This window comes from Candidatus Anstonellales archaeon (assembly GCA_038869735.1).
In the GTDB taxonomy this organism is placed as follows: domain Archaea; phylum Micrarchaeota; class Micrarchaeia; order Anstonellales; family CG1-02-47-40; genus JAWCQO01.
In genome coordinates this window covers 1-84,802 of record JAWCQO010000004.1, presented here as the reverse complement: position 1 = coordinate 84,802, position 84,802 = coordinate 1, and the positions used below count along the sequence as shown (strand labels likewise).

Below are 84,802 nucleotides of genomic sequence, written 5' to 3'. Positions count from 1 at the left end.
AAGTCTTATGGTCTTATAGATTTTAAGCATCAGCATAGACTCTCTTCATTTACAGGTCATCAGTAAAAAGAACGTTTTTCCAAAACAGATACTCAATACGCCCAGCAATAAGTTACCAATCTGTTTCCGAAATGCTTATATAGTTCAATTTGTCAATGTATTGCTACTTTTGCAAAATAGCTTTTTTCCCGTCGAACTGCTTTAAGCAGGAGGGAAACAAACCATGATAGAAAGAGACAGATTTAAGGCAGCCATAGAAAAAGCTCTATTGGATAAAGGAAAAAGAAATTTTACCCAATCAGTTGAGATTATCTTCTCATTTAAAAATGTTGATTTCTCCAAGCCGGATAATAGGCTAAATGTTGAAGTTGCACTACCAAAGGGCAGAGGCAAAACGCCTAAAGTCTGGGTTTTTGCAGAGCAACAAATGGCCCTAGAAGCAAAGAACGCTGGAGCAGATACGGTTGTGGGTTCTTCTGAAATAACTAAGATGGCGCAGAACAAAAAAGCTCTTAAAAAGCTCGCACGAGAATATGTCTTCTTTGCACAGCCTTCATTTATGGTCACAATCGGAAAGACGTTAGGTCAGGTCTTAGCCTCTCGTGGAAAGCTTCCAAAACCTATAATTGGTGCATCGGTTTCAGAAATGATTGAGCTTGCTAAGCGAACCGTAAAGATTGCAAGCAAAGGAAAAAACCTGCCTGTAGCTCAGTGTGCAATTGGAACAGAAAAGATGAGCGTCGATGATTTAGTTGAAAATGCTGAAGCAGTATATAGCCGAGTTGCGGAAAAAGTCGGTTCCGAAAACATAAAACGGATATACGTGAAACTCACGATGGGCAAGTGTGCGCTGGTGTAAATATGAAAAAAGAGATGGAAAACAAAAATGAGCGGCAGGCGATTATAAAAAAGAAAAAAAAGGTTGCTGATCTTTCATCCAAGATAAAATCGTCCAAGGTAATTGGTTTGGTTAATCTAAACAACGTCCCAGATCGACTGCTCCAAAAAGCAAGAAAAGCGCTCAGAGGAAAGGTAGAATTTATAGCGGCTAAAAACAGTGTAATTAAAAGGGCATTGGAGACCTCAAAAAATGGAGAGAAGTTAATCCCCTTCTTGAAAAATCCTTCCCTCCTTTTTCTCTCTTCGTCGCTTTCGCCATACGCTATCGCTCAATATTTCAGGAATAATAAGGAAAAAATCGCTGCAAAACCGGGCCAAATTGCAGTAGAGGATATAAAGGTTTTAGAGGGTGAGACAAATCTACCTCCAGGTCCAGCACTCTCTGAACTAAAAAGCGCGAACATAAATGCCCAAATACGTGGGGGTAAAATAGTTATAGCAAAAGAATCGATAGTGGTTAAAAAAGGAGAGAAGATATCACCCACCGTATCCAAGGCACTCCAAAAGCTAGGCATTCTTCCTTTTGAAGCCGCAATAAGAATAGAAGCAGCAGTTGATGAGGAAGGAGTGCTCTTTGACTATAACACGTTAGATGTTGATTCATCAACTCTCCAGTCGGACACCATACGTGCCTTTGTTGAATCATCAAACTTTTCTATAAATATCGGATATCCGACACATAATAATATAAACATTTTATTGATAAACACCATACTTCAAGCAAGAAATCTTTCGCTAAACTGCGGTGTTTATTCAACTGCTACAATTCAACTTCTGCTTCAAAAGGCATTTAGAGAAGCAAATGTTTTTGAACAAGCGCAAGTAAAATAAAAACGCCTAATAAAAATATGGTTGGAGGTTGTTAAAATGAAAGTAGACCCATATCTTCATGCGGTACTGGTACTTCACGGTGCCGGCAAAGAAATCACAAAAGAGAATATAATATCCGTTCTTTCATCCGCAGGTGTTCAGGTAGATGAGGCGCGTGCAAAAGTACTCTCAGAAGCCGTTGCTGGATTAAACTTTGATGAACTCCTAAAATCTGCAGCTGTACCTGTGGTTTCTTCCCCTTCTGGGAGTAAGGAGGGAGGAGAAAAAGAAGAAAAAAAGAAGGAAGTTGCAGAAGAAGGTAAAAAAGAGGAAGCAACTGCAGAGGGACTTGCAGCCCTTTTTGGCTAAACTGAAGTTAATACTCTTCTTTATTCCCTTTGCAGAACACAACTCACAATCTTTGGAGTTTTGGCGTTTGCTTTTCTTCTTCGTCAGCTATCGGGCGTGCTGGCAAAAATTTTGAGTAATAACAGTTTAATCAATCTGGGAAGAGATAGAAAACCCTCCAATGTTTTATTAACAGCAACCTTTTATTTTCAAAAATCTCTAGTAAGAAAAGCTATTTCAATTGGTTTTTTCCACATTGTATCGTTTAGATATACTCTATATTACATATATCCAATGGCGTATTATTGCTACTAGATAACACTCGCGTGGGAGCTATTTCTAAATAAGCCTTTGACTTTACAAAAATCAGATGATGCTCAAACCCCCTGTCGTTAAGGAGACTGACTATCTTTTCAATTTCAGCTAATCTTACTCCTTCTAAATTTATTTTCATCTTACCACCAAAAGAGTAACAAGAATAATCATTTAAAAGAAGGGGAGAGAGACCAAAAGTCCGCTCTGTGATGAACCAACTTTACTCTTTCATTTTTAAAATTTGCCCATCTAAATTTACCTACTTTCTTATTGATCATGGAGACGGAGGAATTGATACTATGAAAATAGTAATATCTCATAAAAGTGGACAATCTTATCAAGTTGAGGTGCATGCTGCAAAAGCAGCAGCTCTCTATGGGTTGAAGATAGGAGATGAGTTTGACGGTGGCATAGCCGGCGCATCCGGATACAAACTTAAGATAACAGGTGGTTCCGATACTTCAGGCTTTCCGATGAGAAGGGATGTTTCCGGCTCAAGAAGAACAGCAGTTTTAATCTCAAATAGACCGGGCTTTCGTCCAACTAAGAAGGGTGAGAGAAAAAGAAAAAGAGTCCATGGAAACCAAGTTGATGCTGAAATAGCACAGCTTAACACTGTAGTTGTTGAAGAAGGCCCACAACCACTCAGCGAGATTTTCAAAAAAAGCGAGGATAATGTAAGTGAAAAGAAATCGAAGACAAAAGAAAAGAACACGGGAACAAAAAAGAAGAAATGAGGACGTGGAGAGATGCAAGCAGAAGTTAATATAGGTCTTGTTGGTCATGTAGACCATGGAAAAACATCCCTTACTCGCGCACTTACTGGAAAGTGGACCTCGGAACACTCAGAAGAACTCAAAAGAGGTATCAGCATAAGAATAGGGTATGCAGATGCAACGTTTTACAAAACAGTTACAAGAAAAAAAACGACTTACTCTCTTAAGAAGACCAAAGGAGCAGAAATTTCACGCGTCGTTTCATTTCTTGATGCACCCGGACATGAGACTTTGATGACAACTGCTATTGCAGCTTCAAGTATAATTGACGGGGCAATTTTAGTAATAGCTGCTAACGAAAAGTGTCCTCAACCCCAAACATACGAACATCTTCTTGTCCTAAATATCCTTGGAATAAAGAATATAGTCGTTGTCCAAAATAAGATTGACTTGGTAAGCCGGGAACAGGCTTTAGCAAACTATAAAGAGATACGAGAGTTTCTAAAAGGCACGATAGCGGAAAACGCCCCCATTATCCCGACTTCTGCAAATTATGAAATGAATATAGATGCTCTTGTTGAGGCTATTGAGAAGACTATTCCTACCCCAACAAGGAATCAGGAACTCTCGCCCAGAATGTACATAACTCGTTCATTTGATGTTAATAGGCCGGGAACACCAATAACAGAGCTAAGGGGTGGAGTAATTGGTGGCTCTATTTTACAGGGAAAGTTTGAGGTTGGCGACGAAATTGAGCTTAGGCCTGGAATCACAAAGAAAACAAAGGATAAAGAGATCACGGTTCCAATTATACTTAAGATTGTGGGCATAAACGTAGGTAATGAAAGAGTTGAAAAAGCATATCCAGGAGGACTTGTGGCTTTCGAGACGCTGATTGATCCCTCTCTAACTAAGGGAGATGGGCTTGTTGGTAATGTGGTTGGAAGACCAGGTGAACTGCCGCCCGTTTTAGATGAGCTTACTATGGAATTTAACGTTTTAAACAGATCAGACATACAATCACAGCCATTAAAGCCCCAAGAACCGCTTGTAATCTGTGCAGGAACCGCAACAACAATTGGCGTTATCACAAAGCAAAAGGGCAAAAATATTGAGCTAAAACTAAAGAGAGGTATATGTGTTGATAAAGATGTAAAACTTGCAGTTTGTAGAAGAATAAACCAAAGGTGGCGTCTTGCTGGATGGGGAATGCTTCTATGATTCGTCCTGGTATATGCTCAATTTGTGGGAACGTTGCAACTAAAACTTGCAGGTGGTGTCTATCACCTGCTTGTGATTTATGTATGCGAACCGACATATGCAAAAGTTGTTTTTCAGGTAAAAAGTTATAATATGGTTTTTGGATTTTTAGAGTCGTAAGAAATATTGATGAAATATTGTTTCGCCGCTAAGTTCAGGATGAAAAGCCAAAGCAAGAAATACTTGATTTTTGCATCTTTCTTTTATTGCTACAGGACGATTGTCAAAAAACCCCAAAACTTCGCAGTTTCCCCACCACCTTTCAAATAAAGGAGCTCGAATAAAAACGGCTCTGACTTTTCCTATGGTTGTTTCTATTTCATCCTCAAAAGATTCTATTTGTGGACCATAAGCGTTTCTTGAGACCTCTATGTCCATAAGTTCCAAAAATCTCTGCTCGCTTGTAGCTCCATTTACTTTCTTTGCAAGTAAGATAGCCCCTGCGCATGTTCCAAATATTTTTCTTATCTTTTTTATATCTTCCCACATATCTTGAGAAGAGATAAGTTTACTTATGGTCGTGCTCTCTCCGCCTGGAATTATTAAGCCGTCTAAATCAATTAGGTCTTCTCTATTTCTAACATCTACTATATGAAGGTCAATTTTTTCCTTTTTTCCAGCTTCAAGTAGCGAAACTTTATGCTCTGCTACGTCGCCATGAAATGAAAGCACCCCTATCCTTTGTCTCATCATAGTATATTCAGAGAAAGTGATTTAAAGAGCTTTTGTATAGACTTGATTATGTCATTTAAGGGGTTAGCATTCCTCTATTTCATCTTCTTTCTTCTTCAGATACTTCTTGCAGGGCCTTTATTATTAAATGAGAATCTAAGAGAGGAAAAAATCGACGCAACTGTTCTAGAAAAACTGAATGGGGAGGGGAGCATAAGAGTAATTGTACTATTAAATGATTCAGAGCCGGTTTCTGAGATTATAGGCCAATATGGACTCTATTCGCCCAACGTTGTACAAAAACAAAGAGAATACTCGCTTGCACAAGAAAAAGTGATATCTTCACTTCGTTCATTTCCCCTTAAGGCAAGATATAAATATTTCAATGCATTTGCCGGAGAAGTCACGCGCCAGCAATTATTGGAGCTCGAAAGAAACCCCTTAGTAAAACGGATTATTTATGATAGGCCGGTATATATCAGCCTACAAGAGGCTCTCCCACTTCAAAACGTTACTCCTGCCTATAATCTTTATGTGGGTGGGCAAAATATAACAGGAAAAGGACAGGCGGTATGTGTAATTGATACAGGAATAGCCTATAATCACGAAAGCTTTGGAAATTGCACTTCTGGTGAGTTTTTTAGTGGAAATTGCAGTAAGGTTAGGGGTGGCTGGAATTTTGTGAATAGGACCAACGACCCAACGGATGATAATGGGCATGGTTCCCATGTTGCAGGCATTATTGCGGCAAATGGGTCGGTTCGAGGTGTTGCACCAGAAGCTGAAATAGTTGCATTAAAAGTTCTTAACAGAAACGGACAAGGTTATTTTTCTGATGTAGCATTGGCTGTTGAATGGTGCATTTCAAACAAGTCTATCTATAACATTTCAGTCATATCTATGAGTTTGGGGGATGGTGGTAGATATACCGAAGATACCTGTCCTACTTTCAATACTTCTCTGTTTTCTTCTGCCACGAATGCAGGAATTGCTATCTTTGCAGCAAGTGGAAACGAAAACCATTCGACAGGCATTTCTCATCCTGCTTGTGATCCATCCGTTATCTCCGTTGGGGCGGTTTACGATGCCGACGTTGGAGGTGTTGCCTGGAGCAACTGTGTAGATGCTACAACATCACCGGACAGATTAACATGCTTTACCAACAGGGGGCCAAATCTTGACTTACTTGCAGCAGGTGCACTTATAACGTCTGTAGATTATGATGGAACAACGGTTACAATGGGCGGAACATCGATGGCAGCTCCAATGGCTGCAGGAGCCGCAGCTCTTATAAAACAGTTCATCTCGTTACAACGTGGAAACGCAACACCAATTGAAATAAAAAATACTCTAAAAGCAAGCGGAAAAAACGTAACGGACCCTTGGAATGGGACAGTTTACCCGAGGATAAGCGTCTTTGAAGCTTTGATTCGTGCTGATTCTATTAAGCCAACCATTTTTTTTGTTGAGCCAACACCTGCCAACAATGTTACTATAAATGGCTCAAATGTATTCATCAACATAAGCATTAATGAGAACTATTCCTCCGCTATTATAGAATGGGCCGGTTCAAATGAGTCTCTTATTAACTCAACAAATACAAAGTCATTTTATGCGTATATAAATAAAACTAATCTATCGAGTGGAACGTATCCCTATAAAATTTATGTAATCGATTTAAACGGAAACATCAACTCTAGCGAAACACGGAATATTATCGTTGATAACTATCCAATTTTTGATTTTTCTTCTCCAACACCAGATGACAATTCAGTCATAAATAAGACCTGGGTTGAAATAAATGTTACTTTTTCTTCACCCTCAGCTTCGGTAGTCTTACTTGAATGGAACCTTTCTTCAAATTTAACAATGAATGGAACCTTTCCAACTTTTGGAACCACTATATCCTCCTTGTCAGATGAAAACTACACCTACAGAGTTTATGCTAACTCCTCGGGTACGGGTTTGTGGAACGTATCCGAAACAAGAAGATTGAGGATAGATACAATAGCGCCAGTGATATCATTTGTAGATAGGACTCCGCTTAACAATTCATACTCTCAAAATTCTTCCTTTATTATAAACATAACTTCCTCCGAAACTTTAGAGCGCGTAAGTCTTTACTTTAATGGAACAGAATATAACATGACGAATAATACGGGCACTGGATGGTACTATAATATCACTGTTCTTTTTGATGGAAACTATACATATTATGTTGTAGGACACGATTTTGGGGGAAATTCAAATACTACCGGCACAAATATACTATATGTGCAGATGAGCGATATGAACATTACCTTTTTGGCACCCACTCCCCAAAATGCGTCGAACGTTTCAGCTAATTCAGTAGTAATTAACTTTACTATCTCAGGTTTCTCTGATAAAATTTTACTTGAATGGAATTATAGCATAAATGAAACTGTAAACTCCAATAACGGATATTATTGGATTAACAAATCTGATTTGGGAGAGGGAGAATATTCATACAGAGTCTTAGCCAATCACTCTGCCCGCAATCAATGGGTCTCATCAGAAGAGCGCAAAGTTCACATAGATCTCACTAAACCTAGAGGATTATTTGTCTCTCCTACGCCGTCCGATGGTCATTACCAGAATCTAACTTATGTTTTTATCAATCTTTCAGTTAATGAACCAATCAAAAATGCGACTTTGGAGTGGAATGGGACAAATTATACTATGAATGGAGTTGGTACTCTTTGGTACATCAATTTAACTAACCTAATAGATGGGGAGTATTCTTATTCTGCTTATATGACGGACTATGCAGACAACACAAATAAAACAGCTACTAATTCAGTACATGTTGACACTCTACCGCCCAATATCCGTCTCCTATATATCTGGAACATAACCAACGAAAGCACAACTATTGCATTAGTCTCATCCGAACCTGTTAATGCGACCGTATTATATGGTTTTTCACAAAATGCTCTTTTAAATACAAGTAACGATACGGCGCAAACGACAACAAAGAACATCACACTATCTTCACTTGTCCCATCCTCGATGTATTATGTACAGGTAAAAATCTCTGATTTAGCAAGTAATCATCTTTTAAGTTCAATATATCGTTTTGTTACAACTAAAATCAACCGCCTTAATATAACTGAGAATTCTTCCTATCAATTAAATTCAACAGAGACAAACTTAAGCATAATATTAGTGACAAATGCCACCATTGTGGAGGGGGAAATAAATATATCCTTTAGTAGCTTATCAGCTAATAATCTGAATACGAGTAATATTTATGAAAAAGGATTAGATATTTTTGTGTTCATCACGACAAGCGATAATGTTATCAATTCACTTTTGGATTCTCAGTTGCGGATATCATATAATCAGACCGAAGTGGATAGTCTTGGAATCTCTGAGGCGACTTTAAGACCATTTAAATATAATACCATTAACTCATCATGGATAAAATACGAAGAACCCGTAGCTGGCGTTGACGTTAATAATAATTATGTCTGGATAAATACAACTTCATATTCAGAATGGACAATAGGTGGAAAGGTCCAGAACGGTTATTCCTGTCTTTATAATCAGACGTGCGTAAGTGGTTTTTGTAGCCAAAACACTTACTTGTGTGAGAATGCCCCAAGTTCGTCATCAAGCAGCGGTAGTGGTGGAGGTGGGGGAGGCAGTAGCATAGGAGGTTCATCTGCAGGTAGTCCTTCGGCCAGCGGTGGCAGCGGAGCTTCGTTTATATCTCAAAATATAAGCAGCGGGTTAAAGACCTATTATTTTAGGCGCTCGACTAGTGTAGACGCATTTAATAATATTACACATTTTTCTTTGTTTATCCAAAACAACGATACAGAGCCGATTGAAAATTTTGAGGTGGTTGAGGTTATACCGTCCCTAGCAGCCGACAGCAAAGAAAAAGTGTATTTTGACATATTGCCGGATGTGATAGAGAATGGCAGTATAATAGCAAAGTGGAAGTTTCTCACTCTCTCTCCACAAGAATCAATAGAAATAAAGTACAGCATTTTGGGTAAAGTATATAAAACAAGAGATTTTGCCTCTAAAATAATTCTTTTGAGCAACGACCAAAATAAGACCATTAACGAGACGTTACTTTTACATGCACCGGCTCTTGCAGCTCTAAACGAAAAGATAACTCTTTTTGTTAGTAAGAGTAATGGTAGTCCTGCACCAGATGCAACGATAGTAGTTGTTTCTCCTCTTAGAAGAGCAGAGTATCTAACGACTGATAATAGTGGCATGGTACAATATATGCCTACTTATCCAGGGGTCTACACATTTTATTCACCGGGTGTGAAAAATGCCAAACCGGTCAATGTTACGGTATTTAAAGTACCAGAACCCGAGATGTCACGTCTACAAACGCAGTCTCTCAATAAGAGCCGTGATAAAGCTAGGACTGTGGAAATAAAAGAAACTAATAAGCCATCTATCTTCTCATCTCATTTAGAACTACTTTATTATTTGGCAGGTGGAGCATTAATAATTATAGGGACTTCTTATATTCTCTACGTCATTATAATAAGAAAGATAAGGCGGCGGTCAAAATGATTAATCTGATGTTTATTTTACTTCTTACTGCATCATTACCATCAGCTTTAGCGTTTTCAAAAGGTGATGAATATCTAGACCTTTTTATCGCTAGTTACCTCACTGATAATGAGCTCTTCAGCATCGAGGATTTTAAATTAACAAGGAATTATTCGGTTTATTATTTTGTAGTTATTAATGGTACACAAAATTTGATTGTCAAAAAGATAATAGATTCTCCTTCAAGTTTCGTAATTGTACAAAATGAATCCGAAATAAGGGATGTTTTATTTGAATATTATATTTTGAAAGGGTTTAAAAAAATCCCACCAAATGAAACTCAAAAGCTTAAAGAGTTCATCATCTCGTTTTCAAAAAGCCGCGAGCCTGGCGAATCCAGATGCAAAAAATATCTTGGAACTGATCTCTATCCCTGTTCGGATCGGGAATCGTGCTTTAAGTCATGCTTTACTCCGATTTGTAGTCCACTTGCTCAAGGTGTCGGCTGGGAATTTATAGACCTTATTGTTTATTTTGAAAATAGAACTAAAAACCTCGAATATCTAACCCGAGATGCTGAGATGATTATTGAAAGATTTTCAGAAAACCAATCAAAAGAAAATTTCTTAGCTGTTAAATCAATTCTTTTAGAGATAAATAGAGTTGCAACAAACATAACAACAAACGGCATTTTTAGTGTATATCAAATATGCCATCCTGTGAATTATGACATCGTTTCTTTAATAAAAGCAAAGCGACTTATTGAGAAATTCGAGATAGAGAGCTTGCCTATTATAGAAGTCGATGAGCATGTTGAGAAAATTGCAGAAGAAGCAAAAAGAAGAAGTAGAACCTTTAATCTATCCAAGTCTTACAAAGAAACAAATGAAAAAATGGAGCAAGTCTCACTTCCAGCTCAAGAGACTAACCGAACTATGATGAGCAACAATCAAAATAACTCCGAAAGAGAACAGGGTTCAGAAAAAATTATGCCCGCCGATGTTGAAAGTAGAGATTTCCGCATTCCCTTGATATCTGACCTGATTGATTTGATTATATCGCTGTTCTGATGAAAGGATAAATAGTTCTTCCTTTTCTTATAGCCGCAAAAACAAGTTTCGGTTCAGATTCCTCTTGTTGCCATTCTTTGATGTCCCTCTAATTCTTCAATATCAATTCCCTTCATTGGTGTTCCTAACCCTTCAGAAACTCTTGCAAGTAATTCTTTATCTTCAAAATGTGCAACGGCCTCAACAATTGCATCCGCCATCCTCTTTGGTTCTGAAGATTTGAAGATTCCGCTTCCAACAAATACGCCATCACAGCCTAATTGCATACATAATGCTGCATCTGCCGGCGTTGCGATTCCTCCTGCAGCAAAATTAACTACAGGTAGTCGTCCTAAGTCTCGTGTCTCCATAATTAATTCCAGACTCACATTCTCCTCTTTTGAGTATTTTGCCAATTCACCTTTATCCATATTTTTTAACAGTGATATTTCCTTTTTTATAGTCAAAATATGTTTAACCGCTTCAACGATATTGCCCGTCCCAGCTTCGCCTTTTGTTCTTATCATTGCCGCTCCCTCTTCAATGCGCCTAAGAGCTTCTCCTAAATTTCTTGCACCGCATACAAATGGAACACTAAAGTTTTTCTTGTCTATGTGATTTTCATTATCCGCAGGTGTCAAAACTTCACTTTCATCTATAAAATCTACTCCTAATGCTTCAAGGATTTGTGCCTCAACGAAATGCCCGATCCTCACCTTTGCCATCACAGGGATGGTAACGGCGCTTTTAATCTCTTTGATTTTCAAGGGATCAGCCATCCTTGCAACGCCGCCCTCAGCTCTTATATCGGCCGGTACACGTTCCAGTGCCATAACTGAGACTGCGCCAGCACTCTCAGCAATCTTTGCTTGTTCTGCGCTGACTACATCCATTATTACCCCGCCTTTTAGCATTTGAGCGAGACCTCTCTTTAAGAGACTTGAACCTTTTATCATGTTCCCCCCAATTTACTTCACTTAGTCTCTTTTAATTCTTAGTGCAGGAAGAAGAAGTATATCAGCAACAGCTTTTATTTCTTTGGCCGTAAAACCCATACTTCGCCTATCAAAAACGCAATAATTATTTTCAAACTCAGTTAACACGTCAGTTAAGCGATGACCATCAATAAAAAAAGAATGATAAGGTGAATTTTTGTTCAGCAAAAAAACAGTCGTGGCTGGTATTTCAACGATCAAAAAATGTCTATTAAATTTTTTGAGTTGTGGGAAGATCCTCTCAAGATAATGAATGATTGAGTCAACATTAATCGGCACTAGCGAGGCTATTCTTCTTACTTCTTTTATATTCTGCTCAATAAGGTCAATTACTTTTCTGGTCTGTTCTTTCAGAAAAAGGTAAGCATCTTTTATTGCAAATACATGTGTGTCTCTTAAACGCCTTACCCACTCTAACTCCCCAGAGATCTCGCCAGCTTTTTTTATGTCATATGCATGAAGTTCAAGCGCTATTGCTGATTTTTTGGGAGTGCGGTAAAGAAGCGTATACGAGAATTTAATGCGAGAATAATAATCTTGAAGAGTAAGGATATAATTGCAATAGGAAATAGAGTCGCCCGTAGCCATTCCGATTCTTTTTCTTATTTTCCAGGGGTTTGTTATCGTATCAAGGCTATAAAACTTTTTTACAACGATGCCCCTTTTTCTTAATTCTGTTGCCAAAGCGTCTCTGAAAGGAAAAACTGCTTTCTGCTCATTTGCATGAGGAGTCAAAAGAAAAACGGCTTTGGGTTTTTTGTAGCTACCTCGTAGGATATATTCTTTAATCTTTTCATATTTCGGTTGTGGGTCCCTTAGACTAAATTGGTTTTGAAGCATGCGTTAGATTGGTTTAATTTGTTGTTTAAATACTTAAGTCTCTTTTTAGATAAATGATACGGAGAAGAAAAAGGCAGGCGCCAACATCTCCTCTGTTGTTTTTCGGGCGGTACACTGTTATATTTGCTTAAGGCCGGATAACCTGTTTTTATAACTTTTCAGACAACATCATTAGGGGGATGCGGTCATTAAAATTACTGAAGAAAAAAGGTAAGTTTATATACTATAACTTTGAAATATTTTTGAGTGATTTACGAGATAAAACGACCAGGAGAAAAAAACGGGATATGATATATCTGAAAATCATACAGCTATTATTAGGTGTGTTTAAAAATGGTTGAAAGCTCGCTTCATATTAATAGCGATTATCGAGCTGAACATATACAGATCCTAGAAGATTTAGAGGCAGTTAGAAAACGGCCAGCGATGTATGTTGGTGATACTGGAACTCGCGGCTTTCATCATCTTGCATACGAAGTTATTGACAATGCCATAGATGAAGCCCAAGCGGGTTTTTGCACTAAAATTAGAGTGCGTTTACTTCCAAATAACGAAATTGAAATATCGGACAATGGGAGAGGGATACCTACCGATATACATCCCAAGACAAATAAAAGTGCAATGGAGGTTGTATGTACAGCTCTCCATGCCGGAGGAAAGTTTGACAACAAAACATACAAAATTTCCGGAGGGCTGCATGGTGTAGGTCTTTCTGTTGTAAATGCGCTCTCTGAAAAATTCCAGATGTTTGTAAAGAGGGATGGAAAACTGTATTTTTTCGAATGCTCAAAGGGAAAAAAATTGGGAGATGCAAAGGAAATAGGAAAGGCTGACGATACAGGAACGACTATCTTATTTAAGCCAGATAATGAGATTTTTTCTGTTTCAGAATTTTCTTACGAGATACTTGAAAATAGACTGAAAGAGTTAGCTTTCCTTAATAAAGGAGTAACTATAGAGCTGTCTGACGAGAGATCTCCGGCTAGCCCGAAAACGGACGTTTTCAAATTCGAAGGCGGAATAAAGGCTTTTGTAGAATACATAAACCGAAATAAAGAACCACTCCATCCTATTATATATCTTGAGAAGTTAGAAAAAGGTATTTTCGTTGAGGTTGCAATCCAATACACGGCCACATATAACGAAAACATCTATACTTTTGCAAATAATATAAATACTCAAGAAGGCGGTTTTCATCTTGTAGGCTTCAAGACTGCGCTTACACGTGTAATAAACGACTATATTAAAGAAAACAATATCTTAAAAGGAAACATTAGGCTTTCAGGAGACGACCTTAAGGAAGGTCTTTCCGCTATCGTATCTGTAAAACTCCCAAATCCGCAATTTGAAGGACAAACTAAAACAAAGTTAGGGAACACTGAAGTTAGGGGAATTGTAGAATCTGTCGTTTTTGAATCTCTTAAAAGATATTTCGAAGAAAATCCTGTTGACGCGCGTGCTATCATAACAAAAGCTATTTCTGCAATGGAAGCAAGGGAAGCCTCTCAAAAAGCTCGCGAACTAATAAGACGGAAAAGTGCACTTGAAAGTTCATTACTTCCAGGAAAGTTAGCTGACTGTTCAGAACGCGACCCGACAAAATCAGAATTGTTTATAGTGGAAGGAGATTCTGCAGGTGGAAGCGCAAAGCAGGGACGTGATCGGCGTTTTCAAGCAATACTACCCCTTCGTGGTAAAATATTAAACGTAGAAAAAAGTCAGATTAATAGGATACTTTCAAATCAAGAAATACGTAACCTCATAACTGCGCTTGGTACAAATTTTGGAGAAGAGTTTGATATAACAAAACTTCGCTATCATAAAATAATAATTATGACGGATGCCGATGTTGATGGTGCACATATACGTACTCTCCTTCTTACTTTTTTTTATCGGCAGATGAAAACATTAGTAGAAAGGGGGCACGTTTACATAGCGAACCCCCCCTTATACAAAATCAAGAAAGGTAAGGTTGAAAAGTACGCTTATTCTGAAGCTGAAAAAGAAGAAATATTCCGAGAACTCGGAAACGAGGGACTCTCAATTCAAAGATACAAGGGCCTTGGTGAGATGAACCCTCAACAACTTTGGGAAACAACTATGAATCCAAAAAATAGAATTCTGCACAGAGTAACAATTGAGGATGCTATAAAAGCTGACGAATTGTTCACAATACTAATGGGTGAAGTTGTAGATCCAAGAAGGAGGTTTATAGAGGAGCATGCACTTTTGGTTAAGAATCTCGATGTTTAGTGAGTCGGATTGGTATGAGTGGAGATGTAATTAGCGTTCGCCCAATCGAAAAAGAAATGGAAGAGTCTTATATGGATTATGCCATGAGCGTAATCGTGGGTAGAGCTCTTCCTGACATTAGAGATGGGTTAAAACCCGTTCATAGGCGCATATTGTATGCTATGTATGAACTCGGGATGACTCATGATAAGCCCTATAAAAAATCAGCGCGCGTTGTAGGAGAAGTTCTTGGTAAATACCATCCACATGGAGATGTGGCGATATATGAAACCTTAGTTCGTATGGCACAAGACTTCAATCTTAGATATCCACTTATTGATGGTCAAGGAAACTTTGGAAGCATTGATGGCGATAACGCGGCTGCAATGAGGTATACAGAAGCAAGAATGGCAAAAATAGCTGAGGAGATGCTTTCTGACATAGAAAAAGACACAGTCTTATTTCAGCCAAATTTTGATGCAACCTTAAAAGAACCAACCGTACTTCCAGCAAAGATACCTAACCTTCTTATTAACGGTTCTTCGGGCATAGCTGTCGGCATGGCTACCAACATTCCCCCATATAATCTGTGTGAGGTTGTAGACGCAATCTGCGCACTGATAGACAACCCTAATATACCCAACGAAGAACTAATCCAGATTATACCTGGACCTGATTTTCCAACAGGCGGAATAATTTTGGGAAGAGGCGGCTGTGCAGCTTCATTTGCCACTGGGAGAGGTTTAATACGATTACGAGCAGTGGCGGACATAGTTGAAGATGATAAAAATGGAAGGCGTGTAATCAAGATTACTCAAATTCCTTATCAAATTCAAAAGGCTCAGCTTATAGAAGAGATAGCTAATCTAGTAAACGAAAAGAAAATAGAGGGGATTGGAGGTATATATGACAGGTCAGATAAAGAAGGTCTTTGTATCGAGATAGAGTTAAAGCGTAGTGCTGACCCTCGCATAGTATTAAACTATCTTTATGCTCACAGTTCTCTTGAAACTACTTTTGGAGCAATTAATCTTGCTTTGGTAAATGGAAAACCAGAAGTGCTTTCAGTTCCGCAAATGCTCAAATGTTTTATTCTTCATCGTGTAGAAGTAATCAGAAAAAGGTCTACTTTTGAATTAAAAGCTGCTCAGGAAAGAACACATATATTGGAAGGACTAAAAGTGGCAATTGAGAATATAGACTCAGTTGTCAAAATTATAAAGTCATCAACTAGCCCCACATCAGCAAAGGAATTGCTTGAAAAAGAATTTCATCTCTCCGACAAACAAGCTCAAGCAATACTAGAAATGAAGCTTTCGCGTCTCACTTCACTTGAACATGAGAAAATTATTGAAGAGCATCTAGAACTTCAGAAAAACATAGCTTGGTTGACTTCAATTTTGGAAGATGAAAAAAAGATTTTACAAATAGTCAAAGAAGAATCAATAGATATGAAGAAAAAGTATGGCGATGTACGAAGAACTAAGATAGTTGAGTTTGAGGGCGATTTGGATATTGAAGACCTTGTTCCAGATGAACAAGTTGCAATAATAATAACTAATTCGAACTACATCAAACGAATTTCGCTCTCCGAGTATAAACTCCAGAAACGGGGAGGGAAAGGGATAATTGGAGTGGAAGTGAAGGAGGAGGATATAGTAAAGGATATCATAATTGCATCAACACATGACAACCTTTTGTTTTTTACGAAAAAGGGTATGGTGCACTGGTTGAAGGTTTACAAAATACCCTCAGGCAACCGTTACTCTTTGGGGCGTGCTATAGTAAACCTCCTTCAAATAGAGGATGACAGAACAACTGCATGTATGCCTGTCCGAGAATTTAAGGAAGGCGAGTATATTATTATGGTAACAGAGAGAGGAATAGTTAAAAGAAGCGATATAATGGACTATTCCAAACCAAGGAAAGGGGGGATAATAGCAATCAACCTTAAAGAGGGGGATAAGCTAATATCAGCAAAAAAGACTTACGGAAAAGCTGAGATAATACTTGGAACAAAAAAGGGCTATGCAATAAGATTTGTAGAAGATGAGATAAGGGAGATAGGGCGAACAGGACAGGGAGTAATTGGAATACGCCTTGAAAAAGATGACGCAGTAATCGGCATGGCATTAAACGACAAGCCAACACTCCTATCTGTAACAGAAAATGGTTATGGAAAAAGGACACTTGTTTCAGAATATAGATTACAAAAACGAGGAGGTTATGGGGTATTTAATATCAAAACAGCTGGACGAAACGGATACGTCATAGATATAAGAACAGTTTCAGATGAAGATGAGATTATTCTTGTCTCTTCAAGGGGGAAGGTTATTCGAGTTCCTGTTTCTAACATCCCAATAATTGGAAGAAATACTGCAGGTGTAAGAATTATGCGTTTGGAAGAAGGAGAAAAGGTAGTTGGAGTAGCAGAAATCAGCAAAAATAACTCTTTTCAGAATCAGACGCTTTGATAATTAAAATTATTTATCCTCTCCAGCCCTCTTTTTTCAGTAATCTCTTTTTTTGAGTCTCATCACTCTTTCCTAAGTACCCTCCAACTTTGCCATTAGATTTAATTACGCGGTGACAGGGGATAAGTAGGGGAAAGGGATTTTTAGATAAGGCATTTCCGACAGCGCGGCATGCTTTATTTCTTCCGATACTTTTGGCTATGTCCATGTAGGTTCTAACCTCACCTTTCGGTATCTTCAAGCATTCTAACAACACCGTCCTTTCAAACCGTGTAAGCTTTCTAAGTTCTCTCATACTGAATACCTTCTAGTATAATTCTTTAGCAGCAAAAAAACAGTATATGCCCATAAGTAGAGCACAAATATAAAAACTGTTTATAAAACCGAGTGATTCGACTAAATAACCTGAAACGGCAAGGAAAAAGGTTGTAGCAAGATGGGCAGGCACATGTAAAAGACCAACATCGGTTGCAGCAGTTTTTGATCGGTAAGTTCCTTTAACTATAAATCTTTCCCACAAAATGGAGCCTAGACCATCACCAAAAGCCATCATTCCGACCCCAAGCCATATACTTTTTTTAAAAGAAAGTAAGAGTACTCCAACTGAAAAGAAAGCAAAGCATAAGAGTGCTAATCGCTTTATGGGTAATCCTGCTTTCTTTGTAATAGGAAAAGCAAAAGAAGAAATTAAATAGTAAGCTCCAATCAAAACTCCGATTTGGCTATAATTAAAGTTCATTTTATTTAAGTAAAGTGGTAGCAGAAAGCCTAAAGGAAGTGAGGTTGCGGGCATTGCCGGGAGCATATAGATAGCCATCTTCCATAGTCTAGCACTTTTTTTTCGCAAGTCAAGTCTTTCAACAATTTTATTTACATCTTCCCTGAAAAGTCTGCTAGTACCTAGAGAAAAACTTAACAAAAAGAGTATAAACGAGAGGATACCAAGAAACATAAATGTAAGCTCAAAACCTATATAGAAAACAACGAATCCAGATATTATTGTTCCTGCACCAAAAGCAAAAAGCCTTGTGGATGCGAGTCTTGCAAACTCATCTTCTACCCTTTTCTCTTGGGTAAGCTTCATCGCTTCGAGTCGGTTTACTGCCCAAATGGCGCCTCCTCTGAGACCTTCCAAAATTCGACCTGCACTATAAGATACGATGTTTGTAGCATTCATATACAAGAATGAGGCTACCGTGCCTGCTGCAGCATTGAAAATAAAAAATGGTTTAGTACCGATTCCATCTGCAATTGAAGCAAAGATGACTCTTGATACTGTAAAAATAAGAGGCAATAATGCAACTATCCAGCCTATCGAAACGAGATCTATGTTTCTTGCGTTAAGTGAAAGCGGCACCAGTACAGTAAAGGCTGCTACTAAGAAAGAGTCTATAACATTGAAGGTATGAAATTTAAGAATCCTAAAGTTTGAGATCATTTTGTAACACCAATCAAGACATCAACGCATCTATGGTTTTTTTATTTGGAGATGATAAAAGTCGTCATCCTCAATAATATTGTCATAAGATTTTATATAATAAAGCCCATCCTTTTTTTCTTTTACTCTAACGTTATGACCTATAAATCTTTCTATAAATCTGCGTTGCTTCTCTATTTTACATATCCCCCCCTGGGCCTTCATTATTGCAGTCAGAAGAGGAAAATTGACATCGCATGTTATCTGCTGGCCGTATTCCCTACAAATAAATGAATTCCATATATCGATATCGCAATCTAAGATATCGGAGCGATGATAAAAGCCATAATCAAATACGTGGATGAACCCATTTGAATTTAAATTTGCAAAAATATTGGTCAAAAAATTACAGGCTTTAAAATTAAATGGTATTTTACGGTTATCTTCTAGTCGATCAAGAAACTTCAGGACTATCTCTCTTTTTTTTCTATCTCGAGGTAAACAATTTTTGGAATGAAGCTCTACTTTTAAATCGGAAATTAGTTCGTTCATTACAACAAAATCAAATTTGAAATTTTCTAGCTTATCCCTTTCGGCATCAAAAACTATGAGATTACACAATTTTTTAAATCTAAGGAGCCTTTTTTGTGCATCTTTTAACATTTGTTTAGAAAAGTCAAAAAGGGAATATGAAATGTCAAGGTCTGCTCTCTTTTTGGTAATATAATCCAAAAACTGATATGCAAAATTTCCATTCCCAACACCAAATTCTGCTATTGAATATTTTTTTGTCTTTGCTTTGAAACTCTGCAAAAAATGTTTTGCAGTGCATTTTGCAATAGCCGTATCGGAACTCGCAAAGGTTAGGAAATCCGCATAAATCTTCTTCCCTTTTTTTGAATAATACTCTCTGTTTTTATTTATCAATTAAATCATCAACCAAAAATGGCTTCAAAGAAATTCTTCTTTGGTTCCACTCTTCCAAGTTTTCTTAAAGCTTCCTTTTCTTCAGAAGTTAGATTTGTTGGTGTTTGGACTACAACTCTTACGTATAAGTCCCCTCTTCTGTTTCCTTTTAACTCAGGCATGCCTTCACCTTTAATTCTAAAGAAAGTATGGGTCTGAGTCCCCGGAGGGATTTTTAGTTTCATCTTCCCGCCTCCGATCGTCGGGACTTGGATAATATCACCCAGTCCTGCCTGAGCGAAAGAGATTGGTATATCCATATATAGGTCCTTCCCTTCTCGCTTAAATAGTGGATGCTCTTTTATATAGACCGTAATGTAGAGATCACCATACCCATCCTTTCCAAATTCGCCTAACCTACTCAGCCGAAGGTGTGTCCCACTTTCGATTCCCTTAGGAATTGATACTTCCAGATCTTCATCTTTTTTCAGAGTACCTCTCCCGTTGCATTTTTGGCACGGAAAGGTTACTTCCCTTCCTTCACCTCTGCATCTTTGACAAGTTGTTGTGGTTACAATATTTCCAAAAGGACCAATCTGCCTAAAGCTTTGTACATAGCCCTTCCCACCACAGGAGCTGCAATCTAGAATATCCCTTTTTGTTCTCGCACCGCTGCCCTCACAGTAAGAACAGAGGGTTGACCTGGAAAATGATATCTTTTTCTTAACACCCTGTGCTGCTTCCTCCAGCGTTATTTCTAGGTCGTATTGTAAATCAGCGCCGATATCCGCTCTTCTTTTTCTCCCTTGACTTCCAAAAAAGGAGGAGAAAATGTCGTCAAACCCTCTCCCAAATCCAAACTCTCTAAATATCTCCTCAAAATCAACTCCTCTAAATATGTCCTCCTGTGAGAAACGCTGGTCAAAGCCAGCATGGCCATACTGGTCGTATACCGCTCTCTTGTGGTCATCAGATAATACGGCATATGCTTCCGATATCTCCTTAAACTTTTCTTCAGCATCAGGCGACTTATTCCTATCTGGATGATATTCAAGTGCAAGTTTCCTGTAGGCTTTTTTTATATCCTCTTTTGAGGCATTTTTGGGAATACCCAAAACCTCGTAATAGTCGCGCTTGACAGATGACATTCACTCAGGCCGTCCTGCTCAACCACTTTTTTTATCATCAACTTTTTCGTAATCCGCATCAACAACCCTTTCATCTTCTTTTTTGCTTTTTCTCTCATTTTCTGTTCTGTCTTCACTTTTTTCAGATTCCGCCCGGTGTGCTGATGCTTCTTGATATATTTTTGTCCCTATTTTATTAAGTTCCCTTGAAAGATTCTCTCTTTTTTCTTTTATCCTTTCAACGTTATTTGACTTTAAGGCGTCTTTTAAGTCCTCAATAGCTTCACTGATCTTCTTTCCTTCTTCCGGTTTTATTTTGTCCTTAAATTCAGATATTGTCTTTTCTGCTGTGTAAAGAAGAGCTTCTGCGTCATTCTTCAATTCTGCTTCCTCTTTTAATCTTTTGTCTACATCAGCATATTTTTCTGCTTCCTCCATTTTTTTCTTGATTTCTTCTTCACTCATTTTATGCGGCGCTGTAATCTGGATCTTTTGTTCTTTTCCTGTTCCCAAATCTTTTGCACTTACATGCAATATACCGTTTACATCAATATCGAAGGTAACCTCAATTTGTGGAACGCCACGCGGCGCGGGAGGTATCCCAATGAGAGAGAATCTTCCAAGCTCAATATTATCCTTAGCCATTGCTCTCTCGCCTTGCAGAACGTGGATTTCCACTGATGTCTGATTATCTGCTGCAGTTGTAAAAATTTGTGATTTTCTGGTAGGAATAGTGGTATTTCGCTCAATAAGTTTCGTAAACACGCCTCCCAAAGTCTCTATTCCGAGTGAGAGTGGAGTAACGTCAAGCAAAAGTAAGTCTTTTACTTCTCCTGCCAAAACTCCGCCCTGGATTGCTGCTCCAATTGCAACGCACTCCATAGGATCGACCCCTCGCTCGGGCATTCTACCAACAACCTTTTTGACAAATTCCTGGACGATTGGCATTCTGGTAGGTCCACCAACCAAAATTACTTTGGTTATGTCGCTACTATTCATTTTTGCATCAGCTAAAGCACGTTCAACGGGTTTTCTGCATCTTTCTATTATTGGGTAAACAAGTTCCTCTAGTTTTGCTCGTGTTAAGGTATATGTAAAGTGTAGAGGGCCTGAAGCGTTTGCACTCAAGAATGGTAGATTGATTGTAGATTCGTATACAGAAGATAACTCTATCTTTGCTTTTTCTGCTGCCTCGCGAAGTCGAGCTAGCGCCTGTTTATCGGAAGCTAAGTCAACTCCTGTCTGCCTGCGAAATTCCGAAACAAGATAATCTACGATTGCATTGTCCATATCTGTTCCACCAAGTTGGGTATCTCCTGAGGTTGCTTTCACTTCAAAAACTTTGTTTCCAAATTCCATTATAGTGACATCTAGTGTTCCCCCACCCAAGTCGAAAACTAGGATTTTTTCTTCTCTATCACCCTTGTCTAATCCATAAGCCAAAGAAGCTGCAGTAGGTTCATTTATTATTCTGACGACGTCCAAACCAGCAATTCGTCCCGCATCTTTTGTGGCTTGCCTTTGATTGTCGTCAAAGTACGCTGGAACTGTAATTACTGCCTTTTCTACTTTCGTTCCAAGAAAAGACTCGGCATCTTGTTTTATCTTTTGCAAGATGAACGCCGATATTTCTTGCGGCGTGTACTCTTTACCGAATATTTTGTATTTGTAGTCTGTTCCCATCTTTCGTTTTGCAGCATAAATAGTGCCCTCAGGATTGGTAACTGCCTGTCTTCTTGCCGGTTCTCCTACAAGCCTTTTTCCATCCTTTGTAAATGCAACATAGGAAGGAAAAGATTTTCCATATTGAGTTGTTCCTTCAGCAGAAGGAATAATTGTAGGTTTCCCTCCTTCAAGGACAGCAGCAGCTGAATTTGAAGTTCCTAAATCTATACCGATAATTTTTTCACTTACCATTTAATTCACCTCTCTATTACTTTTTGCTGACTACAACCTTCGCATATCTGATTACCTTACCTTTGAACTTGTAACCAGGAGAGATAACACGAATTATTCTTCCATCTTCATTGCCTTTTTCCAAAAGTACTGCTTCGTGGATTGATTCATCAAAAGTTCCATCAGTGTTGATCTTCTCTAGTCCTTCTCGTTCCATCAAAGAAAAGATTTTCTCTTTTATTAGGAGTATACCCTTCTTTGCTTGTTCGTCCTCGACAGAGTCTACAGCGGCCTCTAAATCGTCTAACACCGGTAAGAGGGACAGAATCATCTTTTCTTCACCTCTACGCAAAAGCTCCGTCTTTTCCTTTTCCATCCTTTTTTTATAGTTGTCAAACTCAGCTGCTAGTCGCAAATATTTATCTTTTAATTCATCAATGGGACTTGGTTTCTCTAAAGCTGGTTCATCTCTTCCGCTTTCTTCTTCGGATTTCTGTTCTCCCTTTTTTTCAGGGACTTGGTTTATCTCGGTTTCTGATACCATTATCCCAACCCAGATATTAACGTTCGGTGAAATGAAGGTTTATTGGACCTCAATTTTAACCCATTTCTCTGAGCTTCTTGATGATGAAGTCCGAAAATTCTCCTTTCTCTTTGATTTAATGTGAAAGTCAAGCTCACGAGCAATTTTTAGAAATTCTTCCATTTCATCAAGCATTTTTTCTCTCAGTTGTTCTACAATTTCCTCGTAGCTATTGAATAGAAGGCGATATTTTGAATCCTTTTTTTTGACTATGCCGGCGCTTTCTAATCTTTTCATATGGTGTATACATGTAATACGATTAAGTCCTGAGATTCTTGAAAGCTCAGAACAACCGATTTCCTTACTTGGGCCTATTTCCATTATATAACGCATAAGTTTGGCAGCAGTAGCTCCCGTATCTCTCTCTGAAAGCAGTCTTATACCTCTACATAAAGTTACTAGCTCGCTATTTATAGATAGAACATTATCTATGTAGAAACGCTTTTTTCCTACATCAATCCTTATTTTATTTTCCATGATTAGTTATATGCACAAGAGAATATTTAAATGTTAATACCATATTGACAGGAAGATAGAAATGAGATTTGAACAATTTATAACTGATACTCTAAAAAGAGCAGGTGTAATAGCAAACAGATATTGTAGAAAGAAGTTGTCGGTTTCTTATAAGAGTGTCCAGGAAGTCGTAACGCGGGCTGATTATGAGTCAGAAAGAATAATTGCCGGGATGATAAAAAAGAGCTTTCCTACTCACTCGATTTGGAGCGAGGAAAAAATTAGAATAAAGAGAAAGTCAGAATACTGCTGGTATATAGACCCAATTGACGGTACTAACAATTATTTTAGAAGCATACCAATTTGGGGTATTTCACTCGCGTTATATAAAGGGGCCGTACCTGTTGCAGGAGGAATGCTTTTTCCTCTGGAAAATGAACTTTATTATGCAGAAGCGAACAAGGGAGCATATCTCAATGGTAAAAAATTGCATGTTTCGAAAATAAGAACGCTAAAAGATGCAGTTTTTGTTCTTGATGACATTTCACACCTAGACGCCGTTAAAAGCTCTAATGAAAGCCTTTCTTCGTTTTCAAAAAACTTTTTTCAACTTCGAATATTTGGAGCTGCCTGTTATACGTATGCGCTTTTAGCCAAGGGAGCTATAGATGCATGCTTTCATCAAAACTTAAAACCCGGAGACTTTGCTGCAGGAAAATTGCTTGTGAAAGAGGCTGGAGGATTAGTAGAAGAGGTTAGGCGTGAAGAGATTGGTATGAATAAAAAAACAACAATTCTTGCAAGCAACAGGAAGCTTCATGACAAAATTAGAAAATTTTTACTCAAAAAAGAAGAAACAAACTTTATAAATAAAAAGACGTAAATAACAACCTTCCATTTTGAAGGTAAGTTGATGATAGGTAGTATATTTTTTAGCATTAAAAGTTTTCTATCGGATGATTTTAACAGATTTCTGGTTGTTTTTCTGATTGCATTAGGTTCGCTGGTGTATTTTACCAGCCAGTACGAGACAGTAAAAGTAGAAAAGCCATTGTTTGAAGTTCACTTTTTCTATTCTCCAACCTGTCCGCATTGTTCTGCTCAAAAACCATTCAACGAGGAGCTTATGAAGAGATATCCACAAGTCCAGTGGGTATACCACGACGTTGAAATTGAAAGAGAAGCAACCATTTATCTCGAAACGGTTGAGAGATTAAAGATTCCCCGAATTGGCACTCCAACAACAGTAATAGGAGACTGCTATTCTGTTGGATGGGAGTCCAGAGAAACGACTGGGGCGTATATTGAACAGTGCATAAAGCAAAAACTTGAAAATAGGAGTTCTACCAGATTTGAGGAGGTATATGAAAGAGGGGCTGCGGCTGAAAGGTCCTATGAAATAGAAGCTCCTCTCATTGGAAAAATAGATTTAAAGCGCTATTCGCTTCCCATGCTTGCAGTAATCCTTGGATTAATAGATGGTTTTAATCCTTGTGCAATGTGGGTTTTAGTGTATTTAATTGGAGTCGTTGCAACATTAAACGAACCAAAAAAAAGTTGGCTTATAGTGGGGACTTTTTTACTTGCATCTGGAGTACTCTATTTTCTTTTTATGACCGCTTGGCTTAACTTCTTTCTTATTTTAGGTTATGTACGGTTAATTACTGTAATTGTTGGAGTAGTTGCAGTAGGCGGGGGGATATTAAGTATTAAGGAGTATGTTGAGGTTGGGGGGCGAGTTACTTGCAAAGTAGATGACCCCTCTGAAAAAAAAGAAAAAGCTGGCATCATCGAGACTATAGCGTCATCTCCGCTTAGTACCGCTACAATTATTGCAATAGTTGGTTTAGCCTTTACGGTAAATTCAATTGAATTTATCTGCTCATCTGCAATTCCTGCTGTTTTTACCCAGATACTCGCTCTTTCTAACTTGTCATTTTTAGAATACTACGGATACATTCTCCTCTATGACATTTTCTATATGTTGGATGATCTAATTATCTTCTCTTTAGCTACTTTTGCAATCTCAAAGATTTATATCGGTGAAAAGTATGCAGGCTATTGTAAGATAATCGGCGGCTTATTGTTGCTTATTCTCGGACTTGTCCTCCTCTTTGCTCCTCAGCTTCTGAGATAGGCTTTTTTATTTAACCTTTCATCTATTTGTTATGAAAAAGATTATTTTCGCATTCGTTTTTCTTTTTTTTATTGGTGGCTGTATTAGCACAAGCTCCAAACCATACAAAGAAATAGGGTTTCTATGTTCAAATTGCAAGAACGCTACAGACCCGCTTATTTATTGCGCAGAAATGTGTGAGACAGTAGCTTATGTTTGTAATTTGGACTTACTTTATGCAATGCTCTTAAATGATACAGTAAGCGACGTAGGAACGCCAACATGCAAATGCGAGTTTCAATATTATGATATAAACCAACTAAAATGTACAACTAAAGCTTCTGAAGTAGTTGGCTCATAAAAGTGGTTTTAACGTAGTTACCAATAAGATGCTAAAGACACCTAGGTAGTGTATTAATATCCACAGGATGGTTGTCTTTGAGAAATGTAGATTAATCTAGTGGGTTAACGCCCGTTCTCCAATCCCAGCTTTGGCGAAAAGTCAGCAAATAGAGAATCAAACATCATTGTTTCGAAAGAGAAAAGGGCTTCCAAGTCAATTTTCTGGGAGCTGTTTTTCAGAATCTATTCTTGAGTCTTCCATTCGAAGTAGATAATTGATAGAGATTTGTAAACTTTCAACTCGACATTAGTCTATAAGTGTAGTCGTAGAATCTCTGTATTTGCATATAAAACTAAAAAAATATTAGAAAAACTAAAAGAAAATCGGATAAAGCAACAGAAATTAAAATGCTCCATAATATGGCTCTATAAACTGCGTTCTATGACTCGTATAGCATAAAAAATTTTACTATTTAGATAAACCTAAATCTTTTTTTATTTTATAAGTAAACCAAAACTGGTTAGTTTGATGCATTTTTTCATTTTTTGAGCTATCTTTTAATTGGAAGCCCGCTTCTGCCATCACAGATAACCACTCAACACTTTAACAGTAAACCAAAAATGAAGAGAGGCAGTGCTACGAAAAGTTTTGGTTTACTTTTATAATAAATTATTTATTTATTAGGTTTACTTTATAAAGATATAAAATTGATTGGAGTGAAACAGGAAAGTTGTAATTAGATTAAAAAAATATAAGTACTCGCAAATTTTTCTCTCGTGAAGTTTGAAAAGTTGTATTATTTTGCCCCTTAGATGAGCCCAAAAGGAACAAAAACCTTACAAGATTAAATCTGAGTTTATTGGGATTTTTAGGTTATACCTCCCTTTTTCCATAGCAATTGCTCTTAACTCGGCTGTTACGCGTCTGATGCAGGACTCTTTGTAACATCCAAAAACAAAGATAATAGAATCATTCAGGGCTTTGCGAATGCGGTCATATCCTCCATACATAATATTAAATTGTGTTTTTTGTGGATTGCGCCATGCTTTTTCATCATCATATGGAGATTCTATCTCACCTATTGTTGACATAAAATAAGTACTATGACTATAAGAATGCGCCTGAATCGAGAAAAAAAAGTTTGAAGTGACCTTTGCCCCGCTTTCAGACTCCACAAAGAGAATTGTCCTTTTCCAAACTTCTGTTGGAAGAGCGGATACAAAGGAAATCAGCCTTTCTTTATATTCAAGATAGCGGGAAAAAGATGCAATGAAACTCTGAGGATTAGTTTCAGGATAGAGGATGTGGACACCTAAAATTGGAATTTCTTCTTTTGAGAGTAATCTAGCTAGTCGTGTCATGTTCCTTTCGCTTTCTATTTCTCGCACTAGGATGTGTAATTTCTCTCTATTTTTTGGAATTAGCAAGTTTCTCATATTTTCCACAAACTTTTTAAAAATTCTAATATTGTTTTAGATATTGATTATCAACAGGTTTTAATGACCAGGTATATGATAGTAATTTTTCTATTCTTTGGACCTCACGTTTGAAGAATGATAACAGATACTGATCATCGGGGTTAAGATTATCTTTATCTGTTAGCTCCGCTATCCTCTTTTTTGCGATATTCAAATTCGTTTCAAGTTGAATAATTCGTCTTCTTTTATCTTCAATAGTTAATGTTGAGTTTATAGTTCCCCCTTTCAATTGAGAATTGAATATTATCTCAGTTATTAGGATTTCCAATATTTTTTCTCTTGCTAACAGATCGTGAAGAATAGGTGAATTTTGGTTAGAATTAGATTCTCCCAATGAGGATATTGCTCTCCGTACTTCAAAAAGCTCTTTTTGTAGGCGTTTAATCTTTTTGTAGGCGTTTAATCGATTTTTTTTTACGATGGGCGAAAGAGCTGTATTTTCTTTATCTTTACTTGCGATACTCTGTGTTTTATTGCCGCCTGTACTTTCGTTGCGTTGACTAGAAGCAAAGCTCACGCTTTCTCCGTTTTTAAAGTTGGCTGATAATTTGGGTTTGGTTTTCGGTTTTTTTGCATGTACTTGTTGCTCTGGCGTTTCATCCAAAAGAGGTGGTTTTTTTGATAGCTCTCTCTTTAATTGTAGTTTTGAAACAAAAAGAGAGCGCAACTCATCTAAGGCTTTTAACTCTAAAGCAAGTTCTGACCTCTTTCTTCTACCATAGGGGGTATGTCTACCCTCAAGTCGTCTGAGGTGTGCACTAACAATTCGAAATCTGGTGGTTGTTTTTCTTAAATATCTTTGGATGTTGGATATGGATAAAGCATCTAAATCAATGTTCTTTCCAGAAAAAATTAGGTTAGCTACTTTGTCTTTGAATTGTTGCACGGTCACTTCATCGTTGGTGGTAATCATTATTGTTATATTTAAACGAACTAAGTTTAAATGATTTTTGGTGGGTAAATGGGGAAAAGGGAAGTGGGCTAAGAAGCTTTTTAATGAATTGCATGTAAAGATTGTGTTTGGGAGGCGAATGGAGGCGGCTTTATGATTATAGGATTAACAGGAGAAAATTGTGCAGGAAAAGGAACTGTTGCAGAATATCTCACGAAAAGGAGCTTTTATTATTACTCTTTGTCAGACGCCATTCGGGAGGATTTAGCAAAAAACGGAATGAGTATTACGAGAGAAAACTTGATTAAACGCGGAAATGAATTGCGAGATAAGTATGGTCCGGGGATACTTGCAGAGAGGATTATGCAAAAAATAGAACTCAACCCTGACAAAAACTTTGTGGTAGATTCGTTTAGAAATCCGGCAGAAGTGGAGGTTTTTAGAAAAAGAAAGGATTTTGTATTAGTATATGTTACTGCAAGTCAACGTGTTAGGTTTGAAAGGATGAGAAAAAGGGGTAGGGAGGGTGATCCAAATACCTTTGACGCTTTTTTGAAAATCGAGGAAGAAGAAGCAAAGAATGAAGAAAAAACAAAACAGAATACCCATGCTACCTATCAGATGGCTGACAAAAAGATCGAAAACGAACTTGATTTTAAAAATCTTTATATGTTGATAGATGGACTCTTAGCAACTCTTTCAAAGGATTTTGTTCCTGACAGACCTTCCTGGGACGAATATTTTATGAGCATAGCAAAAATAGTCGCTTCTCGAAGTAATTGTATAAAGCGAAAAGTTGCAGCAGTTATAGTAAAGGACAAACGCATTATTTCTACCGGGTATAATGGGACGCCGCGCGGATGTATAAACTGTAACGAGGGCGGATGCAAGAGGTGCAACTCTTTTGAAGAGAGCGGTAAGAATCTCTCAGAATGTGTTTGCGCCCATGCAGAAGAAAACGCGATTTCTCAGGCAGCATATCACGGAATTTCTGTTGCTCGCTCAACCATCTACGTAACTTACTCTCCATGTCTCATGTGTGCAAGAATGATTATAAACTCTGGGATTAGAGAGGTAGTTTATAATGCAGATTACCCAATGACAAATGAAACCTCCGAGTTATTCAAACAGGCAGGAGTTTTGATGAGGCAGTATAAGCTGGATTAATTTTGGATACCTCCTCCTTTTTATCCTCATTTGCTGAGTTATCATTTGTTGAATTACCATAATCATTTTTTTCATTTTCAGATTTGACTTTGATCTCCTCGTCAGCTAATTTTTTTGCAAAAATATGAAGGTACTTCTTTATCCGCGAGCTCTTATCAAGATTAAGCAGATGTTTATGAAAGACTGAACGGATAAAGATGCGATTTAAATTGGGATAACACCTATACAGCGACTGGAGAGCTTCTTGCGAGGCGCGGGGGTCAAGGTCATAAGAGTTTTGAACGTTTTCTTTTAGTTGACTTTTTATAATCACGAACAACACCAACAGCAGTTAACCGTTTAACGGCTTATTGAAACTTATATTATTGGAACCTATATCTTCCATAGTTCCTCATCTTCTCCTCTATCTTTGTTTGATTTTCTTGCAAGCAAGAAAAGAAGGTCGGATAAGCGGTTTAAGTATATTTGGACGTTCATGTTTAGAGGTTCCTTTTCCATTAGATTACAAACACTTCTTTCTGACCTTCGGCAAACCGATCTAGAAACGTGAAAAATGGCTGCCAAAGTTGTTCCGCTGGGATACAAAAAACTTGAAATCCGCGGAAGCTCTGCTTCTAATTTATCTATTTCCTTCTCAATTTCGTGTATGTGAGAAGCCTCGATTTTAATACGTTTGTTTGGCTCTTTACTTAAAATCTCCTTTGTACTTGCAAGCTCTGAACAAACAATAAAGAGGTCTGATTGAATCCTTTTGAGAAGAGCGTCAAGGTACTTATCCTTATTTATGCTTCTTGCAACACCTATGAATGAGCTTAGCTCATCTACAGAGCCATAGGCTTCTATTCTGGGGTTAAACTTTTGAACTAGCTCGCCGGATAATAGGCGCGTTTTACCCCCATCGCCTCCCTTAGTATAAATGGGCACATATGAATTTTGTTAGTTTTCTTTATAATTGTTTTGATGCTTCTCTCTGTCGCAATAACGAGTAGATTTTTAAGTCGAATGCGGATGTTTTAAATATTAAATGTATCAAGAATTAGGGGAGGGATTATGGTTGAAATAGTTCCTGCTATTCTTTCCAAAACACAAGAAGATTTCGAAAGAAAGGCAAGAGAAGTTGCTGGGCTTGTAAATCGTGTTCAAGTTGATTTGATGGACGGAGAATTCGTGCCAAATAAAACACTTCAGCCGGAAGAATTGCCTCCAACACCTCCCGGCTCCGAGGTAGAATACCACTTGATGGTAAAGGATCCTGAGGGTTACATAAAAAGAATAGGAAAAAAGCACGCAACTTACATATTTCATTACGAATCCTGCGGAGAACAGTCAGGCAAGTTGGCACATAAAATAAGAGCAATGGGCTCGGGGGTTGGGATTGCCATCTCCCCAGATACTCCAGCAGAGAGAATCAAGGATTTGGTAGACTACAGCGTAATTGATACTGTCCTTGTGATGACAGTTTACCCAGGCTTTTCGGGGCAAAAATACATAAAGGCAGTCGAAGCCAAAATCAGAAAAATAAGATGGTGGAATCCAGGTATAAGAATTGAAGTGGATGGCGGTGTAAATGAAAAGACTGCTCCGGGCGCAATAAGAGCAGGTGCAAATGCACTTGCCGTTGCAAGTGCAATCTTTGAAAGTCAAAATATTAGAAAGGCAATTGAAAGTTTAAGCCATTTATAAGAATCTATAACGAGACGAGGAGAGGGGCATGGTTAGGAGGCAACGGGTTGATTCTGACAAAGAGCTTAAACTGATTGCCAATACAATAAGACAAGATGTAGTCAAGATGGTAGGGATGGCTAAATCTGGACATGTAGCTGGAGCGTTGGGGCTTGCAGAAATATTTTCTGTCCTATTCTTTTCAGAAATGAATTTCGACGTCAAAAACCCTCGGTGGGAGGAGAGGGATAGATTTGTATTGTCGAATGGTCATGTCTGCGCGGCTTACTATTCTGCAATGGCACATGCAGGATATTTTCCTATAAATGAACTTGATAGGTTTAGGCAACTTGGCTCGCCACTACAAGGCCACCCTTCAAGAAAGTATCTTGCATTCATAGAGAACTCCTCAGGCCCTTTGGGAGAGGGACTTGGGGTCTCATGTGGAATTGCACTTGCGATGAGGCTGGATGGGAGGAATGCGAGAGTTTATTGCATAACATCTGATGGTGAACATCAGGAAGGAAGCACATGGGAGGCTGTGCTGTTTGCAGCAAAATATGGACTAGATAACCTAACGGTTATAATGGATAGAAACTACATACAAATAGATGGCAACACTGAAGAGATAATGCCTCTTGAGCCAATTGAAGAGAAGTATAGAGCATTCAATTGGAACGTAATTTCGATTGATGGGAACAACATTGTAGAGATAAAGGATGCTCTTGCCAACGCAAAAAAGACGGGAGGAAAACCCACGATGATAATTGCAAGAACGGTTCCAGGAAAGGGGGTATCCTTTATGGAGAGAAATCATAGATGGCACGGCACTCCGCCAAAGGAGGACGAGACAAAAAGAGCCATCGCAGAACTGGAAGCGGAAAGAAGAAGAATTGAGATGGAGTAGATTAGAGATGGAGTTAAACCAAGGAATGCACCTCCTCGATCCGCTTTCACCCGACTTAATCCACGAATCAACACGTGAGGGTTTTGGGAAGGCTCTCCTTGAACTTGGTAATATAAATAAGAATGTTGTTGTGCTTACTGCTGATTTGGCAGAATCTGTGAGGGCCCACTATTTTGCAAAAAAGTATCCTGAAAGATTTTTTCAGTGTGGAGTTGCGGAACAAAATATGGCATGTGTCTCTAGCGGACTTGCATATGAGGGAAAAATACCGTTTATGACTTCTTTTGGCATATTCTCCCCTGGAAGAAATTGGGAGCAGATTAGAACTGCTATCTGTTATGGTGAGGCAAACGTAAAAATAGTCTCATCACATACGGGAGTAACGGTTGGGGAGGATGGTGCGACTCACCAAGCGCTAGAGGACATTGCCATTATGCGGAGCCTGCCAAAAATGAGGATATTTGTCCCTTGTGATTACGAGCAAACTAAAAAAGCTGTCTTTGAAGCCGCAAAAATTGAAGGTCCTGTATATATAAGATGCGGGCGGGAGAAAATGCCTGTTTTTACAACAGAAAAAACCCCATTTGAACCTGGAAAGATTTCGGTTTACAAGGATGGGGATGATGTTACTATTTTTGCGTGCGGTTCAATGGTACATGAAAGTCTACTAGCCGCAGATATTCTTGAGAGAGAAGGTATAAGCGCAGCTGTTCTCAATGTATATGATTTGGTTGAAATCGACCAAAGCTGCATAGAAAAATATGCAAAAAAATGTTCTCTATTTGTTACTGTTGAAGAACACCAAATAAAGGGAGGACTTGGAAGCGCCATATGCGAAGTGGCCTCTGAAATTCAGCCTGTAAGAGTTAAAAGAATAGGGATGAGGATGGAATTTGGAGAGACAGGAAGAGGACTGGAGCTGTTAAAACACTTTGGACTCTGCTTTGAAAACATCGTCAGAACCGTCAAGGAAGAGCTTAAGCGGAAATAAGTTCTAAATGATAAGGATGGACGGAAGGCTGGCTGAAAGGGTTTTGGCACTGAAATTTCGTTTTCTTTAGTTAGTTGTGAAGTAATATAGTTAAAGTGAATATTGTCGATATCCTAGAGAAGCGGCAATTTGACTTTTTGGGTGGGGCTTTCTTAGTTTGGTAGAGTCAGCTTCTATGCAAGCGTTTTTGATTCATATACATTAGAGATGAAACTCACAGCGAAGCATAATATTCTCTGTTTGAAGTCCCTCTGTTAGAGATCCTATTAGAAGCGCTATTAGGAAATAAATTAAGGTTATTGAGAAAAAGCACCATAGACTAGAAAGATTAGAAGTTGGCTGGAAAATTAGCGACACAGAAAAAATAATTCTTATGATTTTTAAAGCTGTGCACAAACGAAGTTATAATTGTTAAATGGTGACAAACCGATGGTTAAAAAGAGTTGATGTTCTGTTCAAAATTTCAAATGTTTACTTAAAGTTCGATTAGAGGTAATATTTAAAAGGTACTATATCCCCAAAGTGATTTTAGATATATGCGGTATAAAGAGAATAACTATGGAATCTCAGAGATTAAATTCAATTTTTAAATGCTTTGATTCTTTTATAGGAAACATAAAAAAAAGAGATAAACTAATATATCTTACACTATTGATTGTTGTAATATTAGAGTTATTCTTATATACTAACATGTTTGGTGTATTTGGTACAGATCAGTATAATCGGTATATCTTTTTTTCTATTCTAATTATATGCACAGGTTTGGTAATACTCGTCTCCTGTCTGCTTGTGGAGGCAAGCCTGAAGATACTCGATACCGAAAGCGAACCATTAGGTGAGGAGGAATATCATTATCTTGAGACTCTGCGATATTATATAATTTTAGGGATAACAACAAGTATTGCTACATCAACAATTATTATAATCGGAATTGGACTGTACTATCAACCAGAATGCGAAAATAAAGGTGAACAAGCAAATCATTTTGGTTTATTATCTGATCTTATATTGGTTGTTTTGAATGAGATAGAATCGTTTGGTTTTCTTTATGAGGTTCTTTTATTTTTGATTGTATTGAGCTTGGCGTTGTTATTCATAGCCGTATTGTCGCTTGGATTGGCCATTTCCATCAGATTAGCTTCAAAAGGAAAGCCTCCTTCTCTAGACAAGAAAAAAAACAACAAAGTTGGTGGAAATGTTATAGGTAAGAAATGAATGGTGTATACGGCCTATATAAGGAGCTTAAGAAGAGCGAGCGTTGGGCCTCTTTTGAATCTAAAAAAATGAATAGATTATATTCGATTCTCATGGGACTCTCATCATAGGGTTGTAATCACCTTTTGCGATTTGCTTTCAACCTAACCGCTCTTTTTGTAGGAAACTTTCAGTAATGATTTAACTATCTATCTGTATCTTGATTGTTATTTGATATTCATTTTGAATGCCTGATTATAGGATGTTACAAGCCAGCTACCAGAAGCTGCTGATGATGATAAAATTTCAGATTGCAAGCGCCCCGGGCAAGACTCGAACTTGCGGCCTACTGGTTAACAGCCAGCCGCTCTACCACTGAGCTACCGGGGCAAGCTATAGGGTGGATTATGTTGAGAATTTATTTTAAAGCGTTATGAAAAGTTCTTTTTTCTGTTATGATTTTTTATTTTTACTTAGCTTTAAATATGCTAATCTTAAACAGAGATGACTCCGAGAGGGAAAGGGATATGGATGTAAAAGAAGCAATTTTGGGAAGGCGGTCCATAAGAGCATATTTGAATAAAAAAATAGATAGGAAGATAATAGATGAACTTGTAGATGCAATGAGATTTGCACCTTCAAGCGGTAATCTGGAAAGCCGGAATTTTTATTTTGTCACGAATGAAGCCCTAAGAAAAAAAATTGCTTTATGCTGTGGGGAAATGCAGGAGGAGTTTATATCATCTGCCCCTCTTATCGTCGTTGCATGCGCTGACAGGCGGATAGAGAAAAAATACGGAAAAAGAGGAGTAGAACTATATTCTATAATGGATGTTGCAGCATCTGTGGAGAATCTTCATATAAGAGCTTACTCTCTTGGTCTTGGGACCGTTTGGGTTGGAGCATTTGATGAGGAAGAGGTTCGTGAGGTTTTGAGTATTCCTCCTCATCTTCGTCCAATAACTATTGTGCCAGTGGGCTACCCTGCGGAAAAACCGGAAGTTCCGCCAAAAAAGGTATTAGACGAAGTCTTTACTTTTTTGGAATGAACCGAACCTTTTTGAAAGAAAAACCGCTAGATAACCTCACTCTTCAACATGTATAAACTTCTCAACGATTGCGCTGTAAGCCGGCCTGCTTATTAGTACACCAAGTAGGGATCCAGAAACGTGAGCTGTAGCAAATCCGATTATCTCGACCATTCCTGAAAAGAGAAGAGGAACCATCGCGATAACTGCCACAGTGGCATTTGTCAAAATGATTGAAAATGCATTTTGGAGTTTTTTTTGGGTCGTTTGAGACCCACGCTTTAGCAATTCGTCGGTAACTACAACCTGTGCATCAACCGAAACCCCAATTGCTGCGATTATACCTGCCATTGTACCGAGGTCTATTGAAAATGCTCCTAGAAAGGAGACAAGAATTATCATTTCAGAAATGCTTATGAAGATAACCGGTAGGACCAATCTGGGATTGCGATATCTTAATGCTACGAGTAATGAGATAAGCACAAGCGCGATTGCAGCGCCGATTATGCTCATTTTAAGAAACTCTCTTCCAAGAGGGGCAGGTATCGTAGTGGTGGAACCAAGAGATATTTGAACAGGAAATGCACCTCCTTTCAATATTGATTCAATCTCTTTGGCCCTTTGTCTTGCAGAAATAACCCTCTGCTGACCCGTACCTTCACCAGGTCCCGTAATTTGATAGGAGTAGCTAGGCGCTCCGGTTGTGACAGAAGGTACCAAATAGGGACTTGAGAGAAGACCTACTGCTGACCATTTTGAAACAACGGCTCGAAAGTTTGAGAACGGTTGGTTTGGCACTACAAATTCTGGTACGATCTCTTGACTTGTCTTTTCAACCAACTGGAATCCTCTTGATGTTAGAGTTGCTTTTATTTCATTGGATACGCTAGATTCAATAATAGCACGTGTCTTGTTGGTCTTTGGAAATAAAGTCTGGTTATAGCTGTTGAAATCTTCTTCAAAATAAAGCTGGATCGAGCCGCCTTCTTCTTCAGATAAGTTCAAGGCAAACTCAGCTGCCTTTATTAGGTCATCTTCGACTATGGATGCCCCGAATAAGGTATAGCTTGGTTCTAAAAATGACTTCTTTTTCATTATAATAATGGAATCTTTTGGTCTATCTAGAAACATAAAGAGGGGATAGTTTGCTTTTCCCTTTGCCACTTGGGCAAAGCGCAATGCGCCCTTTTGAGTTATTGTAAATGAGACGCCCCAATCAGCTCCTCCTTGAAGAAACTGCGGAGACACCTGCACTATGGTTCCGGCAAATATATCATCTCCCTTAATTGCTACACGTCCGTCGATTATTCCTTCGTAAACTCCCTGCTGAGAAAGTATATGTTGGACCTGAGAAACGAGTGCAGGATCAGAACTTGGAACTTCTACATAAATCTGGGAGTTGCCAACTCCCCTTACCTTTACCTCGGTCAACCCGAGCGTTGCTGTTCTTGTTTTTATGGATTCGACCATTTCTAGCATCGTTGCTGAATCGACGCCCGTTTCAAGAACAACAGGTATGCGTGTTCCTCCTGAAAAATCTATTCCAAATTTTATCCCGTTCAGTAACGAATAAAGAAGAGCAGCTAAGGTAAGAAACACCAATAACAAAATGCGCCTGTCAGACAATATCGAAAAGGTAGTATTTTTCATTAGTTATTCCTTCCTTTCATAAAGAGAAGCGAAGTGGGTTTTTATTGCCTCTGCTTCCTTTTCTTTCTTTTCCGCATACCAAAGAATGATAACGGCGTTAAGTCCCCATGTAGCAAACAAATCACCAAAAAGACCGGCAAGAGCAACTGAGGATATTTCGTAATATGTAGATATGTTTGTTGCGAGTGAGAGGATGAGAAGGGATGCAAACGCAGTAATTGCTGCCATACTCATAGTTGAACCCGTTTTCATTGATTCAAAAGCTCTATCGCGGGCTCTTCCCTCCGACCTCTTGAGGGTGCGCATCGTAAGAAGGATGTCGGTGTCAAGGGAAAAACCTATTAACATAAGTAGAGCTGCAAATGAAGCGAGAGTAAGTGGTATTCCAAAAAGACCCATTGCGCCCAATGCTATGATTATATCTGATGCCGCTCCAATCAGTACGGCAATACTAGGTATAAATGTGCGAAAAACAAAAAAAACAACTGCTATTGAAAGCGCCGATGAGACCAGAATAACCCATAATGCTGAGGAGAGGAATCTCTCTGAAAGCGTTGAGGAGACTAGCTCAAAGGATATTGACGAGTAAGGGATGTGTTTTTCTATTGTGCTTCTTATTTTTGTTTGATAATCACTATTGATAGAGTTATACGCATCGCTAACCATTCTGCGGAGCTCGTTGGTGCTATTGGCTTTGGCAGCTTGTTTATTAAGTCCTGCTAACAGAAATAGTTCATCTGCATACAAGTTAAGTCTTTCGCGAGCTTCTGTATACTTTTCTTTTGCATCGGGCGAAATTCCGGTAGATGTTGAGTTTGGGTCTGACTCTAGAACAGATGCATCAGCTTCAAGCCGCGAAGCGTCGTCAACAAGTGAAAAGAATTCTTCCTTTATTTTTTCTGCTCTTGATATATTTTCATCAAGAGGGAAGCTTATTTCAATCGAGTTGCCTATAGCTGTCTCTATCTGCTTGATGCTTACCGCTGTTTTAAGCTCGCTTTGGAGAGTGGATTCAGCTATACTTATATTTACTGGAGCAGAAGTATGGAGGGTGATTAAGACTCCGCCCTTAAAGTCCACACCTTGTTTTATTTGCGGTATAAAAAAAATGGATGTTAATATTAAAATCAGAGGGAAAATCACAAGTCGCTTATAGTTACCTTCGTATATGTTGGGTATCATTAGCATGTACCTGCGCATAGCATAGTTTTATTTGTGCTGTTAAGTATATGTTAGACGAATATCTTTATATTTAAGTCATCTTTGTTTCTTAAGTTTTTTCTAAAGTATTGTTCTGAGACATTTATCTAGCTTTCTAAAAGCTTATTTAATTTCCTAAAAGTGATGGGAAGGTTTTGCAGAGGATGTTAGTGCAGGGGGAGCAAGGCAAGTCCACATCTCTGAGCAGAACTCTCTCGTAAATGCCCTTTCACGCACTATCGTGTCGCATTTGGCATTAATAAACTCTGTTCCGAAAACGGCGTAGCGACGAGGGCGAGCTCGTTGAGTGCCTGAGATTATAAAGCGAAGGACAGACGGCGTTTCCGCGGAACTTATCAGCTATTTCGTTGAAAATTTGCGTATATCCGGAAAGCCGCAACGATTCCGACAAGGATTCGGACAATCCAAAGGGCTGGATCTGGAGAACCCCAATCAATAAACAGCCGCGCCAGAAACTCGTAAGTTCCTTTCAACGATTGAATTGCCGCGTTATTTGGCGCTAGCTTGCTGGCTTCATTCAACAAAGCGGACGCGATGATAAGGACAAAAACTAGCACCAAGAAGGAGGCACAGATTTCTTTGCAATATCCGAATAAATCGTTTTGCATTAGATATCAACCATTAAGTCAGCTCGGAAGTGTTTGCTTAAAGTTTTCATACGAATCAACCACGCGGTAGTCAAGGTCGCCCAACGCGGCGAAGTGCTTGAGCGCGCAGTCAATTTTGTCCTGTTCATCTTGAGGTATGGATTTGCGCGTTCCCCTGCGATAAAGTGAACTAGGCGAGGGTTAAGTGCAGGGGGAGAGATTTGAACTCTCGAACGGCTAACCGACAGGATATCCCAAGATTCTTTCTGAGTCCTGCGCATTTGACCAGGCTTTGCTACCCCTGCATCAAAAGCTGCAAGTATTAGATGGAAACTTAATTTAAAAAATAAGACATACGCTACTGTTAGATTTAAAAATATCTTATTTGTAGAGGAAGTAGCTATGGCAAAAGTTGAGAATCAAAAAATATTGCTAGCAGTTATAGTCTTATCACTATTTGCAGCAGTGATAGCGTTAATTTTTAGTGCAGGTAACGTTTTTAATGTAGGAAATGCAAGCGGCATCTTTTTAAAGGCTGAATTTGAGCCATCAGTTATAACAGATAATCAAACCGCCACCCTATTTATAAGAATAGAAAATCAAAAAGACGAAATTTCCCAGCCTCTAGTAAAGATAAGGACTGAAGAAAGTATAGATGAAAACTACATCCGCATAGCCGAAAAAGAATGGTGGCTTTATCCAATGAATTTTAAGGGTGAGGTTCAAATTAGAAAGATTAATGTCACAGCTTTCTCTCCGGCATCTGAATCAAAGTTTGATATTTTTGTGGAGGTAATGGACAAGAACTTAACGGTGGCTACTGAAAGGGTTTCTCTAACCGTGCAGAGGAAGGGATAGCCTGAGAGGAAAACGGATATATATTGCCACGAAAAGCCACAGAAGAGTCCAAAGATTTGTAAAGTGAGTTAAAAATACAGAAATTAAAGTCATGTCTAATAGATACGTTCCAGCGGTTGTGATTAGAAAATAAACAAAAAGAGAAAAGGAAGTAAAAATAATCAGAGCTGTATAATTTTTTTTGTATAGTGTGTGCGCGTCAGCTATTTCTTCCCTAAAAATTATTGTTTGGGCGTCTTTTATAACTGATAATAAGAAAAAATAAAGAAGGAACTGTTCATTGATATAATATAAGAAGGCGATACTCCCCAATCCCACAAGAAAAAGAACGAGAATGGCCAAAGCTTTTCGTGTCAGATATTCAGTAGGCAGATTTTCAGTTTTATAAAAAACAACCTCAATAGAAAGAAAAGTAAGCAAAGCAAGAAAGACATCGAGATAGGGTATGAGAAAGAGGGGTTGATAAAAAAAACTAGATATTGGTTGTTGTTCTGGCGCTAGAAGAGAAAAAAGGATGATAAAAATCAAGATAGCATAAGATAAACATTGGAGGGACGACAAAAAGATGTCAGCCCCAAAACGCCGCAGATATGAAGAAATCTCTAATACAAGCATAGACTAGCTTGTGCAAAGGAATTTTATAAAAGTTTAGAGAATCTTAAAGTCTATCACTGCCTGGACTATACCGGGAGCATAGGGTCTAACCACCTTTTTGTTTAAAATACGGATGGTTTTGTTTAACATCTTAGCAGTTTTATTTATGGCCTCGAGGGCTTTTTTGTAGGGGTTTTCTTTAGGTCCGAAAGCATAAAAATGAACAACACATCCTTTTCTTGCACCTAAAAAGGCCACATCCAAGAAATTTTCACCGCCTTTTGGGAGGGGCATAACGATTCTGTCTGCAAAGTTCGAGTAGTTTTTCGGAACAACTTCGCGAACGTCGCCCAGAATAGCAGTTATGTTCCGCATTTTGTTTAGTGCAATGTTTTTTAGGGCATAATTGTGGGCAGCCTGATTAAGTTCTATTGCTACTATGTTGCATGTAGGATTAAATTTTGAGATTATAAGAGGGAATGGGCAACATCCTGAAAAAAAGACCAGTATATTTTCATTGGCTCCTACAAGGGATGCAATTCTTTTTCTTTCTGTTGCAAGTCGAACGGAGAAATACATCTTTGAAATGTCGACAAACATTCTTACGCCGCTTTCTTTGTATGAAGTTTGCGTCCTTCTTCTTCCGCCGATTACTTTTATCTTTCGTACTCTAAAATCGCCTTCCATTCCGCTCATTTTCTTTACGACACATTTAATATTCGGGTGGACAGCCATAACAGCTTTTGAGATGGCTTTTTCATGTTTTTTTAGTGAATCGGGTATTTCAAGAACTGCTACATCTCCGATTATATCAAACGATTTGACAAGAGAAGATAGTTCCTTCTTTGATAAAGTATTTTTGAGTGCTTCATATATATTTCGCGGCTTTTTGTTGATTTTGCGGCCTGCAAATTTCACAATAGGATAATGGAGAGGTATTCTTTTTTTTGATGATAAAAGCGGCAGATATACATAGTTTAAATTCGATTCTATGGCGGTGGAGGTATCAAGAAGAGATATGGATGAGAGAAAAATTCTCATTTTCTCTCCTTCTGAGCGGGGAACTTTTAGAAAGTATGCCATACGTTAAATGCACCTGAGAGTTATCTAAGTGAGGGTGGAGTATAAGGGCCGGTTGAGTGGGAAATTCTACGCTGTAGATTCGTTTGCATGGCAAAGGCACAATGAGGTATGCTTAGCTCAGGCTGATAAACAAGACTTATCAAGTTTTTTGAATAGTCAACCTCACTTTCAAAGCCCCCAGGAAGTTTGTTCGTATAATAATAGTTACACCAGTCAAAGAAAAAGTTTAGTTGGGGATTCTTTTGACTTCCATCAGACCTAAAAAGTCCTACTCCAGTATAGGCGGAGAGATATGGCGGGAGTCTGTCAGAGAAGGAGAGAAGCGAAATTCCTGAAAGCCCATATGCAGCAAGAGACTGTGCTGATTGAAAAATTAAGTCATATGCCTCTCCAACTTGTTGCGAACTTATCTCACACCTACGGTCATCTGATATTCCTTCTTTTATTGCAAAAATGCTCCAAAAAGTTGGCTTTCTATAGCGAGCTAAATTCTCTCTTACTCCCCACATGTATTGAATAAGTTTTGAGTTCAGATTGCAGTTAAGAGGAACTATATCGTTGGGGTCTATTATTATTTCCATCCCAAGAAAATCAACGTTATCAGATGGGGTGATGGAGTAGTTAAGGTAATTCATATTATCTGGGGAATAGGAAAGTATTACGAGGCATTTTTGGCAATATCTCTTTATAGTCCGGGCATGTCGAATGGACAAAGCAGGAGTTGTGCTCGTCATAATAGTAGGTTGGGTAGAAATGTAGACAGGGCCAGTGCTATTAAGAAGGGAAGCAAAATCCTCTAGTTTGGCGTCGTTGATTGTTCCGTTATCGCTATAGAGGATGAACATGGGGATTATATGGTTTTGTAGATATGACTTTACATAATCCTCGATATCTCTTGAGTCAATCGTACCTACTTGTTCGTGTTGTTCGAAGCCAATTTCGTCGTTGCTTCTAAAGTTAATTGTGTTAGGATTGATCCACATAGCAGGCAAATTCATCATGTTATTACAATATCTGTTTGCCACAGAAAAAGACTCAAAATCTGGTCCTCCCCCAAATGCAAAGAAATTTATGACGTAAATAGGATTAGATGTGCGTTGAGGATTTAATAGACGGATGTAGCTTTCCGGTGTTCCGTTGCATCCAATAAATAAGCACCGCTGTCCTTCAAGAGAAGCTTCAGTTATTGCGCTGGGGCTGGAATTAGTACTTACCGTACAAACGTAGCATTTGCAAGGGTTTTGTGGGTCGCTTGGCTCCTGACAAAGTCTTTGTTGATCTGATGGCTGTAGTATCTCATTTAGATTAAAAACGGGCGGGGGTTGACTCTGCTGGCTGATGCATCCTATAAGACTGAAAAACAAAAACAAAAACAAAAACAAAATCCTTCTAAATTGCACCACATCACCGATTATTTCTGATAGCAGGATAATAGTCATAAACGCATTTTTATTATTTTTTAGTAATTTCCCTTCTCCCCCAACCCCCATTCTGTGGAAAAGTTAAGATATATGCATGTCATGTAATTTGGTTATCAAGGTCCTGCGTGTGTTCTTCTTGCTCGTATTCTTCTTGCTACATTACGTATCCAATATCCTAAGTTTTCAGCTCCCATAGATAAGAGCAAGGGAGGGAATAATAGTGAAGTATAGAGATTAATATTTTCGTAATACGCTGTTCTTGCATCAATACTTCTCAGAACCGCACTATCGAGAGCTTGATTATAGGTTTTTGGAGCAAGCCATTTTGCAAGGAAAAACGGAGAAAATATCCTAAACTCATAATTACTGTATTCGTGTTTGCGGGTTGATTCAAGTTCCTCAGCTGACATTTTATCCCGTCTCCATATGTTTCTGAGTGCATCTTCTTTGATATCTGGATAGAGGTCTACAAGGTAATTATAATCACGAATTATTCTATTTGCAAGTCTCGCATTTAGATGATGCTGTGTCGTAAATTTTGATGGGTCGTCATCTACATACATCATCCCGACAGGGTAAGCTTTGTATATATTAGTAGTATAAATATTGATATAGAGTTCGGGTGTCCTCAGGGCTGATTCAGGACCGGTGGCAAGCAGATAACCGGTGAGCTGTAAGGTGACATTCTCCCCCCTTTGGAAGAACCAATGCCACCACCTTGATTGTTGACGTACATTTCTAAATAAGTCAATGGTTGTGTCTCCAACAATATTATTGAATATCTCGTTGATGTTATGCATCTCTTGAGTACCGTACAGGTTTTGAAAGTTATCCCAATAAGATTCATGTATGTTAAGACGTTGCTGGAGTGTTCTTCCGGGCACAAGCCAACGAAGAGCTTGAGTTCTTTTGTATTCGTCGAAATAAGACCAACCGACAGGTGTCAAGCCTCTTGTCGGATGTATTTCTGGGAGACGTATGTTCGATAGACGATCAAGATTTTTCCAAGGTGAAAAAAAATCCATAAGTGCCCGCCCTCGCATGGGGCGAACAGGTTCATGGGTTCCTTCATAAACAGAAGGATAGCCGGATTGCAGTGCCATTGGGGCTCGGGAGAAGTACGTTATAAGTCGGCCTAGTCTTTCAGGCAACCATAGGAGGGAACGCAAGTAGTCTTCACCTATAACGTATCCGCGTGTTAGAAAATAACTTGCAGGTTCAAAAAAGGATTGACCTGTATGATATCCGGTGTGGATTGCTTGTCTTATACCATAGGAAGAACTTCCTCCTCGCGGGTCTCTCATAAAGTTTGCTACCTCGTTTTTTAGAAATACTAAGTCGTATAGTAGTGAGGCCTCATAGGCATCTTTAAATGTCCTGCTAATATCTCGGTTATTTAAGATTTCCAGTATCATGTCTTGACGTTTTCTTTCTAGCTTTCGGCGCATAGTTTTGTCACTTTCGCTAGCTATCTGTTCTTCGATCTGCCGGAGCGTTGGCACTTGAGAAAAATACGTTCCGAGGTTGTAATTTCGCTCTATATCCTTATACGCTTTCCTTTCGAGGGCTTGGAGAGCAAAGACTGTTTCAAACTCTTCTTTTGCTGCGAAGATAACTTTTGCACCGGCTAGAAACGGCTGCTGAATTTGATAGAACAGTCTTCTTATGGGTCCTCCAGCATGTGTTGCTAACAAATCATTGTTATCCCTGCTGTAAACGGAGACTATTTTATCTGCATCTGAAGCTCCCATTACAGATATACGTTGGCCTTGGCTGTTTGTCCTGGTCAGGCCTTCATCCAATAGGGGAGAGGACGAACCAAAAATTGTTGTTACAAAGGTGTGATACATGCCCTCTATAAAAAGTGGTTTGAAGGTGCCGTCTCCAGTTACTATCCATCCTCGAACAATTCCGCTCCCAATTCTTTCGGACTCAGGCGTGCTATTTTGTGTTAGGTTGCTTGGTGGAGTATAAATAAGCCTTGTAGCTGTTCTCCAATCAACCCCATGCTTCATCAACTCTTGATACAGCTCTTGTTCTGAAAGGTTTGCTCCGGAACTAGTCTTTGCTAGTAACGGTAAAATGTGGTCTTGATAAAACCTCAAAATTGTAGCATTCTCCATGAGAACTTGGGAAAAGTCGCGATAAACTTCTGCAGGACGCATTCTGTTGATTTTTATTTCAATTCGGTTTAAAAGAAAATGAAGGAATTCATCATGTGGGTTTCGAGTTTGTCGTCTTTGTGGAGCGTTAGGAGAAAGAGTGTACCGAATTGCGACTATTTGTGCAACAGAGTTAGCTTCTCTTTCAAGTTCCTGACTCTCTCTTCTATGTAATTCAGTGTAGATGTCTGCAAATGTAGTTCTAGTGTCTATACCAGAGCGTAAACGTTGAATGGCCTGAAGACTAAGGAAGTAATGGAATGCAGCAGTTGCTCGTTCTGTGGTCGGATTTTGAGGGTCATAAAATCTTGTTGTTAGGAAGAATACTTGCTCTTGTGGGTGGGAAGTTTGAAATTTACGTATAAGAGCATGCACATCACTCAAGTAGTGTATGCCCGCATCTAGACTATTATCTCTATTTCCTATATACGAATAATACCTTCTATCTATATCGCGTACAACAGCCTTGATTGAGTCAATAGTTTGCTGATCAACTAGATTATATCTAGCCATAATTAATAATGCTCTCCTATACGCTTCATCGTAGTCGCCATTTCGTAGGGGACTCGCTAACCGTGCACCCACTATATTTAGAAGGCGGTTTCTAGTCTCTTCATCAATCGAACTCCCAAAATAAGCTTCGTTTATTTTTCTGATTGCGTAGGAGATAACCTCTTCTCTGACTGTCTCTGGTGTTATATGTCTGCAAATGTTTTTGATTTGAGAAAGCGCATCATGAAAATTACCCACTCGTTTGTTATCCAAAGAACCTGAAAAAATGTTTAGAATGCTTTTAGCTGATTTGACAGCCATCTTAGTCTGTCCTACAACTTCAAGAGGAAGGATAGCAAAATTTAGGGGAGTCCTTATAGGCAATAATGCAACTTTAGCGGCGCTGCGAATAACTGATGCTAATGGAGGGCCAACAATCGGAACTCTTCCTACGGTGGCTAGAACAGTTTTATCTACTGTTCGAGGCAAGGTGCGGTCTAACCGGTAACTATTATAAGAAAGGGATAGGAGTAACTTGGCGATGGAACCGCTATATCCATACGTTTCTTTCAGCTTTTCGTGTTTCTCATAAGTTACTATCGCAGCACTACTACGATCTTGAATAAATTTGTGAAAGCGCATTAATGTTTGTTGGGTTTCCTTATCTAATCCGGATCTTGAGAGTATACTCGAAAGATATGTATCTGTTTCGTTCTTTTTTAGAGATTGTATGCTTCTAACTGCACCTCTTTGATATGCATTTCTTAGAATCGTCTCTGCTGCTCGAGGTCCAGAAGAAAAGAGCGCTGCGATGGCGGCACAACGAATATGGGGGGGGATACGTCTGGCAGATCGTATTTCACTATAAGCTTGTAGAAGGTCGCTATGAAGAGTATTATCAGAAGGAAGAATCCGGACAATCGCATCGGCTGCGTTGATGATATCCAGTTGAGCTCTGCGAAGGAGACTCATATTCATCAACATATTGCTAATTAGGTGTGAGCGGATAATGATTGGAGTGATGCGGTGTTTTTTTGGTCTTGGAAGCCGCGGAGTGGTTATATCAAAAATATTTAAGGGGTTCTTTCCTGAATAGTAGAGAGAAGCAAGGAGGAGCCCTAGAATTAGGAAGATGGGTAGGCATATGTAGGTCTGCCTATTCCTAAGGTAGTTTTCAGTAGCAAGACCAAATGCAGAGAGGCCGTTGTTTGATTCATCACAAACTATTCCAGTAGTAGTAGACGGCTCATAGGCTGTTGTTCCCGAATAAGACACGTTTATAACAGAACACGTTTTTGAACCGGAAATCTCGCTTACAGTGCAATTCGCTATTCCGCGCTCATCTGTAAGAAGACCGCTACATCCGAAAACTGGTTGATACTCACTGGTTTCTCGGTTATATAGAAAGAAATCAAGACTTTGTCCAGCAAGTGGTTCTGTGCGTTGAACTAAAAACGGGATCTGTTCGTTCTGTCTTTGTTCTTGTCTATTTTCACTTAAAAACGACCTAACCTGTCTCTCCAATTCTTCAGGATAAACCCGAAATGATGAGCCCATATCCACTTTCGTAAGTTGAGCATGAACAGTAAGTCCATCAACATAAACCTGGAGTCTTGTTATGTTTTTTTCTGATAGTGGTAATGAAGATAAAAAAAGTAATAGAGTAAGTGTTGAAATGAGTATACTTCTGTATCTCATGTTTATCTATTATTTTTTTATTTTTCTTTGTTTAAAAGGTTTTGTTAAAGGCTTCTGGAAATGGACAAAGTCCAATTATAAAGCCCAATTATAGGAGCATTTACAATTCAATGTAAATTGATGGTCTGTTAGGAAGTGCCGATGAGGCCTTTTGTTGATGTTTAGAAGGCGCATCTTTATCGAGTAAGATTTCGATCGTACACGAAAATTCAGTTGAGAGAAAATCAAGACATGATTTAAAATATGAAAGCTCCTCTTCTGCGGATAGCATTTTATCTGTTAGAGAATTTAGATTTGAACAAAACTTTTTTGCAAGATAAGAAACGTCCTGAAGCCTTCCTTTTAATTCCTCAATTTCTGTTGCCTCGCGCATAGTTAGGTCTAAGCGCTTATTTGTATACGCTATTTTCTGAAGTTTTCTTTTCCAATTAGATGCTACATAGACAAAGATTTTTTTAGGGGGGGCGGTCTCCCCCCTTCCTATTATTTTGATAATTTGTTTTATATCGGCGATGAGATTTATTAGAAGCTCCTCTCCAAGCTCTAATGAATCACTAATTTTTGAATCGTCCGGATGTGGAAATGGCATAGTAACTACGCTTTTTTCCCTTCCAAGAAAACGAAAGGATAGTTCCTCTGCGATGTGCGGCATTATTGGAGAGATCAAAAGTGTCCAGTATTCAAAAAATTCTTTAAGAGATGGCTTTTTTGTTCTTTTTAGGTACCAGGTGACATCGTTGAGGGAATCGTAGAGCAATTCATGTGCAAGCTCTCGCAAGGCAAAATTCTCATAAAGATATGGCGCCTTTTTTATTCTTCTATGAAGGCGAGATAAAAGCCACTTGTGGGGTAGGTCGTGCTCTGTTTGTTCATCAGGGAGATTTTGGTTATTTTTTGAGAGGTATTTTTCCGCAAGTTCAACTGCATATCTTAATCTGCTTGAAACGCCATTTGCAAGTGAGTCAGAAAAGTCAGTATCCGAAGCGATGTCTGCGCCAGCTATCACTGAAAAGCGAATTACGTCAGGGCCCCATTTCTTTATGGCCTCTTGAAGAGGGAGAATATTTCCCATGCTTTTGCTCATTTTTTTACCATTCATTGTTACAAAACCATTTGCAACTATTTGTTGTGGTAGAAGTGCATCATCAAAAATAGCAACGTGATTAAAGATGAAAAATGTAAGATGATTGTGGACTAGGTCAACGGCTGAGTGGCGAGAATCAAGTGGATACCAATAAAGAAATTCTCTTCTCATTTCCTCTGCCTTCGAATCAGGCTTAAAATTGCCGGTTACTTTTCCAAGGAAAATATAATCAAAAAGGGAGTCGTTTATCTTGTCAAGAGGGTATGAGGGGAGGAGATGTGAGATGGTATAAAATGCCATGTATATGGTAGAATCAGATAAGGCTTCAATTATTTGAGATTCGTCAAATGGAAAATTTGTCCCAAGACCTCGTGATCTAGTACAGGCTTTTTCCTTTAGCCAGTTTATAGTATACGTATAATCAGGAACTGTGCTTTGTGGGATTATTTTCATTTTCATTAGATGTCTCAATGTTCTTTCTTTCCATTCTTTATTTCCATAATCTATGAACCACTGGTCTTTCACTATTTTTACTGTTGATTTTGTGCCACATCTACAAAAAATTGGGGAATTTGAAATCACATGTATCAAAAAAGCTGCTCCTTTTGAAAGCAAAACAAGGGAGATTTTTTCTTTTGCCTCTATTGCCCTCATACCATTATAATCACCAATAATCATCTTTCCAAGATGTGCCTCCTTCTTGTATAGTATGTCAGTTGCTTCTTTCAACTGGGCGCTCAGCTGATTTTCTATTTTGAGTTTTTCTACTATATCTTTTGCAGGTATGGAGCTAAAACCTTCTACTTCCAAGACAGGTATAGGGGTTAGGTTAGAGTTGAGGTCGCGTAAGGCAACATAGTCATAAGGAGCGTGGGCTGGCACACTCATAACAAGACCCGTGCCAACTTCTTCATCTACAAAAGCAGCAGGTAGAACCTCAACGTCTTTACCATTTAGGGGATTTGTACATTTTTTACCTACTAGTTTAGAACCGGGTAACTCTTCTTTTTTTTCAATATCCAACTGATTGGAAAGGCTCTCGTACGCTTTTTTTGATAGAAAAAGATGCTCTTCACCCATCTTGCACAAAACATAAGTGGCTGTTGGCTTGACCCAAAGATTCGTAACACCATAAATTGTTTCAGGTCGATATGTTGCAGTGGGGAAATAACCTTCTGAGCTTTTAAACTTGATTACAAGAACTTCTTCTAGATGAGGGTCAATGTCCCCATGGGTATCATGAGCAGAAAGCGGATTTTCGCATTTTGGGCACCATGGAACAGGGTGGATGCCTTTTTTTATGTATCCTAATTCACTTAACTTGCGAAACTGCCATTGAATAAATCTGTTAAAATGGGGCTCATCCGTATAAAATTTCCGCCTCCAGTCAATCGAAAAACCCATCATTCTCATTCCAATTTCTATTTCCTTTGAGAAGTACATAACTAACTTTTTTGGGTCATTGAGAAGGAGTGCTTTTTCTTTTGGTATGTGATAAACTTCTTCAAAAATACTTAGTATTTCGGGGTCTCCTTCGGCTAATCGACTAGCCATCGAAATTATTGGCGTGCCAGTCACATGGAAGCCCATTGGAAAAAGAACATTTTTTCCCTTCATTCGCATGTATCTTGCATATATATCTGCTGTGGTGTATGTTCTTGCGTGTCCTATGTGTTGAGGAGAGTTTGGATAGGGAAAAGCTGCAGTAAGGAAAAATTTTTTTCCATCATAAGCCGTTGGTTGATAAACTCCTTTTTTCTCCCAGATGGATTGCCAATGGGCATAATTAATATCCATAAGTAAATTGTAGCGACATTAGTTTTTAAATAATAGAACTTCGTTACTAAGCTAGAAGGGGTAAAAACATGAGGATTAGAAGCTTAGCGTCTTTATTTTTTGTGTTTTCTTTGTTGTTGATCCAAAGCGTAGATGCGCAACAAACCGTTGACGAAAATGTTGAAGATTTTATTGGGAGATTCCAAGGATTTGCTGCTCCGATTGGTGCCGCACTTTTAATTGGGGTAGGCGCCACTGCAATAGCATATATGTTGTCTGAATTTTTAGCAGTTCCAAATATTAAGTCATGGGCAAAGATGGAGCTTTATGAAGTTTTTATAACTGGAGTTATAGTAATAATCACTTTTTTTACCCTGGGCCTATTCTCAATGATAAGCCAGATTATTGGTGGTAGCGCGGACATTTATATGCGGCCTTCAATCTTTCTTGATTCTATGTTCTGGATGCTAGTTAGTAAGTACATATCACTGAATTTAAACGAGATAGTGCTGGGCATGGTATCCACATTACACTCAACCTTTTTTTTTCCTCCTCATTCGATAATGAGATTTTCTATTTCGTTTGGACCTGGTGTGGGAGTCGTACCGGTTGCAGAAGGTAATATTTTGATCACGGACCTTGTTGGAGGTGCAATTGGTCTTATTTCTCTTCAAAAAGTGCTATTATTGTTTTTTAAGGATAGTATGTTAAGCGTCTTCCTTCCCCTTGGGCTTTTTTTAAGAGCTTTTTTTATAACAAGGAGGATAGGTTCTAGTATTATAGCTTTTGCCTTTACAGCTTATTTTGTTTTCCCACTCTCCGTGATAGTAGTCGAAGAACTATATATTAACACCCAAATGCCTCAGATAAGAGAGTACGAATTCCCCCTTACCATTGAACCAAACCCGCAAGCAGGGAATTTTATGAATACGGTTGTTGAGGAAGGGAGAGAAGCAAGCAGACGCATTTATCAAAATCACGAGGATGAGAGAAGTAATGAAAGTGGCGGATGGTGCAGTGGGCAGCCTCAAAATTGGGGATTTTTTAGGAGAATAATTTGTGGAGCTTGGCGACTGTTAAGCGCGGTTGTTGAAGTAACAGAACAGCTCATCGATATATCAATGAATTATATAAGATTTACTTTAAGATACGTCTCTTCCCTTGCGTCCCTGTGGAGGAGTTCTGTTATTTTTTACTATGCAACGGTAGAAACGATGAATGAGATTGGGTGGAGCCTATCTTTTGTATTTGTTGGGGTAGTTATAGAGATAATTTTAACTGTAACAGCTTACAGAAGTATTGCGGCTTCAATTGGGGGAGAAGTTGAGATATTTGGGCTTTCAAAGCTAGTATAGGTGGTGATTGACTAATGGCTTTGGAGATTGGAGGAAGCCAGTTTGAGATGATTGCAATAAGTATATTAGTTATGGTCACTTCGATTTCGCTTATTTATATGTTAGCTCAGATATTTAGAAAATCTGAGTTGGAAGCTTTTGCTACTCTCGAGACATACCAGGTTTTCTTTTCAGTGGTTTTGCTTCTTATGACGTATTTTCTTGCTAATATGGCAATCGGAGTAAGTATGAGTATATTTGGGGTGGATTACTTTGAAATCGCCTTGAAATATCTTGACATAATGATCTCTCAGCTTACGATTCCGACACTTGTTCAAATGGAGGGGTTAGTGATTCTTTTTGAATGGATGGGTGGGGCAGCGCTCCACTTTGGAGCTGGGGGTGGCTGGAGCATAAGGTTCCAACCGTTGAGTTTTTTATCGCTTTTAGCATCTATCTTTGAATGGGTTGTGTTCGTCATCTCACCCTTTGCTTCTTCACTGGTAGCACAAAGTATTGGTCTCCAGTTAATAAAGGCAACGACCCTAACTTTGGTCTTGCCTGCAGGTATAATTCTTAGGATTTTCCCTCCCACTAGGGATGCCGGGGTACTCCTCATTGCCGCTTCTTTTGGGTTTTATTTCGTATTTCCTCTTACATATGTCATGCATTACAACATAATGAGGTACATCGATGCAAGAGATGGTGTGATTGATTTTCTTCCTCCACCAGCAGGTCAAGACCCCAGACAAGAGACAATTGCTCCGTATGATTGGATTAGTGATTATAGACAAAGCATTCAAGAAAACCAAGACGGGGAATACCATCAAAGAATAACCGAGAGGGTTTTATGGAATTATGAGTTAGTAATGAAACTATTTGTAAAGTTATCAGTAATATTGATGCAGGGGATATTTCTTCCCGGTCTATCAATGCTGATTACGATGACATTTATAAAGAGCATGAATAAATTTCTAAGCCAAAAAATGGGGTAGTAAATGCTCATTGCCGAAATTCTGATTGGAAGATATTGGTTTTTGCTTGGTATTGCGATTGTCTCAACCATATCACTTGTTGCTATTGCTTATGCGATAAGCAAAATGCTTTCTATTGAGTCGTTGGAAGCTTATGCGAGAAGTGAAATAGCTCATATGTTTTTATCGGTCATAATTTTGATACTAATTACATTTGCAGCTGAAGCGTTTAATAGTGGAGCAGATAGATACGCCAGGCTTATATTGGCAGCTGATCCCTTATCTTCGGTTGTTTGTACGAACACCGAGCCGTGTCAAGTCTCGTTAGCTAAAAATTATTTGGGGATAATTTTCAATTCCTCAAAGCAGATGGCAGGGCAGATTATTTGGATAAATTCAACGTTTATGTTTCTCTCAGATATAGGAGTAGGTTTAAGGCTGACAATTATACCTATGTCAGATCTCTCAATTAAGCCATTTGCCGCATTGTCAATGGTTTCGGATGCTCTTCTAATAGCAATAGATATTTTATATAAAATGATGATTGCTTTACGATTTCAGGAGTATTTACTGGATATTATATGGCAGACTATTTTCCCTATTTTTCTTATATTTGGATTTTTCCTTCGTAACTTTTTTCTAACAAGAAGACTTGGGGGGCTCATGATTGCTATTGCCGTTGGTTTTTATTTTGTTTATCCATTTATGTATGCGCTATCAGGATATATACTCATTGGATATAGTGGAAGAACGCTTAATCCCTTAAACATCGACCGATTAGGATTAATCAATCCTTTTGAGATAGGAGGGGGTGGTAATATTACGCGCGAAAGTATGCCTACTCCCGAATCACTTTTTGAGATAGAACCTACTCGAATAAATTTGGTTGGAGAACAGTCTCAACCAACAATGGAAGGATATCTTCGAATTCTTAGGTCATTGATTCAACACATTTTGGAAATTTTTAGGTCTCTTGTAGACGTCCCTCACGCTTTTTTAAGGACATATAGAGGTAGTGCATGGATAATTGGTGAAGGGGGCGTCTTTGAATCAGTAGCTAGGATGATGATTTTTTCCCTATTCATGCCTTTTGTCGCAATTATGTCTACAATAGCCAGTATAAAAATATTGTCGCCTCTTCTTGGAGGAGACGTAGAGATTGCCGGTCTTACAAGGTTGATATGAGATGAAGATAAGGGCTATTATCACAGTTTTATTTCTCATATATCTTATAGGCTTAGGATCTTCTACCGGCATTTGGGAGGACCAGATGAACCAGACAAGGCGGTATTTGAGAGAAGTAGGGATAAGCAGAGAAAGTTGTATTGCGTTTACGAATGTTGAATGGCCTGTCATCACATTAATCTCCCTTGCTATTTCTCTCTCTATCTGCGCCCTTGTTTACATGGGGGGGCATCTTCTGGATAACCAAACCAGTATTTTATGGGCAAAAAATACTCTTGAACAAATTATCTTTTCTGGTGTAATTATCGTCTTTTTGATTATAACAAACGTAGGGGTAGATATACTCACTAAGAGCTTCGGAGTCGGGGATGAGACAAATAACATTGATAGGGCACTTGAGTTGTCAAATGCAATTTTGATAACGTTGAGTGCTGATTTGATGGTGGCCACTATAGTAAATTTTCTAGTAACAGTGTTATCTAGTACTCAAATAGTAATTGGAAGCGCTATTGGATTGCTGGGTGGCTTTTCATTTAGTATGTCTTATGTTCTAAAACCGATTGTTGATATGCTCAACATGGTTGTGGGAATGATGACAACGACGTGGGGGATATGGTTTGTGAATCTATTTGTTCTTTGCTTTTCAAAGAAGTATCTTATGTCATTTTTACTTCCTATTGGTATATTTTTTCGGACTTTTTCTTTTACAAGGGCATTGGGTGGAGCTCTTATTGCTATCGCACTGGGATTTTATGTAGTCTATCCAGCTATGATAAACGTCTCTGCAAGCGCAGTTGAAAGGTATTATGAAAGAAGCAGTATAGATACGCCTGATGGCAGAGTAAGTTATTTTAGAACCCATTTAGGGGGTGATTTTTTCGAACGTCTTATTTTAACACTTTCTTCTGGAGCTATTATAGCTTTGATTGGAAGCATTATTTTTGGGAACGTTGGATTTGTAGGGGTGGGGATATTTTTTGTTCTTCTAAATGCTTTGATTGAAATTATCAAGAATGCGGCCTACTTTATTTTTATAGTTGGAGTTATGATTCCGGTGCTGATTATATACGTAACATTTACTGCTATAAGGGAGTTTGCGCGACACTTTGGAACAGACGTTAATATAGGAGATATATTGAGGGTGTTATAAGCGATGGCGGATTTTGTATTTAATGTATGCATGACAGGCGGGCAGATAGCTTCAACTTATTCTTTTTTCTGGCAGGATTGGAGAGTCAACGTTGCACTTGCAGTCTTAATATCTAGCGGGATTCTCTCGCTAATATTTATGGCATCAAAATTCTTTAGAAATCAGCAACTTGAGGTTTGGAGTAGGGCAGAGCTCGTTCAACTTTTAGTGACAGCTGCAATTGCTGTTGTTGCTGTTGGAACAGTCGGTCTGATGTGCGAATTAAAGCCGTCTAAGATGGGGTTAATCTTTGGAGAAAGATACAATGACGCTCGATTTCAAAATATGAATTTCTATGACCTCACATATGATTACTTGGGATACATAAGAAAAAAGAATCTGCAAGCCTTAGTATATGTTGGTGCTGTGTATTGGGTTTTTCAAACTATGGCGGGGGTTCATCATAATGCCATCCCTTTGGGGATGGGCTTTTCTCTAAGACCGGCGGCTGGTCTAAACATATTAATTCAAATATTCTCGATTGTAGCTCAAGGAATAGCTACCTCTCTATTATTTGTCATTATGCAAATAAAGATTTTGGAGTATCTCTCTATAGCTACGCTTACGTATCTGTTTCCAATCGGGGTCTTGCTCCGCGCATTTGAGCCAACTAGACTTTTTGGGGGCTCACTTATTGCTTTTTCATTTGGAGTCTTTCTTATTTATCCTGCAATGTTGGTGATAAATGACTTTATAATCCGCGGAAGTCAGACAGGGATATTTGAAAGATTAGATGAGCCTCAAACCAGTCAGGAATACAGGGGGATATGGGAAGAAGTAGAGGGAGGGAGAATTGCGCAAGGGAATTATGGGGAAGCAGAAAACTTGAGTAGAGATGGTTATCAAGGCATAAATATAAACCGCTATAGCGGAAGTATATCAATAAAGCTATTTTATATAGTGTCCCTTGCTTTTTATATATTTATTGCAAGTGTATTTCTTCCAGCAATAAATTTTGCTGTTTTTATTCCTTTTATCCGGGACTTTACGATGCTTCTTGGAGAGGAAATGGATTTATCAACTATATTGAGGATGATATAAGTGCTAAATCCAATAGAGATATTTCACCGGGTTTTCTTCCAGGATTGGTATGTTATCAATATTCTTGCTTTGCTAGTGACATTTTTTATAACTACAGTTATCTATATGATTTCAATAGGATTAAACCTACAAAACGTTAAGAAATGGGCAAAGAGTGAGTATTCTCAGGTATTGGTAGGGTTTCTTATTGTTTTTTGCATAATAGGGGTAATATCATTTTTGTGGAATATTTCATACGAAATATCTGGTATTGTGATTTATTCTGTAACCGGAGGAAACGTTAATCCCGGACCCGTTACTGGGCCATTTGATTTAGCAAAAGGATATATTAGAAACGTTATTGAATGTGAAACTTTAGCATATTCGAGTATTTATTCTATAATGTTGTTTGTGAAACCATTTGAAACATTTTCTGTGGATTCTTCTGGAGCAGAAGGATGGAATCTATCCTCAACAGTCATTTCGTCTGTTGTAAGCCTCGGTGATTACGTTACAAAGAAGCTTTTGTGGATTATTATGTTTCAATATATTATATACAATCTACTTGTATTCTTTGAGGTCTCAATGCTAAACTTGTTTCTTCCAGCAGGCCTTATACTTAGAGTCTTTCCAATCTCGCGTGGATTGGGAGGTTTTCTTATTGCCCTCGCTATAGGGTGCTTCTTTGTTTTCCCTATGTCTTATGTTATTCTCGTAGCGATTCAAGGTAGCGCTGATGAGTTCTGTACCAGTATTGGTAACGTTGAAATATATGATAGAAGAATTTGCCCCGATGATATCGCTGGTTACAATTTAATAGCAAGGGACGTTGGACAGAATCTTCCAAGCTGGACCAGTCTTATCTTTCATATAGGCGAAAACGTTTCTATTTTGTATCTTCAATCAACATTTTTTCCAGTAGTGGCATTGATAATTACGTTTACCTTTATTAGAAGCACGTCTGCCTTATTTTCAGCAGATCTTGCTGAGCTTGGAAGAGGGCTTATAAAATTAATATGATTTTGATTTTGAGGTGGTGTTTGTGGCAGAGGAGGAATATTCGGATCAACCTGCCGGCATATTGTATGGACAATCTAAAAGAAAAGACAGCTCAACTGATAAAAAGTTAGGAGTAGCAAAAATCCCCCAATCATTATCTGGCAGTAAGAGCGATTTTTCTGCTCCTATCAAAAGGGAGTATGGCGAAAAAAGAATAGAGAGCAAAGATAATTTGAAAAAAGCTGAAATCCTGGCTGGGGCAGCCTTTGTACTTGCCTTGATATCTCTTGTACTAAACATCGTTGATATTGGAGGAAGTGGAAAAATTAGGTCTGAGCTTCCTGCGATAATTGCTGATTTAAAAGCGCTTCAGGCAAAGGACGTGATTTTATCTTCATCCCCCATTAGAACGACTGTGCAAATCGAAGAAGAGATACCATTGGATGAAGTATTCCCCCCAAATTTTAGGATTCCTGTTTTATTTAATCTGAAGCTGCCTGAGAAGGTTACTGCGATTTCCACAACAGGACAGGTTACTGAGTTTAAGTTTGGACAGACTCTCCCAATTAGGCAGGAAATATTCGTAGACACCCAAAACGGAAGCAGATATGGGATAAAGATAAAAAAAGAGATACCTGTGAACATTAACGTCCAAGCCACTGTCAAAATAAAGGAAATGTATGGAAGCGAGTTGGATGATATTATAGATCGATTGGAAAGGGTGAGTTAGAATTTTTTATGAACACGTATCTTTGATATCTTAGCGGTGAAATGAGTTGAACCACAAAGGTAATCCCACGCTAGTACTTCCAATCGTTCTCTAAAAAACGGAGCATCTGAAACAAAAGTTTCTCCTTCTCCACCTTCAAAAAAAGGATGGATGTTTAGTTTTGAAAGATTATATATTTCGGTAAGGGTCAGCCTTTTTCCAAGCAGCTCACTTCCTAAACCATCGGCAGCTACGTGAACGATGTAGATTTCAAGATATTGGGCAATTTCCTCCAGAATTTGGGTTCCCTTGTGCCATAACGGAGAAAAAGAAGGGATGTTTAGTTCTTCAGCTATAACGTCTATGCGTTGTTTTTGATATTCTGAAGCCACAGCTCCAGATACTATGCAATCTGTTTTGATCTTTTCAAGATGAGCTTTAAGGTCAGCCAACTCGCGCGCCTTGTTTGTTCGTATATAGTGTATAGGCAAGCCCATTGAGTGCGCTTGTAATTTACAAAAGTCGGTATTTGGATGATGAAACATATAAGAATCCTCTTCTGATTGGACGCAAATTAGAGTTGTATTCCATCCTTGAAACAATGAGAAAAAAGCTGCCATAGTTGAATCCTTACCGCCAGAAAAAAGAACTGCTGATTTCATTAATGAAATATTTAAACCCCATCAAATATAAATGAAATGACATGTGGGGACAGGTGGGCGGGTAGATCAGAGGTAGATCGCTTCGTTCGCAACGAAGAGGCCGAGGGTTCAAATCCCTCTCCGTCCACACTAATTATATTTCAAAGGATAAAGGTAAAAAGTGCATTAACTGTAAAGTGCGTTATACTCTAAGTTCAAGTACTGTGAATTTCTTGATGAAGTCGAAAAATCTTTTCTTCTTTTTGAGATAGGTTCTGTTTAAAGATAAAAACCAACAAAAAAAGGAAAAGAAAAAGGAAGGGGAGTCAGATGATCGATCCAGTTATGGAATCCAGTTACGGACCATATTCTAGAACCTATAGGAGAGATAGCTCTTCTAATCCCTTTACCTCGTCGGCGTCTGTTGTTTGCTGACTGAATATTGAAGGAGTCTGTTTTAGGCCTGTGACTATAGCCGTCACGGAAACATCCTCCCCGTATTCTGGAGTCAGTCTTGCTCCCATTTTGACATTTGCATTTTTGTCAAATGCTTCAGTTAGCTTTTCGCCAATCTCTATTGCTTCTCCGAGTGTTAGGCTGGAACCGCCTCCGATATGTAAAAGAGCTCCCCTTGCTCCTTCGTAGTCAACATCAAGAAGAGGGTGTTCAAGAGTACTCTTTACAACTTTCTCAACTCTATCCGGTCCCTTTCCTTCGCCAACAGAGATAAGTGAAACTCCGCCTTCCTCCATTACTGATTTTACGTCTGCATAGTCAATATTCATGAGAGACGGAAACATTATTGTGTCACAGATTCCCTTAACTGCTCTTCCAGTAATGTTATCTGCTAAATTAAATGCATCATTTATCGGAATATTTGGTGCATATTGGACTAGCCGGTTATTGTCAATTACCACAACGGTATCGCATACCTTCGTCAAATGGGAAAGTCCCCATTGGGCTTTTTGTATTCTTATACGCTCCAGATTGAAGGGGTATGTAACAATAGCAACTACTATTGCGCCCTGTTCCTTTGCAACTTGTGCTACTACAGGAGCTGCTCCTGTTCCTGTCCCGCCACCCATTCCTGCGCAGAGGAAAACAAGGTCATTTTCGGATAGCACTTCAGAAAGCTTGTCTTTTGATATCTCTGCACACTTTTGTCCTACCTCTGGAAAACCCCCAGCACCAAGACCCTTTGTTATCGATTGGCCTATTAAGATTCTCTTGTGAGCCGATATACTTCGTAGATGGAGATGATCTGTGTTAACTGCAATTGTGGTTGCACTTTTAAGGTTTGATTGCATAAGGCGATGAATGGTATTGCAACCGCCACCACCGACTCCTACAACTGCTATCCTTATGTCATTGTCTCCTACTGCATCTTCGTTTGGAGGGTTGTTGTGTTCAAGGGCAGAATGCAAAAATCCTTCAAGCATTATAGTCACCTCACCCGATTATTTCTATATCGTCGTAAGTAACCTTTTTTGCTGAGACATCTTCAAAGGACATGCCCAGCACCGAGGCGCCCTTGACTCCTGTTACTATAGCTACTATTTCTAACTTTCCGTCATAGCCAGGTATCAAACGTGCTCCCCATTTTATGTTGGCTTGCGTGTCCATCTTTTCTGTTATTATCTCTCCTGCCTTTATCGCATCACCAAGCGTAAGGTCTGCTCCTCCAGATATGTGGATGAGTGCTCCGTTTGCGCCTTCGTAATCTACATCCAACAGCTTATTGCGAAGCACACCCTCAGCAGCCCCTCTGACCTTATCGGTCCCTTTGCCTTCTCCAACTGCAATAAATCCAACTCCTCCTCCCTGAACAATTGCACGCACATCTGCAAAATCTATGTTTATTAATGAAGGCTGCGTAATTGTCCATACGAGTCCTCCAATTGCTTTCGCAAGAATTTCATCTGCAACTGAGAAAGCTTCGTTCATTGGAAGATTGGGAACTAGCTTTACCAATCTATTATTGTCAAGAATGATTACAGAGTCTACGTTTTTTCTTAGATTTGCAATTCCTTCGTCAGCTTTAAGCTTTCGTGCTCTTTCAAGGTTAAATGGGTAGGTAACCATTGCAACGGTGATTGCGCCCTGTTCCTTTGCAATCTGAGCTATCACCGGAGCTGCTCCTGTTCCTGTCCCGCCACCCATTCCTGCGCAGAGGAAAACTAAGTGCGCACCTTCAAGTTCCTTCTCCAAAAGTGCCCTATCAACTTCTGCGGCTTTTGCACCTGTTTCTGGATATCCGCCTGCACCCAAACCCTTAGTAATGCTTTTTCCAATAAGGACTTTGTGTGCTTTTTCGTGTATTTGATTGAGGTGCTGTCGATCTGTATTTACAGCAACGAGTTCTGTTCCTTTTACGCCTGCACGTATAAGGCGGTTTATCGTGTTATTTCCTGCACCGCCAACTCCTACAGTCACAATTTTAATTTGGTCAGAGCCGAATACTTCGTTTTGAGCGGGCTCTCGCTCACCAATTACCGATTTTATCAAACTATCCATAACTGGATCGCCAACATCATATGCTACTAAAAGATTTAAAAATGTTTCTTTAATGTTGCCTTTGAAAAACAAAAAAAGAGAAATTTATTTTTATACTCTTGCTTTACAAAGAGTTAGTTATGGGATTTTTGGAGGAGATTATTCCAAAAGTAAAAGAGAGTGTTGATTCTGGGTATTATGTACATCTAAGAGAAGAAAAAAGAAAATCTTTTGTCGAATCAATAGAAGAAGAAAAAGAAAGGGGCGTAGTGCCGATTATTGCAGAGGTAAAGCCATTTTCTCCAACACAAGGGAGATTGATAAAAAAAGAGGAGATGAAAAGATACGCTCAAGAATTTGTAAGAGGTGGTGCTTGCGCGCTTTCAATTTTAACTGAGCCAAAAATTTTTGAAGGGGACATATTATTGCTGCAGGAGAAATGGGCAGTACCCGTTCTAATGAAAGATTTTGTCATTGATAGGCGACAGATTGGAAGTGGTGACTGTGTCCTTTTGATTCAAAGACTATTAGATTTGTGTCGCTTGGATGCAGACGAATTCATTTCGTATGCTCACGAGGATAAAATAGAGGTTTTATTGGAAGTCCACAATGTAGAAGAGTTTGAGAGAGCTAAAAAAACAGAGGCAGACATCATCGGAATAAACAATAGAGATTTGGCTACAATGGAAGTAGATATCAACACAACAATCAAGATTCTTGAGAAAACAAAATCAGATAGGATTGTTGTTTCTGAAAGTGGTATAAACTCTCCAACTGATGTGAAAAGGTTGATTGATGCAGGTGCTGACGCAATTTTGGTAGGGACAGGCTTACTGGTTGGTAGGGATATAAGAAAAAAAATTTATGAACTGAAAATGGCTGCCTCGAAATAACTCAAAGTAAACTTTGTTTCGATTTGTTCTTTGATGCTTCTTCCGTTTTTTGGAAATAAGCAAAAGTCCTGAAATTAACATACTACCATGCAGGAAAGATACGCCGTAACCTTTAGATTATTTCTTGTGCCGCTCAAGTCGTCAGGCACATACAACAAAAAATGTTAGGAAGTTAGGAAGGGACAGGCTCCAAAAACATAACTACGAAGCAAGCTTTTCAGGTTCTTGTCCAGTTAGTTTTTCAGTGGTTGGGAAATTGCCTGAGTCCTTGGTTCTTGTACGGTCTGAAGGAGTCACATGAAAAGTTATCTCCTCTTTAATTTTATTACCTATGCTGTCTTTGCATTCTAATGAGAGATAATATGTAATAGTAGAATTCAGGGGCTTAGGAAGTTCCAATTTCTCTTTGAGAGACTCGCGGTATTCATTACCTGATTGAAGAGGAGGCAGCGAATAGGTTTTCAGCATCGGCCATGGTGGTTTAGTTCTTATTGGAGGAGACAATAGAGTGTATGCACACGATATTGGTGGTGAAGACGTCTCAGTTGCTCTAAAACGCAACTCGATATTTTCTCTTTCTGGTTGATAGATATAACCATTTTGAGGTGAATAAACAGTAATGGTTGGTGCTGTTGAATCTGAGATTGCAGTTACTATGTTGCTTTCATCTGATTCGGTTCCTGCTTGGTTTTCTGCTTTTACAACATACTCATACTTAAGTCCGTTGAGTGGAGGGTTTTGCATTGACTTGGTTGAATCTAGCCAATCTAATGAACTTGATTCACCAATCTTGAAAAATAATCCAAGAGGTAAGTACTCGTCAGTTTTTTTCTCTTCAAAAGCAAAAATTGAACCTCTAATAAGTTGCTCAATATTTGTTATTGCATTTGAAATGGGGGGATTAAAGAGAGGAGAAGGCTGACGAGAGGAGAAGTACTCTCTTCTGTAAATGTTGTATTTTATGATTGGTGAAGGTGTCTCGCCACTTAAGGAATAAGAGGGTATACTACCACTCCATGAAAGGTATATATCGCCTCCAGGAAGAGATGTAGCCGAAAGATTAGTAGGTCGTTGTGGAACGCTTGGGTCATAGATTATTGAGTCCTGGCCATTTTCAGTTATGTTGGATTCCCAGACGCACTCGTATAGGACCGTGTAATTATTAAGTGGTTGTTGGGGGAAAATGCTCCGGTTGGCTGACCAATCAAGATTCCATCTAATTGAAGAAGTATATGGTAACCACGAGGAGAATTCTGAGTTTGTGTGGTTGTTTTTGAATCTACAGTAAAGTGGAAGAGAGGCATACCTAACTGGATTCGGATAAAGATTCAAAATAACCTCTTTGGAGTTGGTGTAAATGGCCCCATTATTTATCAGGAATAAAAGAAGGCGGTCAGAGGGATTGGGAATAGTAATAGTATAATTACCTGAGCTTCTTGTACCTCCTACCTCTCCTCCTTCTTCACTTCTACTACCCCCGCCGCGTGGGCCATCATTTGATCTTAATAGTATTATGTCGTCCTGTGCTTCGCCAACCAATTGACCGAAAATATCTCTGCATTGGTAATAAACAACCTTTATTCCATTTCCGTATGTTAGAGTCCAGCTTCTTTTTGTCTTGTATGGCTCCCAATCAATGAAAGTTTCTCCTGAGTTCTTCAGTCTACACTCATACGCATCCTGCGAGAATAACGATAGCTCAACTGCGATACTTCTGGTTTGAGGCATGTCCTCATTTATCTTTATTCTGGTCCCATTCTGTAAGAGGGAGGGATCAACCTCAAATATGGAGATTGGGCTTTCTACTGAATTTTCTGCTTCATCATAACACCTTACATAGACTAAATTTTTGGGTGTGAGGGCCGTAAAAATAACAGTATTATTTGCTTCTGGCTTGGTTCTTATGTCGGTTTCCCAGCCATTTATATAACCCTTACACACAAGATTCGTAGAAGTGTCGTCTTTAACAGAAAAGGTTAAGTTGAATTTTCTTGTTCGTTGAATTTTTTCTGATTTGTATATTTTGATTGCTGGAGGAACTGTATCAAGCGTAATGTATGCAGAAACGTCTTTGGATTCTGCACCAAAGGGATTCATGCACTGAAAAGAGACCTGCTTTGCTCCGTCACCTGGAGAGAGCGTCCATTGCTTGGTGGATGAAAATTGCTCCCAGCTGGACCAATCAGATTTTTCATTTTTGAACCTGCACTTATCTGCATTTACAGCAGATAAGGATAGCATAACAGTAGATGAGTTTGTGTGAGTTTTTCCTCCATTTATTAAGATTGAAAGTGAAGAAGGAGCTGCTAACATACCTGTTCCGGAATAAGTTGCAAAAGCCTGATTTAGGTTTTCATCTTCTTTTCCGTTTGCAAGGGAGGATCTTACTACATAATAGTAGGTGTTACCGGGCGAAACCTGGAGGTCTATATATGAAGTAAGTCTTGATGGAACTTCTCCAATTCTGGTGCCCAAAACTCCACGAGTTGTGCTTCTATAGATTACGTATTTGTCGGGAACAGCCGGTGCTGCATTCCAGGAAAGTTTTATACCTCCAGAGATAGGCTCAGCTCTAAGGAGTGTTGGTGCTTCAAGTTTTGTTTGTGCTAAACCAAAAAAATCGGGTAGGAATGTTGAAAGAAAATAAGCTATGGAAGCTAAAATTACTATTCCAGCCATTAGAATAACAAGTGGGCTTCTAAAGAAGGAAGGCTTTTCTTCTTTTTCTTCCGTTTGGTCTTCCATAATTCTGCACCTTTTTTATATAGGAGTTTAAAGCTTTAGAAGTGGCTGGTGGGATTATTTTCTTTTTTAACTTTAAAAAAGTTTGTTTTTTGCCCCTCTCAACAGAAAGGGAGATAATTTCTAATAACCAAAAATGGGAGAGAGTAATGAAAGAGAGTAAGCAATGCCAAGCGTAAAGCGTCATTAGAAAAAAACTTAATCGACGTAACATAGTAATATTATTTTATTAGGATATCAGGAGAGGTAAAAAAACCTGTAAAGGAAAGCGCCAAAGAAAAGAATGGATGAAACGAGGACTATTGCACCACCCGATGCTATGTCAAAATAATAAGAAGCTAGGAGCCCAACGAAAAGGGAGATGAGTCCAAAAAGGATAGAATAAATAAGGGCGCGTCGGAAGGATGGTGCGACCTGCAAGGCTGTCGCCGGAGGGATTATTAAAAATGACGAAACTAGTAGAATGCCTACTATGCGGATTGATATTACAACTGTTATTGCTGTTAGTACTATCAAGAGCACATTAAGTCTACGTGTGTTTATTCCAGATGCTTGGGCAGACTTCTCGTCAAATGAAAGAAAAAGAAATTGGTGATAATAACGCATGACGAGGACTAAAACCAAACTGCCTATCAAAAGGGTTATTAGCACATCTTCGAGATTAACTGAAATTATATTTCCAAAGAGCAATGTGTGCCAGTCTGCTTTAAAGCCGCTTGAGATGCTGATTAAAACAACCCCAAACGCTAGGGCTGAGGAAAAAACTATCCCTATAGCAGTATCTCCGTAAATTCTTGCGTTTTCTCTCAGCTTTATTATACCCAATGAGGCAAAGATGGAGAAGAGGAGAGCCATTATATACGGCATCCAATTTAGAAAGAGACCGAGAGCAATTCCACCGAACGCTATGTGGGAAAGGCCGTCTCCTATGAGAGACATTCTTCTCAAAACAAGAAAAAGCCCTAGCGTAGAACAGATGACGGTTATTATGACCCCAACTACAAGCGCATATTGCATAAATGTATAAGAGAAAAGTTCAAGCATACCTATATCGTCCCCATAAGCTCAACTATTTTTTCTTTTGTAAATGTTTTTGGACTGCCATCAAAGACTATTCTTTTGTTAAGAACTGCGATTCTATCAACGATTGGGAATATCTGACCCAAATCGTGGGAGATGAGAAGAATTGATAGGCCTAACTCCTGATTCAGTTGTTTAAGTAGGGAATAAAAACGTTGTTGGGAGGCAAAATCAACTGCTGTTGTGGGTTCGTCCAAAAGTAGAAGCTTCGGACTTGATGCTAGTGCACGGGCAAGAAAGACGCGCTGTTGTTGACCTCCTGAAAGCTCCCCTATTTTTCTATTTTTGAATTCTTCCATTCCAACTACTCTGATAGCGCCTTGGACTGCCTCTTGCTCTTCCTTGGATAATTTATAGAAGAAAGCTCTTTTCGAATATATCGTCATTGAGACGACTTCCTCAACAGTTGAGGGAAACGTAAGGTCAAAATTCTCAAATGTTTGTTGCACATAGCCAATTTTATGCCAATCGCTAAATAGCGAAACTGGGGTACCAAAAAGAAGTACCTCGCCCTTATTTGGCTTTAAGAAGCCTAAGAGTATTTTTAAAAGAGTGGTTTTACCAGTGCCGTTGTGTCCGAGTAAGGCCACAAACTCGCTTTCCTTAACCGTAAAGTTTAGATTCTCAAATACGCTTGTGCTTCCATAGGAAAACCAAAGATTTTTGATACTTATTGCATTTGCCATTTATGAGCACCCGAGAGCTTGTGCAAGAGTTTCTCTATTTTTATCCATATAGTAAAGATAGCCATTTCCGAGGTCAATGTCTTCTTTTCTGTAAGCTTCCATGGGGCTAAACACGGCAGTGTGCCCATTTATCTCTTTTGCTATTACTTCTGAAGCTTTGGGAGATATGAACTCCTCAAAAAATATATGAGTTGCATTATACTCCTTAGCTGCACGAACCAATAATTCAATATCACGAAGACTTACTTCACCTACCGGTTCAAAGTAGGGTATTATAGGAATTTGCCTCAACCCATAGTCTCTGGCAAAATAGCCAAACGCAGCATGTGAAACGAACATTTCTCTTTTTTTGCATGTCGAAAGAGTTTTTGTGAGTCTTGAATCAAGTTTACTAAGTTCTTGGATATACTTTTCTGCATTTTGTAGATAATAATTTTTATTTTCTGGGTCTTTCTGGATAAGGGCGTCTGCAATGAGCTTTACTTGTATCATTGCATTTTTTGGAGATAGCCAAAGATGGGGGTCAATAAGAATTGTTGAGCCATTTAGAACTCTTTCTAGCGTGATGTGTTTTGAAGAATCTACTATCAGAAGATTTTGATTTTGGAGCCCCTCTATGGTTTTTGGTGCCCAAGTCTCAAAACCCGCACCATTAAGAAAAAGGATATCTGCTTTCTGGAGAAGTATAATGTCCATAGGTGTTGGCTCATAGAGATGAGAATTTAATCCAGGAGGCACGAGTATAAGAACATCGGCTTTGTCACCCGCAACATTTTTTGCAAAATCATAAAGTGGGTAGAGAGAGACGACAACTAAGGGTTTTTGCTTTTCTTTTAGATTTTCGCTGTTTCCTGTGCATCCTGCAATAATGATGAAAATAGAAAAGAGCAGAGCTGACTTTTTCATATTTCATCTTCCGCTTATTGGTTTGCCGTGAGGGCAAAATCTTTCATTTTTTAACAACGCTTTAAGCCCAAGTATTGAGCGCTTGCTAAAAAAGTGCTCAAGTCTGCAGGCTTCTTCATGAACGGCTTCAACATCCACACCGAGACTTTTATTCAAAAACAATTCTATCAGTCTGTGCCGTTGAGTCAGTTCCTTGGCAATTTTTCTTCCTTCGGTTGTAAGGAAAATTTTACCGTACTTTTTGTGAATTACATAATTTTTCTTTTTGAGTTTAGAGACCATTAGCGAAGCCGTATTTTTTGAAACGCCAAGCCTGCTTGTAAGAGAAGATAAGCTGACTCCATCGTTATTATTGCCTCCAAGATAGTATATGCCACGAAGATAATCATGAACATCATATTTCATAATAAAAGTTCTATTTATAGAACTTTTTAAGCTTAATTGTTTATGTGACTACTTTTTTATACCTATCAGGAATAAAGTTGAGTAGGTGACATTTCCATGGAACTAAAACCTGTACTAATTCTTGATGCCGATGAGCCGGCAAGCCGGGCAGTTTCTGAGATAGCTCAAACAGGACTGGGAGTAGTCATTACAAAAGAGGGGAAATATTTTGGACTGATTGATGATAGAGAAATAAGAAAAAAATTACATGACATTTCCAAGACAAAGTGCGCGAATATATGCAAACCTGCCCCATACATAGGGCCAAACTATGAAATCAAGAGGATATGCGAACTCTTTTTTGCAGGGAAATGGAAAGCAATCCCTGTGATAGAGAAAGGAAAAATTTTAGGACTTCTGACTAGAAGTGAGGTAACTAGAATGTTACTTAGAGAGGGAACGCTTTCAGGATACAAAGTCGAAGATGTGATGTCGTCACCAGTTGTGAGTATTGAAGCTGATGCGACCCTTGCAAACGCAAAGGGTATGATGAGAAAGTACAATGTAAGACGTTTAGTAGTAACAAAAAAAGGGTATATAGAAGGGATATTGACTACATTTGATATAACGCGCCATGTACTTATCCTAGCTGGAGAAAAGAAGCCGCTGTTTGGAGATAAGGAAAACCCGGATATTTATCCGGTAAGCTCTTATATGAGAAAGAAAGTTTTCTTGCTTCCACCTTCAGCGCCCCTAAGCGAAGCTGCAAGGATGATGGTTGAAAATGAGATTTCATCTGTGGTGGTTGCTGATGGAGGGAAAGCAATTGGGGTTATAACATCCAAGGACATATTTGAAACTGCAATGAGAAGAGAAGGAGGAACGACTAAGAAGATTTTTGTTTTGGGACTGGAAGAGGAAGACCGGATTCTTATCAATGAGATAATGGAAGATTGCAGGAAGGTAGTTGAGAGGATAGAAAAGTTTGCGCCAGTAGAATTTCTTTCCATTCATATTAAAAAAGCAAAGAAGATGTATTCAGTTAGAGGACGCCTTATTTCAAGAGTTTTATTTCTTGCACATAGTAACGACTGGAATCTAAAAACTGCAGTTTCAGAAGTTATGCGTCAGCTTCAGAAACAAATTGAAAAGAGAAGGACACAGATAATAGACAGAAAAAGTTGAGATGTATGAGAGGCCAAATTAGTCTTGAAGTGCTTATAATAAGCGGATTTGCAGCACTCTTATTTATACCCATCTTGGTTGATGTATCTTTAGACTTATCCAGTGCTCAATACTCCCTTGCAATATCTCAGCTTGATGTGAGTGCAGAAAAATTAGCTTCTGCAACCGATTCCGTTGGCTACTCAGGAGTAGGTTCAAAAATAGTCGTAGCTATAAAAGTTCCATCAGGAGTGACGGAGGTAAGAACAACAAAAAATGAAATTGTATTAAGATGGGGAGAAGATGATAAAAAAACGGATATAGTGAAAAACACACACCATCAGCTGGAGATACTAAGCACTGCGATTGTTCTAAGAGGCCCTGCGACATATAGGTTTTTGATAAGCTCTCAGACAAATGATGAGGGTAGGCCCATAGTAGTGTTAGAGATTGTTTAGAATCAACACATGATCAACCTTCCAGTGCCTTTCTTGGCAAAAAGTTGGCCATCTTCAAAAACGATCTCGCCGCGTCTTATAACTCGCACTATCTTGCCAGAGAGGCGCATTTTTTCATATGGACTCCATCCGCATTTTGAAAAAAGTGACTCTGAAGTGATAGTGTGCTGTGCTGACAAATCTACTAAAACTATATCGGCTATATTACCAGCGCATATTTTTCCACGTTCTTTCAAACCAAAGAGCCTAGGAGGAGTTTCGCAAAGGAGTCTAGCCACATCCTCAAGACGTAACCTTCCCTTAACAGCAGCATCAAGCAAAAGTGGGAAGGTCGTCTGGACACCGGGAAATCCTGATGCTCCTTCTTTTTTATCTTCTATGGTATGTGGAGCATGGTCAGATGCAATAACATCTACATATGAGAGGGAGTTCCAAAGATAAGCAACGTCCTCTGAGCTTCTTAACGGAGGATTTACGTTTTTGAGGAAGCCCAATCTCTTAATGTCTTTGTGAGAAAGGAATAGGTGGTGAGGCGCAACCTCAACTGTTGAGAAAGGATAGGTTTTTGCAAGTGTTATTTCGGTTTCTGTTGAACAATGGCAAAAATGTATTTTACGCTTTAGTGGAAATGCAAAGGATATTGCCTTACATACTGCTGAAGCTGCTACGAGAGGATTTCTTATTTGTTCATGCCTCTTGATGTTTTTAGCGTTTGAGTACTTGTTGATAAGCTGCTGGTCTTCTGCATGGATGCATATCGGCTTTTTAGACGGAAACGTTTGAAAATGACGTTTAATTCCTCTTTCACTTATCCCCATATTTCCTGTACTTGAACTCATATATATCTTGATTGAGGTTGGTGAGACTTTTTTGACTTCATTTATATTGTAATCTGTTGCGCCAAAATGAAAGCCAAAATCGCAGACTGAAGTGCATGCAGCTTTCTCTATTTTGGATTTAAGTCTACTCTCTGTTGTTGTCGGAGGTGAGGTATTTGGCATATCCAAAAAGGCAGTAACGCCGCCAGCTATAGCTGAACAAGAACCGGTGTAAAAGTCTTCTTTATTCTCTCCTCCAGGAACACGGAAGTGGACATGAATATCAGTAGCACCGAAGAATGCGTAAAGACCTGTTGCATCAAGTGTTTCTTCAGATAGGGAATTTAAGTTACGTCCTACTTTTTTGATTTTCTCTCCGTCTACAAATATATCTAGGCGACTAATTCCAGACGTTGAAACTACATTGGCATTTTTGATAAGCATCTGAAAAACTCCGCTGTTATATTTATCTATTATATTTTATGTTTCTGTTAGTTCATCTCATGTGAGCATGTCTCTGGCTATATCCGTCCCCCAACACCATCTTTCTACATTTTTATATCAGAAATTTTTGTGAAATTCATCTTTTTCATATATGTGGAAAGCTCATTTTTAATTCTTGAAAATGCGTCTTGATCGAAATAGAGGACTGAGCCTATGCCAACTGCATTTGCACCTGCTAGGAAAAATCGAGCGCAGTCCTCTCCTGTTTCTATTCCGCCAGTCCCAATTATTGGAATCCTCACTGCTTTGCGAATTTGATATACACAACGAAGGGCAATCGGCTTTAGGCAAGGGCCGGACATTCCTCCAAATTTATTTGAAAGCACAAATGCTCTTTTGATGGGGTCTATTTCCATCGCAGGCATGGTGTTTATGGCACATATTGCATCTGCTCCTGCTCTCTCGCACTCTAACGCAATTTCGGCGATGTTTGAAACAGCAGGAGAGAGTTTTGCTATTATCGGTATTTTGGTAACTTTTTTTATCTTTCTTATAACTTCTCCAGCGCTTTGGCAAGAATCAGAAAACATCACCCGCTCTTCTTGAACGTTTGGACAGGACATATCTATCTCTATTAGGTCCGGCTCTGCTTCACTTATTCTGGATGCTACCTCGCCAAAACCTTCAACAGAGTTTTCAAATACGCTCGCGATGATTGGAATATCCGATATCTTCCGGCATTCTCTTATTTCTTTGATTACTGAATCAACGCCATCATTAGGAAGACCAGCTGCGTTGAGTATAGCTGGCTTTCCAATCCATATTGTTGGGGGAGGATGTCCTTTTCTTCCTTTGAGATTACAAGATTTGGTGGTAATAGCTCCAGCATCTTTTGAATATTTTGCAAGTAGCGGAGCACTCATCTTGCCTTTTATGCCGGAGGCTAATATTAGAGGATTGGAAAGTCTGACACCGCATATGTTTACAGTAAGGTCAGGATCAATGCTACTTTCCATGGATTTCACTTTATTTTTTAGTGTTGTCAAAATTTAAACCCAACTCTTCTATCATATCTTTGGCTTTCTGACCGAGGTATCTTATCTTCTCTTCGCGCGTTGCGCTTATATACACAAACAGAAACATTATGCTTATTACTACGACGACAAGGGGATTAAAAACAAAGACAGGAACATTATAATTTGAGATTACAAATCCGTCAATAAGTGCGCTTAGGTTAAAGATTACGTGAAGAACAACAGAAGCGAAAAAGCCTGGTAATACGCCAAAATGAGCAAGAGTTGTAGCGCGAGGATGAGATTTGATATAGCCAATAGTCACAGCGGTAGCAGCCGCAAAACACCCGTGCGCTATTGAATTGAAGAAAGAACGATATAATACAAGAGAACCCCATGGTATCAAACCAAGTTCAAATGGATTTGTACGAGAGGTAAAATAAAACCAGTTTTCTATAAATGAAAATCCAACGCCAACAGTATAGCCAAAAAGAAGTCCTGAAAGAGCATCATCAAACTCTCGGTGAGATGAGAATATTAGAATACCAAGCCCTTTTGTGAATTCTTCAAAAAAGGGGGCAAGTAACGCAGCTACAAAAAAAGAAAAAGAAACTGTTGAGGTTGATAATCCAATTGCCTTGAAGATTGGCCACTGAAGATAGCTTAGCAAAAACGACAGAAAAGCTGAAAAGCTTCCCCACATAAAAAGACCAAAAAAAGCTCTTATTGGCTTTTTTTCATATTTTTCGGATAAACGTGCAATTACAAGATACGCAAGTGGAAGTATGAGGGCACCCATCCCAGAGAGGATAAGAAATTCGAAAGCCGCTTCTGATCCAACTTTTGATGATACATTATTATAGATTGAAACTAATAGGATGGAAATACCTGCCGCTTCAAAAAGCCAAAAAAGTGGATCTGTCATTATCTCTGCAGCTTTTTCCAGAATGGGCTTACCTTTAATATTAGGAAAAAAAAGTGTGCGGAGAGTGTATTCTGGGCTGTAAGAGGTCTGGTATGCTAACTCAAGAAGAATCGCTATCAAGATAATTATCAGTATCCCAAGAACAGGAAGGGCATAGGTATTTGTGTGGAGAATCATATCGCGAATGGATTTTTCATAGCTCCCCCAGCTTATGTCTATTGTGATATATCTTCCTAAAACGCTGCCATTTTTTTGGATGCCGACTATTGCATATGTTTTGTTATCATAGCGCGTGAACCTATATTTTGAATTTATTCTCACTAAGAGTTGTGTCTCACCGTGCGCAGGCACAACTGATGCTTCCTCTATTAATTCAAGTTTATCGCCGCTTTTTTCCATTATATATAAGGCAATCGGTTCATCTGTTGGGTTAAATACTTTTGCTGAAAAATTAATTGAACCTTCTATTTTGTCAAACTCAACAAAGGGAGGGGAGCTTATTCTTGCCTGTAAGCTTCCGTCCTGAAATGCGTCAGGCGAAATGGAAATTAGAGAAAAGAGAGAGCTTTTGAGTAGCAAAATAATGAGGAGAGATAAACCTGGCTTCATGGATGCCAAAGGAATTATGAGATTTAAAATGGTATTGGAAGATAAAGCGCAATTTTTCTTATAAGCCACTCTGCAGCTTTGACATACCATTTATTCTTCCACTCAATTACTTTTAGGAGGTCTCTGAAGGCCTCTTTTTCACCTACACCCATCTTGCTTTCAGTAATTTTTAAATGCTCTTTTCCGTCTATTATGGTTCTTTCTTCCTGCCGCCCTATTTGCTTTTTTGCTTGTTCGTACCATGGGGGCAAAGTAGAGCGTCTTTTCTTTAAAGCAGTTATAAAATCAGAGGTTGTAATATTCCTCTGCTTTCCTGTCTTGAAAGCCTCTCTCCATGGAATTGCAGCTGCATCTTCAACCAACGCTTTTAGGTCGGAAGAGGAGTAACCCCACGTTGCAAGAGCTATTCGGTTGTACGCAATAAATTTTGATACGGGCCTCTTTTTTGCGTGCATGCGAAGAATTGCTTTGCGTGAGGCAAAATCAGGTTCAGGTACAAATATTGTTTTTCCAAACCTACCAGAACGCCGCAGGGCAGGGTCAACGTCCCAGGGAGCGTTCGTAGCACCAAGAATGAGAACGTTTACGTTATTTGATTCGATTCCGTCCATTTCATAAAGGAGCTGATTTACTGCCATTTTCATATAAGAGGTAGCCTGCGTCATATCTTCTCTTCTCCCACCAAGAGCTTCAAGTTCATCGAAAAAAACTATACTTGGGGTATTTTTTCGTGCGGTTTCAAATATTGCGTGAATATTCTTTTCTGTGTTGCCTACATACATGTCCAAAACATCTGATATTTTTGCATTGATAAATGCAGAATTGCATTCTCCAGCTGCTGCCTTGACGATGAATGTTTTTCCACATCCTGGAGGACCATAAAGCATCATACCTCCGCCGCCAAACTTACCATACTTTCGTGCTAAATCAGGTTTGAGGAGAGGATAGACTATTGCTTCATTTATTTCTGTTTTTAGCTTCTCCATGCCGGCAACATCGCTAAATTTCATGTTTGGCTTTTGAAGAAGCTTTATTGGATTTATGCTTCCCTGCTGTGGGGTGCCAGATTGCCCGGCCCCTCCTCCTTCTTTTTTGCTCTTTGCTAACTCTCGATGGTTTATGGCTTCTGTGAAGTTTGGATTTAGCTCTATTGCTTTGTCGTAATCGGCTATCGCCTTATCAAGCTCATTTAAGTAATCATAAGCAAGACCCCGTAGATGATAGGCTTCTGCAAAAGTATGATTCAGCTCTATTACCATACTAAAGTCTTCTACTGCTTTTTCATAATCTTCCAAACAAGCGTATGCAAGTCCCCTATTATAGTATGCCTTGAGATATCGCCCATTCAGACTTATTGCTTTGTCATAGTCTAATATCGCTTTTTCAAAATCCTGTTTTCTATAATAAGAATCTCCTCTATTGTTGTATATTACTGCATTTTTTGGGTCTAACTCTGCAGCTTTTGTATAATCTTGAATTGCCTTGTCAAAATTCTTTAAGTTGTAGTAGCAAAGGCCTCGATTGAAATATGCTTCTGAAAATGCAGGGTTAAGTATTATTGCCATATTGTAGCATTCTATGGCTTTCTCGTATTCGCCCTTCTCATAAAGGAGATTACCCTTTTGATAATGGGTGCGAGCATCAGTAGGACTTGGTTTTGCTGGGGACATGAATAATCAATATATAATCTTTTGTCTTTCTTTAAAAACTTTGATAATTGGATGACAGACAACTTTATTATATGTCGCATCAGATAACTGTTGCGTCTGGTGCAAGTTTATTTTTGTAGATGAGATCCCGTTGTAAACAACAGATATTTGACTGTCTTCTGATTCGTATCACTTATCCTAAAGCGCTCAAGAGGGATTTAGAGGGCGTGGCAAATAGAGTGTTAGTGATTAAAAACCTGTTCTTTTCGCGACATAAGGTTTCATTCTATTTTTCTTGTATAGTAGTCACCTGCTACAGAGATATATTTATCGGACAATAAGTCTGAAAGAGTTAGGAAGCGGACTTTTTTAAGACAGGGACGGAAATTTTTTGGGATTCCATGTTTAGAGGGATTTTTTAATAGTATTTTTAGAGCCAAATAAGCATTAGTTAATTTTCTTTTTTCTATTGCAACGATTCGCTCGTGCTCTAAATGGAGATTAATGGCATTCTTGTGGGCTTCAATAAACTTAGAAACGTCATTTTCAAACTTTACTGCGGGACCATACAGTTTTCTTATTGCTGGAAGTTCATAAACGAGAAATTCAAAGAAAATCATGCATTTTTTACCATCAGACCAGAAATAGTGTCCAAGAGGGATAAAATCGCAAGCGTGAAGAAAAGCTAACATAGCCCGCGCTGTCTTGCGAAGCTGTGGCCACAAGATATCTTCAACTAAATTCGGTGCCTTAAATTCGATAGCAAGGAATCTTGACTTTCTGTCTAGAATCAGCTTCCTAAGGTGCTTTCTGTTATGGACGACTTTTTCTTTGAAAAAGAAGCTTGAAGATGGCTCTTTTAAGAATTTTCTGGCTGCAAGTATAAATCTGCTCAGGGATGTATGGGATATCACGGCAGCAACGTTTCTTTTCATATCTACTGGATCAATAATTACTATTGGAGAGTCAAACTTTTCCCTTGCTCTTCCGCCATAATAGTTTTCAATGTCGATTGTTGGGGAGTCCCACTTCGAAGCTGACTCAAGAAGCTTCATAAAGGTTCCATAACAGAGGATTAGAAGTTCGCATGCGTATCCTGAAAATCCCTCAACTCGAAGCTCTGCACCGTAGATTCCAAGATTTTTCATAAATTGTTTTAGCAGGCGTACGTCATCCTTCTGCGAGTCAGAAAGTCGCTCTTTTATGTATTTTGTATGGAGTTGAGATCGATCAACTGACGTACCTTTTTCTCGTATTCTGCCTATTTTATATGAGGGCACTATATCAATTTTATAGCCGTGAAAGTATGTGCGAAGATATGGATGTTCGGCGTATCTTATTTCGTATTTTGAATTCTTGCTTGCCTTTTTAGCGTATGTGAGACCCAGGGTTTTAACTTGCGTCTTTGAATAAGTTTTAGGAAATAAAAGAAAAAAATCAAGATCTGTTGAGCCTCTGAGGTGTGTTCCTTTTGCAACGGACCCCATAAGCTCTACGTCTACATCTGAAGGTACTACATTACGAAGGACTAGATAGAATTCATCGACTATTTTTCTTGTTGCGGCATTTTCCTCATGAGAAGGCTTTATTCTTGATAGTGCGTAAGCACAAATAACCATTGCCTTTTGGGTCTTTTGAGGTATATCCATATTGAAAGTATCTTCTTATACATTTATAAGGATGGATTGTTTGTGAACTGAAAGAGAGTTTCGTAAATTGGTCCAATAGGGGTTAGCTTACTCTGTTTTAGAGCAAATGAAGTGCACTTAAAAGAACCGAAAAAAACATCTTTATATAAGGAAAAGAAAGACTGAAGCTGGTTTGGTTGATTTCCGGAAAGTCGTGCCAACGTTACATGGCCTTTAAACGGCTCGTGGCTTAGAGAAAGATGCTCCTCGATAGTTTTTACTAGAGCTGAGAGTTCTTTTGAATCTGCGCCAGCCCATATTACGCGAGCGTGCTTTTTATTTGGGAATGCACCTATTCCATGTATTACGATATCAAATTCCTTAAAGGGAACTTTTCTAATAAGCGTTATAATTTGGTCAACCTTCTCAGGCTGCTGCTCTCCTAGAAACTTAAGAGTTATATGGAGGTTTTCTGGTGGAACAGTTCTGATATATCTGCCCTTAAGTGCTCTTGCTACTTGAAAAAGGTATTTTTGTATATTCGGAGGAAGGTCGACAGCAAAAAAGACACGCATAATCAAAGATTAGCAAAACTAACTAAAAATCTTCCCTCTTGAGACTTCATGTTTATGAGATATTTGTTATCTTCAGCATCGCTCCAGAAAAGCAATAAGCCTTTTGCACCCAGAATTTTTCCATCGATTTTTTTTGACTCTAATGCATTGGTTACGTATGGATAATGGGTTCCAAGATCTAATATTCTCGGGGTTAATGAAAACTCACAAAAGACATCTGACTCCAGAACACGCTCTATTGCTCGCTTGAGATTCTCCTTTGCCTTTTTGGAATCGAAGTTTATTCTTGCAATTTTTTCTTTTATAAAAACAGCATTTGAAAAACCAAAAGTTTCTTGAAGTTCTTTTTCTATTCGAAATGCGAGTGAGAGACCATTTACCTCAAATAGGGCACAGCCAAAATCTGCTCCCTGCTCAATAAACCTTTCATTGAGCCTTTCATTTTTTGTGATTCCGCATTTAATTTTATCTTCTCCAAATGCGGCTAGGTAGATATAATAAGATTCATTTTCTAACTCTTTTTCTAGGTGAGGGTAGAGGGAAAAATCTCCGATAGTATAGATGCGAGAGATATCTCGATAAGAGCACAGCGGACACTGACGTATATTTCTTGTAATGGCTGGGCAGCGGTTCCATGGGTTGGGTGAAGAATCGGATCTGTATCCAATGCATTGGCGGTATTTAGAAAACAGAAGGCGCATCTCTCCCTTCGTATCTAGATTTGATACGGTGTCACTGTCCCTGATATCTATTTTCATTTCTCTTGAGTTAAACGAAAGGATATGGGGGTACATGCATTTATATGGATTGATTAGATGAATTAAAATTTTATGTGGGACATAGAATCCGGGCGCAGAATAGATTTATCAGGTTGAGTAGGTAGGTTTATGTTTTTGCTAATTGGGCTCATCTTGCAAAGATGTTGGAAGAGTATACTCCTCCCAATCAACCTTACCTTTCTTCACCGCATCGCGTAATTTTTTTTCTTGAGTCGAAAGAGTACTTTTGCCTGTTTTGACTTCGACAAATATGACACGCTTGATATCTTTTTCGTCCATTCCCTCAAAAACTATAAAATCAATTGGCTTTCCTATAAAGCGCACCTCTGTAGGAGAATATTTGAAGTTCGGCAAATATGGAGCAATCTGCTCCATAAATTGACCTGTCAAGACTGAACGCGATCTTTTTATGGCGTCTTCTCTTATCTCGGATACCATCTTTTCTAATCTCCTCTCTGTAATCAGCTGCCCAAGAAAAAAGCCAACAATTATTAAAAGAGCGGAAAGAGCAAAGAAGTAAAACTCGTTTATCTCCATCAATATTCACTGTTCAGTCTTTGAGATTAAAGTGGATATGTATTTACTAATTTTGTTGGTATTAGCATAACTCATTAAAGCTTGGTTTTGAGTCTCTGATTCTGACATTCTCTTTTTAAGAAGTAAGATTGATTTTGCCATTACTATTTGAGCAAAAGACGAGCTTAGGATGAATAATGATGTTAGGAGCAGACCGTTGCATTTGCGCAGTTCGTCTTCGGGAGCTTTGGAAGGATCTTTGTCATATAAGAGCTTATAAAAGTCGTTTCTAGCCTCGATAGGACGAAATGGACGGAATTTTGATAAAGCTCGCACATCTGCGAGTGCAGATGAAATAGCGTCCCCGTCATATGGCTTCTTCTTTCTCAGACGCAAAAGGAGGTTTACCTTGCGTCTTTCAATAATCTGTTCGGCTTTCTTATCAAGAAGAAACTGAAAAGTTGAGAGAAAAAAGTTTTCGAAGCCCTCTTTTATCGCAACATTTGTTACTTTCTGAGCCAAACGATTTTGAGTATCCAGAAGATGCTTTTTTCCGAGGACTTTATAGAGTGGAGGAAGACAATAAAATTTTTCTTGTTCGAAACTAATCATTCTAATGGTCTGTTCAAGTAGTTCATTCTTAGAGAGAGATGGATTCGGTTTTTTTCTAAAGAAGTTTCTGAGATTAAATTTGTGATTGGTACTGATGTCCCTATCACCCTTGGACGTTGCAATGATTTGAGAATTCATATTTTTTCACTTACATCTACGTATAGCTGAAATCTAACGTGAGATGTTATAATATATTGGAAAAAAAAGGATATAAGGCTTATTGTCTTGATACGTTATTTTGGCTTGAAATGGCCCCATTTCTGAAGTGCTTTCGCAAGGGCATTGCTTTTTTTGGATGCTTCTTCCAAGCTAATGCCATCAAGGGTCGCATATATTGCGTCCATCGCAGCCTTCGCTCCAGCACGTGTTCCATCAGGGTGACCATGAATCCCCCCACTGACAAGTATTACGCAATCAGTTCCGAAAAGTTTAATTACGTCTGGGATAAGGCCGGGATGCAGACCTCCTGAAGAAACAGGAAGCGCTGGTTTTATATTACCCCAGTTTTGTTCAAGTAGAAGATTTTCAACGGCTTTCACCCTTTTTTCTCTCAGCACATCCGAGATTGCTTTTATCTCATCTTTGCGGCCTACAAGTTTTCCAACACCAGTACCAGCATGAAGCTGATCAACGCCTATCAGCCGCATAAGCTTTGCAAGAAAGAGCATCGAGATTCCGTGTTTTGGATTGCGGTCAAAGGAGGCGTGCATAGCACGATGAGCATGTATTGCCATTCCATAGTCTTCGAGTATTTCGCGCATATACTGCACGGCACTTGTACCCGCTACAACAACATCAATCATCGCAAACCCAAAACCTGATTCGTATAACAACTTTGCCCTCTTTTCCATAACCTCAACAGGGGCAGTTATGTTTATTAAAGCGTCTTTTTTGTCTCCAGTGGCCTTCTCTGCTTTCTCACGCATTCTTTCCATCAAAGCTACTCTCTCCTCAAATTTGTTGAATGTGACAGAGGTTAGATTTTCGTCATCCTTAACAAGGTCAAACCCCCCCATCCAAGTTTCATAGGCTATCTGCGAATGTTCCAGAGAAGAGAACCCAATTTTTGGTTTCGGTACTGCGCCGGTTAAGGGACGGTTTTTTATACCCATCAGTTTTCTTACTCCTTGAATTCCCTTTGTTGGGCCTTTGAAGCTTTTTAGGTATTTGGGGGGGAATTTTGCGTCTAAAAGCCTTAAATTTTTGATGGCTTTCATGCCAAAAATGTTTCCAGCAAGTCCAGCAAGAAGTTGGGGTGCATTTGCTTCTTCCCATAGCTCTATAGGATAGGCTATTTTGGCAAAATTGCCATTTAACTCATAAACCTTTGCCATCAGCTTTCTCATGCGTGGAGGGAGGGTCGCAAGAGTTGTCCACGTTCCTGTTGAACTCTCAGAAGCTATTCTTCCTGCAGCTTCTTTTTTGCTTATTCCATTGCCGGGCTCAAAATAAAAAAGAGCAACTATATCATCTGCGTTGGGGAGATAGTCTTCATCTACAAATTCTAGATACCAATCAATTTTCGCCATGGTAAAAAAAATAAAACAAACTTAAAAAGGATTCCGTTGAAACTTTTGATTATGAAGAATCCAAAAAACAGATTTTCAGAATGGTATAGTGAGATTACTCAAAAAGCCGATTTGTGTGATTTACGTTATAACGTGAAGGGATTTGTAGTATTTATGCCTAACTCAGTAATAACCATGAAGGAGATGTACAGAATCTATGAGAAAGAGTTGGAAAAAAGGGGCCACAAGCCAATTTGGCTCCCAGCATTAATTCCAGAATCCAACTTTAAGAAGGAAGGAGAGCATGTAGAAGGATTTACACCCCAGGTTTTTTGGGTAAGCCATGCCGGGAAGAATGCTCTTGAAGAACGATTAGCTATGCGACCTACTTCGGAAACTGCGATTTATAAGATGTTTTCTCTTTGGATTCGTAGTGAAAATGACCTTCCATTTAAAACTTACCATTCTGCCCAAGTCTGGAGATATGAAACAAGGGCGACAAGACCATTTATAAGAAGCAGGGAATTTCATTGGATAGAAACCCATAATGCGTTTGCAAATGTGGAGGACGCGCTCAAGCAGGTAAAGGAAGATATGGAGTTAACCGAAGAAGTGTTACATAAAAGATTTGGGATTCCGTTTATATTTTTTTCTCGGCCTCAGTGGGATAAGTTTCCAGGTGCTGATTACACTTTTGCTGCGGATACCCTTATGCCTGACGGAAAAGTGTTGCAGCTTCCTTCGACACATTTAATAAGTGAAAAGTTTTCAAAGGCTTTTGGAATCGGATATCTGGATAAGAATGGAGAGAGAAGAAATTGCCGCACGACCTGTTATGGCCCAGCAATATCTCGTATATATGCTGCACTTATTTCAATTCATGGGGACGATAGAGGGCTGGTCTTGCCATTTGAGCTTGCTCCTGTTCAAGTGATTATAGTCCCAATAATAAAAAAAGAAAGGTCAAACGACATAATCTCATTTTGCAAAAAAGTTTGCAAAAAACTAGAGACAAAGTATAGGGCCTTTCTTGATCTTTCAGAAAACACGCCAGGTTTCAAATTCAACAAATGGGAGATGTTGGGCGCTGCTATTAGAATCGAAGTCGGTGAAAAAGAGGTCGCTGAGAGTAAAGTCACTTTAGTAAGACGAGATACTGGTGAAAAGGAAACTGTGAGCCTTAAGGAGTTAAACAGAAGAATCAGTGCAATAAAGAGAAATATGATAAGCCGCCTCAGAGAAAGAGCAGATGATGAATTTCAAAGGAGGATTTTTGATGCAAAAAACATCGATGAGCTTAATGAGAAGATAAAGTTGGGTGGTTTTGTTAAGGTCCCTCTGTGTACTATAGAAATGGAAGGGAAGATTTGCGCAGATAAGATAAAGGAAGTCTCTAATGGTGACGTAAGAGGGGAGGCATACGGAAAAAGAGAAAAAGTAGGTGGAACGTGTGTGGTGTGTGGTAAAGCCGCCAACTCTTTGGTATATGTAGCTAGACAGTATTGAAGACTAAGTTAAGAAGAGCACTTGGTCGGCTTTGGTGGTTTAAAGTGTGCGCAGACCCAAAGATTAAAATCTTGTTTGCTTCTCTCCCCAACAAGCGCAGTTTCTCCATTTATAACAAAAGTTGGGAAGCCCTTAAAGAAACCCATTTCTGTGTATTTCTCATAAACCTCCTTTATCTTCGGATTTGCTATGTCTTTTTCGTTTAACATTATTAATTCAAATCTATCTGGAGGGAGCTCTCGAGCCAACTCAAGAACGATTGGCTTCATATTGTTGCAGTGAACGCACCAGTCAGCATATAGGAACTCGAGTTGGACTTCTTTTTTAGTTTGAGTAAAATTCCCTTGTTCAGACGTGTTGATGCATCCAAGAAGAGTGATAATCCAAAAAATAAACAAAATGCTTTTTATATTGATCTCCTTGATATCGATCACCTTTTGCCACTTAGTTTAAAAAAACAAGTTTATAAATAATTAAGTAGTAGGTTTTGTGATGAAAAATGATTTCTTTTAGGAGTGAGGACTTATTATTTGAAAAGGGAAAGACAAATGATTGGCTTCTTTCAAATAGGATAGGAGGATATGCCTCATCTACGATCATAGGATTAAACACTCGAAAGTATCATGGGCTTTTGATAGGGTCTGACCAGAACCTTACAAGAACACTTTACCTCTCAAAAATAGAGGACAGTGCAGTTATTGGAGAAGAGGAATTTCCGCTTTCCGTGAATCAATATCCGGAGGGGGTTATCCATCCAGACGGACATAAGCGCCTTCGTCTTTTTGAATTCTCCGACGTAGCAAAGTTCGTCTATTACGTCGAAGGACTTGAAATCCAAAAGACAATAATGGTCGTGACGGGGGAAAACACTGTTGTAATAAATTACCGTTTGGAAGGTTCAAGGAAACCCGGCTCTTTTCTCAAGCTACGTCCTCTTATAAATATCCGTGACGTCAATTCAAACACTCAAAGAGAAATAGATTACAGTGTAAAGCGAATAGGCAATGGTTTTTTTGTTATGCGTCCCAAAGTTCTTTACGTTATTTCGGATTTGGCAAGTTACAAAGAAGAACCTTTAACCTATTACAACATGGTTTACGAAAGAGAGAGGGAAAGAGAAACTGGGGAACTGGATAACCACTATTCTCCCGGTTATTTCTTATGTTCTTGTGAGAAAAACGAAATGAATATAATAGCTTCGACTGAGGAGATAAATTTTGAGCGAATAAAAAAAAGGCTCTCACAGGAAGCAAAAAGAAAAATTGAAATGCTTGAGCGGTATTATAAAGAAACTGGTTTTAGCAAAAATGTTTTTGCAACTTCTCTTGTGCTTGCAGCAGACTCCTTCGTCATTGAAAGAGAAGGAAAAAAAGCTATAATCGCGGGATATCATTGGTTCTCTGAGTGGTCTCGGGATGCTCTGTTATCTCTTCCCGGATTATTACTTTCAACTTATAGGTACAACGAAGCATCCGAAGTTCTGGAGAGTATAGCTAACAGAATGAAAGGTGGAAGTATCCCGAATATTTTTGGTTCGGATGCACCAAATGCAGATTCCCCGCTTCTATTCATAAATGCAGTCTATTTGTACTTAAAAAAGACGGGTGATTTTGGATTTGTAAAGGACAAGATGTGGAAAAAAATGAAGGAGGCTATCACGTGGTATCTTACTGCCAATGAGTTCTGCGAAGTGGATAAGGAAGATGGGCTGTTGAAAACAAAGAAACCGGGGCTTACGTGGATGGACGCAAAGGGCCAAAGTGGATTTTTTAATCCGAGAGTTGGTAAACCTGTTGAAATAAATGCTCTTTGGTTTAACGCTGCAATGATCATGAGTGAATTAGCAGAAACGTTCGAGCCATCAGTAAAGGAGGAGTTTTCTGCTCTGGCTGAAAAGATAAAAAAAGGATTTCAAAAATTCTGGAATCCTGCTAAACGTGCTCTTTTTGACATGATTGAGCCGGCGGATGCGGCTACACGGCCAAACCAGATATTTGCTGTATCACTGCCTTTTTCTCCGCTTTCGCATGAACAACAGAGGGGAGTCTTTGCAAAGGTTTTTAGGAGTCTTTACACTCCTCTTGGATTGCGGAGTTTATCTCCGTCAGACCCACAGTATAAGGAGGTTTACTCTGGGAATCAAGAAGAAAGAGATGCAGCATACCACAATGGAACTATTTGGCCATACCTTCTTGGAGCCTTTTTTGATGCGCATAGAAGAGTCTTTAAGAGAGTAGAAGCAGGTGCAATAGAATTAGTGGAGCCGTTTGAGGACAACTTAAGAAAATATGGTGTTGGGACCGTGAATGAGATATTCGAAGCAAAAACATTGAGACCAGATGGCTGTATTTCCCAGGCTTGGAGCGTTGCAGAGATACTTAGAGTTTATACAACTGTAAAAAAAGATGGGATACACTGGTTTTAGCAAAAACGCCGCATACTAAAGGAGTTTTAGACGGGAAGTAAATTTGTCTATTGTGGATTCGTAATATGGACCTAACGATATGCATGTAGGGGTTGATGGAGCGATTTGTGTCTTTCCTGCGTCGCGTATTATAACGCAAGGAAGTTCCTTTTGAGCATTAGAGTAAAGATCTAAAAGTGCGCTTTCACTTTCGACTTTCAACACTATTTTTTCTTGCCCTCCTTTTTCCCATTTTAGAACGAGTTCAGGGCTCTTTTTCTTTACCAGTATGTAGCCCATTACGGCTGCATGTGCCACTTGAGCAGCAATCTTTCCTTTTCCCATTTTTAAGTCCGTTCTTACTACTATAGCCTGCTTTACTGATTCATTTTTTAAGTTGTTACGAATCTTTCCAAAGATGCGATTTAGCATAGTATCAACGCTATAAGAATGAGGGGATTAAGAATATAAACGGAGCTAGTCACATCCAACTTATGATTGAAAAGATAAAAGAAATAGCTAAGAACATTTTATTACTGGAAGAGAGGAGAAGGAAGCTTGCAGAGTTATTACGTGCAGAATCTTCGCCTTATTTTGAAGGTGCATATGAAAAGAGCTTTATTAGGGGAATAGATGAGATCAAAGTGAACGGAAAGGTATGCGCAACTGATTCAGGAATCATGCTTGGTGCTATGCATGGTATTGATATCTTTGTTTGTAGAGCTGTTGCAGTATCATTTTTGTATGAAAACTCGACTCTTAAGTCATGCGAGTATTATCCCTCTCCCAGAGCAGATCCAGAAATAGAAGTTAAGAATGCTTTGGATATAGAAGATGTTTTATGGAATTCTTCCCTCTTCCGTCTAAAAAGTGAGATTGAAGTTTCAATAAATGCTGTTGAAAAATTATCTCCGGATTATCTTTTTCTTGATGGATCAATTGTCCCTCTTGTTTCAGATAAACCCAAAACGGAATCCCAGGTGATTGGAGTATATAATGAGGTTATCCGTCTGTATA

74 protein-coding genes and 3 tRNA genes are annotated in these 84,802 nt (G+C 38.8%); 33 read left to right on the top strand and 44 right to left on the bottom strand.

The window, feature by feature from the left end; genetic code table 11:
* Nucleotides 1–223: 223 nt before the first annotated feature.
* Genes QXF67_02660 through QXF67_02650 form a run of 3 tightly spaced genes read left to right on the top strand, consistent with a single transcriptional unit; the run spans nucleotide 224 to nucleotide 2,079 of the window.
* Complete coding sequence (locus tag QXF67_02660) at nucleotides 224–859, top strand: 50S ribosomal protein L1 (GenBank protein MEM3060414.1); 636 nt, start codon at nucleotides 224–226, stop codon at nucleotides 857–859.
* 2 nt (nucleotides 860–861) lie between these two features.
* Nucleotides 862–1,731 (top strand): 50S ribosomal protein L10, encoded by an 870-nt coding sequence (rplJ, locus tag QXF67_02655; protein ID MEM3060413.1) that lies wholly within the window; start codon nucleotides 862–864, stop codon nucleotides 1,729–1,731.
* A gap of 36 nt (nucleotides 1,732–1,767) precedes the next feature.
* Complete coding sequence (locus QXF67_02650) at nucleotides 1,768–2,079, top strand: 50S ribosomal protein L12 (GenBank protein MEM3060412.1); 312 nt, start codon at nucleotides 1,768–1,770, stop codon at nucleotides 2,077–2,079.
* 244 nt (nucleotides 2,080–2,323) lie between these two features.
* On the opposite strand, the gene QXF67_02645 is transcribed toward QXF67_02650, so the two are convergent.
* Complete coding sequence (locus QXF67_02645) at nucleotides 2,324–2,512, bottom strand: hypothetical protein (protein ID MEM3060411.1); 189 nt, start codon at nucleotides 2,510–2,512, stop codon at nucleotides 2,324–2,326.
* 70 nt (nucleotides 2,513–2,582) lie between these two features.
* On the opposite strand from QXF67_02645, the gene QXF67_02640 reads away from it, so the two are divergent.
* Nucleotides 2,583–3,110 (top strand): 30S ribosomal protein S6e, encoded by a 528-nt coding sequence (locus tag QXF67_02640; protein ID MEM3060410.1) that lies wholly within the window; start codon nucleotides 2,583–2,585, stop codon nucleotides 3,108–3,110.
* Nucleotides 3,111–3,122: 12 nt separating this feature from the next.
* Nucleotides 3,123–4,310, top strand: a complete 1,188-nt coding sequence (locus QXF67_02635) for a translation initiation factor IF-2 subunit gamma (protein MEM3060409.1) — start codon at nucleotides 3,123–3,125, stop codon at nucleotides 4,308–4,310.
* A gap of 147 nt (nucleotides 4,311–4,457) precedes the next feature.
* Here QXF67_02635 and pdxT read toward each other — a convergent pair whose 3' ends face one another.
* Nucleotides 4,458–5,039, bottom strand: a complete 582-nt coding sequence (gene pdxT, locus QXF67_02630) for a pyridoxal 5'-phosphate synthase glutaminase subunit PdxT (protein ID MEM3060408.1) — start codon at nucleotides 5,037–5,039, stop codon at nucleotides 4,458–4,460.
* Between the two features lie 51 nt (nucleotides 5,040–5,090).
* On the opposite strand from pdxT, the gene QXF67_02625 reads away from it, so the two are divergent.
* Together QXF67_02625 and QXF67_02620 are read left to right on the top strand one after the other, a co-directional pair.
* Nucleotides 5,091–9,584: a S8 family serine peptidase gene (locus QXF67_02625; protein ID MEM3060407.1), complete on the top strand. Its 4,494-nt coding sequence runs from the start codon at nucleotides 5,091–5,093 to the stop codon at nucleotides 9,582–9,584.
* Complete coding sequence (locus QXF67_02620) at nucleotides 9,581–10,633, top strand: hypothetical protein (protein ID MEM3060406.1); 1,053 nt, start codon at nucleotides 9,581–9,583, stop codon at nucleotides 10,631–10,633. The genes QXF67_02625 and QXF67_02620 overlap by 4 nt, the downstream gene beginning before the upstream one ends.
* Nucleotides 10,634–10,686: 53 nt before the next feature.
* Here QXF67_02620 and pdxS read toward each other — a convergent pair whose 3' ends face one another.
* Both pdxS and QXF67_02610 read right to left on the bottom strand, forming a co-directional pair.
* A complete protein-coding gene (pdxS, locus tag QXF67_02615; GenBank protein MEM3060405.1) occupies nucleotides 10,687–11,568 on the bottom strand; it encodes a pyridoxal 5'-phosphate synthase lyase subunit PdxS in 882 nt (293 codons plus the stop codon).
* Nucleotides 11,569–11,589: 21 nt separating this feature from the next.
* Nucleotides 11,590–12,447, bottom strand: a complete 858-nt coding sequence (locus QXF67_02610; GenBank protein ID MEM3060404.1) for a hypothetical protein — start codon at nucleotides 12,445–12,447, stop codon at nucleotides 11,590–11,592.
* Nucleotides 12,448–12,780: 333 nt separating this feature from the next.
* Between QXF67_02610 and gyrB the strand changes: the two genes are divergently transcribed.
* Both gyrB and gyrA read left to right on the top strand, forming a co-directional pair.
* Nucleotides 12,781–14,700 (top strand): DNA topoisomerase (ATP-hydrolyzing) subunit B, encoded by a 1,920-nt coding sequence (gene gyrB, locus QXF67_02605; protein ID MEM3060403.1) that lies wholly within the window; start codon nucleotides 12,781–12,783, stop codon nucleotides 14,698–14,700.
* A 14-nt stretch (nucleotides 14,701–14,714) separates the two neighbouring features.
* Nucleotides 14,715–17,153 (top strand): DNA gyrase subunit A, encoded by a 2,439-nt coding sequence (gene gyrA / locus QXF67_02600; protein ID MEM3060402.1) that lies wholly within the window; start codon nucleotides 14,715–14,717, stop codon nucleotides 17,151–17,153.
* A 13-nt stretch (nucleotides 17,154–17,166) separates the two neighbouring features.
* Here the strand turns inward: gyrA and QXF67_02595 are convergent, their stop codons facing one another.
* From QXF67_02595 to QXF67_02565, 7 genes are read right to left on the bottom strand one after another with little or no spacing between them, the layout of a single operon-like run.
* A complete protein-coding gene (locus QXF67_02595) occupies nucleotides 17,167–17,448 on the bottom strand; it encodes an MGMT family protein (protein MEM3060401.1) in 282 nt (93 codons plus the stop codon).
* Nucleotides 17,449–17,460: 12 nt separating this feature from the next.
* The gene (locus QXF67_02590) at nucleotides 17,461–18,591 is read right to left on the bottom strand and encodes an MFS transporter (GenBank protein ID MEM3060400.1); all 1,131 of its coding nucleotides are present in this window, start codon (nucleotides 18,589–18,591) and stop codon (nucleotides 17,461–17,463) included.
* Between the two features lie 30 nt (nucleotides 18,592–18,621).
* Entirely contained in the window at nucleotides 18,622–19,497 is an 876-nt protein-coding gene (locus QXF67_02585; protein ID MEM3060399.1) for a class I SAM-dependent methyltransferase, read from the bottom strand.
* Nucleotides 19,498–19,505: 8 nt separating this feature from the next.
* Entirely contained in the window at nucleotides 19,506–20,624 is a 1,119-nt protein-coding gene (gene dnaJ / locus QXF67_02580) for a molecular chaperone DnaJ (protein ID MEM3060398.1), read from the bottom strand.
* Nucleotides 20,625–20,642: 18 nt separating this feature from the next.
* On the bottom strand, nucleotides 20,643–22,520 hold the full coding sequence (dnaK, locus tag QXF67_02575) for a molecular chaperone DnaK (GenBank protein MEM3060397.1): 1,878 nt from the start codon (nucleotides 22,518–22,520) through the stop codon (nucleotides 20,643–20,645).
* Between the two features lie 16 nt (nucleotides 22,521–22,536).
* The gene (locus QXF67_02570; GenBank protein MEM3060396.1) at nucleotides 22,537–23,043 is read right to left on the bottom strand and encodes a nucleotide exchange factor GrpE; all 507 of its coding nucleotides are present in this window, start codon (nucleotides 23,041–23,043) and stop codon (nucleotides 22,537–22,539) included.
* A gap of 39 nt (nucleotides 23,044–23,082) precedes the next feature.
* A complete protein-coding gene (locus QXF67_02565) occupies nucleotides 23,083–23,559 on the bottom strand; it encodes a winged helix-turn-helix transcriptional regulator (protein MEM3060395.1) in 477 nt (158 codons plus the stop codon).
* 61 nt (nucleotides 23,560–23,620) lie between these two features.
* Between QXF67_02565 and QXF67_02560 the strand changes: the two genes are divergently transcribed.
* From QXF67_02560 to QXF67_02550, 3 genes are all read left to right on the top strand, one after another.
* Nucleotides 23,621–24,421, top strand: a complete 801-nt coding sequence (locus tag QXF67_02560) for an inositol monophosphatase (GenBank protein ID MEM3060394.1) — start codon at nucleotides 23,621–23,623, stop codon at nucleotides 24,419–24,421.
* Nucleotides 24,422–24,544: 123 nt separating this feature from the next.
* Entirely contained in the window at nucleotides 24,545–25,675 is a 1,131-nt protein-coding gene (locus QXF67_02555) for a thioredoxin family protein (GenBank protein MEM3060393.1), read from the top strand.
* Between the two features lie 31 nt (nucleotides 25,676–25,706).
* Nucleotides 25,707–26,015 (top strand): hypothetical protein, encoded by a 309-nt coding sequence (locus QXF67_02550; GenBank protein ID MEM3060392.1) that lies wholly within the window; start codon nucleotides 25,707–25,709, stop codon nucleotides 26,013–26,015.
* 818 nt (nucleotides 26,016–26,833) lie between these two features.
* On the opposite strand, the gene QXF67_02545 is transcribed toward QXF67_02550, so the two are convergent.
* Nucleotides 26,834–27,424: a hypothetical protein gene (locus QXF67_02545; GenBank protein ID MEM3060391.1), complete on the bottom strand. Its 591-nt coding sequence runs from the start codon at nucleotides 27,422–27,424 to the stop codon at nucleotides 26,834–26,836.
* A 34-nt stretch (nucleotides 27,425–27,458) separates the two neighbouring features.
* The gene (locus tag QXF67_02540) at nucleotides 27,459–28,388 is read right to left on the bottom strand and encodes a hypothetical protein (protein ID MEM3060390.1); all 930 of its coding nucleotides are present in this window, start codon (nucleotides 28,386–28,388) and stop codon (nucleotides 27,459–27,461) included.
* Between the two features lie 132 nt (nucleotides 28,389–28,520).
* Here QXF67_02540 and QXF67_02535 point away from each other — a divergent pair, with 132 nt between their 5' ends.
* A complete protein-coding gene (locus QXF67_02535; protein ID MEM3060389.1) occupies nucleotides 28,521–29,534 on the top strand; it encodes a deaminase in 1,014 nt (337 codons plus the stop codon).
* On the opposite strand, the gene QXF67_02530 is transcribed toward QXF67_02535, so the two are convergent.
* Both QXF67_02530 and QXF67_02525 read right to left on the bottom strand, forming a co-directional pair.
* Nucleotides 29,491–29,847: a hypothetical protein gene (locus QXF67_02530; GenBank protein ID MEM3060388.1), complete on the bottom strand. Its 357-nt coding sequence runs from the start codon at nucleotides 29,845–29,847 to the stop codon at nucleotides 29,491–29,493. The genes QXF67_02535 and QXF67_02530 overlap by 44 nt on opposite strands.
* Nucleotides 29,848–29,906: 59 nt before the next feature.
* A complete protein-coding gene (locus QXF67_02525; GenBank protein ID MEM3060387.1) occupies nucleotides 29,907–30,458 on the bottom strand; it encodes a cob(I)yrinic acid a,c-diamide adenosyltransferase in 552 nt (183 codons plus the stop codon).
* Nucleotides 30,459–30,584: 126 nt separating this feature from the next.
* On the opposite strand from QXF67_02525, the gene QXF67_02520 reads away from it, so the two are divergent.
* From QXF67_02520 to QXF67_02505, 4 genes are all read left to right on the top strand, one after another.
* Nucleotides 30,585–31,217 (top strand): ribulose-phosphate 3-epimerase, encoded by a 633-nt coding sequence (locus QXF67_02520; GenBank protein MEM3060386.1) that lies wholly within the window; start codon nucleotides 30,585–30,587, stop codon nucleotides 31,215–31,217.
* Between the two features lie 28 nt (nucleotides 31,218–31,245).
* A complete protein-coding gene (locus QXF67_02515; protein ID MEM3060385.1) occupies nucleotides 31,246–32,103 on the top strand; it encodes a transketolase in 858 nt (285 codons plus the stop codon).
* Between the two features lie 7 nt (nucleotides 32,104–32,110).
* Complete coding sequence (locus tag QXF67_02510) at nucleotides 32,111–33,094, top strand: transketolase family protein (protein MEM3060384.1); 984 nt, start codon at nucleotides 32,111–32,113, stop codon at nucleotides 33,092–33,094.
* Between the two features lie 522 nt (nucleotides 33,095–33,616).
* Entirely contained in the window at nucleotides 33,617–34,309 is a 693-nt protein-coding gene (locus tag QXF67_02505; protein ID MEM3060383.1) for a hypothetical protein, read from the top strand.
* A 297-nt stretch (nucleotides 34,310–34,606) separates the two neighbouring features.
* Here QXF67_02505 and QXF67_02500 read toward each other — a convergent pair.
* Nucleotides 34,607–34,678, bottom strand: a tRNA-Asn gene (locus tag QXF67_02500).
* 95 nt (nucleotides 34,679–34,773) lie between these two features.
* On the opposite strand from QXF67_02500, the gene QXF67_02495 reads away from it, so the two are divergent.
* Nucleotides 34,774–35,337, top strand: coding sequence for a nitroreductase family protein (locus tag QXF67_02495; protein ID MEM3060382.1), 564 nt, complete (start codon nucleotides 34,774–34,776; stop codon nucleotides 35,335–35,337).
* 36 nt (nucleotides 35,338–35,373) lie between these two features.
* On the opposite strand, the gene QXF67_02490 is transcribed toward QXF67_02495, so the two are convergent.
* From QXF67_02490 to QXF67_02480, 3 genes are all read right to left on the bottom strand, one after another.
* A complete protein-coding gene (locus tag QXF67_02490; protein ID MEM3060381.1) occupies nucleotides 35,374–36,966 on the bottom strand; it encodes a hypothetical protein in 1,593 nt (530 codons plus the stop codon).
* A gap of 3 nt (nucleotides 36,967–36,969) precedes the next feature.
* Nucleotides 36,970–38,148 carry a hypothetical protein gene (locus QXF67_02485; GenBank protein ID MEM3060380.1) on the bottom strand — a complete coding sequence of 393 codons (1,179 nt, stop codon included), beginning with the start codon at nucleotides 38,146–38,148 and terminating at the stop codon, nucleotides 36,970–36,972.
* An 832-nt stretch (nucleotides 38,149–38,980) separates the two neighbouring features.
* Nucleotides 38,981–39,079 (bottom strand) — tRNA-Leu (locus QXF67_02480).
* Nucleotides 39,080–39,176: 97 nt separating this feature from the next.
* On the opposite strand from QXF67_02480, the gene QXF67_02475 reads away from it, so the two are divergent.
* A complete protein-coding gene (locus tag QXF67_02475; protein MEM3060379.1) occupies nucleotides 39,177–39,632 on the top strand; it encodes a hypothetical protein in 456 nt (151 codons plus the stop codon).
* On the opposite strand, the gene QXF67_02470 is transcribed toward QXF67_02475, so the two are convergent.
* The 5 genes from QXF67_02470 to leuS all read right to left on the bottom strand — a co-directional run bounded on the left by QXF67_02470 (nucleotide 39,609) and on the right by leuS (nucleotide 49,963).
* The gene (locus QXF67_02470; protein ID MEM3060378.1) at nucleotides 39,609–40,247 is read right to left on the bottom strand and encodes a hypothetical protein; all 639 of its coding nucleotides are present in this window, start codon (nucleotides 40,245–40,247) and stop codon (nucleotides 39,609–39,611) included. The two genes, QXF67_02475 and QXF67_02470, sit on opposite strands and share 24 nt — an antisense overlap.
* A 33-nt stretch (nucleotides 40,248–40,280) precedes the next feature.
* Nucleotides 40,281–41,309 carry a class I SAM-dependent methyltransferase family protein gene (locus QXF67_02465; protein MEM3060377.1) on the bottom strand — a complete coding sequence of 343 codons (1,029 nt, stop codon included), beginning with the start codon at nucleotides 41,307–41,309 and terminating at the stop codon, nucleotides 40,281–40,283.
* 20 nt (nucleotides 41,310–41,329) lie between these two features.
* The gene (locus tag QXF67_02460) at nucleotides 41,330–42,799 is read right to left on the bottom strand and encodes a hypothetical protein (protein ID MEM3060376.1); all 1,470 of its coding nucleotides are present in this window, start codon (nucleotides 42,797–42,799) and stop codon (nucleotides 41,330–41,332) included.
* Between the two features lie 44 nt (nucleotides 42,800–42,843).
* The gene (locus tag QXF67_02455) at nucleotides 42,844–47,082 is read right to left on the bottom strand and encodes a hypothetical protein (GenBank protein MEM3060375.1); all 4,239 of its coding nucleotides are present in this window, start codon (nucleotides 47,080–47,082) and stop codon (nucleotides 42,844–42,846) included.
* 100 nt (nucleotides 47,083–47,182) lie between these two features.
* The gene (leuS, locus tag QXF67_02450) at nucleotides 47,183–49,963 is read right to left on the bottom strand and encodes a leucine--tRNA ligase (GenBank protein ID MEM3060374.1); all 2,781 of its coding nucleotides are present in this window, start codon (nucleotides 49,961–49,963) and stop codon (nucleotides 47,183–47,185) included.
* A gap of 68 nt (nucleotides 49,964–50,031) precedes the next feature.
* Here leuS and QXF67_02445 point away from each other — a divergent pair, with 68 nt between their 5' ends.
* The 7 genes from QXF67_02445 (at nucleotide 50,032) to QXF67_02415 (ending at nucleotide 57,373) form a co-directional block, all read left to right on the top strand.
* A complete protein-coding gene (locus QXF67_02445; protein MEM3060373.1) occupies nucleotides 50,032–51,297 on the top strand; it encodes a hypothetical protein in 1,266 nt (421 codons plus the stop codon).
* Nucleotides 51,298–51,311: 14 nt separating this feature from the next.
* Nucleotides 51,312–52,271, top strand: a complete 960-nt coding sequence (locus QXF67_02440) for a hypothetical protein (protein MEM3060372.1) — start codon at nucleotides 51,312–51,314, stop codon at nucleotides 52,269–52,271.
* 3 nt (nucleotides 52,272–52,274) lie between these two features.
* Nucleotides 52,275–53,435: a hypothetical protein gene (locus QXF67_02435; protein ID MEM3060371.1), complete on the top strand. Its 1,161-nt coding sequence runs from the start codon at nucleotides 52,275–52,277 to the stop codon at nucleotides 53,433–53,435.
* An 85-nt stretch (nucleotides 53,436–53,520) separates the two neighbouring features.
* On the top strand, nucleotides 53,521–54,585 hold the full coding sequence (locus tag QXF67_02430; protein ID MEM3060370.1) for a hypothetical protein: 1,065 nt from the start codon (nucleotides 53,521–53,523) through the stop codon (nucleotides 54,583–54,585).
* Between the two features lie 3 nt (nucleotides 54,586–54,588).
* A complete protein-coding gene (locus tag QXF67_02425; protein ID MEM3060369.1) occupies nucleotides 54,589–55,665 on the top strand; it encodes a hypothetical protein in 1,077 nt (358 codons plus the stop codon).
* Between the two features lie 105 nt (nucleotides 55,666–55,770).
* Nucleotides 55,771–56,664, top strand: coding sequence for a hypothetical protein (locus QXF67_02420; protein ID MEM3060368.1), 894 nt, complete (start codon nucleotides 55,771–55,773; stop codon nucleotides 56,662–56,664).
* A 22-nt stretch (nucleotides 56,665–56,686) separates the two neighbouring features.
* A complete protein-coding gene (locus tag QXF67_02415) occupies nucleotides 56,687–57,373 on the top strand; it encodes a hypothetical protein (protein ID MEM3060367.1) in 687 nt (228 codons plus the stop codon).
* Here QXF67_02415 and QXF67_02410 read toward each other — a convergent pair.
* Nucleotides 57,370–58,014, bottom strand: a complete 645-nt coding sequence (locus QXF67_02410; protein ID MEM3060366.1) for a diphthine--ammonia ligase — start codon at nucleotides 58,012–58,014, stop codon at nucleotides 57,370–57,372. The genes QXF67_02415 and QXF67_02410 overlap by 4 nt on opposite strands.
* A gap of 55 nt (nucleotides 58,015–58,069) precedes the next feature.
* Between QXF67_02410 and QXF67_02405 the strand changes: the two genes are divergently transcribed.
* A tRNA-Ala gene (locus tag QXF67_02405) sits at nucleotides 58,070–58,141 on the top strand.
* 229 nt (nucleotides 58,142–58,370) lie between these two features.
* Here QXF67_02405 and ftsZ (QXF67_02400) read toward each other — a convergent pair.
* Nucleotides 58,371–59,432, bottom strand: a complete 1,062-nt coding sequence (gene ftsZ, locus QXF67_02400; GenBank protein MEM3060365.1) for a cell division protein FtsZ — start codon at nucleotides 59,430–59,432, stop codon at nucleotides 58,371–58,373.
* A gap of 10 nt (nucleotides 59,433–59,442) precedes the next feature.
* A complete protein-coding gene (gene ftsZ, locus QXF67_02395) occupies nucleotides 59,443–60,507 on the bottom strand; it encodes a cell division protein FtsZ (GenBank protein MEM3060364.1) in 1,065 nt (354 codons plus the stop codon).
* A 119-nt stretch (nucleotides 60,508–60,626) separates the two neighbouring features.
* On the opposite strand from ftsZ (QXF67_02395), the gene QXF67_02390 reads away from it, so the two are divergent.
* On the top strand, nucleotides 60,627–61,379 hold the full coding sequence (locus QXF67_02390) for an indole-3-glycerol-phosphate synthase (GenBank protein MEM3060363.1): 753 nt from the start codon (nucleotides 60,627–60,629) through the stop codon (nucleotides 61,377–61,379).
* A gap of 201 nt (nucleotides 61,380–61,580) precedes the next feature.
* Here the strand turns inward: QXF67_02390 and QXF67_02385 are convergent, their stop codons facing one another.
* The 5 genes from QXF67_02385 to QXF67_02365 form a co-directional block, all read right to left on the bottom strand.
* Nucleotides 61,581–64,124 carry a hypothetical protein gene (locus QXF67_02385; GenBank protein MEM3060362.1) on the bottom strand — a complete coding sequence of 848 codons (2,544 nt, stop codon included), beginning with the start codon at nucleotides 64,122–64,124 and terminating at the stop codon, nucleotides 61,581–61,583.
* A 234-nt stretch (nucleotides 64,125–64,358) separates the two neighbouring features.
* Complete coding sequence (locus QXF67_02380; GenBank protein MEM3060361.1) at nucleotides 64,359–65,165, bottom strand: metal ABC transporter permease; 807 nt, start codon at nucleotides 65,163–65,165, stop codon at nucleotides 64,359–64,361.
* A 2-nt stretch (nucleotides 65,166–65,167) separates the two neighbouring features.
* Nucleotides 65,168–65,887 carry a metal ABC transporter ATP-binding protein gene (locus QXF67_02375; GenBank protein ID MEM3060360.1) on the bottom strand — a complete coding sequence of 240 codons (720 nt, stop codon included), beginning with the start codon at nucleotides 65,885–65,887 and terminating at the stop codon, nucleotides 65,168–65,170.
* Nucleotides 65,888–66,793, bottom strand: coding sequence for a zinc ABC transporter substrate-binding protein (locus QXF67_02370; protein MEM3060359.1), 906 nt, complete (start codon nucleotides 66,791–66,793; stop codon nucleotides 65,888–65,890).
* A 3-nt stretch (nucleotides 66,794–66,796) separates the two neighbouring features.
* Nucleotides 66,797–67,198: a metal-dependent transcriptional regulator gene (locus QXF67_02365; GenBank protein ID MEM3060358.1), complete on the bottom strand. Its 402-nt coding sequence runs from the start codon at nucleotides 67,196–67,198 to the stop codon at nucleotides 66,797–66,799.
* A gap of 90 nt (nucleotides 67,199–67,288) precedes the next feature.
* Between QXF67_02365 and QXF67_02360 the strand changes: the two genes are divergently transcribed.
* Entirely contained in the window at nucleotides 67,289–68,362 is a 1,074-nt protein-coding gene (locus QXF67_02360; GenBank protein MEM3060357.1) for a CBS domain-containing protein, read from the top strand.
* Between the two features lie 5 nt (nucleotides 68,363–68,367).
* Complete coding sequence (locus QXF67_02355; GenBank protein MEM3060356.1) at nucleotides 68,368–68,799, top strand: hypothetical protein; 432 nt, start codon at nucleotides 68,368–68,370, stop codon at nucleotides 68,797–68,799.
* A gap of 2 nt (nucleotides 68,800–68,801) precedes the next feature.
* Here the strand turns inward: QXF67_02355 and QXF67_02350 are convergent, their stop codons facing one another.
* The 10 genes from QXF67_02350 to rbcL form a co-directional block, all read right to left on the bottom strand.
* A complete protein-coding gene (locus QXF67_02350) occupies nucleotides 68,802–70,061 on the bottom strand; it encodes a dihydroorotase family protein (GenBank protein MEM3060355.1) in 1,260 nt (419 codons plus the stop codon).
* A gap of 104 nt (nucleotides 70,062–70,165) precedes the next feature.
* The gene (locus QXF67_02345) at nucleotides 70,166–71,077 is read right to left on the bottom strand and encodes a dihydroorotate dehydrogenase (GenBank protein MEM3060354.1); all 912 of its coding nucleotides are present in this window, start codon (nucleotides 71,075–71,077) and stop codon (nucleotides 70,166–70,168) included.
* A gap of 10 nt (nucleotides 71,078–71,087) precedes the next feature.
* Nucleotides 71,088–72,608 (bottom strand): PrsW family intramembrane metalloprotease, encoded by a 1,521-nt coding sequence (locus QXF67_02340; GenBank protein MEM3060353.1) that lies wholly within the window; start codon nucleotides 72,606–72,608, stop codon nucleotides 71,088–71,090.
* A gap of 23 nt (nucleotides 72,609–72,631) precedes the next feature.
* Nucleotides 72,632–74,278 carry a tetratricopeptide repeat protein gene (locus tag QXF67_02335; protein ID MEM3060352.1) on the bottom strand — a complete coding sequence of 549 codons (1,647 nt, stop codon included), beginning with the start codon at nucleotides 74,276–74,278 and terminating at the stop codon, nucleotides 72,632–72,634.
* Nucleotides 74,279–74,538: 260 nt separating this feature from the next.
* Complete coding sequence (gene cca / locus QXF67_02330) at nucleotides 74,539–75,906, bottom strand: CCA tRNA nucleotidyltransferase (GenBank protein ID MEM3060351.1); 1,368 nt, start codon at nucleotides 75,904–75,906, stop codon at nucleotides 74,539–74,541.
* Nucleotides 75,907–75,929: 23 nt separating this feature from the next.
* Nucleotides 75,930–76,460, bottom strand: coding sequence for an RNA 2',3'-cyclic phosphodiesterase (gene thpR, locus QXF67_02325; protein ID MEM3060350.1), 531 nt, complete (start codon nucleotides 76,458–76,460; stop codon nucleotides 75,930–75,932).
* Nucleotides 76,461–76,462: 2 nt separating this feature from the next.
* Nucleotides 76,463–77,254, bottom strand: coding sequence for a DUF2797 domain-containing protein (locus QXF67_02320; GenBank protein MEM3060349.1), 792 nt, complete (start codon nucleotides 77,252–77,254; stop codon nucleotides 76,463–76,465).
* A gap of 102 nt (nucleotides 77,255–77,356) precedes the next feature.
* On the bottom strand, nucleotides 77,357–77,776 hold the full coding sequence (locus QXF67_02315) for a Holliday junction resolvase-like protein (protein MEM3060348.1): 420 nt from the start codon (nucleotides 77,774–77,776) through the stop codon (nucleotides 77,357–77,359).
* Nucleotides 77,777–77,782: 6 nt separating this feature from the next.
* Nucleotides 77,783–78,505: a hypothetical protein gene (locus QXF67_02310; GenBank protein MEM3060347.1), complete on the bottom strand. Its 723-nt coding sequence runs from the start codon at nucleotides 78,503–78,505 to the stop codon at nucleotides 77,783–77,785.
* Nucleotides 78,506–78,600: 95 nt separating this feature from the next.
* On the bottom strand, nucleotides 78,601–79,896 hold the full coding sequence (gene rbcL, locus QXF67_02305; GenBank protein ID MEM3060346.1) for a type III ribulose-bisphosphate carboxylase: 1,296 nt from the start codon (nucleotides 79,894–79,896) through the stop codon (nucleotides 78,601–78,603).
* Nucleotides 79,897–79,947: 51 nt separating this feature from the next.
* Between rbcL and proS the strand changes: the two genes are divergently transcribed.
* Nucleotides 79,948–81,381 carry a proline--tRNA ligase gene (gene proS, locus QXF67_02300; GenBank protein MEM3060345.1) on the top strand — a complete coding sequence of 478 codons (1,434 nt, stop codon included), beginning with the start codon at nucleotides 79,948–79,950 and terminating at the stop codon, nucleotides 81,379–81,381.
* 8 nt (nucleotides 81,382–81,389) lie between these two features.
* Here proS and QXF67_02295 read toward each other — a convergent pair whose 3' ends face one another.
* Nucleotides 81,390–81,815 (bottom strand): thioredoxin domain-containing protein, encoded by a 426-nt coding sequence (locus tag QXF67_02295; GenBank protein MEM3060344.1) that lies wholly within the window; start codon nucleotides 81,813–81,815, stop codon nucleotides 81,390–81,392.
* A gap of 65 nt (nucleotides 81,816–81,880) precedes the next feature.
* Here QXF67_02295 and QXF67_02290 point away from each other — a divergent pair, with 65 nt between their 5' ends.
* On the top strand, nucleotides 81,881–83,806 hold the full coding sequence (locus QXF67_02290) for an amylo-alpha-1,6-glucosidase (protein ID MEM3060343.1): 1,926 nt from the start codon (nucleotides 81,881–81,883) through the stop codon (nucleotides 83,804–83,806).
* Nucleotides 83,807–83,821: 15 nt separating this feature from the next.
* On the opposite strand, the gene pth2 is transcribed toward QXF67_02290, so the two are convergent.
* Entirely contained in the window at nucleotides 83,822–84,217 is a 396-nt protein-coding gene (pth2, locus tag QXF67_02285) for a peptidyl-tRNA hydrolase Pth2 (protein ID MEM3060342.1), read from the bottom strand.
* 62 nt (nucleotides 84,218–84,279) lie between these two features.
* Between pth2 and QXF67_02280 the strand changes: the two genes are divergently transcribed.
* Nucleotides 84,280–84,802 (top strand): hypothetical protein (locus QXF67_02280; protein ID MEM3060341.1); only part of this gene is annotated, 523 nt, incomplete at its 3' end.

What these genes read in the sequence shown, in the direction of transcription:
- QXF67_02380 (MEM3060361.1), bottom strand. Translation starts at nt 65,165, where the DNA reads ATGCTTGAACTTTTCTCTTATACATTTATGCAATATGCGCTTGTAGTT.
- QXF67_02595 (MEM3060401.1), bottom strand. Translation starts at nt 17,448, where the DNA reads ATGAGAGAACTTAGAAAGCTTACACGGTTTGAAAGGACGGTGTTGTTA.
- QXF67_02565 (MEM3060395.1), bottom strand. Translation starts at nt 23,559, where the DNA reads ATGGAAAATAAAATAAGGATTGATGTAGGAAAAAAGCGTTTCTACATA.
- QXF67_02385 (MEM3060362.1), bottom strand. Translation starts at nt 64,124, where the DNA reads ATGGAAGACCAAACGGAAGAAAAAGAAGAAAAGCCTTCCTTCTTTAGA.
- QXF67_02430 (MEM3060370.1), top strand. Translation starts at nt 53,521, where the DNA reads ATGAACCAGACAAGGCGGTATTTGAGAGAAGTAGGGATAAGCAGAGAA.
- QXF67_02350 (MEM3060355.1), bottom strand. Translation starts at nt 70,061, where the DNA reads ATGCTTATCAAAAATGCCAATGTAGTTTCAACGTCTGGAATTAGTCGC.
- QXF67_02425 (MEM3060369.1), top strand. Translation starts at nt 54,589, where the DNA reads ATGGCGGATTTTGTATTTAATGTATGCATGACAGGCGGGCAGATAGCT.
- QXF67_02310 (MEM3060347.1), bottom strand. Translation starts at nt 78,505, where the DNA reads ATGAATTCTCAAATCATTGCAACGTCCAAGGGTGATAGGGACATCAGT.
- QXF67_02320 (MEM3060349.1), bottom strand. Translation starts at nt 77,254, where the DNA reads ATGTACCCCCATATCCTTTCGTTTAACTCAAGAGAAATGAAAATAGAT.
- QXF67_02475 (MEM3060379.1), top strand. Translation starts at nt 39,177, where the DNA reads ATGGCAAAAGTTGAGAATCAAAAAATATTGCTAGCAGTTATAGTCTTA.
- QXF67_02290 (MEM3060343.1), top strand. Translation starts at nt 81,881, where the DNA reads ATGATTTCTTTTAGGAGTGAGGACTTATTATTTGAAAAGGGAAAGACA.
- QXF67_02510 (MEM3060384.1), top strand. Translation starts at nt 32,111, where the DNA reads ATGGAGTTAAACCAAGGAATGCACCTCCTCGATCCGCTTTCACCCGAC.
- QXF67_02335 (MEM3060352.1), bottom strand. Translation starts at nt 74,278, where the DNA reads ATGTCCCCAGCAAAACCAAGTCCTACTGATGCTCGCACCCATTATCAA.
- QXF67_02420 (MEM3060368.1), top strand. Translation starts at nt 55,771, where the DNA reads ATGATTTCAATAGGATTAAACCTACAAAACGTTAAGAAATGGGCAAAG.
- QXF67_02625 (MEM3060407.1), top strand. Translation starts at nt 5,091, where the DNA reads ATGTCATTTAAGGGGTTAGCATTCCTCTATTTCATCTTCTTTCTTCTT.
- QXF67_02515 (MEM3060385.1), top strand. Translation starts at nt 31,246, where the DNA reads ATGGTTAGGAGGCAACGGGTTGATTCTGACAAAGAGCTTAAACTGATT.
- dnaK (MEM3060397.1), bottom strand. Translation starts at nt 22,520, where the DNA reads ATGGTAAGTGAAAAAATTATCGGTATAGATTTAGGAACTTCAAATTCA.
- rbcL (MEM3060346.1), bottom strand. Translation starts at nt 79,896, where the DNA reads ATGGCGAAAATTGATTGGTATCTAGAATTTGTAGATGAAGACTATCTC.
- ftsZ (MEM3060365.1), bottom strand. Translation starts at nt 59,432, where the DNA reads ATGCTTGAAGGATTTTTGCATTCTGCCCTTGAACACAACAACCCTCCA.
- QXF67_02570 (MEM3060396.1), bottom strand. Translation starts at nt 23,043, where the DNA reads ATGGTATCAGAAACCGAGATAAACCAAGTCCCTGAAAAAAAGGGAGAA.
- QXF67_02455 (MEM3060375.1), bottom strand. Translation starts at nt 47,082, where the DNA reads ATGAGATACAGAAGTATACTCATTTCAACACTTACTCTATTACTTTTT.
- QXF67_02660 (MEM3060414.1), top strand. Translation starts at nt 224, where the DNA reads ATGATAGAAAGAGACAGATTTAAGGCAGCCATAGAAAAAGCTCTATTG.
- QXF67_02560 (MEM3060394.1), top strand. Translation starts at nt 23,621, where the DNA reads ATGAGATTTGAACAATTTATAACTGATACTCTAAAAAGAGCAGGTGTA.
- QXF67_02460 (MEM3060376.1), bottom strand. Translation starts at nt 42,799, where the DNA reads ATGGGGGTTGGGGGAGAAGGGAAATTACTAAAAAATAATAAAAATGCG.
- QXF67_02540 (MEM3060390.1), bottom strand. Translation starts at nt 28,388, where the DNA reads ATGATTACCACCAACGATGAAGTGACCGTGCAACAATTCAAAGACAAA.
- pdxS (MEM3060405.1), bottom strand. Translation starts at nt 11,568, where the DNA reads ATGATAAAAGGTTCAAGTCTCTTAAAGAGAGGTCTCGCTCAAATGCTA.
- QXF67_02355 (MEM3060356.1), top strand. Translation starts at nt 68,368, where the DNA reads ATGAGAGGCCAAATTAGTCTTGAAGTGCTTATAATAAGCGGATTTGCA.
- QXF67_02375 (MEM3060360.1), bottom strand. Translation starts at nt 65,887, where the DNA reads ATGGCAAATGCAATAAGTATCAAAAATCTTTGGTTTTCCTATGGAAGC.
- QXF67_02465 (MEM3060377.1), bottom strand. Translation starts at nt 41,309, where the DNA reads ATGGCATACTTTCTAAAAGTTCCCCGCTCAGAAGGAGAGAAAATGAGA.
- QXF67_02495 (MEM3060382.1), top strand. Translation starts at nt 34,774, where the DNA reads ATGCTAATCTTAAACAGAGATGACTCCGAGAGGGAAAGGGATATGGAT.
- QXF67_02535 (MEM3060389.1), top strand. Translation starts at nt 28,521, where the DNA reads ATGATTATAGGATTAACAGGAGAAAATTGTGCAGGAAAAGGAACTGTT.
- pth2 (MEM3060342.1), bottom strand. Translation starts at nt 84,217, where the DNA reads ATGCTAAATCGCATCTTTGGAAAGATTCGTAACAACTTAAAAAATGAA.
- QXF67_02650 (MEM3060412.1), top strand. Translation starts at nt 1,768, where the DNA reads ATGAAAGTAGACCCATATCTTCATGCGGTACTGGTACTTCACGGTGCC.
- QXF67_02590 (MEM3060400.1), bottom strand. Translation starts at nt 18,591, where the DNA reads ATGATCTCAAACTTTAGGATTCTTAAATTTCATACCTTCAATGTTATA.
- QXF67_02340 (MEM3060353.1), bottom strand. Translation starts at nt 72,608, where the DNA reads ATGAAGCCAGGTTTATCTCTCCTCATTATTTTGCTACTCAAAAGCTCT.
- QXF67_02390 (MEM3060363.1), top strand. Translation starts at nt 60,627, where the DNA reads ATGGGATTTTTGGAGGAGATTATTCCAAAAGTAAAAGAGAGTGTTGAT.
- gyrA (MEM3060402.1), top strand. Translation starts at nt 14,715, where the DNA reads ATGAGTGGAGATGTAATTAGCGTTCGCCCAATCGAAAAAGAAATGGAA.
- thpR (MEM3060350.1), bottom strand. Translation starts at nt 76,460, where the DNA reads ATGCGTGTCTTTTTTGCTGTCGACCTTCCTCCGAATATACAAAAATAC.
- rplJ (MEM3060413.1), top strand. Translation starts at nt 862, where the DNA reads ATGAAAAAAGAGATGGAAAACAAAAATGAGCGGCAGGCGATTATAAAA.
- QXF67_02315 (MEM3060348.1), bottom strand. Translation starts at nt 77,776, where the DNA reads ATGGAGATAAACGAGTTTTACTTCTTTGCTCTTTCCGCTCTTTTAATA.
- QXF67_02645 (MEM3060411.1), bottom strand. Translation starts at nt 2,512, where the DNA reads ATGAAAATAAATTTAGAAGGAGTAAGATTAGCTGAAATTGAAAAGATA.
- QXF67_02470 (MEM3060378.1), bottom strand. Translation starts at nt 40,247, where the DNA reads ATGCTTGTATTAGAGATTTCTTCATATCTGCGGCGTTTTGGGGCTGAC.
- QXF67_02620 (MEM3060406.1), top strand. Translation starts at nt 9,581, where the DNA reads ATGATTAATCTGATGTTTATTTTACTTCTTACTGCATCATTACCATCA.
- cca (MEM3060351.1), bottom strand. Translation starts at nt 75,906, where the DNA reads ATGGATATACCTCAAAAGACCCAAAAGGCAATGGTTATTTGTGCTTAC.
- QXF67_02445 (MEM3060373.1), top strand. Translation starts at nt 50,032, where the DNA reads ATGAGGATTAGAAGCTTAGCGTCTTTATTTTTTGTGTTTTCTTTGTTG.
- QXF67_02365 (MEM3060358.1), bottom strand. Translation starts at nt 67,198, where the DNA reads ATGAAATATGATGTTCATGATTATCTTCGTGGCATATACTATCTTGGA.
- QXF67_02610 (MEM3060404.1), bottom strand. Translation starts at nt 12,447, where the DNA reads ATGCTTCAAAACCAATTTAGTCTAAGGGACCCACAACCGAAATATGAA.
- QXF67_02345 (MEM3060354.1), bottom strand. Translation starts at nt 71,077, where the DNA reads ATGGAAAGTAGCATTGATCCTGACCTTACTGTAAACATATGCGGTGTC.
- QXF67_02520 (MEM3060386.1), top strand. Translation starts at nt 30,585, where the DNA reads ATGGTTGAAATAGTTCCTGCTATTCTTTCCAAAACACAAGAAGATTTC.
- QXF67_02440 (MEM3060372.1), top strand. Translation starts at nt 51,312, where the DNA reads ATGGCTTTGGAGATTGGAGGAAGCCAGTTTGAGATGATTGCAATAAGT.
- QXF67_02635 (MEM3060409.1), top strand. Translation starts at nt 3,123, where the DNA reads ATGCAAGCAGAAGTTAATATAGGTCTTGTTGGTCATGTAGACCATGGA.
- leuS (MEM3060374.1), bottom strand. Translation starts at nt 49,963, where the DNA reads ATGGATATTAATTATGCCCATTGGCAATCCATCTGGGAGAAAAAAGGA.
- ftsZ (MEM3060364.1), bottom strand. Translation starts at nt 60,507, where the DNA reads ATGGATAGTTTGATAAAATCGGTAATTGGTGAGCGAGAGCCCGCTCAA.
- QXF67_02640 (MEM3060410.1), top strand. Translation starts at nt 2,583, where the DNA reads ATGAACCAACTTTACTCTTTCATTTTTAAAATTTGCCCATCTAAATTT.
- pdxT (MEM3060408.1), bottom strand. Translation starts at nt 5,039, where the DNA reads ATGAGACAAAGGATAGGGGTGCTTTCATTTCATGGCGACGTAGCAGAG.
- QXF67_02370 (MEM3060359.1), bottom strand. Translation starts at nt 66,793, where the DNA reads ATGAAAAAGTCAGCTCTGCTCTTTTCTATTTTCATCATTATTGCAGGA.
- gyrB (MEM3060403.1), top strand. Translation starts at nt 12,781, where the DNA reads ATGGTTGAAAGCTCGCTTCATATTAATAGCGATTATCGAGCTGAACAT.
- proS (MEM3060345.1), top strand. Translation starts at nt 79,948, where the DNA reads ATGAAGAATCCAAAAAACAGATTTTCAGAATGGTATAGTGAGATTACT.
- QXF67_02410 (MEM3060366.1), bottom strand. Translation starts at nt 58,014, where the DNA reads ATGAAATCAGCAGTTCTTTTTTCTGGCGGTAAGGATTCAACTATGGCA.
- QXF67_02435 (MEM3060371.1), top strand. Translation starts at nt 52,275, where the DNA reads ATGCTCATTGCCGAAATTCTGATTGGAAGATATTGGTTTTTGCTTGGT.
- QXF67_02550 (MEM3060392.1), top strand. Translation starts at nt 25,707, where the DNA reads ATGAAAAAGATTATTTTCGCATTCGTTTTTCTTTTTTTTATTGGTGGC.
- QXF67_02490 (MEM3060381.1), bottom strand. Translation starts at nt 36,966, where the DNA reads ATGAAAAATACTACCTTTTCGATATTGTCTGACAGGCGCATTTTGTTA.
- dnaJ (MEM3060398.1), bottom strand. Translation starts at nt 20,624, where the DNA reads ATGTCATCTGTCAAGCGCGACTATTACGAGGTTTTGGGTATTCCCAAA.
- QXF67_02485 (MEM3060380.1), bottom strand. Translation starts at nt 38,148, where the DNA reads ATGATACCCAACATATACGAAGGTAACTATAAGCGACTTGTGATTTTC.